Source organism: Bacillus sp. FAU20 (genome assembly GCF_056033865.1).
Map to the genome: position 1 here is coordinate 230,687 of NZ_JBVYHY010000021.1, position 115,343 is coordinate 346,029.

111 protein-coding genes, 4 pseudogenes and 2 other annotated features (1 of these 117 cut by a window edge) are annotated in these 115,343 nt (G+C 33.7%); of the genes and pseudogenes, 23 read left to right on the forward strand and 92 right to left on the reverse strand.

Annotated features, from left to right (window positions below; translation table 11 throughout):
• Window positions 1-37: 37 nt before the first annotated feature.
• Window positions 38-564: pseudogene (locus AC0OM3_RS14965) on the reverse strand (DinB family protein).
• A gap of 196 nt (window positions 565-760) precedes the next feature.
• On the opposite strand from AC0OM3_RS14965, the gene AC0OM3_RS14970 reads away from it, so the two are divergent.
• On the forward strand, window positions 761-1,108 hold the full coding sequence (locus AC0OM3_RS14970) for a DUF4257 domain-containing protein (protein WP_000426317.1): 348 nt from the start codon (window positions 761-763) through the stop codon (window positions 1,106-1,108).
• An 84-nt stretch (window positions 1,109-1,192) separates the two neighbouring features.
• Window positions 1,193-1,417, forward strand: coding sequence for a hypothetical protein (locus AC0OM3_RS14975; protein ID WP_000162602.1), 225 nt, complete (start codon window positions 1,193-1,195; stop codon window positions 1,415-1,417).
• Between the two features lie 199 nt (window positions 1,418-1,616).
• On the opposite strand, the gene AC0OM3_RS14980 is transcribed toward AC0OM3_RS14975, so the two are convergent.
• The 3 genes and pseudogenes from AC0OM3_RS14980 to AC0OM3_RS14990 all read right to left on the reverse strand — a co-directional run.
• Window positions 1,617-1,979: a DUF805 domain-containing protein gene (locus AC0OM3_RS14980; RefSeq protein WP_001198796.1), complete on the reverse strand. Its 363-nt coding sequence runs from the start codon at window positions 1,977-1,979 to the stop codon at window positions 1,617-1,619.
• 143 nt (window positions 1,980-2,122) lie between these two features.
• Complete coding sequence (locus AC0OM3_RS14985) at window positions 2,123-2,329, reverse strand: hypothetical protein (protein WP_001101743.1); 207 nt, start codon at window positions 2,327-2,329, stop codon at window positions 2,123-2,125.
• A gap of 48 nt (window positions 2,330-2,377) precedes the next feature.
• A pseudogene (locus AC0OM3_RS14990) lies at window positions 2,378-2,773 on the reverse strand (MFS transporter); the annotation flags it as partial.
• Here AC0OM3_RS14990 and AC0OM3_RS14995 point away from each other — a divergent pair.
• A pseudogene (locus tag AC0OM3_RS14995) lies at window positions 2,752-2,994 on the forward strand (ArsR/SmtB family transcription factor); the annotation flags it as partial. The pseudogenes AC0OM3_RS14990 and AC0OM3_RS14995 overlap by 22 nt on opposite strands.
• Before the next feature lie 41 nt (window positions 2,995-3,035).
• On the opposite strand, the gene AC0OM3_RS15000 reads toward AC0OM3_RS14995, so the two are convergent.
• The 3 genes from AC0OM3_RS15000 to AC0OM3_RS15010 form a co-directional block, all read right to left on the reverse strand.
• Complete coding sequence (locus AC0OM3_RS15000; RefSeq protein WP_000099756.1) at window positions 3,036-3,983, reverse strand: serine protease; 948 nt, start codon at window positions 3,981-3,983, stop codon at window positions 3,036-3,038.
• A gap of 274 nt (window positions 3,984-4,257) precedes the next feature.
• On the reverse strand, window positions 4,258-4,545 hold the full coding sequence (locus tag AC0OM3_RS15005) for an AbrB/MazE/SpoVT family DNA-binding domain-containing protein (protein ID WP_000648325.1): 288 nt from the start codon (window positions 4,543-4,545) through the stop codon (window positions 4,258-4,260).
• A 115-nt stretch (window positions 4,546-4,660) separates the two neighbouring features.
• A complete protein-coding gene (locus tag AC0OM3_RS15010) occupies window positions 4,661-6,541 on the reverse strand; it encodes an FtsX-like permease family protein (protein WP_001025970.1) in 1,881 nt (626 codons plus the stop codon).
• Between the two features lie 269 nt (window positions 6,542-6,810).
• On the opposite strand from AC0OM3_RS15010, the gene nadE reads away from it, so the two are divergent.
• Window positions 6,811-7,629 carry an ammonia-dependent NAD(+) synthetase gene (gene nadE, locus AC0OM3_RS15015; protein ID WP_000174891.1) on the forward strand — a complete coding sequence of 273 codons (819 nt, stop codon included), beginning with the start codon at window positions 6,811-6,813 and terminating at the stop codon, window positions 7,627-7,629.
• Window positions 7,630-7,678: 49 nt separating this feature from the next.
• On the opposite strand, the gene AC0OM3_RS15020 is transcribed toward nadE, so the two are convergent.
• The 4 genes from AC0OM3_RS15020 to AC0OM3_RS15035 form a co-directional block, all read right to left on the reverse strand.
• On the reverse strand, window positions 7,679-8,140 hold the full coding sequence (locus AC0OM3_RS15020; RefSeq protein WP_000024999.1) for an NUDIX hydrolase: 462 nt from the start codon (window positions 8,138-8,140) through the stop codon (window positions 7,679-7,681).
• Window positions 8,141-8,171: 31 nt separating this feature from the next.
• Window positions 8,172-8,369, reverse strand: coding sequence for a DUF4083 domain-containing protein (locus tag AC0OM3_RS15025; RefSeq protein WP_001048102.1), 198 nt, complete (start codon window positions 8,367-8,369; stop codon window positions 8,172-8,174).
• A gap of 107 nt (window positions 8,370-8,476) precedes the next feature.
• Window positions 8,477-9,637 carry a transglutaminase domain-containing protein gene (locus tag AC0OM3_RS15030; protein WP_000520860.1) on the reverse strand — a complete coding sequence of 387 codons (1,161 nt, stop codon included), beginning with the start codon at window positions 9,635-9,637 and terminating at the stop codon, window positions 8,477-8,479.
• Window positions 9,638-9,787: 150 nt separating this feature from the next.
• The gene (locus AC0OM3_RS15035; RefSeq protein WP_001034839.1) at window positions 9,788-10,540 is read right to left on the reverse strand and encodes a YwqG family protein; all 753 of its coding nucleotides are present in this window, start codon (window positions 10,538-10,540) and stop codon (window positions 9,788-9,790) included.
• A 218-nt stretch (window positions 10,541-10,758) separates the two neighbouring features.
• Here AC0OM3_RS15035 and AC0OM3_RS15040 point away from each other — a divergent pair, with 218 nt between their 5' ends.
• Together AC0OM3_RS15040 and AC0OM3_RS15045 are read left to right on the forward strand one after the other, a co-directional pair.
• The gene (locus AC0OM3_RS15040) at window positions 10,759-10,899 is read left to right on the forward strand and encodes a YjcZ family sporulation protein (protein WP_000540419.1); all 141 of its coding nucleotides are present in this window, start codon (window positions 10,759-10,761) and stop codon (window positions 10,897-10,899) included.
• 87 nt (window positions 10,900-10,986) lie between these two features.
• The gene (locus AC0OM3_RS15045) at window positions 10,987-11,952 is read left to right on the forward strand and encodes a patatin-like phospholipase family protein (protein WP_474212260.1); all 966 of its coding nucleotides are present in this window, start codon (window positions 10,987-10,989) and stop codon (window positions 11,950-11,952) included.
• Window positions 11,953-12,057: 105 nt separating this feature from the next.
• Here AC0OM3_RS15045 and AC0OM3_RS15050 read toward each other — a convergent pair whose 3' ends face one another.
• Both AC0OM3_RS15050 and AC0OM3_RS15055 read right to left on the reverse strand, forming a co-directional pair.
• Entirely contained in the window at window positions 12,058-12,225 is a 168-nt protein-coding gene (locus tag AC0OM3_RS15050) for a DUF3933 family protein (protein ID WP_000816377.1), read from the reverse strand.
• A gap of 12 nt (window positions 12,226-12,237) precedes the next feature.
• Window positions 12,238-13,680, reverse strand: coding sequence for an aminotransferase-like domain-containing protein (locus AC0OM3_RS15055; RefSeq protein WP_000439408.1), 1,443 nt, complete (start codon window positions 13,678-13,680; stop codon window positions 12,238-12,240).
• 118 nt (window positions 13,681-13,798) lie between these two features.
• Here AC0OM3_RS15055 and AC0OM3_RS15060 point away from each other — a divergent pair, with 118 nt between their 5' ends.
• Entirely contained in the window at window positions 13,799-14,413 is a 615-nt protein-coding gene (locus tag AC0OM3_RS15060) for a LysE/ArgO family amino acid transporter (RefSeq protein ID WP_001287300.1), read from the forward strand.
• 53 nt (window positions 14,414-14,466) lie between these two features.
• Here the strand turns inward: AC0OM3_RS15060 and AC0OM3_RS15065 are convergent, their stop codons facing one another.
• From AC0OM3_RS15065 to AC0OM3_RS15170, 22 genes are all read right to left on the reverse strand, one after another.
• A complete protein-coding gene (locus AC0OM3_RS15065; protein WP_002181649.1) occupies window positions 14,467-15,696 on the reverse strand; it encodes an MFS transporter in 1,230 nt (409 codons plus the stop codon).
• Window positions 15,697-15,933: 237 nt separating this feature from the next.
• Window positions 15,934-16,140 (reverse strand): alpha/beta-type small acid-soluble spore protein, encoded by a 207-nt coding sequence (locus tag AC0OM3_RS15070; protein WP_000113545.1) that lies wholly within the window; start codon window positions 16,138-16,140, stop codon window positions 15,934-15,936.
• Between the two features lie 124 nt (window positions 16,141-16,264).
• A complete protein-coding gene (locus AC0OM3_RS15075; RefSeq protein WP_474212263.1) occupies window positions 16,265-17,107 on the reverse strand; it encodes a sugar phosphate isomerase/epimerase family protein in 843 nt (280 codons plus the stop codon).
• A 37-nt stretch (window positions 17,108-17,144) separates the two neighbouring features.
• Window positions 17,145-18,128, reverse strand: a complete 984-nt coding sequence (locus AC0OM3_RS15080) for a DUF6005 family protein (RefSeq protein ID WP_000200703.1) — start codon at window positions 18,126-18,128, stop codon at window positions 17,145-17,147.
• 23 nt (window positions 18,129-18,151) lie between these two features.
• Entirely contained in the window at window positions 18,152-18,427 is a 276-nt protein-coding gene (asbD, locus tag AC0OM3_RS15085; RefSeq protein ID WP_001250562.1) for a petrobactin biosynthesis protein AsbD, read from the reverse strand.
• Window positions 18,424-19,662: an AMP-binding protein gene (locus AC0OM3_RS15090; RefSeq protein WP_000905504.1), complete on the reverse strand. Its 1,239-nt coding sequence runs from the start codon at window positions 19,660-19,662 to the stop codon at window positions 18,424-18,426. Before AC0OM3_RS15090 ends, asbD begins: the two co-directional genes overlap by 4 nt.
• Window positions 19,649-21,487 (reverse strand): IucA/IucC family protein, encoded by a 1,839-nt coding sequence (locus AC0OM3_RS15095; RefSeq protein WP_474212267.1) that lies wholly within the window; start codon window positions 21,485-21,487, stop codon window positions 19,649-19,651. Before AC0OM3_RS15095 ends, AC0OM3_RS15090 begins: the two co-directional genes overlap by 14 nt.
• 60 nt (window positions 21,488-21,547) lie before the next feature.
• Window positions 21,548-23,356, reverse strand: a complete 1,809-nt coding sequence (locus tag AC0OM3_RS15100; protein WP_474212269.1) for an IucA/IucC family protein — start codon at window positions 23,354-23,356, stop codon at window positions 21,548-21,550.
• A gap of 322 nt (window positions 23,357-23,678) precedes the next feature.
• Window positions 23,679-24,215, reverse strand: coding sequence for a GNAT family N-acetyltransferase (locus AC0OM3_RS15105; protein WP_003300898.1), 537 nt, complete (start codon window positions 24,213-24,215; stop codon window positions 23,679-23,681).
• 92 nt (window positions 24,216-24,307) lie between these two features.
• A complete protein-coding gene (locus AC0OM3_RS15110; protein ID WP_000119510.1) occupies window positions 24,308-24,988 on the reverse strand; it encodes an MgtC/SapB family protein in 681 nt (226 codons plus the stop codon).
• Between the two features lie 160 nt (window positions 24,989-25,148).
• Window positions 25,149-25,805: a YkyA family protein gene (locus AC0OM3_RS15115; RefSeq protein WP_000873567.1), complete on the reverse strand. Its 657-nt coding sequence runs from the start codon at window positions 25,803-25,805 to the stop codon at window positions 25,149-25,151.
• Between the two features lie 14 nt (window positions 25,806-25,819).
• Window positions 25,820-26,641, reverse strand: coding sequence for a peptidoglycan-N-acetylglucosamine deacetylase (locus AC0OM3_RS15120; protein ID WP_000409482.1), 822 nt, complete (start codon window positions 26,639-26,641; stop codon window positions 25,820-25,822).
• 101 nt (window positions 26,642-26,742) lie between these two features.
• Window positions 26,743-28,101: a sensor histidine kinase gene (locus tag AC0OM3_RS15125; protein ID WP_002181652.1), complete on the reverse strand. Its 1,359-nt coding sequence runs from the start codon at window positions 28,099-28,101 to the stop codon at window positions 26,743-26,745.
• On the reverse strand, window positions 28,098-28,787 hold the full coding sequence (locus AC0OM3_RS15130; RefSeq protein WP_000036070.1) for a response regulator transcription factor: 690 nt from the start codon (window positions 28,785-28,787) through the stop codon (window positions 28,098-28,100). The genes AC0OM3_RS15125 and AC0OM3_RS15130 overlap by 4 nt, the downstream gene beginning before the upstream one ends.
• Window positions 28,788-28,799: 12 nt before the next feature.
• A complete protein-coding gene (locus tag AC0OM3_RS15135) occupies window positions 28,800-30,047 on the reverse strand; it encodes a hypothetical protein (RefSeq protein ID WP_474212272.1) in 1,248 nt (415 codons plus the stop codon).
• Between the two features lie 164 nt (window positions 30,048-30,211).
• Window positions 30,212-31,213, reverse strand: coding sequence for an LCP family protein (locus AC0OM3_RS15140; RefSeq protein WP_002163948.1), 1,002 nt, complete (start codon window positions 31,211-31,213; stop codon window positions 30,212-30,214).
• Window positions 31,214-31,533: 320 nt separating this feature from the next.
• A complete protein-coding gene (locus AC0OM3_RS15145; protein WP_474212274.1) occupies window positions 31,534-33,837 on the reverse strand; it encodes a glycoside hydrolase in 2,304 nt (767 codons plus the stop codon).
• Window positions 33,838-34,044: 207 nt separating this feature from the next.
• Complete coding sequence (locus AC0OM3_RS15150) at window positions 34,045-34,254, reverse strand: DUF6366 family protein (protein WP_001031483.1); 210 nt, start codon at window positions 34,252-34,254, stop codon at window positions 34,045-34,047.
• Between the two features lie 132 nt (window positions 34,255-34,386).
• On the reverse strand, window positions 34,387-35,280 hold the full coding sequence (gene thrB, locus AC0OM3_RS15155) for a homoserine kinase (RefSeq protein WP_151522704.1): 894 nt from the start codon (window positions 35,278-35,280) through the stop codon (window positions 34,387-34,389).
• A complete protein-coding gene (gene thrC, locus AC0OM3_RS15160) occupies window positions 35,277-36,335 on the reverse strand; it encodes a threonine synthase (RefSeq protein WP_474212276.1) in 1,059 nt (352 codons plus the stop codon). Before thrC ends, thrB begins: the two co-directional genes overlap by 4 nt.
• Window positions 36,328-37,623 carry a homoserine dehydrogenase gene (locus AC0OM3_RS15165; protein ID WP_001066901.1) on the reverse strand — a complete coding sequence of 432 codons (1,296 nt, stop codon included), beginning with the start codon at window positions 37,621-37,623 and terminating at the stop codon, window positions 36,328-36,330. The genes thrC and AC0OM3_RS15165 overlap by 8 nt, the downstream gene beginning before the upstream one ends.
• Window positions 37,624-37,774: 151 nt before the next feature.
• Window positions 37,775-38,006 (reverse strand) — a binding site (T-box leader).
• A gap of 114 nt (window positions 38,007-38,120) precedes the next feature.
• Window positions 38,121-38,352, reverse strand: a binding site (T-box leader).
• 383 nt (window positions 38,353-38,735) lie between these two features.
• On the reverse strand, window positions 38,736-39,374 hold the full coding sequence (locus AC0OM3_RS15170; protein ID WP_000402131.1) for a pyridoxamine 5'-phosphate oxidase family protein: 639 nt from the start codon (window positions 39,372-39,374) through the stop codon (window positions 38,736-38,738).
• Window positions 39,375-39,455: 81 nt separating this feature from the next.
• Between AC0OM3_RS15170 and AC0OM3_RS15175 the strand changes: the two genes are divergently transcribed.
• A complete protein-coding gene (locus AC0OM3_RS15175; RefSeq protein ID WP_000141385.1) occupies window positions 39,456-40,064 on the forward strand; it encodes an NUDIX hydrolase in 609 nt (202 codons plus the stop codon).
• Between the two features lie 47 nt (window positions 40,065-40,111).
• On the opposite strand, the gene AC0OM3_RS15180 is transcribed toward AC0OM3_RS15175, so the two are convergent.
• From AC0OM3_RS15180 to AC0OM3_RS15210, 7 genes are all read right to left on the reverse strand, one after another.
• The gene (locus tag AC0OM3_RS15180; protein ID WP_000638563.1) at window positions 40,112-40,453 is read right to left on the reverse strand and encodes an SdpI family protein; all 342 of its coding nucleotides are present in this window, start codon (window positions 40,451-40,453) and stop codon (window positions 40,112-40,114) included.
• 67 nt (window positions 40,454-40,520) lie between these two features.
• Window positions 40,521-41,348, reverse strand: coding sequence for a peptidoglycan-N-acetylglucosamine deacetylase (locus tag AC0OM3_RS15185; protein WP_474212280.1), 828 nt, complete (start codon window positions 41,346-41,348; stop codon window positions 40,521-40,523).
• Window positions 41,349-41,466: 118 nt separating this feature from the next.
• The gene (locus tag AC0OM3_RS15190) at window positions 41,467-42,339 is read right to left on the reverse strand and encodes an aminoglycoside 6-adenylyltransferase (RefSeq protein WP_001258537.1); all 873 of its coding nucleotides are present in this window, start codon (window positions 42,337-42,339) and stop codon (window positions 41,467-41,469) included.
• 272 nt (window positions 42,340-42,611) lie between these two features.
• On the reverse strand, window positions 42,612-43,331 hold the full coding sequence (locus AC0OM3_RS15195) for a 3-ketoacyl-ACP reductase (protein ID WP_000818985.1): 720 nt from the start codon (window positions 43,329-43,331) through the stop codon (window positions 42,612-42,614).
• A gap of 227 nt (window positions 43,332-43,558) precedes the next feature.
• Complete coding sequence (gene hitS / locus AC0OM3_RS15200) at window positions 43,559-44,632, reverse strand: envelope stress sensor histidine kinase HitS (RefSeq protein ID WP_001231607.1); 1,074 nt, start codon at window positions 44,630-44,632, stop codon at window positions 43,559-43,561.
• A complete protein-coding gene (gene hitR / locus AC0OM3_RS15205) occupies window positions 44,629-45,306 on the reverse strand; it encodes an envelope stress response regulator transcription factor HitR (RefSeq protein WP_000612414.1) in 678 nt (225 codons plus the stop codon). Before hitR ends, hitS begins: the two co-directional genes overlap by 4 nt.
• Before the next feature lie 85 nt (window positions 45,307-45,391).
• On the reverse strand, window positions 45,392-47,152 hold the full coding sequence (locus AC0OM3_RS15210) for an ABC transporter ATP-binding protein (RefSeq protein ID WP_061884069.1): 1,761 nt from the start codon (window positions 47,150-47,152) through the stop codon (window positions 45,392-45,394).
• Between the two features lie 240 nt (window positions 47,153-47,392).
• Between AC0OM3_RS15210 and AC0OM3_RS15215 the strand changes: the two genes are divergently transcribed.
• Window positions 47,393-48,157, forward strand: coding sequence for an alpha/beta fold hydrolase (locus tag AC0OM3_RS15215; RefSeq protein WP_001194306.1), 765 nt, complete (start codon window positions 47,393-47,395; stop codon window positions 48,155-48,157).
• 99 nt (window positions 48,158-48,256) lie between these two features.
• Here the strand turns inward: AC0OM3_RS15215 and entFM are convergent, their stop codons facing one another.
• On the reverse strand, window positions 48,257-49,498 hold the full coding sequence (entFM, locus tag AC0OM3_RS15220) for an enterotoxin EntFM (protein WP_202822543.1): 1,242 nt from the start codon (window positions 49,496-49,498) through the stop codon (window positions 48,257-48,259).
• Between the two features lie 741 nt (window positions 49,499-50,239).
• Here entFM and AC0OM3_RS15225 point away from each other — a divergent pair.
• A complete protein-coding gene (locus AC0OM3_RS15225) occupies window positions 50,240-50,410 on the forward strand; it encodes a hypothetical protein (RefSeq protein ID WP_001244278.1) in 171 nt (56 codons plus the stop codon).
• A gap of 41 nt (window positions 50,411-50,451) precedes the next feature.
• On the opposite strand, the gene AC0OM3_RS15230 is transcribed toward AC0OM3_RS15225, so the two are convergent.
• Both AC0OM3_RS15230 and AC0OM3_RS15235 read right to left on the reverse strand, forming a co-directional pair.
• Window positions 50,452-51,054, reverse strand: a complete 603-nt coding sequence (locus tag AC0OM3_RS15230) for a nitroreductase family protein (RefSeq protein ID WP_002163947.1) — start codon at window positions 51,052-51,054, stop codon at window positions 50,452-50,454.
• A 240-nt stretch (window positions 51,055-51,294) separates the two neighbouring features.
• Entirely contained in the window at window positions 51,295-52,248 is a 954-nt protein-coding gene (locus tag AC0OM3_RS15235; RefSeq protein ID WP_001080880.1) for a D-alanyl-D-alanine carboxypeptidase family protein, read from the reverse strand.
• A 259-nt stretch (window positions 52,249-52,507) separates the two neighbouring features.
• Between AC0OM3_RS15235 and AC0OM3_RS15240 the strand changes: the two genes are divergently transcribed.
• From AC0OM3_RS15240 to AC0OM3_RS15250, 3 genes are all read left to right on the forward strand, one after another.
• Window positions 52,508-53,509: a S66 family peptidase gene (locus AC0OM3_RS15240; RefSeq protein ID WP_000926323.1), complete on the forward strand. Its 1,002-nt coding sequence runs from the start codon at window positions 52,508-52,510 to the stop codon at window positions 53,507-53,509.
• Window positions 53,510-53,653: 144 nt separating this feature from the next.
• Window positions 53,654-53,995 carry an EamA family transporter gene (locus tag AC0OM3_RS15245; protein WP_000805125.1) on the forward strand — a complete coding sequence of 114 codons (342 nt, stop codon included), beginning with the start codon at window positions 53,654-53,656 and terminating at the stop codon, window positions 53,993-53,995.
• Window positions 53,988-54,326, forward strand: coding sequence for an EamA family transporter (locus tag AC0OM3_RS15250; RefSeq protein ID WP_001089868.1), 339 nt, complete (start codon window positions 53,988-53,990; stop codon window positions 54,324-54,326). Before AC0OM3_RS15245 ends, AC0OM3_RS15250 begins: the two co-directional genes overlap by 8 nt.
• Window positions 54,327-54,361: 35 nt before the next feature.
• Here AC0OM3_RS15250 and AC0OM3_RS15255 read toward each other — a convergent pair whose 3' ends face one another.
• The 13 genes from AC0OM3_RS15255 to AC0OM3_RS15315 form a co-directional block, all read right to left on the reverse strand.
• Window positions 54,362-54,808, reverse strand: a complete 447-nt coding sequence (locus AC0OM3_RS15255; RefSeq protein ID WP_000695203.1) for a DUF6376 family protein — start codon at window positions 54,806-54,808, stop codon at window positions 54,362-54,364.
• Between the two features lie 90 nt (window positions 54,809-54,898).
• A complete protein-coding gene (locus AC0OM3_RS15260) occupies window positions 54,899-55,120 on the reverse strand; it encodes a hypothetical protein (RefSeq protein ID WP_000459099.1) in 222 nt (73 codons plus the stop codon).
• Window positions 55,121-55,367: 247 nt separating this feature from the next.
• The gene (locus tag AC0OM3_RS15265) at window positions 55,368-55,934 is read right to left on the reverse strand and encodes an acyltransferase (RefSeq protein WP_001084185.1); all 567 of its coding nucleotides are present in this window, start codon (window positions 55,932-55,934) and stop codon (window positions 55,368-55,370) included.
• Window positions 55,927-57,057 (reverse strand): DegT/DnrJ/EryC1/StrS aminotransferase family protein, encoded by a 1,131-nt coding sequence (locus tag AC0OM3_RS15270; protein ID WP_000427962.1) that lies wholly within the window; start codon window positions 57,055-57,057, stop codon window positions 55,927-55,929. Before AC0OM3_RS15270 ends, AC0OM3_RS15265 begins: the two co-directional genes overlap by 8 nt.
• A 19-nt stretch (window positions 57,058-57,076) precedes the next feature.
• Complete coding sequence (locus AC0OM3_RS15275) at window positions 57,077-59,638, reverse strand: glycosyltransferase (RefSeq protein ID WP_001260430.1); 2,562 nt, start codon at window positions 59,636-59,638, stop codon at window positions 57,077-57,079.
• Between the two features lie 121 nt (window positions 59,639-59,759).
• Window positions 59,760-60,893: a hypothetical protein gene (locus AC0OM3_RS15280; protein WP_000664249.1), complete on the reverse strand. Its 1,134-nt coding sequence runs from the start codon at window positions 60,891-60,893 to the stop codon at window positions 59,760-59,762.
• Between the two features lie 133 nt (window positions 60,894-61,026).
• Window positions 61,027-62,751: a thiol reductant ABC exporter subunit CydC gene (cydC, locus tag AC0OM3_RS15285; RefSeq protein ID WP_151522701.1), complete on the reverse strand. Its 1,725-nt coding sequence runs from the start codon at window positions 62,749-62,751 to the stop codon at window positions 61,027-61,029.
• Complete coding sequence (cydD, locus tag AC0OM3_RS15290) at window positions 62,748-64,469, reverse strand: thiol reductant ABC exporter subunit CydD (protein WP_000824022.1); 1,722 nt, start codon at window positions 64,467-64,469, stop codon at window positions 62,748-62,750. The genes cydC and cydD overlap by 4 nt, the downstream gene beginning before the upstream one ends.
• A complete protein-coding gene (gene cydB / locus AC0OM3_RS15295) occupies window positions 64,469-65,485 on the reverse strand; it encodes a cytochrome d ubiquinol oxidase subunit II (protein ID WP_046945386.1) in 1,017 nt (338 codons plus the stop codon). The genes cydD and cydB overlap by 1 nt, the downstream gene beginning before the upstream one ends.
• Window positions 65,472-66,875 carry a cytochrome ubiquinol oxidase subunit I gene (cydA, locus tag AC0OM3_RS15300; RefSeq protein ID WP_000448869.1) on the reverse strand — a complete coding sequence of 468 codons (1,404 nt, stop codon included), beginning with the start codon at window positions 66,873-66,875 and terminating at the stop codon, window positions 65,472-65,474. The genes cydB and cydA overlap by 14 nt, the downstream gene beginning before the upstream one ends.
• Window positions 66,876-67,468: 593 nt before the next feature.
• Window positions 67,469-68,524 carry an LLM class flavin-dependent oxidoreductase gene (locus AC0OM3_RS15305; protein ID WP_000417563.1) on the reverse strand — a complete coding sequence of 352 codons (1,056 nt, stop codon included), beginning with the start codon at window positions 68,522-68,524 and terminating at the stop codon, window positions 67,469-67,471.
• A gap of 120 nt (window positions 68,525-68,644) precedes the next feature.
• Entirely contained in the window at window positions 68,645-69,088 is a 444-nt protein-coding gene (locus AC0OM3_RS15310) for a MarR family winged helix-turn-helix transcriptional regulator (RefSeq protein WP_001205522.1), read from the reverse strand.
• A 370-nt stretch (window positions 69,089-69,458) separates the two neighbouring features.
• Window positions 69,459-69,998 (reverse strand): DUF4352 domain-containing protein, encoded by a 540-nt coding sequence (locus AC0OM3_RS15315; RefSeq protein ID WP_474212291.1) that lies wholly within the window; start codon window positions 69,996-69,998, stop codon window positions 69,459-69,461.
• 239 nt (window positions 69,999-70,237) lie between these two features.
• Between AC0OM3_RS15315 and AC0OM3_RS15320 the strand changes: the two genes are divergently transcribed.
• A complete protein-coding gene (locus tag AC0OM3_RS15320; protein ID WP_474212292.1) occupies window positions 70,238-70,981 on the forward strand; it encodes a siderophore biosynthesis protein in 744 nt (247 codons plus the stop codon).
• An 88-nt stretch (window positions 70,982-71,069) separates the two neighbouring features.
• Here the strand turns inward: AC0OM3_RS15320 and AC0OM3_RS15325 are convergent, their stop codons facing one another.
• Window positions 71,070-71,618, reverse strand: a complete 549-nt coding sequence (locus AC0OM3_RS15325; protein WP_474212294.1) for a DUF4865 family protein — start codon at window positions 71,616-71,618, stop codon at window positions 71,070-71,072.
• A gap of 120 nt (window positions 71,619-71,738) precedes the next feature.
• Here AC0OM3_RS15325 and AC0OM3_RS15330 point away from each other — a divergent pair, with 120 nt between their 5' ends.
• On the forward strand, window positions 71,739-72,527 hold the full coding sequence (locus tag AC0OM3_RS15330; protein WP_046945389.1) for a LysR family transcriptional regulator: 789 nt from the start codon (window positions 71,739-71,741) through the stop codon (window positions 72,525-72,527).
• A gap of 61 nt (window positions 72,528-72,588) precedes the next feature.
• Here the strand turns inward: AC0OM3_RS15330 and AC0OM3_RS15335 are convergent, their stop codons facing one another.
• From AC0OM3_RS15335 to AC0OM3_RS15365, 7 genes are all read right to left on the reverse strand, one after another.
• On the reverse strand, window positions 72,589-73,542 hold the full coding sequence (locus AC0OM3_RS15335) for a branched-chain amino acid ABC transporter permease (RefSeq protein WP_046945529.1): 954 nt from the start codon (window positions 73,540-73,542) through the stop codon (window positions 72,589-72,591).
• A 49-nt stretch (window positions 73,543-73,591) separates the two neighbouring features.
• Entirely contained in the window at window positions 73,592-74,452 is an 861-nt protein-coding gene (locus AC0OM3_RS15340) for a branched-chain amino acid ABC transporter permease (RefSeq protein WP_000382787.1), read from the reverse strand.
• Between the two features lie 21 nt (window positions 74,453-74,473).
• Window positions 74,474-75,175 (reverse strand): ABC transporter ATP-binding protein, encoded by a 702-nt coding sequence (locus tag AC0OM3_RS15345; RefSeq protein WP_001196696.1) that lies wholly within the window; start codon window positions 75,173-75,175, stop codon window positions 74,474-74,476.
• Window positions 75,153-75,926: an ABC transporter ATP-binding protein gene (locus tag AC0OM3_RS15350; RefSeq protein WP_474212297.1), complete on the reverse strand. Its 774-nt coding sequence runs from the start codon at window positions 75,924-75,926 to the stop codon at window positions 75,153-75,155. The genes AC0OM3_RS15345 and AC0OM3_RS15350 overlap by 23 nt, the downstream gene beginning before the upstream one ends.
• 89 nt (window positions 75,927-76,015) lie before the next feature.
• Entirely contained in the window at window positions 76,016-77,233 is a 1,218-nt protein-coding gene (locus AC0OM3_RS15355; protein ID WP_046945390.1) for a substrate-binding domain-containing protein, read from the reverse strand.
• A 263-nt stretch (window positions 77,234-77,496) separates the two neighbouring features.
• Window positions 77,497-78,420, reverse strand: coding sequence for a CobW family GTP-binding protein (locus tag AC0OM3_RS15360; protein WP_001044945.1), 924 nt, complete (start codon window positions 78,418-78,420; stop codon window positions 77,497-77,499).
• Window positions 78,421-78,526: 106 nt separating this feature from the next.
• The gene (locus AC0OM3_RS15365; RefSeq protein ID WP_000983558.1) at window positions 78,527-79,963 is read right to left on the reverse strand and encodes a flavin monoamine oxidase family protein; all 1,437 of its coding nucleotides are present in this window, start codon (window positions 79,961-79,963) and stop codon (window positions 78,527-78,529) included.
• A gap of 201 nt (window positions 79,964-80,164) precedes the next feature.
• On the opposite strand from AC0OM3_RS15365, the gene AC0OM3_RS15370 reads away from it, so the two are divergent.
• Entirely contained in the window at window positions 80,165-81,109 is a 945-nt protein-coding gene (locus AC0OM3_RS15370; protein ID WP_000715326.1) for an L-lactate dehydrogenase, read from the forward strand.
• Between the two features lie 87 nt (window positions 81,110-81,196).
• On the opposite strand, the gene AC0OM3_RS15375 is transcribed toward AC0OM3_RS15370, so the two are convergent.
• From AC0OM3_RS15375 to AC0OM3_RS15405, 7 genes are all read right to left on the reverse strand, one after another.
• Complete coding sequence (locus AC0OM3_RS15375; RefSeq protein ID WP_001006571.1) at window positions 81,197-82,210, reverse strand: AI-2E family transporter; 1,014 nt, start codon at window positions 82,208-82,210, stop codon at window positions 81,197-81,199.
• Between the two features lie 178 nt (window positions 82,211-82,388).
• The gene (locus tag AC0OM3_RS15380) at window positions 82,389-83,999 is read right to left on the reverse strand and encodes an amidase family protein (protein ID WP_046945391.1); all 1,611 of its coding nucleotides are present in this window, start codon (window positions 83,997-83,999) and stop codon (window positions 82,389-82,391) included.
• Window positions 84,000-84,110: 111 nt separating this feature from the next.
• Window positions 84,111-84,242: a hypothetical protein gene (locus AC0OM3_RS15385; RefSeq protein WP_000997344.1), complete on the reverse strand. Its 132-nt coding sequence runs from the start codon at window positions 84,240-84,242 to the stop codon at window positions 84,111-84,113.
• Window positions 84,243-84,368: 126 nt separating this feature from the next.
• The gene (locus AC0OM3_RS15390) at window positions 84,369-84,971 is read right to left on the reverse strand and encodes a nitroreductase family protein (protein ID WP_001277011.1); all 603 of its coding nucleotides are present in this window, start codon (window positions 84,969-84,971) and stop codon (window positions 84,369-84,371) included.
• Window positions 84,972-85,028: 57 nt separating this feature from the next.
• Window positions 85,029-85,679: a DsbA family oxidoreductase gene (locus AC0OM3_RS15395; RefSeq protein WP_000216673.1), complete on the reverse strand. Its 651-nt coding sequence runs from the start codon at window positions 85,677-85,679 to the stop codon at window positions 85,029-85,031.
• Between the two features lie 71 nt (window positions 85,680-85,750).
• Window positions 85,751-86,182, reverse strand: coding sequence for an Rrf2 family transcriptional regulator (locus AC0OM3_RS15400; RefSeq protein ID WP_000704073.1), 432 nt, complete (start codon window positions 86,180-86,182; stop codon window positions 85,751-85,753).
• Between the two features lie 120 nt (window positions 86,183-86,302).
• The gene (locus AC0OM3_RS15405) at window positions 86,303-87,172 is read right to left on the reverse strand and encodes a LysR family transcriptional regulator (RefSeq protein ID WP_000156773.1); all 870 of its coding nucleotides are present in this window, start codon (window positions 87,170-87,172) and stop codon (window positions 86,303-86,305) included.
• A gap of 97 nt (window positions 87,173-87,269) precedes the next feature.
• On the opposite strand from AC0OM3_RS15405, the gene AC0OM3_RS15410 reads away from it, so the two are divergent.
• Window positions 87,270-88,175: a DMT family transporter gene (locus AC0OM3_RS15410; RefSeq protein ID WP_000192815.1), complete on the forward strand. Its 906-nt coding sequence runs from the start codon at window positions 87,270-87,272 to the stop codon at window positions 88,173-88,175.
• Between the two features lie 42 nt (window positions 88,176-88,217).
• Here AC0OM3_RS15410 and AC0OM3_RS15415 read toward each other — a convergent pair whose 3' ends face one another.
• From AC0OM3_RS15415 to AC0OM3_RS15435, 5 genes are all read right to left on the reverse strand, one after another.
• Window positions 88,218-88,838, reverse strand: a complete 621-nt coding sequence (locus tag AC0OM3_RS15415; RefSeq protein ID WP_000821401.1) for a YcnI family copper-binding membrane protein — start codon at window positions 88,836-88,838, stop codon at window positions 88,218-88,220.
• A 72-nt stretch (window positions 88,839-88,910) separates the two neighbouring features.
• A complete protein-coding gene (locus AC0OM3_RS15420; protein WP_046945393.1) occupies window positions 88,911-90,566 on the reverse strand; it encodes a copper resistance CopC/CopD family protein in 1,656 nt (551 codons plus the stop codon).
• 328 nt (window positions 90,567-90,894) lie between these two features.
• Complete coding sequence (locus AC0OM3_RS15425; RefSeq protein WP_000750855.1) at window positions 90,895-91,314, reverse strand: VOC family protein; 420 nt, start codon at window positions 91,312-91,314, stop codon at window positions 90,895-90,897.
• Window positions 91,315-91,397: 83 nt separating this feature from the next.
• Entirely contained in the window at window positions 91,398-92,756 is a 1,359-nt protein-coding gene (gene brnQ, locus AC0OM3_RS15430) for a branched-chain amino acid transport system II carrier protein (RefSeq protein ID WP_046945394.1), read from the reverse strand.
• Between the two features lie 238 nt (window positions 92,757-92,994).
• Window positions 92,995-93,687 (reverse strand): FMN-dependent NADH-azoreductase, encoded by a 693-nt coding sequence (locus tag AC0OM3_RS15435; RefSeq protein WP_000522502.1) that lies wholly within the window; start codon window positions 93,685-93,687, stop codon window positions 92,995-92,997.
• Window positions 93,688-93,979: 292 nt separating this feature from the next.
• On the opposite strand from AC0OM3_RS15435, the gene AC0OM3_RS15440 reads away from it, so the two are divergent.
• Complete coding sequence (locus AC0OM3_RS15440; protein ID WP_000103815.1) at window positions 93,980-94,945, forward strand: arsenic resistance protein; 966 nt, start codon at window positions 93,980-93,982, stop codon at window positions 94,943-94,945.
• A 189-nt stretch (window positions 94,946-95,134) separates the two neighbouring features.
• On the opposite strand, the gene AC0OM3_RS15445 is transcribed toward AC0OM3_RS15440, so the two are convergent.
• Together AC0OM3_RS15445 and topB are read right to left on the reverse strand one after the other, a co-directional pair.
• The gene (locus AC0OM3_RS15445; RefSeq protein ID WP_001024707.1) at window positions 95,135-96,382 is read right to left on the reverse strand and encodes a DUF4153 domain-containing protein; all 1,248 of its coding nucleotides are present in this window, start codon (window positions 96,380-96,382) and stop codon (window positions 95,135-95,137) included.
• A gap of 205 nt (window positions 96,383-96,587) precedes the next feature.
• Window positions 96,588-98,732: a DNA topoisomerase III gene (gene topB, locus AC0OM3_RS15450; protein WP_000766769.1), complete on the reverse strand. Its 2,145-nt coding sequence runs from the start codon at window positions 98,730-98,732 to the stop codon at window positions 96,588-96,590.
• A 326-nt stretch (window positions 98,733-99,058) separates the two neighbouring features.
• Between topB and AC0OM3_RS15455 the strand changes: the two genes are divergently transcribed.
• A complete protein-coding gene (locus tag AC0OM3_RS15455) occupies window positions 99,059-99,604 on the forward strand; it encodes a hypothetical protein (protein WP_000458516.1) in 546 nt (181 codons plus the stop codon).
• 51 nt (window positions 99,605-99,655) lie between these two features.
• On the opposite strand, the gene AC0OM3_RS15460 is transcribed toward AC0OM3_RS15455, so the two are convergent.
• Window positions 99,656-101,293, reverse strand: coding sequence for a multicopper oxidase family protein (locus AC0OM3_RS15460; RefSeq protein ID WP_061884008.1), 1,638 nt, complete (start codon window positions 101,291-101,293; stop codon window positions 99,656-99,658).
• A 366-nt stretch (window positions 101,294-101,659) separates the two neighbouring features.
• On the opposite strand from AC0OM3_RS15460, the gene AC0OM3_RS15465 reads away from it, so the two are divergent.
• Window positions 101,660-102,295 carry a pentapeptide repeat-containing protein gene (locus AC0OM3_RS15465; RefSeq protein WP_000687272.1) on the forward strand — a complete coding sequence of 212 codons (636 nt, stop codon included), beginning with the start codon at window positions 101,660-101,662 and terminating at the stop codon, window positions 102,293-102,295.
• A 94-nt stretch (window positions 102,296-102,389) separates the two neighbouring features.
• Here AC0OM3_RS15465 and AC0OM3_RS15470 read toward each other — a convergent pair whose 3' ends face one another.
• Entirely contained in the window at window positions 102,390-103,673 is a 1,284-nt protein-coding gene (locus tag AC0OM3_RS15470) for an aminopeptidase P family protein (protein ID WP_000842969.1), read from the reverse strand.
• Window positions 103,674-103,860: 187 nt separating this feature from the next.
• Between AC0OM3_RS15470 and AC0OM3_RS15475 the strand changes: the two genes are divergently transcribed.
• Window positions 103,861-104,091 carry a DUF896 domain-containing protein gene (locus tag AC0OM3_RS15475; protein WP_001179616.1) on the forward strand — a complete coding sequence of 77 codons (231 nt, stop codon included), beginning with the start codon at window positions 103,861-103,863 and terminating at the stop codon, window positions 104,089-104,091.
• A 47-nt stretch (window positions 104,092-104,138) separates the two neighbouring features.
• Here the strand turns inward: AC0OM3_RS15475 and AC0OM3_RS15480 are convergent.
• The 7 genes and pseudogenes from AC0OM3_RS15480 to AC0OM3_RS15510 form a co-directional block, all read right to left on the reverse strand.
• Window positions 104,139-104,617: pseudogene (locus AC0OM3_RS15480) on the reverse strand (CcdC family protein).
• A gap of 207 nt (window positions 104,618-104,824) precedes the next feature.
• Complete coding sequence (locus AC0OM3_RS15485) at window positions 104,825-105,220, reverse strand: cytidine deaminase (RefSeq protein WP_474212308.1); 396 nt, start codon at window positions 105,218-105,220, stop codon at window positions 104,825-104,827.
• Window positions 105,221-105,253: 33 nt separating this feature from the next.
• Window positions 105,254-106,555: a pyrimidine-nucleoside phosphorylase gene (locus AC0OM3_RS15490; protein WP_002093946.1), complete on the reverse strand. Its 1,302-nt coding sequence runs from the start codon at window positions 106,553-106,555 to the stop codon at window positions 105,254-105,256.
• A gap of 36 nt (window positions 106,556-106,591) precedes the next feature.
• Window positions 106,592-107,773, reverse strand: a complete 1,182-nt coding sequence (locus AC0OM3_RS15495; protein ID WP_000876175.1) for a NupC/NupG family nucleoside CNT transporter — start codon at window positions 107,771-107,773, stop codon at window positions 106,592-106,594.
• 99 nt (window positions 107,774-107,872) lie between these two features.
• Window positions 107,873-108,544, reverse strand: a complete 672-nt coding sequence (deoC, locus tag AC0OM3_RS15500; RefSeq protein WP_001017441.1) for a deoxyribose-phosphate aldolase — start codon at window positions 108,542-108,544, stop codon at window positions 107,873-107,875.
• 306 nt (window positions 108,545-108,850) lie between these two features.
• Window positions 108,851-109,798: a sugar-binding transcriptional regulator gene (locus AC0OM3_RS15505; RefSeq protein ID WP_000409784.1), complete on the reverse strand. Its 948-nt coding sequence runs from the start codon at window positions 109,796-109,798 to the stop codon at window positions 108,851-108,853.
• A 366-nt stretch (window positions 109,799-110,164) separates the two neighbouring features.
• The gene (locus AC0OM3_RS15510) at window positions 110,165-110,755 is read right to left on the reverse strand and encodes a TetR/AcrR family transcriptional regulator (RefSeq protein WP_000169645.1); all 591 of its coding nucleotides are present in this window, start codon (window positions 110,753-110,755) and stop codon (window positions 110,165-110,167) included.
• 693 nt (window positions 110,756-111,448) lie between these two features.
• On the opposite strand from AC0OM3_RS15510, the gene AC0OM3_RS15515 reads away from it, so the two are divergent.
• Together AC0OM3_RS15515 and AC0OM3_RS15520 are read left to right on the forward strand one after the other, a co-directional pair.
• Window positions 111,449-112,102: a CPBP family intramembrane glutamic endopeptidase gene (locus AC0OM3_RS15515; protein ID WP_202822528.1), complete on the forward strand. Its 654-nt coding sequence runs from the start codon at window positions 111,449-111,451 to the stop codon at window positions 112,100-112,102.
• Between the two features lie 91 nt (window positions 112,103-112,193).
• A complete protein-coding gene (locus tag AC0OM3_RS15520) occupies window positions 112,194-112,505 on the forward strand; it encodes a heavy metal-binding domain-containing protein (RefSeq protein WP_202822527.1) in 312 nt (103 codons plus the stop codon).
• 126 nt (window positions 112,506-112,631) lie between these two features.
• Here the strand turns inward: AC0OM3_RS15520 and AC0OM3_RS15525 are convergent, their stop codons facing one another.
• From AC0OM3_RS15525 to nheB, 3 genes are all read right to left on the reverse strand, one after another.
• Window positions 112,632-113,258: a LysE family translocator gene (locus AC0OM3_RS15525; RefSeq protein ID WP_474212312.1), complete on the reverse strand. Its 627-nt coding sequence runs from the start codon at window positions 113,256-113,258 to the stop codon at window positions 112,632-112,634.
• 235 nt (window positions 113,259-113,493) lie between these two features.
• Window positions 113,494-114,573, reverse strand: a complete 1,080-nt coding sequence (gene nheC, locus AC0OM3_RS15530) for a non-hemolytic enterotoxin subunit C (RefSeq protein ID WP_474212314.1) — start codon at window positions 114,571-114,573, stop codon at window positions 113,494-113,496.
• A gap of 107 nt (window positions 114,574-114,680) precedes the next feature.
• Window positions 114,681-115,343 carry the 3' portion of a non-hemolytic enterotoxin NHE subunit B gene (gene nheB / locus AC0OM3_RS15535; RefSeq protein WP_474212318.1) on the reverse strand. The gene runs 546 nt beyond the window's last position, so only the last 663 of its 1,209 coding nucleotides appear in the window; its start codon lies off the right edge, out of view — the gene reads right to left on this strand; the stop codon is at window positions 114,681-114,683.

The following is a 115,343-nucleotide window of genomic DNA, read 5'->3' on the forward strand; positions in this document are numbered from 1 at the left end:
ATTCTCATTATATGGAATTCTCCTATAAAAAGCTACATCACTTTACGTAATTTTCAAATAACTTGTTTTTGAGCATTCTAATTTGTCCTCGATGACTAATTTCATCTTCTAGCACATGAAACCATAGATAGTGCTGGTTATATGCTACACCGTTAGGCCACTTTCTTTCTGACATGAGCCACTCATCACCTTGTTCACTTAAATACTTCAGAGATTCTTCTCGAACACTTTGTAGAAGTTGTACATAATACTGTATTTCATGACCACGGATTGCTCTACCCGCTTCCCCTAAATACAGTGCATCTTCCCATATTTCTAATTCTTCTTTTGTAAAGTCACGATCTTGAAATGAAATAAGCTGATGAACTTTTTCAATAGCTGCTATATGCTTTAATAAGGCGCCAATTGAATTTCCGCTGCTTTGCATAATTAAATCTAATTTCTCAACTGATAATTTTTTTACTTCGCCTAATGTTACAGCTCTCGTATGCTCAAGCAGGCTTACTAATTCCCCTATTTTTTTGTATAACCATCTACGCTTCTTATTCGATAATCTATATTCATATCACGCACCCCTTTCTGCATTCATATTATTGTAAAAATGATTCATATAATAGACTGAAATATATCTAAATTTTCTGTTACAATTAATTTGAATACAAAATATACCCAAACAAACTTTCTCAATATGCTTATATGAAATATTAAAAGGAATCAATATAAAATAATCGAATCTTATTCACTAAAAGGAGTGGATTCGATGGAAATGTATCAATGGCTAACCGCTGTTCTCGTTGGTGGCATTACCGGCTTCGTTTCCCATCTAATCAATAACCAAGGTAAGTTATTGCTTCCACGCCGTTTGAAAACATTTTTTCATTTTGGATTTTTAACTGATATTTTTACTGGTAGCCTAGCCGCACTTCTTGGGCTCGTTTTATTCGATGTCACCGCAATAAAAGAAATTATAAAAGTATCCATTGTAACTGCTATTTCCGGCCAAACTTTCTTACTACATCAAGCTCTTGGTGGCGAACAGGCTAAAAATACGCAAATTGGGAAAGCTGATGAGAAGATTCAAGAAATTGACAAATTATTGCGACGTTAGTGTATACTTTCTTTTAAAATTATTGTTATAATGAGAAATAAATATTTTCTATTGCGTCGTTTGTCAGGAGAAAGGGTGTTTCGTATGACAAAAAAGAAAATAGAAGATTTCTTAACAAACTCCGAAAAAGAGGAACTGCTAGAAAACTATAAATGTTTACGAGAAGCCCGCACAAAAAGCGAAGCTAACTATTTTGGCGAAGCAGTAAACCATCTATTAAATAAAGCAAAACAACGAATTATTAAAGATGCAGGTATACATGATGAAAATGCTGCAACTGTTCAATCAAAGAGAAAAGCACTGTTTTAGCTACATTAGCTAAAACAGTGCTTTTTATTTAGAATTTTTTTCTTTCCATGCTATATTCTCTCTGCCTTTATCTTTCCATTTTTACAGTTTCAAAAGTCATCTAAACCTAAAGATCAACCTAATAATATTAGCCCACGCAAACCATTTTAATAATAGATAAAATAATTGAACTAGTAATGCTACAAACTAAACAAGTTTATTAAATCGCTTCTTTTAAATCTGAATGCGGATTTGGTCCGTATTGATTGTCATTTTCTTCACTTTCAATGATAAAAAATACAAGTAAAACAACGCTACCAAACGGTACAAAATTTAATAGTTGCCACCATCCCGTTTTCCCAATATCATGTAATCGTCGTGCACCAACCGAAAAGCTTGGTATAATCATTACTAACATAAATAGCAACGCAATAATAGCAACTAACACCTCTGAAAATGATGATAAAAATAACAGTAGCCAAAAAATTACGATATTGGATAAACTAAAAATCCAGTACTCTTTTCGCGTAGCTCTACCACTAAAATTCCCATAATTCTTTAGAGCTTTCAAATACCATTGCATTTAAACCTCTCCCTTTTATCCCTAATAAAATTAAAATATGTAATTATTAACAGATAAGTATAAATATAACACAACATTTATGTAAAATCCATATCCCCATCTAAATTGCCCTCTATTTAAATAGTTTTTTCCTTCGGCATTTTTCACATTACTTTCACATCTATTTCACAAATATAAGTAGTCCGATATGTTAAACTAAGTATATCCTTTTCCAAGGAACTATATGCCGATATATAAATCCCTATCTTTATAGGGATTTTTATTTTTTGATTCCTCATAACTTTGTTACAATACATTTCTTCTACTATTTCTATACTTTTAGTAACCACTTTAATTAAAAGCACATTCATGTATTCACACTCTTATTAATTCTGATTTGCGAAATATTTATACAAGCTTTATGATGCAATTCCTGTTTCACTATTTTCAGTAAGTTTTTCACTTTTTCTAAACAAAAATAAAGCTCCTATATATAGTAACGCAGTAAAACTACCTATAAGTATAAAATTGTGAGATACTGCAAATAACATTCCTGCTATTGCCGCTCCAATCATTTGACCAATATACATAGAAGCATTTGCAAGCGCGGCTCCTGTTCCTCTTGCTATACTAGACATGTTTTGTAAATGTCCCATCATTAATACAAACAAAATTCCTGTCACAAAAAACAAAGCAAAGAACGATAACTCCACCAATACAATGTTCTTTACATGAGGAAGTAATACATATAGCACTGCTGTAAATATAATTCCACCATAGAAAGAAAGGTTATAACCAATTTTATTTACAAATTGTAAATATTTTACTAGAGAAAAATGAACAATCTTGTGGTGCTTTAAACATCCCTGTTGCAAAATCAACTTTATCTCACCATTTCAAAGTTTTACGTGAGTCAGGTGTTATGTACACGCGCCTTGAAGGAACACAACGTTTCATTTCAATTCGTGAAGAAGATTTAAATGCTAGATTCCCAGGTTTATTACAAGTTGTATTACATGCGACAGAGCCATATTAAAAAAACATCTCATATTCATATGAGATGTTTTTTTAATATGGCTATTCTTTTAATAAATCTATTAATCCATTCCCTTCAGATGTACGTTCGTACCCTAAAGGTACAGTTCTTTTAATGAGTTGTGCATATATTTCCGGCTCCGATAACTTTCGACCGTATTCTTTCTCACACTGTTTAATGAGCAAGGCGAGCGCTCCAGCAACATGCGGCGTCGCCATGGAAGTTCCACTTAACACAGCATATTTTCCTTCTGGATACGTAGATAATATTTCATCACCTGGCGCTACTAGATCAATTTCTTGATTTGAATTACTAAAACATGCAATCTTCCGCTCTAAATTAACAGCACCAACTTCAATTACCTCGGAGTACGCACCCGGAAAGTCTAGTTCCTCTGTTTCATCATCGCAATCTCCATTATTTCCAGCAGCACATACAACGAGAACATCTTGCTTTACCGCATTTTGAATTGCTTCATGTAATTCTGGAACATCTTGCGGACCACCAAGTGACATTGAAATAATTCTCACTTTCTCTTGATTCGGCCCTCTCCAATTTACAGCATAATGAATTGCCTCAATAATTTGCTCATAACTTCCAGAACCATCTCCCGCTAAAACTTTTAATACTAACATTTTAGCAAGTGGTGCAACTCCTAATACACCGACACCATTTTCAGTCGCGGCAATCGTTCCCGCAACATGAGTACCATGTCCGTTATTATCAAGATACACATTTGGATCAGCTTCATAATCTTTTGTGAAATTTCTTCCGCCGATAATACGATCCTTTAAATCTATATGATTAGTATCACACCCTGTATCTAATACGGCAACGACTACATCTTGCCCCTTCACACTCTTTTCCCATACTTGCGGAGCGTGAATCAGTTGTACACCTGGTGGAATTTCATTTACTTGTTCTACCACCTTATTTACGGTAAACGGAATCAATTGTATACCTTTTTGTTTATTCACTGTACTACTCATCGTAATCCCTCCTGAAAATGTATTATTTTCATTTCAGACCACTTTTGAATACGTGTAAATGTAACATTCGTTTTATTCTTTTTGTTTTCCTTCTTTTCAAATATTTCTCAACATCATTTACTACCTCTATAATACTTTTTTATTTTCCCTATGATTTGTAGGAAGTAACAACCCGGGTCGTTCAACTAATAACCAAAATAAGAGGACCAATTAATGGTCCTCTTACAGTCTTTTAAAAGAATGATATGTATTTGAAAAATAATATAAATTAAGACTAAACCTCACTCTTGTTTAAAAACTTTTCTATTTCTTTTACTAAATATTCCGCTCCCTCTATCCCAACTGTAATATTTCCATTTGCTAATGTAATATTCTGCCCTGAAACATCACCTGTGATTTGGCAAGCATTGTAAGGTTGATATTTTTGTAAAATGATTTTATCTGCTTCTACAAAAATTTCAAGCGGTGATTTAATTTGTATTCCCAATACATCGCGTAATTCTTTAGGGATAACAATTCGTCCTAATTCGTCTACTTTTCGAATAACTCCTGTTGCTTTCATATTTCTCCCCCCTTACTCTCTATTAATTTTTTCGCCTCGCTTTTTCCATTTTATCACTTTTTGACAATACTTGCCTCTTTTCAGAAAATTTTGTACTCGAGTTAAAAAAACACATTTAATGCATACGTAATCTCTCTTTCAATTGTTTTACATAACGGGATCTTATAAGTAAGAAGTATACAACTTGAATACCTATGAAAACACTTAATACAACTGTATTTTCTTTAAACAATGAGTACTCAAACATTTGCCCTAACGCCGTTAAGGCTACTGCTCCATGTAATGTTGCAACACCAATTGGAACGAAGAATAAAAGCGCCAATCGAATTGTAACTACCTTCGATAATTCCCTACTTGTCAATCCAACTTTACGAATCATTTCGAACAAACGAACATCATCCTCCAAATCGGAGAATAAACGGAAGTAAAGGAAACTTCCTGCGCAAACGAAAAATACTATACCAATAAAGAAACCTACAAATAAAATCGGTCCTGCAATTTGTAAACTTTGGTTTTGCTCGTACTCTTCCGCACTAAACGTTGAATATTCTTGATACGGTTTAATTTGATGCGTAAGCTCTTTACCAATTTCAATCTCATCTTTCGTTCTTTCAGTTTTATACATATAATCTTTTGTCTCTATAAACCCATCTTGTAATGAATCATATTGATTATTAGAGATTACATAAACATTTCCTCTTAATATTTTCCCCAATGAAGATGAAGTAACTTTTTTCACTTTTAAATTTTCATTCATATTAGGTAAAGTAATTTCTTTTCTTTCTTTCATCGTTGGCCCTGGTATATTAGCTGACAAAAATACAACTTCTTTATTTGCTACAGTATTAAATGGTTCTTCTGTTAACTTTGCATATTTCTTATAGTCTGATTCTTTTATAAAAATGGCGCTTCTTAACGACTGTTCCTCCGTTTTCTTTGTCGAAATATTAGTTTTTGAAGCTGCTATACTATGTTTCTTTAATCCTTTGTCAATCATTTGTATATGCTGTGATTCGTTACTATTCCCTTGCTTAGAATGGTAATGAAACGAAATCGGTCTCTCCATTATCCCTTTCGTCATGGATGCGAAGCCAACTAATGTCCCTATTGCGGAAAATGCTACAGTAGAAATAATGGTTACAATAAAGAACATTCTTGCGTTATCTCTCATGCGATACGCTAAATCTGATAACGTAATAATATTAGTCTGTGTCCAATAGAAACGTTTACTTTTTTTACATAATCGAATAATAAAGACACTCAGCTGCTTGTACAACAAATACGTCCCAATAATAACTACCGTTGTAACAGGAATCATCATAATAAATACCATTGCGCCATGCGATAGAAGAGCTCCTACATAGCCAGCACTAAGCAATACTACTGCTAATATTGAAGAAATGATTGATGCTTTCGGTTCCGGTTTTGCCTCTGCTGACCCTCTAAACAACTTCATAATTTTATTTTTACGAATCATTCCTGCACTAAACAATGATATGATCATAAATAATATGAAAAACATAATACTTGTTACAACAATTGCTTTCATCGGTATGTAATAAGATAAGGAGATATCTAGTTTTAATATCATCGGGGCGACAAATAGTAATACCCCTGAAAATAACATACCTGAAAGAATACCAAAAATAATTGCCCCTATTCCAATCATAATATTTTCAAAAAAGATCAGACGCTTTAATTGATATTTCGTCATACCTAGCATCATTAAAATTCCTAGTTCATGCTTTCTCGTTTTTAAAAACATTCCCATCGAATATAAAATAAAGAAGAATGTAAATAAGTAAATAATAGACTGTGCAAAAGACATACTTACGAATACGTACTGACCTAATTCTCCTGCACTTAATGCCGGATGAAACGCAAAAAATGAATACACAAAAAAGGCCATAATTGCAAATGCACTACTCAAAAAATAGGCTGAGTATGTCCGTCTATTTCGGGTTACATTCCGATATGCTAGTTCTCTAATGTTCATATTACTTCTCCGCCCTTCTACTATCTATGTTTTTATATTAGTAAAGTGCGGAAATACCTTCCATCGATTCAAATGACAAAAACCTTACATTTTTGAAAGGTTTAAAAAAATTGCTTATACGTAGTACTTTATTTATAATGACTACATTCATATTCATACACACATCCTATTGTATATTCGTTAATTTTGCGAAATAATAAAGGATAGAAGTATGTACCATTATACATATAAACTTAATTACCGCTTTAATATGAATAGGAGGAAACATAATGACATTACAAGAACAGATTATGAAAGCATTACATGTTCAGCCTGTAATTGATCCAAAAATTGAAATTCGTAAACGAGTTGATTTCTTAAAGGATTATGTAAAAAAAACAGGTGCAAAAGGATTTGTACTTGGTATTAGCGGCGGACAAGACTCTACATTAGCAGGACGCTTAGCACAACTTGCAGTTGAAGAAATTCGTAACGAAGGTGGTAATGCAACGTTTATCGCCGTGCGTCTTCCTTATAAAGTACAAAAAGATGAAGATGATGCACAATTAGCATTACAATTCATTCAAGCAGATCAATCTGTTGCATTTGATATTGCTTCAACTGTTGATGCTTTTTCAAATCAATATGAAAACTTATTGGGTGAATCATTAACAGATTTCAATAAGGGTAACGTGAAAGCACGTATCCGTATGGTTACTCAATATGCAATTGGTGGACAAAAAGGGCTACTTGTTATCGGAACAGATCACGCTGCAGAAGCTGTAACAGGGTTCTTTACAAAATTCGGAGATGGTGGTGCAGATTTATTACCATTAACGGGATTAACGAAGCGCCAAGGACGTGCATTATTACAAGAGTTAGGTGCAGACGAGCGACTGTACTTAAAAATGCCAACAGCTGATTTATTAGATGAAAAACCAGGTCAAGCTGATGAAACAGAGTTAGGTATTACTTATGATCAATTAGATGATTATTTAGAAGGTAAAGCAGTTCCAGCTGACGTTGCAGAGAAAATTGAAAAACGTTACACAGTGAGTGAGCATAAAAGACAAGTACCAGCGTCAATGTTTGATGATTGGTGGAAATAAATTAAACATCAAAAAGAAGCTAATCTTCATTTAGCTTCTTTTTTATATGTTAACGATATACCCCTACTCTTTTCTCCAATAAATCTTGCAGGCAATCTTCATGTTGTTTACAAAATAACGGTGGCATGTCGTCTAACGGGAAAAACTTCAAATCCAACGTTTCATCACCATCTACTTTTTTGTCACCTCCAACTATTGAGAATGAAAAGAACATCACAATTGACTGGGCCTTGTCTCCATTTGGATATGATTGAAAATATTTTGTATACACTCCAATAAGCTCATTTATTTCTACATCATACCCGGTTTCTTCTTTTATTTCTCGGATTGCAGTTTCCGCAGCTGATTCCCCTATCTCCATTGCGCCACCTGGAAATCCCCAAGCGTTAAAGTCTCCTCTTTTTTGCAGTAATACTTCTCCTTCTTTATTAAATACACAACCACCGGCAAAGTTTAAGAAAACATAATCATGTCCTACTTTTTCACGTAATTCTTTTATATAATTGGCCATTCTCTTTCCCCTTTTCATACTTCTTCTATCGCTATTTCTTATCTTTTTCAAGCAATTCAATAATTCGATCTAGCTTCTGGTTCATATTAATCACGTGGTGTTTCTTTGCAGCACTGCTTTGTAATACTCTTCTAATAAACAAAGTAAATGATATGAAAAACAAAACGATAAGTCCGATTACTAAACAAGTATATATCAATGTAAATATATTACTTTCAAACAAGTTCATTCCGCATTCACATCCTCTCCTTTTTATTTTATCACATAATTCTCAATATTTTAAAGTGATCAACAAATATAAAAAGAGCATCTTTTACAGATGCTCTTTCTCATTGCTTAATACGTAAATGTAATTGTCGCTAATGAATAACCCGCTAATGCACTATAAGGTGCTACTTGATAAGACACACGCTTTGCACCTTTTGGCCAATTTATTTCATTTAATACTTTCTTTATATCTTGCATCGTTCCATCCATGGACTGCTTATATCGTACTTCTACTTTTTCTGGTTTGGCTGCAAACTGTTGCTGTAACTTTTTCTTAAATTCATTATAATTTTCTGCTCCGTATTCTGCAGATAAGTATTGTAAATTTGTTTCTTTTAACATTTGCTCATATACGACAGTTTTTGAGCTACCAGCTTTTATTTTATTTGTTAATTCACCAAAATAACTTGTAGTTGCTGCTGGATATTTACTACGATCCCAGTCGTGATCTTTACTTAACTGTTCGTCAGACATGTTAAAATATGAGTAAGTTACACGCCCTGCTTTATCTGGTACTGGATCATCAAATGTAGTATCTAGGTGATACCATTTGTTTTCAATGTTCACTAAATTCCACGCGTGAGCTTGTCCGTTTCCTGTGCCTGTTACAATATGATTTTGAATACCTGCCTCTTTTAACAACTCATACGTTAATAATGTATATCCTTGGCAAACGGCAGAACGATTCGCTAATGCTTCATATGCTGTATACGCTTGATAAGACGTATCATAAGACACATGCTTAACAACGTAATCGTGAATAGCTTTTACTTTCTCATGCTCATCCATCCCTGGTTTTACAATTGATCCAACAATTGATTTCGCCTGAGCTTTTACATATTGAGTTTGTTCTTTTGATTCACGGTATTTTACTTGCAGTGTAAACGTATAGTCCCCTGGCATTCCTTTAATAGAATATCTAGTAGACGCTACATTATATTTTACATACTCATCAGCATCTACAATTTTATTAAACTCACCATACAATTGATCCATAATATTTCTAGCATTTCTATCTTTTGTTTTATATGTGATTGTAATATTTTCTTCTCGATTATCAATCTGTTTTTTTAATTCTTTTCTGAAATCATCTAATAACTTTACATCTGATTGTGCTGTCACTGTAGTCGGATTTGTAGCTGCATAAGATACAGATGACGCTTGTAAGCCTCCCATTACTATAGTTGAACAAAGTGCGGCAGCTGTCACATACTTACTTGTCTTTCCCATCTTGTCACTCCTTACATTCTATAACTATACGAAAAAGTATCGTATAGTTTCAGAGTATACAATACTTTTTCGTATAGGTCATATGAGATTATGCATATTAATTAATTCACATAAAAAGGTTGTTCTTTTTAAAAGAACAACCTTTTTTCATTAGCAAGTTTGTAATACGCAGCATGTATTTTCAAAACGTTGATTTTTCAAATCTTCATTACTAATACAGAAATATAGCATCCCTAGTTCTCCCCAAACCATATTACAATTTTTATGATCTGAATCAATTTGGAATAAAAGAGTCATTTGCTGTGGGTCTACTCCCATATATTCTCCTGTCTCATATAACACTTCCTCTTGTACAGAGAATGGCTCACCAAACATTTGATGGTTATCGTAGTTATCCGGAATTAGCTCTTCAAGTAATTGCAAGAAACGATCTGAATCAGCCTCATCTTCAATGAAAAGCTCTGGTAATTTGTATGTCAGTTCAAAAGTAATTGCACACTGGTTATATTTCGCTTGTACTTCATTTTCTCTTCGTAATTGCTCTACAGGAACATCATAATAAAGTACACGCCCAGCCTCTGTTAGATTCACATTTTCTTCAAAATAATTTTCGATGCAAAAGAAATACAGCATCCCCGTCTTAGGAAGATTGTGATCCATACCAACGTTTTGTAAATCACTTAAGTTAAATTGCGCGATAAATTGTAGTGGATTTCCTTTATGCTTTGGATATTCAAATAAAGCTGGTAAATCAGGAACTCCTCCCATTTTCGAACTACCTATCGCAACAGTTTCCTGCTGCTTTGGCACAACTTTTATACAAGGAAATACAGTATTAATAAGTTCCTCTTTCAAGTGTGTTAGTTCATATTTATCAATTAATACTTCAATTTTTTTATTCATAAATTCTCCTTACATTTACATACTTATTTATATCATAGTACAAAGATTATACTTCATTCTTTACAAAATCAACAAGCCTCCAAAAAACGGGCTTATCCTTCGTACGCGAACAAGTTTAAAAAAGCATACTATACATTGTTCCTACAAACACGATAATTCTTTAATTCTTCCAGTACATTTTCCCCTCGTTCATTTTTAAATATAAGGAGGAATTCCACATGGGTTACGGATATAGTTGCTGTGGTTACGGATACGGTGGCGGCGGTTGTGGTTACGGAGGTTTCGCTTTATTAATCGTTTTATTTATCCTTCTAATCATCATCGGAGCTAGCTGTTGGGGCGGCTTTGTAGGCTGCTAGTAAACTTAAAAACCATTGTAAAAAAGCACGTACAATACGTGCTTTTTTGCCATTTCCAAATCTTTTATTTGAAAGGAAGTATGTTTAATGAAGATTGATGGTGTTTTTGAAGGAGGCGGTGTGCGCGGTATTGCGCATGTTGGGGCAATTTGCGCGTTAGCCGAAAAAGGTTATGAATGGGAACGTGTAGCTGGTACATCGGCTGGTTCGATTATTGCAGCACTTGTAGCGGCAGGATATTCTTGTTCAGAGTTAAAAACGATTATAACTGATATTGATTATAATAAATTTATGAAAAAAACTTTTATTGATAGAATTCCTTTTATCGGTAAGGGGCTAAGTGCATGGACTACTCTAGGTATATACTCTAATGCATTTATAGAAGAATGGATTGAAGAATTGCTTCGAAAAAAAGGTATTCATTTATTTACTGATTTACCGGATCTAAACAAACTCAAAATCATCGCCTCTGATATTAGTAATGGTAAAATGGTTGTCTTTCCTGACGACTTACCAAACTACGGATTTTTAAATTATCGCTTCTCTATCGCTAAAGCGGTAAGAATGAGTAGTACAATCCCCTTCTTCTTTGAACCCGTAAAATGGAGAACTCCAAAATGGAAGCAGCCTTGTTATATGGTTGATGGAGGAATTCTAAGTAATTATCCAATTTGGATCTTCGATTCACCTACCGCTCCTCGCTGGCCGACTTTCGGATTTCATTTTGTAAAAGATGAGATTCAAGCTGATCCTGCTCACTATAACGAGCCTATTTCCATGTTCAAAGGACTATTTAAAACAATGATGCAAGCTCATGATTTACGTCATTTAGACAAGGAATCAAAAGCAAGAACAATTACAATTCCAACAGGGGTTATTACTAGTACAAACTTCGACTTAACAAACGAAGAAAAAGAGTGGCTATACAATTCTGGTTATAATGCCGCAAATAAGTTTTTACAATCGTGGAACTTCAGACAATATATTGATGACTATAGAAACGGAAAGCAGGATAGAAAATCAAATCGTTACTTCCGTCAACTTGACTCATAATACTATTGCTTTTCATACGAGAACACGTAACGCTTTCAAAAAAATAAGCCTAGTAATAATATATTACTAGGCTTATTTACTTTCTGCATCATTATTATACGTTGTTTAAGGATACGTTAACCCTTCTGCTTCCTCTGCAGTAATAACTGTGTATCGATTTCCCGTTCGTAATCCTAACAATTCTGCTTTTTCAATTGCTTCCTCCTTCGTCTCCGCATAAGCAGCTAAATATTTCTCTCCATTGATAATTTGGCAAATTACATATTGTTTCATTACTTTCTCCTCTTACTTTTTCATTAGTTGTGCAAGTTTTTTTATACCTATTTCAATTTCTTCTAACGTTGCGTATGAATACGATAGGCGCAAAAATTGATTTGCACTTCTATCATATAAAGTACCTGGGTTTAATAAAACCTTTTCTTGCAGAGCTTTATCAAATAAACTGCGATATGAAATGGGTACTTTTATATGTACCCATATATAAAACCCACCTGTTGGCTCATGCCAAGTTGCTATTTCACGAAGATATTTATCTAACATTAGTAACATAAAATCTCTTCGTTTTTTCAATTCACTTCTTACAAATCGCAAATGCTGATCATATAGACCATTTGTAAACCACTCTGCTGCAATTTGCTGGGATATAGTGCTTGAGCCATAATCTGTTTGCATTTTTATGTCTGACAATCTTTGAATTACTGGCTCAGGTCCAACAATCCATCCAATTCTTAAACCTGGACTAATCACTTTGGACATGCTTCCAATATGTAGTACGATTCCATTTTTATCATAGGCTTTTAAAGGTTTCGAACAAGGTGCATCAAACCATAAGTCTTGATACACTGCGTCCTCTATAATAGGTAATCCAATTTCATTACATACTTCCATTATTTCTTTTCGCTTCTTAGTATTCATACTAAAATTCGTCGGATTATGAAACGACGGGATTGTATATAAAATAGAGGCATTGAATTGCTTCTTATATTTCTCAATATATGATGTATATAAGCCGCTCTCATCCATTGGGATTCCAATTAAACGTACTCCTGCTGATTGAAAAACATTAAGTGAATATAAATAAGATGGTTTCTCTAATAAGATTGATGCCCCTTTCGAAAGAAGACCCATAGAAATAAGTTGCAGCGCTTGAATCGCTCCTGAAACAATTAATATAGAGGCAGGAGATACATATACACCATGCCCCTGTAAGTATTCGGAAATCTTTTCCCTTAAATACAGATTTCCTTTCGGCTCTTCATACCCAAGCGTCACATTTGACTTTAAAAGCTTATTCATAATTTCTTTCATCTTTTTCTCAGGTAAGAGACTTGGCGCGAGCTCACCTGTTCCTAATCGGATTACATGTGGATAAAATTCAGCTTGATTAATCTCCTGAATAGCTGGGAGATTCGGATAATGAAGTCCTGTTTCTACATAAGACTGCCAATTAGGCGGGGGTGCGTAAGGTGAAGCATTCTCATTATTATTTACAACAATTGTTCCTTTCCTGCCATTCCCTTCAATGTATCCCTTTGCAACTAGTTCATCGAAAGCCATTACAATTGTGCTTCGATTCACACCAAATGTATGTGCCAAATCTCTTTGTGAAGGTAATTTCGTTCCAACGGTCCATTCTCCATTAACGATCCTTTCTTTTATATACGTTTCTATTTGTTTATACAGAGGAGTCGCTAGAGACATATTCGGTTTCCAAACGAATCTTTCCATTATATCACCTTATATTCTTTTTGGTTGGTAACCTCCCCAACCATATGGATGGATACAAATTTTCATTTCTTCTATACAATATACACTATCATAATGAATTAAAATAGGAGGTAATATGATGAGTGAAGCAATTATTCATGGTATCATTCTTGCATTTGGACTTATCATTCCATTAGGTGTACAAAATGTTTTTGTCTTCAACCAAGGTGCGAGCCAACCAAACATTTGGAGGGCAGCACCCGTAGTATTAACTGCCTCTATATGTGATACGTTACTCATATTGATTGCAGTGCAAGGTGTCTCCCTTGTACTCCTTACTTTTTCTTGGCTAACTAACTCGTTATATATAATTGGATTTTTCTTTCTCCTATACATGGGCTTTGTTATTTGGAGAAGTAACCCTTCCAACGATGTAAAACAAGAAAAAAGTATGCCCTTAAAAAAGCAAATTCTTTTCGCAGCATCCGTTTCGTTATTAAATCCACATGCTATTTTAGACACAATCGGTGTAATTGGAACAAATTCTATTCAATACATAGGAAGTGAAAAATGGGCTTTCACACTTGCAACTATTATCGTTTCTTGGATTTGGTTTATAAGCTTAGCTTTAGCGGGGAAATTTCTAAAAAGAATAGACTCAACCGGAAAGACAATTTTATTATTAAATAAATTTTCTGGTCTCATCATATGGGGTGTCGCGCTTTATATGTTAAAACAAGTTATTTATTCTTAATGAACGAAAGAGAATTGCATGTTACTAAAAACATCATGCAATTCTCTTACAAATTATGAAGTAGGTTCCGGTTTCTGTTTTACCTTCTTTGCATCTTTTGCTGGTTTAATCCAAATGATTGCTATGACAGCACCAATGGCAGCGAAAATACTTGTCAAATAAAACACTTCATGGTCCGCCCCTTTCATGAAAAAAGAATATAAAGGTGGTCCAGCTGCTACACCGATAAATCGCATTGAACTATAAAATGACGTAACCGTTCCCCTTTGCTCCTTTTCAATTCCTTGTGTAATGAGGGCATCTAAACATGGGAGTGCCATACCAATTCCTATCCCCATAATAACGAGACAAAGAAGTAGTAAATAAATCCCTTTTATAAATAAAGGAATGATGACTGATGCAGCTGCCATTAAAAAACCAATATAAATACACTTCTTCATAACATTTTGATTATCTCCAATTTTTTTACCGGCCATATATGAACTAAGTGACAGTACAAGTAACGGGATAGCAAGCACACACCCTTTCCATATACCATGAATGTCATACTTTGATTCCAGTATAGTCGACAAATAAAAGAGAATTCCGAATAAAATAAGCATAATAATTGCACCTAATGCAAAAATGGCAATTAACCATCTTCCTTTTTCTCGAAACGTAGACAGAATAGATTTTATAAACTCTTTAAGTGGTGGTACTTCTCCTTCTTGTTTCTTTGCCTTTACTAGAACAAGTAACAAAACAATTGATATGACACATAAAACTGGAATCGCCCAAAATGGTAAGAACCATACAATGGCAGCAAGAGCAGATCCTAAAATAGGGCTCAGCACTTTTCCAAATGTATTGGATGTCTCAATGATTCCCAAGCCTGTACTAACTTGTTTTTCGTCTTTGTATAAATCACCAACACACGGTATAACAACCGGCATTGCACCAGCAGCACCAATACCTTGAATCGCTCTACCGATTAATATCCAAGTGTAGGGATTATCAACTTTCCAAGATACCCAACCAGTTATCGCTCCTCCTATAGCCGCAATCAGCAAACTCGGAACCATTACCATCTTTCGTCCCCATCTATCTGATAAATAACCAGCAATCGGTATAAGTAAAATGGCTACGATAGAGTAAATTGTAATAATCATGGATACTTGAAACGATGAAATATGTAATTTCTTTTCAATTGTCGGCAAGATTGGAATGAGCATTGAATTCCCTAATGTCATGACAAGTGGAACTGATGCAAGCGCAATTAAACAACAGTTTTCTTTTTTTAACATGTTGATTTCGGAACCTTTCATCATATATTTCTTACCATATAATAGCCCTGCTGGAACATAATTTTCATTCCACCAGGGCTATTACATCTTTAATACTTCCCATTCACAACAAAAGAAATTGGGTAAAATATAGTATTACTTCTATTCTTTGAATTCTGTTCGCAATATATTCATACCAATTAATTGAAAAAAAAAAAGAAAGGAAGAATCCTTCCTTTCTCCTATAACCTTCTACATTTAGCGAGTATATCCGCCACCAAGCTGTTGTTCTGCCATCGCTACTAGGCGTTTTGTGATTTCACCGCCTACAGAACCGTTTGCACGTGAAGAAGTATCAGCTCCAAGTTGTACACCGAACTCTTGTGCAATTTCATACTTCATTTGATCTAAAGCTGCTTGTGCTCCATGTGATGCTAATTGATTAGAATTACGATTTCTAGCCATTACCAATCACCTCCTTATTTATATATAAATTGTGTTAAATTCAAATTAAAATACATGGAAATTTTTGGTTATTTCTTACCATAAAAAAAGAGCCTCTAAAACGAGACTCTAACATCATTTCACATTACGAAGTTACTACTTCTAATTTTCTATTCATTAATACTTTCATTTCTTCTTTTAATATCTCTTTTGAATTATGTCCAAACCATTCTAAGGAAGCAAAAAGATCCGTACCTCTCACTTCCTGAATAATCTCATCATAATTTACAATACCTTCAAATAACGGAACCATACCAATACGACTTCCTGCTGCAGCATATACATTATTAGGTTCAAACACATGCAAATAATCCGCTGAAGATATATTCTTAAAATGGTAATGTAGTGTCCACGGCTTTAATCGCTGGAAACTGTCTATTGGATCTGCGCCAGACTCCCATATATGAAGAAAATCAAGATTTATTTTTAAATTCGGATGATTTACTTCTTCTAATAGTTCTATAGTAGAAGGCAATGTGTCCGTTAGTGTATTGGGATGTGTTTCTAACAGCACATACATATTGTGCTGAGCAAACACATCACAAATCTTACGTATTCGCTTCACATACTCTTTTCTCTCTTGTTCCGAGAAGTCATTGCTCCCTTTTTGCCCAGCAAACGTGCGAATTTTATTCGTATTAAACCAATTAGCTAGTACTACAAGTTGTCCACTTTTCTCTATCGTTTTTTCAAAATCTGCTGATAATGATATATCTAAGTAATCACTTATCATCGTAATTTCTAAGTTTTTATCCTTTAGAAAATTCAATTCTCGTTCTGTCGTTTCACGTTCTTGCATGTACAAATTTTGTGCATGCGTCCCCCATAATTCAATTCCTTCAAAACCGTTTTCATATGCAAATTGAACAATATCAGTAAATGAAATTAATTGATGACGAAATGAAATGGTACATAGCGAATATTTCATAGCATTAAACTCCCCTATCTTAAATTCAGTTAGCTTATTAAAGAGTTGCGACAGATTGATTTGTTTTCATACCTTTCCATGATAGAAACTGTCTCTCTAATTCCTTCTTAATTTGCAGTTCAATTGCATTCATTTCATCCAGTTTTTCAATAATCGATACTAGCATACCTTTATTATTCGTCATTGCCATTTTAATTGCACGATACTGTACATTTGTAAATCCTTGTACAATATCTTCTACCCGATCACACCAATAATCAAATTCTTGCTCCGAATATTGCAACGTTTCACGGAAGTATGCAAAGGCATGCTCATAACTATATTTACGAATTGCAAGTACTGGTATTTGTTTTACTGCTGCTACAAGTCCAGAAAGCGCATATCCTTCTTCCTCATTTGCCATTTTTACAATTAAATTTTTCAGTTCCATAGTCAGTTCATTGTCGTTCTTTTTGAATGTTTCTGTGAAATAATTAGCTACTGTTTCTTGCGTTGGCTCCCCAATTCCTTCTATATCAATGAAATAACCTCCACCAAATGGGTTATCTTGAATAGAGTGAAGTACTTTTTCTCTTTCCATATTTCCTTCCCAACGAAAATCAGGATCTAGCATGAACCACTCTTCTTCTTTCTCTGTTTTTGATATCATTAAATAATGTGGAAACGGTTTTTGATGAAATTTATTTTCCCTCTCTGGTAATAGAGACATATCAACCATTACAATGACATAACGATTTTCCGGCTTGTTTTCTACTAATTCTAAAAACGTTTCTACATTGCTATCTTTATCTTTTGCATGATCATACCATTCGTTTACTTTAATACCGTACAATTTTTCAAACCAAAGTAAATAATGATCATGGTTAATGTTTTCAGAGTGATATGAAATAATTCCGCCTTCTGTTATATCAAAATCTCCATCCCATAGTCCAAAATAAAATGGACGAAAATCAATGTCGCTACGCCTTTTTATAATTTCACAAAAACAACTCACTAAACAGTGCACTTTAATTGAAGTCATACTCTCATCCACTTTCCTAAAGGTTAGTTATTCACATTTACTTCCTGTAACGGCTGTAACTCCTCCATAAAATCAAGCAAAGATCCTACAGTAAGAAATGCCTTTGGATCTACCTCATCCTCTGGAACGCATAACTTTACATCCATTTCTATGTATACAATAAGCTGTAACATCATTACTGAATCTATATATAAATCTTGATTTAAGCGCATCGTTTCTTCTAAATGCGTTACATTTTTCAGTTCCATTTTTTCTATCATAATTTTTAATACGGCATTCTTTAACGCTTCCCGTCTCATGTTGTAACCTCTCCCATCTCTAGTAACTTTCTACTTACTTTTCCAGTTTTATTTTTAGGAATTTCATTTACACTTTCAATTTCATGCGGAACTTTATAAGAAGGTAAGTGCCGAATACACCATTCTCTTATTTGTACTGGATCAACATGAGAGATCACTTTCGCTTTAACTATTTCGCCCATCACAGGATGTTTCCCACGATATACAATTGCCTCTTGAACACCTTCCAATCGAAGCATCGTTTCTTCTACCTCTATAGGAAAGACTTTTAATCCTGAAACATTAATTACATCGTCCATACGCCCCATAAAATGAATGCCACGCTCAGATTTATAACCTAAATCTTTCGTGAAAATTTCCTTATCATTCATTTTCACGACGATTTCTTCCGGTGCATTTTCATCTGAACCTATGCTTATACTCGCATGAGGTAGAGGGTTTCCTAAATCTAAATGGCTCTTCATATCATGACATATACTAATACAACCTGCTTCAGAACAACCGTATTGCTGCATCATATATGTTGTCATTTTTTTTAGTTTATAAAATAGTGCTTCTGGCAAAGGCGATCCTGATGTCATAATTTTATGAAACTGGAACGTTCCTAATGGAAAACTCCCCATAATGTGTAACATAAGTGGTACTGCATATATAATATGTTTTTCTGTATTGCGAACTATATTTAATGCGAATTTAGGATTTTTGTTCGTAATGATTACAGGCTTGCTCCCCCTCGTAATTGCTGATAACGTACCACATATTAGTCCGTATGAATGTGAAACAGGAGCCATAACGATTGGCACTTCATCTACTTCACAGTTTAAAGCTTCATTATAGGCAGTAATTTCTGTATCAACTTCCGTCCATGCTCTACGAATCAGTTTCGGTTCTCCCGTAGTTCCCGAACTATATTGCAATAAAGAAGGCTCTTCTAGTAAAAAGTTCTCTACTTCTAACTTTGTAAAATCGCCATATTCTCCATATAAAACTCCTACACAATTTGCACGCTTTGCCATTTCAATAGCCGTTTCGTTTGGCGTATCTTCATGTATAAGTAATACTGATGATTTCTTTTCTTTTAAGAAAAACACAAGCGTAATAATATCGAATGGATCTTTCAGACAAAGTGCAAATCTATTTCCTTCTGCTTCTTGAAATTGTTCCATTTCCTCATAAACTTGTAATCTCAATTCAAAATCACTTTTGCTATACTCTTGTTTATTAATGATTAGCATAATTTCCCCCTGTAACAGCTGATTTTTGTTTCATAAGTTGTCTTACTCTATACAATGGATTTGGAACTTCATGAACAAGCGATTCCACATCCATATATAATCGACGTTTCGTTAATTGTTCAGCATAGAATGTAGGTGCATATAATTGAATATTTTCAAATCTACCTTTCAAATGTGGATATATTCTTAAATGATTTTCAATTTCTTCAACAACCATCATCCAAAAATGTTCTTCTTTCAATCCATATTCATCCGCAAGTACGAATGCTAATTCTCCTAAATTAAACAGGAATAGTGCATCTAACACCATCTCTTGCAAACATTCAATGCCATCCATTTCAAAGAAATCATTCATTTTTCCATTCGCATATGTTTTATGCATTTTAGTAAAGTCGGGACATTTGTCAACTTCTTTCAAATATGGACGATAAAACTCAAGCCCTTCATGAAAATCCTTTAACGCAATACGAACAGGCACCCCTTCTTTATGAACTAGAATCATATTTTGTCCATGTGATTCCAGTGCGATGCCATGCTCTACAACAAGATGTATAACTGGTATTATCGCTTTTTGAATAAGTAATTGTAGCCAATCCTTCATTCCATATTTATTCAACCACGCATCAATAATTGGTGTACCATCTTTCTCTTTAGCGTATAAACCATTAAAAGGAATTGCATCCTCTTGTGCATCTAAATACTTATGAACGCTTTCGCGCCAAATACATCCTAATGAACCATATATAGCTTTCTTATTCGTGTCATACGTTACACTTGAAAACTCACTTAACAAGATTAAACGTGCTTCATCCATTAAATAGGCGTCATTACTTACAACATCATTTAACCAATTTGATATTACTGGTGCACTCACAACAGAGTATGGTTTCAGCGTACGAAGTGTTGAAGTGTTGAGTAAATTCATCGATAATTTAACGTACGGTTTCTTTGGACTAGTAATATTTCTTAACGTTCTCATTGACTGTTGCGCGCAATAATCGTCCTCTGATGTTCCTAAATAAATAATAAATTTACCCTGTATATGATCCGCATAATTTGAAATGATGAAATTCTCCCACTGCCATGGGTGAACAGGTATAAACACGTACTGTTTTGGATTACATCCCTTATTACGAATTCGTTCCATAAACTCTTCTAATTTACGATCGCCAATCTCCTCTTTTAAAAGGTTGTTATACATCACTTCATTCTCATAACCTACAGCCGCATAATTCTTATGCGCTGCAATCCATATGAGTTTTATTGGCTGCATAAATTCATAACCATATTGAAAATTGTCACGATATTGAAATCCAACACGTGCTTTATAACTAGGGTGATATGGATGGCCGTCTATTAATTGACTTTCAAACTCATCGTAAGATTTTTGAGTGTATTCTCTCTTATTATTTCTTTCATATTGTGCAATCGTGTCTTTAAATATTGTTTGTTCTAATTCGTGCATAAAAGAATCTAATTTAGCTTGTTCTACACTAGTAACCCGAAAAACTTCTTCTAGAAATTGCGAGACAGATTGTATTTCTTGCTGTTCATTTTGGACTCTTACTATTAATGAGTCTAACGAAATACGTCCAAATGTCATCCGTTCCCTGCCATAGCATTTGTACGTGACACTTTTGTCTTCTTCATCATGTCCTTGTATTATAAAAAGAATTTGTTCTTCTTTTTCTATGCGAACCGGTGTAATAATCCCCTCATAAATTAACGATTCTACTAATTGACGTAGCACTCTTCTTCGTACTGAAATGTAATCTTCTGATTCGAGCGCCTTCAATACTTTCGTATGATACATGTCCACTCTCATAAAACCCTCCACCTTATGACAAAATACCATTATTTGTATTACGTGAAATTTTAACTCTATTTATGAACGAACAGCCACTTCTCTAACGAGTGGATTATGTACTTGCACATAGATTGCTTGCTCTAATGGATTACTTAACTCATCGACATCGAAAAATCTCGTTAGTAAATTTGCTTTACACGCTAACTTATCTTCGTCCAATAATTCTCTTAAAAATGTAGAAGGTTCCCGGTTATATGGAAGGAATGATTCAAGTACAAACCTTAATTCCGAAAGAAGAATTTCCTCCTTAATTAATCCTGCTGTGCCAAAACCATTAATGAGGCCAAACATATGATTGAAAATTAAGTAGTAACGAAATCTCTCATCCACAATATAGTCGTCATATAAATTTCCAGTACGTTCTCCAATACCAGCTAATTCATTATTAAGCATCTCTTTCATTGAATTACAGAAATAAAATCCTTGATTATCACGGAAATAATATTTGACCGGATAACCATCTTTTAGCTGAACAACACTATTTTGCTGATGAGCTTCTAATGCAACACCATACTGTAAATACATCCATACCATTGGCTTTAAAGAAATATTCATATATCGTCTAAACCACTCTAAGCTTACTTCTTCACAGCTTTTACTTTCTAAATCTGCTAGACGATGAATAATATTCGATAACCGCGTACGCTCTCCAGGTATAGCGTCTTGAACTAGTCCAGCAATTAATGTTGCGTCATTTGCATGTTCACTATAAAAAGGGTTCTCGCGAATAATCACTTCAAATCCAGATTCTTGTGTTCCATAATTTAATGTAATAAAGGCTGGATCACAAATAAAATCAAATCCTGGAAATCTTTCTCGTACTTCACCAATAGCCGTATTTAACATTTCCTTCCCTTCAAGACCACTCTCAAGTTCTTTCAGTTTATTAATACGCATTGAATTCGTTACTTTCACCGGAAATGAAAACTTAAGCATATACTTCGAATCGGGATGATATAGCGTCCTTAGTGATGATGTTGCCATATAATACTTACCTACAGGACCAATATACTCAAGCAATTCTTGAACTATCCAATCTTGTACGTATGCTTGATGCAAGAGCCATTCTGCCTGAAGCGGATGAATTGGAATTAATGCATATTGATCTTCCTTACAGTACTTCGCTATAAATTCCTTACTAACCATCTCATCATTACTTAATTCTTCTTTTATAATCATTGTTGTAGAATCTGATAATAATGATTTTTCATTTACTATACTTTTATGTGCCCGAAAATAATGAAGCTGACATTCTCCTTTTAATTCTGGAGAATACATTGCACTTTTCCAATCCAATATCCCCTGTCTACTCTTTGGTGTAGGATGAGTTAAATGCCCAAATAATAAAGACTGCTCCGCTTCTATAAAAGTTGTATGAAAACCGTATAATGCGGATGTATCTTCTATTCTCTCTTTTGTAAATTCCTCAATATTTTGACAACTACGGATAACTCGAAGCATAAGTTCCGCAGGATTCGTTCCTTCTCCGTAGTTGATAGACATCTCTTTTATTAAAAACGTAATAACTGTAACGTAATCTGCTGTAATAACAGAATTACTATCTCCAATTTGATAATAAAATTGTTCTCCAAACAAATGGCGATCTGTTGATGATTTATATATAACTTCTCCATACAAAGTAACGTTCTGTGCCGATAGCCGACAACATAAATATGTGGGGACTGTATCTCTATTCAACGTATTACTGAAGATACTTTTCATTCTTTCATCCTCTGTAATCCATTCTCCACTCCCTGTTTCTCTTAAATAACAGTTTAAAAAGCTTTGTAATGTTGCATGTTCTGCGATTTGTTTCGCATGCTGCATGTTGGTCCTCCTCTTTATATTAACGCTATGAGAATTTCATATTACAATTGATAATTGAACATCGTTATCAATTATGATTCTAATTGATAATGATATTCAATTCAAGAGTATATTTCAGAATTTTTTTATGAAATTAAATTTTTCTTTTTTTTCTTTCTTTTCTTTAATCTAGTTAAAAGTACACTAGAAAAATTCTTGCCTTCAAACTAATTACCTACTATTTTTTATTAATCCATTTTTTGATGGATTAATAAAAAGGTACACCAAATGAGGTATACCTTTCCCTACGATATATTTACATAATATTATTATATGTATCAATCTATATAGCTGTTTGTTTTTGTAACAAATTCAAATCTCTCCAACAATACGCTGTTTCTTCTCTCCTTACTCTCTCTAAAAATTTCGTATCAATTTTTTCAGGGTTAAATTTTTCATAAAACTTTTTAGAAGGATTATTCGTAACAATCCAAACTAAAAGTGATTGCATATTATTGTTTATACAATCCGATAATAAAGCTTGAAATAACTTTTGTCCTATTTTCATTCCTTGATACTCTTGTAAAAGGTAGATTGCATATAATTCTCCATCACAATTATATGTGCCAGTTCTTTCTACTCCCCCATCGATGAATCCAACTATTTCTCCACTTAAATTCTCTGCTACAAATCTAAATTGATGATTACCTTCTTTTTGAAAAATATCTTCCCATTGTTTTTCTCGTTTCTCATATGCTATATTATCTAGAATTTCGTCAGCAAATATACCTTTATAAGTTGTTTTCCAACTATCAACATGCACCTTTGCTATACCTGGTATATCATCCTTTATTGCTCTTCTAATATGTATTCCCATCATTTCTCCCCCTTGTTACTCATCATTATATCAATTTCATTCCTTAAAAATCCAAATAAAAAAGAGTGAATTCACTTCACTCTTTTTTATCACAATTATCTACTTTCCACTTCAACTGAAACTACTCGATCAATCTCTTTCAGGGAACTATATAACTCTGTTGTATATAAATCTTCTGGAGCTAAAATAACCATCTCTAGTTGCTGAAATGCTCCACTATCTATATCTTTAATTTTCACGCGTTTTACATGCATGCCTAAATTTTTAATTTGCTTAAATATACCATCTAACTCATGATGCTCTTTAACAGTAATTTTTATAGATAAATCCTTTTGTCTTAATGAATACGGTCCTGCAATTTTCACAAGTTGCGGAAGTACATTAATCGCTAAAATAATTAAAACCATAGCAACTGTCGCTTGTAAATAAAATCCCGCACCAATTGCGATTCCTAAAGCTGAAGCAGCCCACACCATAGAAGCTGTTGTTAATCCAGAAATAACGTCATTGCTTCTTCGTAAAATGACACCTGCGCCAAGAAAACCAATTCCACTAACAATTTGAGCAGCCAGTCGCATCGGATCCATATTTGTATGTCCTGGAACAGAATATACATGCACAGATTCAATTGAAACCATCGTAATTAAACAACTTGCTACAGAAATAACCATACTTGTTTTCACACCAAGTGGTTTATTCTTTAGCTGCCTATCTATCCCGATGAATAATCCTAAAAAGAGTGCTAAACCTAATTTGAGTAAAAATTCATATGACATATTTCCATTCTCCTTACTTTACAATGTTTCCCTTAGAATAACTCACTATAACTCTTTTATGATATCAATTCCAGTCTTTTCTATTCATTTAACGTAAAAAAACCGAAAAAACATTTATAACGATGTTTCTCCGGCTTTTTATTACACTTTAGATTCTTCTTTATTTCTGATCTTTAATCTTAATTTCTGCACCTTTGTAGAATGCTAATTTACTGTCATTATACTCTTTTGTAAATTTGTTAAACTGCTCTTTCGACTTTTGTGTTTCCACATTTAATTCATTAACAGTTTTAACTCTTTCACCGATTTCTTTTAATTTCGTTTCTTTTACTTTTAATTTTTCATACAGTTCTTTTTCAGTCGCTAACACTTTCGTGTAATTTTCATTCATTTTTTGGAATGCATCATAACGATTCTTATACGACTCTTCTACTGCTTTTGCTTGTTTTTGTAACTTCTTATCTTCAATCTTCTCTATATTACTTTGAACAGATTTCGTTTCCTTCTGTGCTTTTTCTAGCATTTCTTTCTCACTTTTTAATACTTTTTCACGATCATCTACATTTGCAGTAGCTTGCTCTATTTTCTTCACAACTGCTTCATTATGATCTTTACCTTCTTGCAAAATTTGAGCATATAATTCTTGTCCTTGTTTCTCTAACTGCTCTAATTTTTTTGCTTCATCCACTAAAGATTTTTCTTGTGTTGCTGCTGTTTCAAAAGCTGTATATAGATTTTCTTCTGGCTTTTCACCGAAACAACCTGTTAAAAGTCCTACTGATAATGCTCCAACTACTGCTACTTTTCCATACTTCAACGTTCATTCCTCCATTACATACGGTTATCATGCCAAAAGTTCACTGGGAAGTGACTCTCTTCATGATAAGCTTCAAACTCATAACCTTTTTCTTTTAGTCCCTTTAAAATTGCTGGCACAGCAGCAACTGATTGCGGGTGAATATCATGCATTAAAATAACTTCTTGTGGTTTTGTTGCATTTGTTAATACGTTTTGAGCAATTTGTGCTGCAGCTGCATCAACTGGCATTTTATTGTATTTCCAATCTAATGAATCAATTGTCCAATCCCATACTTTAAATCCGCCTTCTACCACTTTATTTCGAAGACCTTCATTCAATCCAGGCATCGAACCATACGGAGGACGTGTTAATTTAGGTGATTTCCCAATAATATTAGCGATTAAACCTTGATCTTCTTTCATCTCATTTACATACTCGCCATTTTTATATAACTTTGCGAAATTATGTGTCATACTATGCATGCCTACATAATGACCCTCAGCATTTTCACGTTTCACTAAATCAGGAAATTCTTTTACATTTGCTCCAATTAAAAAGAACGTTGCCTTCGCATCATGTTGTTTTAGCGTATTTAATAATTCGGCCGTATATTTCCCTGGCCCATCGTCAAATGTAAGATAAGCAACTTTTCTTTCTTTTCCATTAAAACGACTTGGTGCCGTTTTATTCATTTCAACTTTCGGCTGTTCACTTGCAAGCTGCACTACATTTTCTTGTTTCGCAACAGCTTTTGCTGGTGAAGTAATTGATTGAAACATGTAATACCCAATAGCTACTGCGGCAATCGCTATTAAAACGACTACTATTTGTTTAATTTTTAAAGCTTTTTCCATTCTATCGAATTCCTCTCCCTATTAATCTTATATATAAATCGCCCAATATAATTATACATCTATTTATTTTTATTTCACTATATAAATAGATTTTATTTGTATTATAATGGGAGTTTTATCAAAATTGTTGTTCCTATTCCTTCTTTGCTTGTAACACTAAACGCACCGCCATGAAGCTCTACCATTTTTTTAACGATAGCTAAACCAATACCTGCACCTGCAGCATGATTATTAATTTGGTAAAATGATTGCTCAATATATGGTAAATGTTCTTTAGCAATTCCAATCCCTTCGTCTCTTACCTTAATCACTGCTTGTCCTTCTATTTTAGTCGCTTCAATGTGTATTGTACTTTTTTTATGTGAATACTTAATTGCATTTTGAACAATATTCAAGAAAACTTGCTTTAGCCTATTTCGATCTCCCATCAATTCAATTCGGTCTATAGTAGTAATAAATTGAATTTCCTTCTCTTCCGATTTAGGAGTTAATTGCCAAATCGTCTCCTCTAGTATATCGTACAATTGAACCTTTTGTTTATATAAATTAAAATGATTTGATTGTAATCTTGAAAAATCTAGCAATTCTTCTACTAAATGAATCAATCTATCTGTCTCACCTGAAATAATGCCCATACCTTGCTTTATTTCTTCTTCTGTTAAATGATCTACTGTTTTTAACGTCTCACTCCAACCTTTAATTCCTGTTAAAGGCGTTCGTATTTCGTGCGAAATAGAAGCAATGAATTCATTTTTCATCTGCTCAGCCTTATCTATTTTATAGGCCATATAATTTAAACTATGTGCCAAGTCACCTAATTCTCCAGGATAATCTTCTTTAATTTTTTGCTTTAATGTGCCTTCTGCAATTTGTGAAGAGGCCTGAATAATAGATTCAATTGGCTCAACAAATGAATTTGCCAAACGTCTACTAATTAAGAAGACGACTCCCGAAATAACAATACCTACAGAAATAGTAAACGTAATAATTTCAATAATCTTTTTATTTACATTTGTTAAAACAGTCGTATATTTTAAAACACCAATAGTTTGTCCTTGATGTATAAGTGGACTTAGCACCTCTAGTTGTTTTTTATTACCTTTCATAGTAACTTGGTTATACATTTCACCTTCTAATAATGATTGCGGAATATTCACTTTACCTTCTACCTTTTCACCACTTGAAGATTGTATAACCGAGCCATGACGATCAATTAACTGTAATTCTGTTCCTTCTAATTGAAAGCTACTAATTATGTCACCACTATATTCTTGTAATCGAATAAAGTATAGTGAATTGTATTCTGAAAAAAAACGTGTACTCGTTTTTGCATGAGACTCTATATATTGCACAATACCATTATAATAGTATCGATAAATTGAGACTGAAAATACAACTTCAAATAATACAAGCATAAGTGTAATGACCGTCATAAAATATAAAGTCACTTTCCGTTTCATCTTATACTTTCCTTCCACACATATCCTTTTCCCCACACCGTAAGAATAAATTCAGGTTCTGATGGATTACATTCTATCTTTTGACGTAACCGTCTCATATTTACATCTACTACTTTCGTCTCACCTACGTAATTGGTTCCCCAAATCATATTTAAAATTTCATCACGCGAAACTGGCTTTGAAGCCTGATTCATTAAATACTGTAATATCATATACTCTGTAGGTGTTAAATCGACTAATTGTCCATCTTTATACAATCTTTCTTCTATAATATTTAACGAAAATGGACCTGACGTAACAATATTCGTTTTTTCTTCATGTACTTCTATTCTTCTTAATAAAGACTGTATACGTGCAGTTAATACTACTGGACTAAACGGTTTTGCAATATAATCATCTGCACCTATTCCTAGTCCTTGCACCTTATCTTCATCTTGTACACGTGCGGTTAACATAATAATACCCATTTTTTTATTTTCTTTCCTGATAGCCTTACAAACTTCTAAACCATCAATCCCCGGTAACATTACATCCAGCAGTGCTATATCAACAGTTTGTTCACTCAAAATCTGTAACGCTTCTTCTCCAGTAGTAGCTTCTATTACATAAAATCCAGCACGTTTTAAATTTAAAACAATAAAGCTACGGATCGTTAATTCATCTTCTAAAACTAAAATTTTTGACATAATTCCCACCTCCTACTCTTGTTGATAATCCGCTAGCGGTTTTATATATGCTTTCACTTTTTCAAATTCCGATTGCTTCGGTACTGCATATACGTGAGAAGCCGTTTTAATTGCTGCGCTGTAGCCTTTTATATTGAACCATTCTTTCCGCTTAAAAATATGAACTTCAAGCCATATTTTATTTGTTCTTGTATCCAAAAACTTTTGAGAATTTGATTCTTTTTGCTGATCTGGTATTGTAATTTTCCCTATTAACTCTTTAGGAATTTTCACATAATACCCTTTTTCTATATCTATATATCGTTCTTCAATTGGTTTAATTCCAGATTCACTCCACTGTATGTAACGTTCAAAAAGCGGACTATCACCATGTGATTTATCCTCCCAACCTTTTGGACGTACAGTACGAACAAATTCAATAATGCCGTCTTCATTAACATCTTTACTTTCTACAACATATTCATTAAATAAATCTTCTTTCCCACCTATAGGTAATACTTCATAATGATCCTGATCAAATTTTGCTACATAAGTTATACCTGAATGAGCCCCTGTTCCCGCATCGATTACAACTGCCTTTAATGATTTAGAAATACGGCCTATTTGTATTCTTTGAATACTATTTATATACGGATCAAATGTAACCTCTGACAATACCTTAAACTTTTCAATGAACTGAACCTTCAACTGTTCATCTTTCATATACGAAACAAGGCTTATGTCTTTAAAACCATTTTTGTTTAAATCATCTATAAATAACTTTGTATACTTCTGTCTATAAAATTCCTTTATATCGTCACTCTCATTGGAAAAAACATACATTGTGTTTTCTAATAAATCACGATTGGTAGTTATTCCTATCAATAGTTCTCTTTTTCCACTCCCTGTGAAATCTCCTACCTCAACAATATCTACTTCTTCCCCATCAAATGTATAGGTTGACTTCATATTCCATCCATTATTTTTCTTCTCATATACGGCTAAATATATATGATAATCTTCATTAGGTATTTTATATACGATGACAGCTTCTTTTTTATTATCTCGTTCGAAATTCATTGACCATGTCGTCTGTTTATCTCTATTAGACATTGGAGTAAGTAAGCGATAATTAACAGGTAAATCTTTATCAATTTGTTCCTTTAATTCATTAATCCATTTTTCATTTGTAGGAGCTTCCATTAGACTTGTTGGAGCTTCAGACATTTTACATCCAGTCAATATAAAGATAATTCCCATCATGCTTAACCATTTCTGCATATGATATCTTTCCTTACCACAAATTTTGAATATGTCCTTTTACTTTTTTACCTATCCATTATACTCATACATATAAGTATAATTTTTCTAAACTAAAAAATCGTTACAGAAAAGTTACAAATACATTCCAAAAAAAAAGATTGGCAAAAGCCAATCTTTTTTTATTATTCGTTTCGGACTGATTTTGGCGTTACACCTAAATGATCATTTAATTTTTTTGAAATATCTTTTACATTTTTTTCATTTGGAATGTAATAATAAATACCACCGATACGTTTATCTGTACCTTCTATTTGCAATTTTTCCATTTCCAAATTAGATCCTGCCATATTTTTTGTAATGGCAAGCATATCGTCAAATGTTAAGTTCGTTTTCATATTTTTATCAACCGCATCTAGTAAAGAGCCCATTTTGCTAATTGATTGAACAGACATCGCTTTTTTGGCAATTGCTTCTATTACAAGTTGCTGTCTCTGTCCACGCATTGCGTCACTATCAATTTTACGCGTTCTTGCAAGTGCAAGAGCTTGTTCTCCATTTAAATGTTGGTAACCTTTTTCTAAATGGATCATACCAGCTTGGTCTTTACTATCTTGTTCAGTGAAAGTAACTGGTACATCAATATCAATACCACCAATTGAATCGACAATTTGTACGAATGATTCAAAGTTAAACTTCACATAATAATCAACAGGTACATTCAAAAATCTTTCCACCGTATCGCGTGTGCTTTCTACGCCACCAAATACGTGAGCATGAGTAATTTTATCTAATTTTTTTCTAGTTGGAATGTAAACACGTGAATCACGTGGAATACTTACTAGCTTAACAGACTTATCATCTTTATTAATTGTTGCTAATAAAAGTGCATCTGTTCGAACTGCTTCGCCATATTGGCTTTTTCTCATTTCACTTCCATCTACACCCATGATTAATATTGAAATATTATCCTTTAAAGGTTCGACTTCTTTATCACGCTTTGATGACTTATCAATTTTTGCATACGCATCATTTACAACAGCTTTTGCTTTATTATATATAAACGAACCATATCCTACTCCTCCAAAAATAAGTAGGAAAAATGGAATTAATATGAACCATTTTATTGACTTTCTTTTAGAACGCTTTTTATTACTTCTCGTATTTTGTTCTAATTCAGAGCTCATACCCATTCGCCTCTCTTTCTCTTTACCAAGTATAATGTAAGTCTATTTATCTTCATATTGAATTTCCTTTCACTAACCTTACAATTTTGTAAGGTTACTACTTAAACCCAATACGTATTCCATTTCACATTATACTCTCGTACTTATTTTTGGCAAGTCACTATTTACCAATTTCAAAAATTTAGCACTTCGCAACATATAAATTTACAAATTTATTAACTCTTTCATTTTAAATTAGGATGTCTTTTTCTTAACAAACGATATGAATAAAGAATCCAGCTAATTATAAAATCTCTATGAATACAGTATATTTGACGTTATTATTTCTCAAACGGCGTATACACGCTTTTCTTCCCCTGATTATCAATGTAAGCCGACTTTGCTTTTATTTTCGTTTTTTCTACTTCCATGTCTTCATTTGAGAAGTTCACAATGATTTTAATATCTTTTCCATAAGAAACAGATTGTACTAGCTTATCTTCTGACAAATACGCAAAATTCGTCATCTCTTCTTTTACTGCTTTTTCATGAACTTCATTCCAAACTTTTAGATGCTCTGTAATTTCTTTTTTATGCTTATTCCACTCTACTTCATCTAAATGGTACAACGGAGGAACATTATACAATAATTCAGACAGCATTCGATTTCCAACTTCATCTTTTACCTTTAAACTTCCCCATTCCCAATGATGCGTTGTAATAACGGAATCATTGTATACTAATTTATATAATGGTACCGAATATACTGGGTTTAAATATACTTGTTTATATTCTTCTTTCAATGGTACTTGTTTTGCATATTTTTCAGGCACATTTTGATTTGGTGACCAATATCCACCGACATAATACGGACTTGTTTTATTTTTCCGCATATCTTCATCGTCCCATTTAATAACAGGTGTTTCAATTCCATGTGCAAATGCAATCGTACTACTAGCAAAATCATTTCCGCCTTCAGAACCAACGACCATACCCTTTTCTTGCGCAATGTAGTCCATTCGTTTTAAACGTGCTTTTAAATCTTGCTCTTGCGTCGTTATATGTTTCGCTGAATAGTCATCGTAAATTTCACCTGTCGCATCACAATCAATAAACCATGAATTATATTTAGGACTATTTTGTAATATATCATTCATGCGTTCCTTTACACTAGGCAGCGATAAAGTCGGATTTAACTTGCGACCTCTTCCTAAAAAGCCTTGCACCTTTTCTCCGTTTTTCTTCGTTACAGTAGCCTCTTCATATAATGACGGGTCATTAAAGGATGCTGTGTTCCAATTTTTATCACTTTTTTCGTGAATGGAATGATACGAATCATACGGACCAACTAAATACCCCATTTCCTTAGCTTTTGTCACGAAATTAGGTTGCATAAATCCTTGTTCCCAGTTCGGCAGACCAATCCACGCTTTTTCTATTCCTGCCTCTTTCATTTCCTTTAATATATCCGTTCCATCTGCATTACCCCATTTACTTACCTCTTCAACCGCATCACCAAGTAGCGACTTTAATAAATGCTTATTTAAGCTATACAATTCTGTATTCGTTAAGTGACCTACACCTTTCTTTAATAGCACACTAGCTTCCTGATTAACGTTTTGAAAAATATCCTCTTTATAAAATTCCTTCATCGATAATACTTCGTTTATATAACGTAAAATAACATTTTTTTGATACTTATCAATGAAATCTTGTTTACTTACTTGATCCAATACATTCAGTTCCCCAGGCTCGGAACTATTCTTTTGAATAAGTTCTTTTATATGACTAAACAGCGGGCTATTTATTTGCTCCCTTAGTTTTGGCCAATTTATATTATTTTCTAATAAACCATTTTGATTCCAAAAATAAAAATGCGCCGCTCCATATAACTTTTCGATTTCTTTATTTTTTCTAGCCTTTTCTTGTAATGTTTTAAATTCACCTTTTCGAACAATATCATCCTTATACAGTTTAGCAATGCTTACCGCATCATTATTTGTCACATATAATTGAAATCCATATGTTTTATTTTTATTTATGCTCGGAAATTCATGTGTAAAATCAAATCCTATTTTCGGATCCGAATGAAATTTCAATTCATTATTAAACATATTCGTTGCAATATATATAATTGAATATTTCGAACCATTTAATGCGAAAAACTTCATAGAAAATGATTCAGCAAATGAATATGCATCATCCTTTAAAAACTTCTTCCAATTCTCATCATTGCTCGGAATTTGCTTACCCTCCCATAACGGAAGTGTATAATTTTCAGCTTCTACTTTCGGCCATGTAAAGCTTTCTGCACCAGTCGATTCCACTTCAATGTTTAAGTGGTCTTTTTTCTTTTCTAATTTTATTTTTACTTTTTGATCTGGATATTCCCACGATGTACGATCCTTTTCTTTTTTTACATTCGATACCTTCATTTTCGGTAGGGGTTGTGATGCCTGTTCCTTTACCCCCTCATGTTCTACAGTTAATGTGAATGTTTCTGGATTTACATCATAAGTAAAATCTTTATACGTCGCTTTCTTTATTTTAGACTCTTGTACAGCATTACTACCTTTTACGTCACAACCGACTAAAGTCGAAAACGACATAGTTGTAAGAAGACATATCGCTATCATTTTTTTCATCCTCTGCACCTCCACCAATGAATATACAGATGCTTTGTTACAGGAATGTGGCAAAAAATAACAGAGCTAGCATTTTGCTAGCTCTGTTTGGAGTATTAAAAGTTGATATGAACAACTATAATTCGCTTAGAAGATATGTAATACAGTAACTGCATTTTTTCTCAACAATTATGAAACTAAACAAATCAAAATTTTAACAAGCATTCTTCAACTGAAAAAATAAGTGTATACAATGTATCCTAAAAGTAGTACTAAAATGATTATTCCTGTACCTTTCCAATTCATACCGCCTGCTATATCAACTGGACTACCCGTTTCCGCCCTATTGAGTCCGTCACGTAAAGAACCCGTAGGATTACTTTTTAATTCACTTTGTCTCATACGCTCTCTTTTTTCTTCTGGTGACTCTTTATTCATTTAATCACCTCCAAAATGAATGCACTCTTTACTTACATTATTCAAAATCAACATTTGTTTTATATTTTTTCCGAAAAAACCTAATTTAAAATAGGTTTGCAACGTAAAGAAAGCTAGCCATGCCAGCTTTCTTTACGTTCCAATATGCTCTTCCTTATTTACAATAATACCTTTATGGTCGATTTCAAGCTCACATACTTTCATATCTGTAAATACTCTCGCTAATTGCTCAGCGATTTCTTGACGTTTCTCATATGGCGTTAATATAAAAATAGATGGCCCCGCACCGCTAAGTGCTGTGCCGTACGCACCAAATTCTTTTGCGCATTTACGAATAGATGGTAATAATGGTACGAGTTCTAAACGATATGGTTCGTGAAAATGGTCTCTCTCCATCATTTCACCTACAACTTCCCACCGCTTTTGACATAATGCAGCTACTAATACGTTACTTATCGCACTAGCTTTAACTGCCTCATGAAACGGAAACATCTTTGGTAATACAGATCGACTTTCATCTGTATTTAATTCTGCATTCGGAATGAGAGAAATTACACCCAATTCCTTGCTCTCAATTCTTACGACGGAAACATCCTTTCCATCAAGTGCTCCAATTACAGTTCCACCTAATATAGAAGCAGCAACATTATCAGGATGTCCTTCAAAATTTGTAGCAATTTGAACTTTTTGATCAGCAGTTAAGTTCAAATTGCCTAGTTGATTCGCAAGCTCTATCCCGGCTACAATTGCTGATGCACTACTTCCTAGCCCTCTCGTTAATGGGATATTACTAGTAACTTCTATTATATGGGGTGATATAGAAGGACATACTTTACATGCCGTGCTAACGATTAAATTTTTATCGTCTGTCGGAATTGATTCTTCAAAGGAATGGATTACTTGCCATTTATCAGCTTTTTCTTTAACCACCACATCTAAATACAATGACAAAGCTATTCCAACTGAATCAAATCCAGGACCAACATTCGCCGTACTAGCAGAGACACGAACGCTAAATGGTATCACGACATAATCACCCCTTTAATATGATCTTTAATTTGTTCTATATCATTTGACACACTTGCGATGTCTAGTTGATTTGAAGAAATAGCGATATCAGGATCCTTCAAACCATTTCCAGTTAATACTGCAACAACTGTTTCTCCCTTTTTGATTTTTCCAGATTGAACATGTTTAATTACGCCGGCTAATGAAGCATTTGATCCCGGTTCAGCGAAAACTCCTTCAGTTTTTGCCAATAACCTATACGCATGTAAAATTTCTTCATCTGATACCATATCTATTTCACCGTGAGACTGCTCAGCAGCCTCTACTGCGTATGACCAACTTGCCGGGTTACCGATTCGAATCGCTGTTGCAATTGTTTCAGGCTCTTCAATTACATGCCCTTTTACAATTGCAGCTGCTCCTTCCGCTTCAAAGCCATGAATTCTTGGCTTCTTATAACCTTTTTCTTTCTCATATTCACAGAAACCTTTCCAATATGCTGTAATATTTCCTGCGTTCCCAACAGGGATAGCTAGAACATCTGGTGCATTTTGCAATTGGTCACAAATTTCAAATGCTGCCGTTTTTTGCCCTTCAATTCGATAAGGATTTACTGAGTTTACTAACGTAATTGGCTCTTCTGCAGCAATATTTCTTACAGCCTTAAGTGCATCATCGAAATTCCCTTCTATTGAAATGATTTCAGCACCATAGGCAACTGCTTGTGCTAATTTTCCATGTGCAATCTTTCCTTCCGGTATTACGATAATGCATTTCATCCCAAGACGTGCCGCATATGCTGCAGCTGATGCTGATGTATTACCTGTTGATGCACAAATGATTGCTTCTGAACCTTCTTCTTTCGCCTTAGCAACTGCCATGACCATGCCACGATCTTTAAAAGAACCTGTCGGATTCGCTCCTTCGTACTTACCATATAGCTGAATCCCTAATTGTTTTGATATATTTAATAATGGAATAAGTGGTGTGTTTCCTTCCATTAAGCTGACATCAGGTGTATTTTCATTCACCGGTAAATAAGACGCATACTGTTTTAATAGTCCTTTATACATATTGTTTTTCCTCCTCAATAATGTAGTAACTGTTTATTTCACTTGCGACAGCTTCTATCGCTTCTAAAACTCGTTCGAATTGATACTTGGAAGTTCGATGTGTCACAACCACGACTTCTGCCAGTTCACGGTTTAAAGGTAATTGAATAACTTCTTTTAAACTTACAGAATAATTAACGAAACATTCTGTTATTTTCTGTAACATCCCAGGCTCATCTCGTAATGAAATACGTAAGAAATATTTCGAAACTACTTCTTCATCACCTTGTAATTCATAAGGAACTGGTTCTTTTAACGCACTTTTATTTTTCGGAACTTGATTCATATTTTTAACGATTGAAATAATATCACTTACTACAGCAGAACCAGTCGGTAACTTCCCAGCTCCGGGTCCATAAAACATTACTTCTCCTACCGCTTGGCCATGAACATACACCGCATTAAATTCATTATTCACATTTGATAATGGATGCTGGCTCGGTAAAAGCGTCGGTTCTACACTTAAATGAATGGCTGGTCCTTGTTTTTCAGCCTTACCAATTAACTTCATAGTAAATCCTAACTTTTCAGCCATTTGTAAATCTTCTTTTTCGACCTTTCGAATCCCTCTTACTTGCACATCATCTAATGAAACATTCATCGAAAAACCTAAGTTTGCAAGAATTGCTACTTTTCTCGCCGCATCTAGTCCATCTACATCTGCTGTCGGATCCGATTCTGCAAAGCCTAATTTTTGTGCTTCCTGTAAAGCCTCTTCATAAGACCATCCATTTTGACTCATTTTTGTTAACATATAATTTGTTGTACCATTTACAATTCCCATTATTTTTTCAATTTGATCTGAAGCTAATCCATCCGTTAATCCTCTTAACACTGGAATACCGCCCGCTACACTCGCTTCGTAACATAAATCACAATCATTATCGTTCGCCAGTTGAAGAAGCTCTGCACCATATACAGCCATTAAATCTTTATTTGCTGTTACGACATGTTTTTTATTTCGTAAAGCCTTAACAATATGCTGTTTTGCTTCTTCAATTCCGCCCATTACCTCTACTACAATATCAATATTTGAATCATTTAGAACTTCATCTGCATGACTTGTTACTGCAATTCCGTCAATACAAACATCGCGTTCTTTTTCCAAATCACGTACAACGACTGTTTTCACTTTCACTTCGTATCCTGTATCAAGAGCGATTTTTTTATAATGTTCTTTCAAAATATGGACAACACCACTTCCGACCGTACCTAAACCTAATACCCCAACATTTATAACGTTATTCATCTTCTAATCTCCTCCTACAATTTTATTATTTATCTCTATCAATCACCTTACTCTGCTTTTTAATCATGCAGGTGGTGGTTATTTCCGTACGTACAAATCGTTCCATGTTACTGCACCTCCTTTCAAAGTAAAAAAACACACCCATCCCTAGGAAAGGGACGAATGTGTTTTCGTGGTTCCACCCTTGTTCCAATCTAGACGTATTTCTCCCTAGATTGCTCAAGTTCAGATAACGGCTGATACCGCCAATAATTACTAGATTACTCGTTCACTATTGAAGTTCAAAGGTGGTAAAATCATTTCTCGTGTTAGGAAGCTCACACCCTTGGCTTCCCTCTCTGTAAACCGTAAAAATGATTTCGTGTCCTTATCGTTACTTTTTCGTTCATGTTTATTTGTTAACTCATTATACTCGCATAAAAAACAAAATCAATACTATTTTTAATTATTTTAAATTTTCAATCTCTTATACCATAAAAAAACACACTCATCCCTAGGAAAGGGACGAATGTGTTTTCGTGGTTCCACCCTTGTTCCAATCTAGACGTATTTCCTCCTAGATTGCTCAAGTTCAGATAACGGCTGATACCGCCAATAATTACTAGATTACTCGTTCACTATTGAAGTTCAAAGGTGGTAAAATCATTTCTCGTGTTAGGAAGCTCACACCCTTGGCTTCCCTCTCTGTAAACCGTAAAAATGATTTCGTGTCCTTATCATTACTTTTTCGTTCATGTCTATTTGTTAATTTATTATAGTTATCAAATTTTTAAAAAGCAAGCCTATTTTTACTAACTATTTTTAAAATAATTTTTTATTATATTTCACAATAGCATTATGCAACTGCCACTCAATTTACCTATTTTGTCATTTCTCCAGTTTATAAATCAACGGTTCATATATAAAGTGAAACTTTAATCAGTGGGGATTTTGTTCATCCCCACTGATTATTAGCCTTCACCATTCGGGCTTTTACCGGCAGTTGATCCCCACCTAACTTCTTTGCTTTCGCTGAATTTTGAGGTAGGGGTGTTACTGCCCGTTAATGCGGGATAAATTCCCATTCTAAAACCCGTACATACTCACCTTACAAAATTATATCAATAAAATTTTTAATACAATCTTTTTGTATAACTTTCTTCTAAAGAACGTGCAACATCTTCTTCTGAAGCATTCACTTTCGCATGCTCTAACAACATTTTTGCTGCTGAAGGTAACTCTTTTTTATGTAACCAAGATTCTGGATCCCACATCTTAGAACGAATAAACGCTTTTGCACAATGAATGTAACACTCTTCTATTTCAACAACAATTCCAAGCAACGGATTACGTCCATTCGCCTGCATTTCTTTCAAAATTTCTTCGTCGTTTGTAATATACGCTCGGCCATTTATTCTGAGTGTCTCCCCAAGACCTGGAATAAAAAAGATTAGTCCTACACGTGGATTTGAAATAATATTCAAAATGGAGTCTATACGACGATTTCCTGGTCTTTCTGGAATGATAATTTTATTATTATTGAGTACGTATACAAATCCAGGTGCGTCTCCTCTCGGCGAGGCGTCACACTCCCCCAACTTATTTGCAGTAGATAATACTAGAAAAGGAGATTTAGAAAGGAAATCTACACAATGGTGGTCTAATGATGAAATAACTTTTTTCAATGCTCGCTCACTTGGTTTCCCTAATATTTTCCGTAACTCTTCCTCTGTTGAAATAATCGATTTTATTTCCATACGCTCTATCTCCACTTATAATCTCCCCTTTTTCTTTATTTTCCCAAAATTCAATACGGATATTGTATAATAAAATTTGCAGAAAGGGGAATTAAAATGACAGAGTGGTTAACAATATTTGATTCTGAAAGAAATACACTTGGGAAGAAATTGCGCGATGAAGTGCATCGTGACGGTGATTGGCACGAAACATTTCATTGTTGGTTTGTAGAAAAAGATGCTAAAGATATATTCTTATATTTCCAATTACGCTCTAAAAATAAAAAAGAAGCTCCAAACATTTGGGATATTACTTCAGCCGGACATATTATGCATGATGAAGATGTACAAAGTGGTGGTCTTCGTGAAATTGAAGAGGAATTAGGGCTTTCTTTCCAAACGACTGATTTAGCATACAAGGGCATTTTTAAAATAGATTATGAAATTTCAAATCTTACGGATCGCGAGTTTTGTCATATGTATTTCCACAATGTCATCAATCCACTTCCATTCGCACCAGGTGAAGAAGTAGACGATGTGATGAAAGTACATGCAACTTCTTTTCTACAACTATTAAATGGAGAAATTTCATCTTTTACAGCTATTTCTGTTTTAAACAATAAACCAATTACAATAACATTTGAAGATATTTACCCGTATGATCTTGCATACTATGAATTTGTTATAGAGAAAGGAAAAGAATTATTAAAAAATAATAGTTTATAAATAAAATAGGACTCTTAGCATAATATTGCGTAGAGTCCTTTTTTTTATTATTGTTCAAGTATCTTTAATTTATTCTCTACTTGTATAAATAAACGAATAATTAATAACAGCATAACCACCATAATCGCTATTATTGTATGTGGATATCTAAACAGTATACTAATAACACTTCCAATTAACATCATGATGAATCCATTTTGCTTCATCACTTCTGCACTATACCTGTTACCCGCACCCCATAATTCCTTATTTTTCATAGATCGTTTCGTACGATAACCATATGCCGCATTAATATCGGTCGGTGGATTTTTTTGAAGAATAATTGCCGCAAGTATAAAAATAATACTAATCAATATGCTTATTCCTATGTTTACTAGTGCATAAATCAATTATATCCCCCCTAACTTACACTTTCATTATACGAAACAAACCTTATTTTTCCAATTTATAACACATTTACTTTCTTTCTTTTGATGTCTGGAACATACTTGGAAGTGTTACAAAACGTGCCCCTTTCGTTTTTAACTGCGGAATGATTTTGTCTAGTGCATCTACAGATCCTTGTAAATGCCCACCTGGTGTTGAATGTTGGAGGATGACACTTCCAGGAAATGAATTCCCTAACACATTATTTGTAATCGTATCAGCACTCACACCTTTCCAATCAACCGTATCAACACTCCACTGTACAATCATAAAATTTTGCTCTGTGGCCCATTTTAATTGATTTTCAAGTATTTCACCGTATGGCGGACGTATAAACTTCGGTGCATAACCAGCTAAACGATTTAATATTTCTTCCGTTTTTATAATTTGATTACGGTACTCATCCTCATTTACTTTCGCTAAGTTCGGATGACTATACGTATGATTACCAATTACATGCCCTTCATTCGCAATACGCTTTACTACGTTCGGAAATTTTTCTGCGTTTTCACCAAGTAAGAAAAAAGTAGCTTTTACATTATGTTGTTTTAACTTATCTAATATTTTTGGCGTGAATTCTGAATCTGGTCCATCATCAAATGTAAGAGCTACTTCCGCTTTATTATACGGTCCTGAAAATGCGTACGCATATTTTTCAACCCATGTAAATGGTGTCCACGATCCACGATCATCTGCTTTCATTTGTACTTCATAGCTTTGAGGGATATATGCGTATGGCAATGCGCTTATATAGTCTCCATAATAAAATGAGTTATATGGCATATAAGCATACGAAACATCTCGTTCTAGTCCCCATTGATATGGAGCAAACATTTCTGGCGAATAAAAATAATACATGATAAAAAACCTCCCTAAATTTTCATATGTGATTCATCTGCACTTTGTTAGAGAAATTGTTATTCATAAACAAAAATAAGACTGTCCTTAATTAGGACAGTCTTACTGCTTACTATTATTAATAAATCGATGTACTATCTTTTGGCAAAGCTTTCACATGTTTTAAATAGTTCGTCACTTTATCATCATCATCTTGCGGATATTGATATTCATACGTGTTAGCAATTTCGTTCGCCACTTCCCTAAATAAATCACCCATGACAAAGAATGAATCCCATATGTTTTCATATTCTGCATTAGAAAATGTTCTTTTAAATTGCTCCCACATATCTTCTTCAATATATTGCTCAAAATGCTTTCCAAACTTCCCTGTATTAACTGTAAAGTCTGTTTTCATACCAATATACCATTCTAGCATTACGATGAACATATCTCGCACTGGTCCTTCAAGCATTCCTTTTGCATAAGAAAGCTCCTCTCTCCATAACCCTTTTGCGATATTCGTACTACACCACCAAAATTCATTACAGCAATCTAAAAACTCTTTTTCTGTAGGCTTTTTTACTAAGTAATCTTTATCGCTTGCTGGTGGGAATTCTTCCAGAGAATTATCTTTATCAAGAAGCAGTTTACTTAAACTATCTTGTCCAACGAACTTTTGTATTAACTCAACTGGAACTAGCGTTAAATCAATCCGATTCCCATCCATGAACTGCATTAAATATGGAAACTTCCCGTCTTCATCTGGTGGAACTAACGACATTTCTTCTGGCATTTGTACAATCATTATTTCTCCAAATCTATGAATCCAATTATGATTAGACGTAAAAGATTGTATATCATTTACAACATACATAATATCATAGTCTTGAAAACAATCTCTTTTCACATTTGGATTTACACGCGATCCATTCATGATAACTGCTCGAATTCTTTCATCCTCTTTTGCTATATTTATAATTACGTCTAGCATTTCTTTTTCAGTTCTCATCTATTTATAGCCTCCAATTTTTTAATATACAATATAATGCTATGTATACTGGAGGTCCACGAGCTAATCTCGTTATACACGATACATGTTATAATTTTTGAAACTTCTTTTTCATCCCTTTTCCCTCCTTACATCACTCTTTTACAACTGCCATTCCTTTCAATTTACCAATGCTTTCTACCATTCACTTTTAATTATACAGAAAATTCTGTCTCGAATACAAAAAATAAAGAAGGGACATCTATCCCTTCTTTTAAATATAAATTTAATTCCTATGGATTAGTAGACCAAAGTCCAGCAGATTTAATAAATGTACGTTTATTTAATTTCAGCTGCGCTACGATAAATTCTGCAATATCTTCCGCTTGCATTACTTTATCAGGGTTTCCATCAGTTAATCCTAAATCTACAGCCATATCAGTTGCTACTGTACTTGGAGTTAAAGCTGTTACACGAATGTTATGTTTGCGAACTTCCATCGCTAACGATTCTGTTAAGCCAAGGACACCAAATTTAGAAGCACTATATGCACTTGTTACAGGTGCACCTTTTTGTCCTGCTGTAGATGAAATGTTAATGATATCACCAGATTGTTGTTCAATCATGCTCGGTAAAGCTGCACGAGTTGCATAGTATACACCCATTAAGTTTACTTGAATGATTTTTTCCCAATCAGCAACGTCTAGTTCTAAAAACTTACCGAATTTAGAAATACCAGCGTTATTAATTAAAATATCAATAGATCCTAAACCATTTTTTAACGTTTCAATCGCAGTTGTTACTTCTTCGTAAGAAGAAACATCTGCAGTTGCAATAACAGCTTTTACGCCTTCTGCTTCTACTTCTTTCGCTACAGCTTTTAAGTTTTCTTCTGAGCGAGCTAAAAGTCCTACATTTACGCCTTCTTTCGCTAATGCAATCGCTACAGCGCGACCAATCCCTCTACCTGCTCCTGTAATTAAAGCATTTTTGCCTTGTAATAATTCTGCCAAGTATAACACTCCTTAATCATTTCAGTTATGTATTATATTAAAATTGTATCTATGTTTATGTAAAAAGGCAATGATGCACTTTCATGTGCGTAGGTTACTTATAGGTAACTATAGAAAATTACTATGCATTCATTGCACGTATTTATCATTATTCATGCAAAATAAAGACACCCTCCTCATAAAAGAGTGTCTGGGTATGAAATAAAAAATGGTTCTTTATCACTACACTATTTTTCTTCATAATTAGGAATACGTACAATAAATTCAGTACCTTTTCCTTCCTCACTCTCCACTTTTATCTCTCCTTGATGAAGGTCGAGTACTTTCTTTACAATAGCTAAACCTAAGCCACTTCCTCCATAGGCACGATTTCGTGAAGAATCCGCTTTATAAAAACGCTCAAAAATATGTTGTTTCTGTTCTTCTGATATACCAATTCCTGAATCACGGATAAGCACTTCCACTACTGTCTCATGTTCCTTTAACTGAATAGTAATTGTACCACCGCTTGGAGTAAATTTAATACTATTATGAATTAAATTAATCCACACTTGACTCATACTTTCTTGGTCAGCAATAACATGTACTTTTTCTAAATCTAGTTCTAACTCAATTTCTTTTTCAGCCCAGAGTGGTTCACTATTTAACACAATTTGCTTTAATTGTTGATCTAATCGATAGCTCACTCTTTCTGGTGTATACTCATCTGATTCTAAAAGAGTTAGCTTCAATAAGTTTTGACTTAGTTTAGATAATCTCGTTGTTTCAGTTTCAATAATGGTAAGATAATGCTTTCTTTTTTCCTCAGAAAGATTATCGTCTTGTAGTGCTCTAGCAAATCCTTTTATAGAAGTTAATGGTGACTGTATTTCATGAGAAACATTCGATACAAACTCTTGTCTCATTTTCTCCATCGTATTCAGTTCATCTGTCATATCATTTATACTTTTTACGAGCACGCCAATTTCACCATCATACTTTTCTTCATTTCTTATTTTTACAGAGAAGTCTCCTTTTGCAATTTTTTGTATCGGTTCAATAATAGTCCAAATCATCGCCTCTCGTTTTGGTCTCATTAATATTCCAATCAATGTCCAAATAAAAATAATAAATACAAAACCGACCATATCACTAATTAGAAAGGTAACAAACGGCGATACGTTTACGTCAAAAACATTCAATATACTAGTTGCTACATAAAATGCGATAGACCAAATGATAGTAAGAAAAGAAAAGAGCGCTAATACCGCTCCAAATACTTTCAGCATCTTCAACTTACTCAATCGTTTTCTTTTTCTCATTTACTTACCTCTAAGCGATACCCTAATCCTCTTATTGTTTTAATACTAAATTTCGACTGCTCTTCTTGAAACTTCTCACGTAACCGATTAATATGAACGTCTAGTGTACGTTCATTCCCTTCAAAATCATATCCCCATATTTCTTCAATTAATTGCTCTCTCGAACAAGTTCTTCCCGATTTAGACCCTAAAGTAAAGAGCAGCTCAAATTCTTTTAACGGTAACGTAACCGTTTGTTCTCCAGATGTAACTTCGAATGTTTTACGATTTAATAATACATTTCCAACTTGAATCGATTGGGAAACTGTAATTTGGTAACGTTTCAATAATGCCTTTACCCTCACTACTAGTTCTATAGGGTCAAATGGTTTTACAAGATAATCATCTGTCCCAAGGTGAAATCCTTTTACTTTTTGTGATGTTTCCCCTTTGGCCGTTAGCATCAGAACCGGGATATCATAGTATTTTCTTAATTCAAAACATACATCAAATCCATCCATATTTGGCATCATGATATCAAGAATAACCATATCGACTTTTACGTCATCCATTTTCTGAAGTGCATCTACTCCATCAATTGCCTCATATGTTTGAAAACCTTCTCGTTCTAAAAATACCGAAACGAGTTCTCTAATGTGTGGATCGTCATCTACTATTAAAATTTTAGGTATCAAAGGAACCATTTCCTTTCTACTTAGCATCTAATATATTGTTTAAAAATGAATCATCAGTTGAGTAAAATCCCACTGATGATTCATTTTATAATGCCCCCTCTTTAATTTTCAATTGCTGCGTTGCAAACTCACGATACATATCATGCGTCTGTAATAATTCATCATGCGTACCACTACCTGTAAGATTCCCTTTCTCAATAAAGACAATTTTATCTGCATCTACAACAGTAGAAAGTCTATGCGCAATTACTAACGTTGTTCTGCCTTTCATTAAGTTATTTAACGCTTTTTGAACGACAGACTCAGATTTACTATCTAAGCTTGAAGTCGCCTCATCTAACATAAGAATTTGCGGATTTCGAAGTAACGCTCGGGCAATGGCAATCCGCTGTCTTTGTCCCCCAGAAAGCTTCACACCACGTTCTCCAACTTCTGTTGCATAACCGTTTGGTAAGTCATAAATAAATGCATCAACATATGCCATTGCTGCTACTTTTTCAATTTCTTCATCCGTTACTTCGCCCTCAACGCCATAACAAATATTATCACGAATCGTTCCATCAATTAACGGACTATCTTGTGATACGTAACCGATTTGACGTCGCCATGACTCTAATGAATAACTCGTAACTGATTCTTTTCCTAATTTAATGGCACCACTGGTTGGCTCATAAAAACGTTCCAATAATGAGAATAACGTTGTTTTCCCACTACCACTTGGTCCTACAATCGCTGTCACTTTTCCAGATTCAATTGTGAAATCAATATTTTTTAAAACTTGCTCTTCTTCGTTATACTCAAAATGTACATTTTCAAGAACGATCGGTTGCTTAGCATTTGTCACTTTCACACCAGTTTCATGATCTTCTACTTCATATTCTAAAATCGTACTAATTCTTTCCGTCGCACCAATTGCCTTTTGGAATTGTGTAAAGAACATAGATAATTGACTCATCGGCATTACAATTTGAACTAAATACAAAATAAACGCTACAAGTTCACCAGTTGTTAATGCACCGCTAGAAACTCGCATCCCGCCATATCCTACGATAATAACAAGTAGTGCCATTAAAACAAACGACATAACTGGCGAAATTAATGCTTGCACTTTTCCTTCTTTCAAACCAAATTGTAATAACTTTTGTATACCTGTGTTACCCGTTTCATATTCTCTTTTTTCTGTATTTGAAGATTTCACTAAACGAATTTCTGATAACACTTGCGTTAACACACTTGTAAAAGATGCCGTTTCATCTTGAAGCGCTTTTGAAATCTTATACATTTTTCGTCCAAGTGGAACTAAAATTAACACAGACAACGGAATAACCGTTAAAAGTAACGCAGTCATTTTCCAATCTAAAACAAATAATACAATTAACGATCCAACAATTGAAATACCACCTGTTAATAAGTTTGACAAATGCTCAGAAATTAACGTTTTCACTACACCTGTATCATTCGTCATACGGCTAATTGTATCACCTGTTCTATTTTGATCGTAATAAGATACCGGCAAGATAAGTACCTTTTTCCACAAACGTTCTCTTAGTCCCGCTACAATCTTCTGCCCAATATAATTTAGTAAATATATAGACAACCCTGCCGCAATAGTTTGCATTACAAAGAAAGCAACTAATCCAACAATTTGTCCTGCACTAATTGAAGAAAGCGAAAAATTATCTACTAATCCTTTTGTAAGCATAGGAATAAATAAACTCGCTCCCGTAGAAAGCAAACTCATTAATAACGCAAAAACTAAAATTCCTTTCGGAGGATTTGTATCTTGAATAAGGCGTAAAAACTGCCTCCAACTCCCTTTTTTCTTCATTTCATTTCTAACTTCCATTCCTGTTCATCTCCTCGTGTTAAACCAAACTGTTCTTTCTAAAATTAGAATACGATACAAATGTAAACTGAATGTAAACACACTTTTTCTATTTTTACAAAATATACATAAAAACTCATCTTTACAACAGATATAAACATCTGATATTATTACCTGGTACTTAATATTATTCTATGTAAATTATAGATAAATAATTTAAAACACCATATAAATCTCCAGTTAGTGAAAGGAGTATCCTTTTTGCAAACAAATATACATTCTGAAAAGGAAACAATTATTTTTATTCATGGATTAGTTGGCAATCGTCGCGCCTTCAAAAAGGAGCAAAAACGATTTTCCGCCTCCTACAACATTATAACTTATGACTTATTAGGTCACGGTGATGATAAAGGTGAAGCAATCGACTTTTCATTACAGCGCCTCGTAGATCAATTATTAAACTTATACGAACAAGAAGGTATTAAAAAAGCTCATATTTGTGCGCTAAGTTACGGCTGTTACATCTCTACAATTTTTGCGCAAATGCATCCAGAAAAAGTATTAAGTATTTGTCATATTGGAGGACATTACAATAACCCTTCTCGTTTATATAATGTATTTCAAAATTTTTGGGAGAAGCGAGGAGATGAATACTCTAAATGGCTCTCTCAATACGCAAATACTATTTTTCCAAGTGGTATACTAAAAGCAAATCCGTTCGCAGTCATTTCAAGAAATATTTACTACCGTTTCGGATTACAATTACATTCATCCATAATTGCCCAGTCATTACGACATCGATTAGAATTCGATTTAAAATCCAAATTAAAATCACTTCCTCACCCTATACTATGGGTAATGGGAGAGCATGATCATCTCTATAAATCTTGTCTATTTGATTTGAAATCTATTTTGCCTAACGTTCTATATAAGGAAATACCTTTAGCGGGACATGCAGCGAACCTATTTCGTCCTAACTATTTCCATGACTTATATGATCGATTTTTAAATGGAAAGTTAAAATAAAAACTATTAAACTTCCAATTCATTCAACTATAAAAAGGCTTCCCAAGTTTCCTTGGAAAGCCTTTTCTCTATACAAAAAGTATATAAAACTACTTTTTCTTAGTATGCTTTTGTGTAACCTAAAAGGTGCTTGCTCCAGTAAGAGTTGCTTACTGAACTAATACGTACGCCAGTATCAGTTGTTTCAGCACTAATGAACTGTCCGTTTCCTAAGTAAACACCCATGTGAGAAGGTCCTGGTTTATAAGTGTTTTGGAAGTATACTAAATCACCTGGTTGTGGATTGTTAGTCTTTGTTTTAGAACTCCAATATCCAGCAACTGTTTGACGAGCGCCTTTATGACCCGTTTGATTTAATACATAGTGAATAAATCCACTGCAGTCAAAACCATCAGGTGTTGTACCAGAAGGTCTGTATGGCGAACCATTTAATGATCTAGCGAATCCAGCGATTGAAGATGTATCTCCACCTGTTGTTGGTTGTTGAACGTTATTTGTAACGTTGTTTACTCCGCCTTTTACAAACTTAACGAAGTCTGCACTTACATAACCTGTGCGGCCGTTATGGTTAATTTTGTACCAACCATTTTCAGCACCAGTAACGTTTAATACTTTACCATTTGTTACTCCACCGATTACAGCGTTGTATGTAGCTGGGCCTGTACGTACTTTTAAAGCACCAGTGTTAACAACATAAGAACCACCAGTTTGAACTGTTGTAGTATTGTTGTTTGTAGTTGGTTGTTGTGTTTCGTTAGATACAGCAGAACCACCTTTTGTTACGAAGTCTTTGCTTACGTATCCAGTTCCACCATTGAAGTTGATTTTAAACCAATCTTGTACTTCACCTACAACTTGTACTGTTTTACCTTTATTTACAGAACCTAATACTGTATGAGATGTACTTGGGCCTGTACGTACGTTAAGTGAAGAAACGTTTACTGTGTAAGTACCTGTTCCTTGTTGAACAGTCGTTCCTGTTTTGCCACCAGTCGTTACGAAGTCACCACTTACATAACCTGTTTGACCATTTACGTTTACTTTGAACCAACCATTTTCTTGTCCAACTACTTGTAGCACTTGGCCTGATTTTACTTTAGAAATAACGTTATGTCCTGTACCAGCACCTGAACGAACATTTAATACATCAGCAGTTACTGTGTATTTTAATTCAGAAGTTGTTTCTACAGTTTTTGTTTCAGTTACAGTCGTTTGAGTTTGAGTTTGTCCATTAATTTCTTTTAGCGCTTCATTTGAAACTTGTGCATGAGCAGAATCCATTCCTGGAACTGCAACGCCAGCTACAGAAGCTGCTGCTAAACCTGCAATTACTTTTTTCATAAGTTGTCTTTACTTCCTTTCCCTACTATCCTCTTAAAAAAAAATTAAAACTTAATACTTTACAATATTATCAAAGTAAAATATTCATCCAGTTCCATTTTTTAGCAAGAGTTTTATTTTTCACACAGAGTTCATTTTAAATGAACGAAGTGAAATCCGTGTGAACTTCATGTGAACTTTATCATTAAACACAGTGTTTTTGCAATGATTTTTTCAAATTTCTCATATATCGCATGAAAATTCGACATTTCATTTAATATCTCAATATAAAACATCCCTTTTCTATCTTTTATAAAAAATTCTATTAACCTAATACAAACTCAAGTATGTATTTCCTTATAAAGCTCCTTACATGAAGTATACTTTCATCATGACAAAAATCACTCTATTTATCAATAGTATAATATTTTTAGAAAACTAAATTTCTATACTATCTACATTTTTGAAATAATTTGACGAATTGTAAGATTTATTTCAAAAAAGCCATTTCTCCTTTAAAGAAAACACACACTATATCAATTGTTCTCTTTTTCCCATAATGGAATTTATAGGATATTTATAGTATTATATACATATCTTAATAAAAAAGAATTTTAGCGAATTGATTAAAGTTTCATTCCCTTATAAAATGAAACTTTAATCAGTAAGGGTTTTATACATCCTCCGCTAATTATTAACCCTCACCACTCGGGCTGCCCATTAATACGGAGTTTTATTGGAATAAAAAGAGGAGGCATATTTGTGAGAAATATAATAGATGATCCAATACAAAAAAACATAGAGCTATACTATGCTTTTATTCAATTCGTTTCAATGATAACATTACAAAAAGTATCAGCTATTGAAACACGTAAAAATGAATTAAAAAATCAGATGAAAAATGCCGGACAAAAAAAACCTTATTACGTATAAAAAAGGTGAACAGGTTATATTCCTGTTCACCTTTTATCAAATTATTTATAAATTTTCACACGGTCCTCTAGCGGTTGGAATTCTTTTTCACCAGCCTGTACTACCGGTTTACCAAATGGCATTTGTGCAATAAGTTTCCAATTCTCTGGAACATCCCACTCTTTTCTCACTTCTTCATCAATTAGCGGATTGTAATGCTGTAACGTAGCACCAAACCCTTCAATTTCTAAAGCTGTCCAAATTGCAAATTGTAACATTCCTGATGATTGCTGAGACCAAGTTGGGAAATTATCTTTATATAATGCAAAGTTAGCTTGAAGGCTTTCCACTACTTCACTGTCTTCAAAATATAAAACCGTTCCATAACCACTTTTAAATGCATTCATTTTTTCTTCAGTAGGTGCAAAGTTATTTTCAGGTACAATTTTTCGTAACGTTTCTTTCGTAATATCCCATAATTTATCATGTTGTTCTCCTAATAAAACAACAACGCGAGCACTTTGAGAATTAAAAGCTGAAGGTGTATGTTTTACAGCATGATAAATCACTTCTTGAATTTTCTCATCAGAAACTACTTGCTCTTTACTAATTGCATAAATAGATCTTCTGTCTTCAATTGCTGAGTAAAAATCTTTTGCCATCATAATTCCCTCCAATTTTCAATTGAGGCTATTTCATATGTATATATCATATTACGCCCCTCAAACTTATTATTAATAAGCTTATAACTTTATAATATCACAGCAACAAACAAACTCAAATAATAACACTTATATTTAGAAGCTTTTTCCTTTTTAAAATAAAAAGACTGTTTGTTGTTATCTAAAATTAGTAACAACAAACAGTCTTACTTATGTAGCGATTTAGATTCGTATTTTACTTACTTAATTAACTAATCCAAATGCATACGACATTAACTTATTTGTCTCTGTAAAACGTTTTGTTTTATTTGATGTCCCCATGACCACTGTGATAATTCGATTATCACCTTGCTTTGCAGTCCCAGTAAAACAGTATCCTGCACTATCTGTAAATCCAGTCTTTAGTCCGTCCATTCCTTCTATATATAAACTTTTATTATTTCTATTTAACATGTCGTTTGTGCTTATAACATTAATATTATTAAATGCTAGCTGACTTTGGCGTAAGTGAGTCACTTCTAATATTTCCGGATAATCTTTTATAAGATGATACGCCAATTGCGCTACATCAGCAGCCGTCATTTTTGTTTCACTTCCATCTGGCTCTTGTAATCCAGACGCATTTGCAAATTTAGCATGTTCCGACATTTTTAACTGTTTCGCTTTTGCATCCATAAGCTGAACGAAATCTTTCTCCGATTTTGCCATATGTTCTGCTAAAGCCACAGCTGAATTATTAGCTGACTCAATCATTAATGCATGATATAAATCTTTAACAGTTAATGTGTCATTAACTTGTACTGGGATTCTCGCTCCCTCTGTTTGTGCCGCCTTCGCACTCATTTTCACTGGATCTTCCCAGCGAACTTTCCCGTTATGTATACTCTCTAGTAGAAGATACGCTGTCATCATCTTAGACATACTAGCCGGTGCAAAAGCTTCATTTTCATTATATTGATAAATAATATCTCCATCACTCGCATCGATAATCATAGCTGCTTTTGCGTTAATTTCTGGTGGGATGTACTTTGGCGGGACTACTTTTTCAGTAAATCCTGCTTTAGGTAGTTCTGCCACTTGCAAAGGTTGTCCTTCTACATTCGCTACGCTTTTTTGATTTCCTTGGAATAAGAACCAACATATCCCTAAAATAATGACTAATAGGACTGTCATCCTTCCCCATTTTAACCGATTCATTTCAAAACTCCTTTAGCAAACCTTTTATACACTCACATTTAACCTTAACAACAATTCCTTTATATAGTCAAGGTAAAAGGTATATTTATTCATAGTACAGCAATGATTATTTTAATTTACTTATGTTAAACTTACAATGTTGAAACGTAAGAATATTCAATAATAAAATCTCGTAAATAAAGCGAAACTTTAATCAGCCCCCAATCGGGCTACCCGTCAAATAGCGAGATAAACTATTTAATAGAAGGGATTCATACAAGTGCTACTTCCAAAATCATTAAAATACGGAGACACAATTGGGATCTACTCCCCTTCTTCACCAGTAACCTACACTTCACCAAAGAGATTTGAACGAGCAAAATCTTACTTACAACAGAAAGGGTTTCATATATTAGAAGGTTCATTAACAGGTCGATATGATTTTTATCGTTCTGGTAGTATACAAGAGCGTGCTGAGGAGCTAAATGTCTTAATAAGAAATCCTAATATTTCTTGTATTATGTCAACAATTGGTGGGGTGAATTCAAATTCAATATTACCTTATATTGATTATGATGCTTTTCTAAAGAACCCTAAAATAATGATTGGGTATTCAGATGCAACTGCTTTATTACTAGCAATTTACGCCAAAACAGGAATCCCTACATTTTATGGACCAGCTCTCGTCCCTTCCTTTGGCGAATTTGAACCTTTTGTTGATTGCACATACAAATATTTCGCTGAAACTTTACTACATGATCATTCTCTTCCTTATCATATAAAACAACCATTATTTTGGTCAGATGAATTTATTAATTGGGAAGAAAAGACAAAGGAGAAAGAACTTCGACCAAACGATTGGATTTCAGTAATTGATGGAAAAGCTACCGGGCGTATTATTGGCGGGAATTTAAACACGATACAAGGAATTTGGGGTAGCCCCTATATGCCACATATTCAAGAAGGTGACATTCTCTTTATTGAGGACAGTTCAAAAGATGCAGCTACTATTGAAAGAAGCTTTTCATTACTTAAAATTAACGGTGTATTCGATAAAATTTCAGGTATCATTCTTGGAAAACATGAGCAATTTGATGATTGTGGTACAAATCGAAAACCTTTTGAAATACTATTAGAAGTACTTCAAAATCAAAGAATTCCTTTTCTAGCTGACTTCGATTGTTGTCATACACATCCAATGATTACCATGCCTATCGGTGTTCAAGTAGAGTTGGATGCAACAAATAAAACGATACATATTGTAGAACCTTGGAAAAAATGAATGCATGGCTTCTATTGTCTTACAATAAAAGCCATGATACTATATACTTTGGAATGTGAAAGATTAAACAAAATACGTTCCAATATCTATTATTAGGAAAAGATAGATATAAATATATATTTATATGTAAAAGAGAGTGAATAAATGAAACCAACTATTAAAAATTACGTATTTTTACATGTAGCTTTTTTGATATATTCTATCATTATGGTTTACATGAAATGGGCAGCTAAATTCCCCATTGCTTCCATCTCATTTTTTGTTGCTTATTTCGGATTAGTTATACTTTTATTCGGATATGCAATTTTATGGCAACAAGTAATTAAACATTTCGAAATTTCAAAAGCATATTCACATCGCGGGATTATTATACTGTGGTCAATGCTTTGGTCAGTATTTCTATTTGGAGATACGATTCAGTGGAATCATCTACTTGGTGCAGCTATTATTATCGTCGGAATTGTGGTGGTGACAAAAGATGAATAGTTATATGTTATTATTTATTTTCGGGATAATTTTAGCTAATTACTCACAAATATTATTAAAAAAAGCTACTTTGCAACAATACGATTCTAGAATAAAAGAATATGTGAATCCTTATGTTATTATCGGCTACTCTTTATTTGTAATTAACGCCGGATTAAATGTTATCGCCATGAAGGGCATGGCATTAAAACAAGCATCAGCATTAGAATCCTTAAGTTATATCATCATATTAATTTTTGGTTGGTATTTCCTAGGAGAAAAAATAACGAAACGTAAACTCATCGGCAACATGATTATTATCGTTGGTGTAATCGTTTATTGTATCCAATAGTAAAAAGCTCCGTTTATCACAAACGGAGCTTTTTACTATTGACCTAAATTTTGCACTTTATCTTTCAAATCTCGAACTTGATCTACCGTCTGCATAAGCTCAGAGTTTTTAAATTGCTCTACATCCACTTTCCCTTCTTCTATCTTTGTCATCGCCGTATCAATTAACGTATTTAACTTTTCGTTATATCCGACGATTTGTTGATGAAGATCCTTTGCTACATCAGGTGGCGTTAATTCATTGAATGCGGGTATATCTTGTTTAATTTCACTAAGCTTCGTTTCTAATTCTTTTCGAGCCTCACTATCATTGACGGCCTTTTCTGCTAATGCTGGTGCATCATTTGCAAATGCACTTATTTCATTTACATAGTCTGTCGCCTTTTGAGCATAATCTATGGAGTTCTTTCCTTCTTCCACTATTGAACATCCCATTAAACCAATTGAAACTATAAATACTAATAAAATTGATTTTATTTTCATTTTAGACTCCCTTCGTCTTTATCATTGTCTGTAATTTTCTCTATACATAACTTCTAGCTAAATTGTTTATAACCTTTTTCAAATAGCTATTTATCCTCTTACATGCCCTATTATCGTTACAACATCTATTTCTATATGTACGCTTATAATATCTTCAATTATATCCATATATCCTTGTCCTATAGCTGTTCCATAGTGTAATGTAAGCCCTTTCTTTTCATACACTGACTTTGGCACTGAAAAAATAAATCTCCTCAAGTTTCTTTCATCAGCTGGTTCCATAATTAAAACAATCCCATCCTCATCAAACATATACGCTCGCCCTCCAACTTTACATTCACTATGGCTCAGTATTGCCTTGGTCAGCAAAATTTAAAACATAATAAGTTAAGATACTCTCTGCTCCATCATAAAGTGAAACTTTAATTAGCCCTCACCAATCGTTTTTTACTGGCAACAAGGCCCCAACCTAACTTCATTCCTTTCACTCAATTTTGAGATGGGGTTTTACTGCTCGGCAAATAGCGGGATAAAAATAAAAAGCATTCATTCTTTTTTGTTAAGAATGAATGCTTTTTAAAAAATCAATTTCTAACTCTAGCATCTTTTTTTGACGAGGCTTTACTTTTCTTACGGGAACTCCAGCATAAATATACCAATCATCTAAACTCTCTTTTACCATACTCATCGCGCCGACTGCCGTACCTTCTCCTACAGTTACATTTGGAAAAATAATAGAATTAGCACCAATAATCACATGTTTTTTTAAAATAACTTTTTCTGCTTTCACATTCCTATATTGATTTGGGACGGTTGGCCCCATTAATGTATTTCCACTGAAATCATCAAGTACTGCATATACGATTGTTTTAGCTGAGATATTTGCAAAATCATGCATTTCAATCCCAACTTCCCCTCCATATAACGCTGTATACGCTGATATGTGCGAATAACTTCCAATTGTGATCTTACCACTTAAAATGCAAAAATCATCAATTCTTACATGATTACCTACTGATATAGCACTCGGATTATATATACTTGCTTTTTTACTAACCAATACATTTTTCCCAACAGATAAAAATCCAATTTTCTTTAGTTCTTCTTGGCTATAAAAACTATTCATCTGCCCAAACCACCTTCTGCCCTAAACAGCTTACAATTTGTTCTACTATTTCTTCCGTCATTCCTTCCCATAAAGGTAAACTTACGATTCGTTTTGCTATTTTATTCGTTTTTGTTAAATCTGTAGACTTATAGTTTCTAAAAAGAACTTGTTGGTGGCAAGATGGTGAAAAGTATAATCTAGCTTCTATTTTCTGTTTTTTCAGTTCTTCTATTACTTGTATGTTGCGAACTTCTTCTGGACAAATGATAGGCATAAATTGGTGAATAACTGCTTCTGTCTTTTGGACTTTCCACCCTTTTTTCATTAACCCAGTATTTTGTAACAACTGTTTATACCATTCAGAAATAAGGGTGCGTTCTTTTAATTTTTGATCCCACTTTTTTATAGTCGCAATCCCAATAGCTGCTGCGTATTCAGACATTTTACAATTAAACCCCATCATCGTACATTCACGATTTTTATCAAATCCGAAATTCCCCATTCTTTTAATACGTTGTATATCTTCTTCGTTTTTACTATATATGAGCCCTCCTTCACCAATTCCGAACGGTTTTGTTGCATGAAAGCTATATACGATCATTCCACTAAAATCTTGACCGTAATGCATCCCTCCATTCATTAAACCAAATCCCGGCGCCGCATCTACGACAACCGGAATCCCCTTCTTCTCTAATTCTTCATATTCTTCTAAGTTCATCCATGATCCAAAAGTGGCGTACGGGACAACAATCGCAACCTCTTCTTTTAATTCTTCTATCTTATGCAAAAGTACGGTTTTATCCATATACCAATCATCTATTGAAATATCAATAAAGTAAGGTTCCAATCCACACCAAATAGCGGCTAAGGCAGTCGCAGGGAATGTAAAGCTAGGCATGAGAGCATACTTTCCCTTTCTTCTTTTCTTTAGTTGAATAGCCGCCATTAACCCTAACGTTGCGTTTGCTACTGTTGTAACAGCTCCCCTTTTTTGAAAAAATGACGACATAATTGTTTCCTCAAAACGTTGATTTATAGGTCCATAATTCGTATATATGTGAGATGTATCAATTTCCTTCAATTCGTCCAAATACTCACTTACAGGTACAGTTGAAGCACGTAAAAAAGGAATATTCTCCATATCTATCTATTCCTTCCTATCATTTTCGGACAATATAGAGCATATCTGTTTCAGATAATCCAAATTTCCTAGCGCTTTTCATTCCTTGTTTTTCCGCTATGTTATATAATTCTACCTTAAATCCTGCATTCATTAATCGTTGAATAAATCCTGATTGATTATAAATTCTCACATGATCTTCTTGACCAAAAGCTAATTTCCTTAATTGTGGAGTTACAATTAATTCATTCTCTATAATAGAATCCACATTCATTACGATTGGTACTTGAATAATTCCCCATCCACCTGGCTTTAGAACCCTATATAACTCTCGCATTGCTTTATCATCATCAGGAACGTGTTCTAACACATGGCTACATAATATTACATCAAAAGTATTACTATCATATGTAATTCTTGTAACATCAATTTCCTTCATTAATGGATCCTTCGGTTCTAAGTCACCACATACATACGTAATATTTTTATACTCGTTAAACCAATCTCTTAATTTCGCTTCAGGTGCAATATGAAGCATAGTATAGTTTCTACTTAACAAGTCCGTTTCCGTTTCAATGTACACCCGATACAATCTTTCACGATCCATCGAACTACAAATTGGACATATACCTGTATCTTTATTCCACATCTCAAATTTATATTTTGGAAAATCATAATGTGCTGGCCAAGGGGAAAATTGTTCAAATTGTTGATTGCAATATTGACAATAACAACATTCTTTCTCGAATATATGAGCAACTAACTTGTTTAACCCTTTTTTTATCTTTTCATTATAAATTTGATCTAGCTCCCCATTTCTTACAGCATCCTTAACTATAAATCCCGCATTTTCTAAACAATAAGATAAACTCTCTTTATAATCTCTTTCAGAACTTAAAAATCCACTATTATACGCATCAATAATCAATTCAATCCACTCTTCAATTGTCATTAAAATAAAATGCATTTGTTTTTGATTTTGTCCACTATGTTGTCTAAAATAACTAAGAGGTTCTTGTATATAAACTACTTTTCCTTTCCTCATCATATCTAGCCAAGTTGCAATGTCATTAATAGCAGAATAAGCCTTTCCTTTAAAATATCCAAACTTCCCGTCAAACAAATCCCGATTAAACAAAACTGTTGTCGGCTCACCAACTACATTTTTCAAGTTTTTTAACATATAATTTCCTAATTCTTTTCCTTCAAAAAGTGTAGTTTCTTTCGCGATTTTCATATTTAATGTTGAAGGTGGTAATACCTCTCCATCCCCATCAATCAGTTCACGATATGACGTCACAAATGAAATATTTTCTAACGTCAAAAAGTATTTCATCATTTTCTCGATCTTTTCATGATGAAATAAATCATCATCTAATAAAAAGTTTATATAGTCCCCATTCGCAAGTTCTACACACTTATTAAAGTTTTCGGCAACTAACGGCGTTTCATTTTTAACATATGTAATACACTCATATTCACGTAAATACGGTTGAATCATAGCATTGACTTCATTATTTGTACTGTCGTCAGAAATAACAATTTCAATATTCTCATATGTTTGATTTAGAGCGCTGTTGAGTGCCAATTCCAAGTAATAAGGTCTATTGTACGCAGGAATAAGTATGCTTACTTTCGGTAAAGGCGAATTATTATTTATATGTTGTTTTTTCTTTTCTATGTTTATTTTCTTTTCTTTAATTTTTTGATAATAGTCTAATGTATATAATATCGATGATGGAACTATCCTTCTTGCGTAATCTAGAAAATTAGTCATCGCTTTGTCTAACTCTTTTTCGGTGGATAAGAAACCATATTTTTCTCCTGCTAGAATACTATGTGAAAAATCTTCTAATCCATCCATCATTTTATTAGATTCATTTAACTGTTGATCTGGATGTAATCGAAAGTAACTAAGTGCCTCTGCTATATATACTGCTTTTCCTTTACTTAATAAAGATAACCATGAAGCTATATCTACGTTACATAGATACCTCCTCTTATCAAAAATCCCAAACGGTTCTTGTAAATCATTTTTACGAAATAAAACTGTTGTCGGTTCTCCGATATAATTTTTTTGATCCACAATTACCTTATTTCCTAATTCTGTTCCCTCTATAATCGTATCTTCCTCAAATAAACGGACAGTCGAATAAATATGTCGCAGTTCTTTCCCTTTATCATCAATTACTTGACGATGAGATGTTACAAGCTTAATTTCATTATCTAAATCATTGAAAAAATACTTCATCATTTTTTCAATTTTCTTTACATGAAATACATCATCATCCATTAAAAAATTTATATACTCACCGTTCGCTTCATTAAATAACATTAACGCATTTTCAAACTGTCCAAGAGTTGATTTATTTTTTATATAAATAATATTTGAATGATCACATAAGTATTTTTGTAACACTTTTTCTGTTTCATCATTCGTGCTGTCATCTCCGACTAAAATTTCTATATTAGGGTACGTTTGTTCTAACACACTACATAACGCCTTTTCAAAGTAACGAGGACGATTATACGTAGGAATTAATACACTCACCAACGGAAGTTGCTCTACCACCTCTTCAGTTCTTTCAATACGAGTTCTCATTTTAACTCTCTCACCTCTTCGCATATTATTTATATACGCGACAAAAAATCACATTACTTTAACTGTATGGAGCCTATATACTTTTATGCAAACATGAAACAAAATATCATACTTTTCGTTCCTAAATAAACATATTTAATAACGCGGACATTTTATTTGCACCTTTTTTATTCATATGATCACTATCATAAAAATCATCATCACAAAATAATGGTGAATCAAATAGATCTATAATTTGAAAAGAATATTGAGTTTGAAAATCATTTATAACTTTATAAAAATCTTCTTTTAATTTCTTACTACTACAATTAAAATAATGTGAAGTAACAGGGAATACAACAATTAATGGCTTTATATCATTTTTTAACAGTAATTCTAAATATTTTTTTAAAATTATTTTATTTTCAACTAAAGTATGAGGATACGCCAATTTAGCATGTGAAGCTGCTCTTATTTTCCCGTGTTCTTCAAAAGGAATATGAAGAGAAGTAGTATTCCATTCAGCATTTATCCAAGGCAGTATCAATGATTCATCTTTTAGTTCGTCTAATAAAATATATTCAAAATGCAAATTAAAAATAGAAAGAAGTGGTTTCGGAGTATTTAGATGTGAGAATCCATCAGTGGGTAGAGGAGAGTGAACTACAGTATGATGACCATCTTGAAACAATGGATAATATACTTTGTGAATTCTATATGATTCAGATGATAACGACATATCAAAGTAAAACGAAAAATAGGCTATTCCTATTAAACAATATTGAAATGAATGATTGTTTGATAAAAGTTGTGACGCTATTAAATAATCATAGTATAGATCTTGCGATGGAAGTGTTAATTTTATTGACTTTTTTGAGAGAAGCTCCGTACTTATGCCACAATGTGGATAAGACAAACCGGTAGCAAACAATTCATACGTCGGATCACTCTTTGCTTTTTTCATAGAAATGTATAAAGACATAAGATCCGGATTTATTTGATAGATAGAAATTAATTTATCCTTCCATTCATACATGTATTTTGTTAAATTAATAATTTTTGAACTTTGCACGCCCCTATTTATCAAATCATTTGTAAGTTTTTCTGCGTCCCCTCTCCAAATGACTATATATTGAAAAGAACTTTCTATACGAACAACATCTGAAACGTCCACAACATGAACTATTGTTTTACATTTATTTTTGTCTAACGTATTTCGAATCCTATCCCCTGATAATTCATCACTTAAAACAATGATTTTATATTGTTCCTTCATGTACATCCCCTCCATTATATGTATAATATGAAATTCATTTTTAATTCGTAACAATCATATACACCTGCAATCTAACAAAAAAAATAGCTCCACCATTAGGTGTAGCTATTTTTACAATTATTGCTTATTCAAATCATATTCCTTTATCTAACTCATAAAGTTTACGATACTTTTCATTTTCTTTCAGAAGTTGTTTATGACTACCTTGCATGACAATTTGGCCTCGATCAAGGAATATAACTTCGTCTACATGTTCTATTCCTACAAGATGGTGCGTAATCCAAATAACCGTCTTTTCTTCCGTTGCAGAAAACATTGTTTCAATTAAAGACAATTCTGTTTTTGGATCTAAACCGATAGTCGGTTCATCAAGTACAATAATTGGTGTTTCTTGCATAAGAGTTCTAGCAAAAGCAACCCTTTGTCTTTCCCCACCAGAAAACCGCTTTCCCATTTCATGCATTTTTGTTTGTAATCCGTCCGGAAGAGAAGTAACATGTGAAGCTAATTGTGCTTTCTCTAAAGCTTTCCATATCTCTTCATCCGTTGCCTCTGGTTTGCCAATTCGTACATTATTTCCAATTGTCGTATCAAACAAATGCGGCTTTTGATTTAATACAGAAATATATTTTGATAAAAGATTCGTATGAGCATGTTCACTATTCAATAAAACTTCACCATGTAACGGGCTTAGCGCACCTGTTAACAATTTTAACAAAGTAGATTTTCCTGTTCCGCTTCTTCCTAAAATGGCAATTTTCTTTCCTGCCTTTATTTGTAGTGATACATCTTTTAATACAATCTCATTACTATCTGGATAACTATACGATACGTGATTCAGTTCAATATCTACATGTTTTGGTTCAATATAATCTTTCTCTCCATGCAAATCCGTTTCATCATGTAAAACACTATCACTTTCTACGCCATTAAGACGATGGGTAGATTCTACATACGACGGTATTCGATCGATGGCATCTGCAATAGGAATAAGCGCGTTCGTTACAGATAAAGTCATTAATACGAAAGCTGCGATAACTGTAGGAGCAATTTGTTCACTTGCCGCTTCATTTCCAGTCCATATAATCATCGAAATAACTACAATACCTACTACTAATTGAATGATACTGTCCCGAATATGATACCAGCGTTTCACTCTCTTTTCGATTTTTAACAACTGATCATTTTGTTTTACATACTCATTAATAAATTCACCTTTACGACCACTTGCCTGCCAATCAGATAATCCAAAAACAGCATCCGTCAGTTGTTGATACAAACGACTTCTGCCTTGCTTTAAAGTAACATGATGTTTCTTCATCAAAAGTAATGATACAAACGGAAGAAGAAAAACGATAATAGCTAACATACAACCTACAATAAGTGCAAAAACAAAATCAAATGCACCGATAACAAGTACAAAGATACTATAAACAACTAGCGCTAATATGCTAGGAAATATTGTACGTAAATATAGGTTTTGCAAATGCTCTATATCTTCGGATAACACTCCTAACATATCACCCGTTTGAAATCGAGAACGGAAAAATAACGCCTGTGGTTCTACTATTCTATATAGCCTCGTTCTCATTTTTTCTAATATACGTAGTACGACATCATGTCCGACTAAGCGCTCTATATAATGAAATACAGCTTGCCCTATACTAAACGCTCTTGTTGCAACAATAGGAACATATACAGCCATTACATTTTCTGGTCTAAGGGCAGATTTTGAGATTAAATAACCTGAAATAAAAAGTAACATCGCTCCTGAACTAACTCCAAGAAGACCAAGGAAAATAGTTAAAGTCATTCTACCTTTATTTTGTTTTATATAAGGTTTAACCCAGTTACTCATTTCTCTCCCCTCTCTTCCCTATGAAAATGTAATGTCTCATTCTCTAAAAGTTCTTCATACGTCCCACTTTCTTTCATTTCCCCTTTATTTAAAATAAGGATATGGTCCATTTGTTTCATCCAATGTAGACGGTGGGTTGCTAAAAATACTAACTTTCCATTAAATAGACGTAACATCGCTTGCTTTATTTCAAATTCGGTTTCAATATCAAGATGTGCCGTAGGCTCATCTAATAAAATGATTGGTTTTTTACTTAAAAGTGCACGCGCCATAGCAACACGCTGTTCTTGTCCGCCACTTAGCATACGTCCACCTTCTCCAATTCTTTCGTGCATCCCATTTGGAAGTGATGTAACGAGTGAACGCAGGCCGACTTCATTAATAACTCTTTCAACTTCTTCATCTGTTGCATTTGTTTCATAAAAACGAATGTTATCCTTTAATGAAAGCGGAAAAATATAAGGTTGCTGCGGAATATAAGCGATATTTTTTTGCCAATCTTCACGAGTAGATCCATCAACTTCTACACCATTTACTAACATCTTTCCACTCGAAGGAGATAAAAAACCTGCTAATACGTCGATTAACGTCGATTTGCCTGCACCACTTTCACCAATAACACCAATAGCACCGTTACCTTCCCAAGTAAAATTAATTCCTTCTAATATAGCCTTTTCAGATTCAGTATTATTAACTTTGATGTCTTGTAATTTCAAGCTACTAGAGGCATTCCATACTATATCTTCATTTAAATCTTTCTTTTGTATTCTTTTTTGTTGTTGCAAAATCTCTTCTATTTGCTCCATCGCAATTTGTCCATCTAATGTTGCATGATAATTTGCTCCCACTTGTTTAATCGGCAGAAAATATTCCGGAGCTAAAATCAAAATTGTTAGGGCTGGTAATAGTATAATCGTTCCATCTATTAAACGTATCCCTAATCCAACTGCCACAAACGCGATTGATAAACTCGTAAAGAAATCTAATGCAAAAGAAGAAAGAAAAGCAACTCGCAAAGTACGCATCGTTGCTTTTCTATACCTTTTACTTACTTTTTCAATCTTTCCTTCGTGCTGTTCACTTTTCCCTAAATACTTTAATGTTTCTAAACCTTTTAACGTATCTACAAAATGGTTCGAAAGTACACGATATATCTCGTACTGACTATCTGCCATTTTTTGCGCTGCTAATCCGAGAAGAATCATAAATATGATCACGATAGGAATCGTTACAACTAAAATGATTCCAGACTCAATATCTAGCGTAAAAACGTATAGTACAATTAGACCTGGAACGATGCTACTTCTAATCATTTTAGGAATCGTTAATTCAATATATGTTTTAAATTTCTCAATCCCTTCAATTGATAAGGTAACCAGATGACCAGTTCCGACAGTTTGAACATACCTTGGACCTAATGTGAAATATGCCTCTATTAGTTGTTTTCTTAGTAACGACCCTGTTTTTTCAGCAAAACGTTCCACTAATATTTGTGATGTTCGAACTACTATGTGTCGCGCTGCAAACGCGATACCAAAATAAACAATTTCACTTAATATTGTTTGTACTGTCTCTCCATGAAATAAAAACGTAATAGCTCGTGCTAAAAAGATTGTTTGCGCAATAATACTAAAAGCTTCTAAAATACTAATAATCGTTAACGCTACATATAAAATACGGCTACCGGGATAAGACGGAAGTCCTCTTTTTCTTTTCATTAGTACTCCAAATCGTTGTCTGACTTAACAGGTTGTCTAAATACATAATAACTCCATATTTGACTTCCGATAACGAAAGGCAAAATAGCAATCGCAAAGTAAGTCATAAGTTTTAATGCATAAGCTCCTGATGCTGCGTTGTAAATTGTCAAATCATTCATTGCTCCTAAAGAGCTAATCATAACACGTGGGAACATACCGATAAATACACTCGCACTTAGTAAAATGATTGTTAAACTCGTCATAAAGAAAGCCCAACCATCTCTTCTTCTTTTATTTAATAAAGTGGACACTAATAGTGCTACAAAAGCTCCGATTGGTACCATAATCCATTCTGTTCCATGAGCAGTGAAAATGTCGGTTTTCCATAACCCCACACCAGCAAAAACAAGAAGTGTAATTAATGAAAATGGTGCAATTTTTATTGCAGTAATTCGTGCACGTTCTCTCAATTTACCAGTTGTACGTATCGTAAGAAATTGTAATCCGTGAACAATACATAGTAGGAGAAACATTACTCCTCCAAGTAACGCAAATGGATGAAGTAATTGCAGGAATCCACCTACAACATTTTTACTCTCATCAATAGGTACACCTACCATAAAGTTTGCAATCGCAACTCCCCAAAGGATAGGAGGTAACATACTTCCAATAAACATCCCCCAATCCCACGCACTCTTCCATTTATGATTATCTATTTTCGCACGAAATTTAAAGGAAACACCTCTTAAAATTAAAGCAAGGAGCATAAATACAAACGGAATATAAAAACCACTAAATAAAGTTGCATACCAGTGCGGAAATGCCGCAAACATCGCTCCACCAGCACAAACAAGCCATACTTCATTCGCGTGCCAGAACGGTCCTATTGTATTTAAGTAAACTCGTTTTTCAAAATCATTCTTTCCTAAAAACCTCGAAACCATTCCTACCCCAAAGTCGAAACCTTCCAGTACGAAGAATCCAATAAATAAGATTGCAATAACTAAAAACCATAACTCATTAAGAGATAACATACTCTTCCTCCTTATCAAATGGATCATGGCTTTGATAATCCTTTTTCGTTTTCTTATTCTTATGGCCCTTAATGGTACGAACAAATAAGTACACACAAATTCCACCCATAATTAAATACATTGATGTGAATGAAATAAGTGAGAATAATACTTCACCGAATGTTACATTTGGTGATACAGCATCTTCTGTTTTCATTACACCAAATACAACCCAAGGTTGACGACCCATTTCAGTCATAATCCACCCTACTGTATTACCGATGAATGGAAGAGAAATTGCATACACCATTAATTTTAAATACCACGTTTTTTCAGCTAAACGATCTTTTCTTGATAAGAACCATCCGTAAGCTCCTAGAAGAAGCATGAATGTTCCACTCATTACCATCGCTCTAAAACTCCAAAACATTGTATGCACTGGAGGAATATAATCTCCAGGACCATATTTTTCTTCATATTGTTTTTGAATTTGATTCATCCCTTCAACTTGACCGCTAAACTTATCATACGATAATAGACTTAGCATATAAGGGATTTGAATTTCAAACGAATTTTCTTTCTTCTCTGTATCAATTTTCGAAAATACTGTAAATGGTGCTGGATCCTCACTTGTATTCCATAGCGCTTCAGCTGCCGCCATCTTCATTGGATGTGTCTTAATTAATTGTTGCGCTTGTGCATGACCGAAGAATAATACAAGCGCCGTTGTAATTGTTCCAACAATGATAGAAATTCGGAAAGATTTTTTAAATACTACAGTTTCTTGTCCTTTTGTAATTTTCCATGCACTTACACCAGCAATAAAGAATGCACCTGTTGCAATTGCCGCTGTAATTGTATGCGGGAATTGTACCCATAGTTGTGGGTTTTGAATAATGGCTAAGAAATCATTCATTTGCGCACGACCATCCGCTGCCATTTCATACCCGACAGGTGACTGCATAAATGCACTTGCAGTTAAAATCCAGAATGCTGATAACATCGTTCCAATGGAAAGGAGCCAAATACACATTAAGTGAATTCGCTTCGGTAATTTATCCTCACCGAATACCCATAAACCTAGGAATGTAGACTCAATGAAAAATGCCAGCAATCCTTCAATTGCAAGCGAGGGACCAAATACATCACCTACAAAACGTGAATACGTTGACCAGTTCATACCAAACTGAAATTCTTGTAAAATACCTGTTACTACACCTACTGCAAAGTTAATAAGGAATAATTGCGTCCAAAACTTTGCCATCTTCTTATATACTTCTTGCCCTTTTACCACATACAACGTTTGCATGATCGCAATAATAAAAGCTAAACCAATTGACAGCGGAACAAAAAAGTAATGGAAAATCGTTGTTGATGCGAACTGTATTCGTGCCAATTCGAGCGTTTCCATACTAAAATCACTTCCTTCATAGTTTTTATAATAAAAGTTAATTGAGCAATCGTATCAAACTCAATTATTAAGAAATACGAAAAGACAAAAACATTTTGTATGTATTGTCGAAAAATATGAAATTTCAGTTTTTCAAACTATTGTAATGCTATTTTTTACCTTTTCACTATTTCTGTAGTGTTTTATTCGTTAATCGAATTGTATAATATACCTGCATAGTAAATTCAGGTTATTTTTGACGTATTATTGACATCATTTTGTCTGAAATATGTCTTTTGTCATTTTTTTGAATCAGATTTTTCTCATTAGCAAAATGTATTTTTTCAATATACGGCTTACTTTTATATCTATAAAACAATCGTTTTTTTCTTCATACACTTGACTTTCACCCGAAAAAATGTCCTCGAAACCACCCTCGATAAATGCTTGTTTTTTGTCAAGAGAAAAATGTATTTTCAAAATTCAAACTCAAAATAATGTTATTCAAAAATAGAAAATAACTTCCCTCTTCCTCGACTAAAAGTTCATTTTTTTGTCATTTTTCCAGAACAAATAAAAAAACTGAGAATCGATTAGACTCTCAGTTTTTTTATTTATTTTGCTGTATGTTTTCTAACGGCTGGTAAAATTTCAGTAGCAATTAATTCAATATTTTTCTCAATTTTATCAAATGGTACACCGCCAAAATCAATTTGTGCCATAAAGCGTTGTTGGCCAAACAATTCATATTGGTAAAGCATTTTCTCAATGATTTGTTGTGGGCTACCAACCATTAAAGCATCACGGTAATCTATTGCATTTGTAAATTGCTGTTTCGGATACCCACCACCGCGCAGTGTGAGCATACCAGCATTAATGTGAGGGTAATATTCACTAAGTGCATCTTGTGAATTTTTTGCCGTATAAAATAAACTCGTTGTCGCAACTGGTAAACTAGCTGGATCAAATCCGCTTTGTACAGCAGCCTCACGATAAGCATCTACTGATCCTTTAAAGTTAATAGCTGGACCACCTAGTGTTGTTATCATCATTGGCACACCCGCACGCCCTGCTTTAATCGCACTAGCTGGTGGGCCACCAACTGCACGCCAAATTGGTAAATTATTATTTTTCGCTCTTGGAATAACCGATGCGTATGCAAGTGGTGCTCTGAACTGTCCATTCCAAGTTACATGTTCCTCGTTATTAATTTTTAATAAAAGATCCATCTTCTCTTCAAATAATTCTTCATAATCATTCACGTCATAACCAAGTAAACTATATCCCCCAATACGAGATCCACGACCAACCACGATTTCTGCACGTCCATTAGAAATTAAGTCAATTGTAGCAAAATCCTCATATACTCGTACCGGATCAGATGTACTTACTATCGTTGCTGAACTTGCAATTTTTATATTTTTCGTAGCTTGTGCAATAGCTCCTAAAATAACTGTATGAGCTTGTGTTGTAAAATGCGTTTGATGACTTTCACCGACAGCAAATACATCAAGTCCAGCTTCATCCGCTAACTTAGCTGTTTCAATTAATTCATGAATTCTTTGTTCTGCACTAATTTTCTCTCCGTTATGCGGATTTAAAACGTGATCACCAATTGAATATAATCCAAACTCCATCCCTTTATTTGTATCCATACGGTATTTTTCCATCATTACTCTCTCCTTTAATGAAGTGTTATTAGTTTCTCTTTTAAAAATGTTTGTAAGTCAAATGTATTTTCCTATTGCCTATAACTTCACTTGATTAGTCAATTGATGTTGTAAAAAAAATTACTCTTTCGGTAATTCTTTTTTTTCACTATGCTTATGAACTTTTGTCATTAGCTCGTATAATATTTTCTGTTCTTCTTCATTTAATACATCATCAAAAAAAGATGATTGAAATGCAAGTTGCTCTGGCAATGCTCTCTCTAAAGCTGCTTCTCCTTGCTCTGTAAGACTAATTGTTTTCGTTTTCCAATCTTGTTTTCGTACAATATATCCTTCTTTTTCAAGACGAGTTAACATTCGAGAAATGCCACCTTGTGTAACAGTTACCTTTTCAGCTAACTCCATTTGTGTTAGTGGTTGATACGTACGTATTTGCAAAAGCACATCAAATTGAGCTGTCGTTAAATCAAAACGTTTTAAAAACTCATTTGACATTTGATTACTTTGGTTCGTAAATCGTATTAAACGTAACCATATTAATGATCCTATCGTATTATCACGCATGTTTTGTCACTTCCTAGCGTTAATCTTACTATCACTTTACCACTCAAGTGATAGTAATGCAAGAAATAATTTCATTTTATATATAACTCAACTTACTTGTACTTAACTAAAGGCATCACTCGTGTAGTATTAGGTCTACTTGCCATTCTCTACACCTCCATAAAAAAAGGATTAAGCTCCAACGCCAATCCTTATCATGCATTTATTTTTTGTTTTCAAAACAATATGTTTGAAATTCACATCGTCTTCTAATCTATTATTTTCTTTTATCGTACCGTAAATTCATTTGAGTATACCGTCTTCATGTAAAACTTGTATAAGTTTGCATAAAAGGCCCTTGTTTACACCAATCGGGCTCTTACGGGATAAATCATTTAAGTTCTACTTTTACTTCCTCTTTAGACATAACATCAGGTCTATAAATTAATTCAAGATTAGAATCACCTTTTTTCGCTTCAAATGTTATGGCTCCTGTTAACTTACCGTTTGGATCTACATCTTTAATTTTAAAAATATTTTTATTACTAGTTGAAAATGTATGGTCCACGATACTTCCATCTCCTCTTTCAAGGTAAAAATCTAATGGATTAATTCTAACTTTTTGATTACCAATATTCTCTACTGTAACATGAACAATAACAAACTCATTACCTTTTTCCAGCTTGTCATATTCTGCCACTTGTGCTATTTGTACTTTATGGACTGTTAATTTTTGATTTCTAATTTGAGTAGTTTTTTCAACATTATATTCTCTTGTATCTTCATTCTTCGTATTTTCTTTTTTAGCACTACTTGGCTCTTCCTTCGTATTATTTGATACAGTTTTAGCTACTTCTTTCTTCTCATCACATGCCGATAAACTGAAAGCTAACGTCCCTGCTAAAGTGACTGTCGCGATTTTTTTAAACATAAATTCCCTTCCCCCAACTGTGAAAATGATAAAAATCCCCAAAAACTATATATTATACTAACAGATAAATGAACAGTATATTGTCGCTATGTGTCGAATGTAATAAGGGTATGTATAAGTATGAAGTCTTACTTCGCATCATCTCTCAACTGTTCGATATATGATAAAATTTTAAATAAGAAAAAATTCAAATAAAATGATAAAATTAAACAAAGTACTAATATAAAGGTGGGCAGAACATGCATATTTCTAAACAATTTATAAAACCATTTCCTGAATATGAAGACATATTTTATGATGATTTGGAACAACATAAAAAGCACTTTTTACCCATTTGTTCTATAAACTTACAATGTATTGAACCGGAATTGGACGAATGGTTACATATTGTGTCAGCAAAAGAAATCCATGATGGTTGCGTGGGTGATTTCACCAAACCATTTCACACAAATTTTACGAAAGTAGATACATTAGGATTCGATGTCATTAATGGAAAATATAAATTTGAAGCGGATTGGAATTATTTCGAAATCGAACAAAATAATTCTGACATAATAGAACAAGCCTACGAGAGTAATGAAAGAAATTATCAAATCCGTAAAGAATATTTTCAACGTAATCAAAAAATTTATCCTTATTCTAGCTTTGGAAAAGAAATAACATCTGTAGAAGTATTAGAACGAGAGTTTGCTGAAAAACAAACAAATGGCTGGGGATTAAATTATCCCATGATAAATGGTATCCTAGATGATGTTCGTTTTATGACAGAAGAAGGTGAAGAATTATTAGAAAACGGCGAGAACGAAGACGAAATTTTTGATTTTACGAATCTTCTATATGTACCAAAAGATGAATACGGACATCCCTTTACATATGTTGGATTTGTTACAGGTTATTATTTTCAAGCTTATGGTGCCGATCGTATTTACTTATTCTTTAATAAAGAATTAAGAAAAGCAGTCATTTGTTTTGAATATACATAAGATAATTAAGAAAAGTCCATTTTGAAAATTATTACTTGAATCAAAATGGATTTTTTATAAATAATTTATTTATATTTCAATTCCGCATCTACTGTGAAATGTGTAAAATCTCATATATTGTAATATCCTCTATCTCTTCAGTCTCAGGCTTTACTTCATAAAATTCAAACTGACTATATCCCCACCTATCTGGGTTATACACTATTACATTCCCTTTACAATTTTCTGTATTCTGGACATTCTTATTAAAAATGTTAAATTGAGTTTCAATCAATGAATTCTTTTGAGAAATACTCCCCACGTATTCAACAACATACTTACAATTCTTAAAATCACCACTTAGATTAACAACTAATGGAACACCTATATTTATTTTTTGCCAACCAAACGATTGTAAAATATTATCGTAATACCCTTCAAAGATAAATTTATTCATCCCTTCATGACCATTCCAAATATATAAAGGTGCATAGCAGTTATAAAAATTCCCGTCTTTCTCCGTTTCCGTAATTAAATAAGCTTTAAAATTTAGTTCTTGGAAACCATCAGTTTTATAGCCATTATCCTTTACCCTTTTCTTAATAATTTCCATGTCATAATCCTTTGGAAGAATTACCTTATATTGCATTCCAATCATGTTTATCACTCGCTTTCAATCTTATATACATTATGATAAATCGATAAGTGGCTAACGTAAAATAGGTATAAATTATGTTTGGTATCATTTATAATGATAGTGCATAAGGGGCTGAGATACATGGAAATAAATGATCTTATTATATTCAAAACTGTAGCCAGTGAGGGTTCTATTAGTAAAGCTGCTAAAGAGTTAGGATATGTTCAACCGAACGTAACTGAGCGAATCAAAAAATTAGAACAAGAATTAGAAACGCCTTTACTACATAGAGATAACAAAGGCGTTTCCTTGTTACCTGCTGGTGACATTTTATTAGATTACACGAATAAAATATTAACTCTATTAGAAGAAGTAAAAGATGAAATTAAAACGAGTGGTTCTTCTTATATAATAGCGACGTCACAATCTATTTTGACAAATTATTTAAGTAAGCGTATTGAAGAAAACTTCAGAAATTATCAAATATATGTAGAAAGTAGTAGTCATTTGCAAAAATTACTTCAGCAACAAAAAGTTGATATGGTCATAACTTATGAGGGTTATCCTGACGCATCGTTTAAAAAAGTGTTCACGACCTCAATTTCTGTAGGCTTATTAAAAGCGAAAGAAAAATGTACCATTGATTATTCAAAAGAAATTTTCTTCGTTAGCAATGACAAAAAGTGCCCTTTTAGGAATAAGACAATACAATTTCTAAAAGAAAACAATCTATCTCAGCGACAACTTCAACAGTTGGATTCTTATTCGCTTATGGAAGAGTTTATTGATGATGGAAAAGGAATAGCTTTTTTACCGATTAAAAATGATAAATTGGTACCAATTGAAGATGTTCCAGTTGAGAAATTAGCTGTTCATTTTTTTACAAATCAAAACTCTTTTAAACAAATCCCTGATGAACTATTTGGTTAATAAAAAATCCCTCCTTTATGAATCTAAAAGAGGGATTTTCATATTCTATACAATTGATTTTTCACACATTTTGCTCCACTTCTGCACTTTTCCCCTTCTTATTCCGTTTCATATTCTTCAGTCCCTTAACCGTGCCAACTAATCCTTTCGGGAAAACTAGCAATACGATAATGTACAATAAACCAAGAATAATCGTCCATCTTTCAAAAATCGGATACTCTGTAGCTAGTTCTGATAAATAATATTTCAGAGATTCAATAATTCCAGCTCCTGCAATTGCTCCAATTAACGTTCCGACGCCTCCAATCATTGTCATCAATAATGCATTTAATGTCATTTCAATTGAAAATACAGTCGTATTAACAAAGCGTAAAGTGATAACAAATAAACCACCGCTAATCGCAGCTACTACTCCTGCAACAATGCTAGCAATAATTTTATAATGCAGCACTTTATATCCTAGTGCTTCAACACGTTGCTCATTTTGTGAAATTGCCTTTAATACTTTTCCAATAGAAGATTTGGTGAAAAGACGTAACAGAACAAAAATGGTAAGTAAACATATAAGTGTTACATAATAAAACGTAAAACGATCACGGAATACGTCTGGTACACCAAATGTAAAACCATCCCCTCCGTGAGTGAGCCCACGCCATTTTTCAGCAAGGACGAAAAACAACTGTGAAATAGCAAGTGTTAACATCGCATAAAAATGACTTTTCAGCCGTAAAGAAAGTAAACCGATTATATAACTAACGATTGCTGAAATGATAATTGCAGCTACTATTCCAATTAAAAAGTTCGTTATTGATACGCCTTGTCGATCAAATAAAAGCGCTACCCCATATGCTCCTATCCCAAAGAACATACAATGACCGAACGATACAATTCCTGTATACCCAAGCAATACATCAAAACTCATTGCAAAAATAGCAAAGATGAAGATTTGAGTGAACAAAATTAACAGGCTCCGTGAATCATTTACGAACGGAAATACACTTAAACAAATGAGCATACATACTCCGAAGTATACTTTAATTCGGTCCGATGTGCTGTTCACCATTTCACCCCTTTTCACCAACAAGTCCAGTTGGCTTCACTATTAAGAAAAATAGTAACATTAACATATTAATTGCAAGTGATAAATCTGGTATAAAATACGCTGTAAAAGCACCAGCTAATCCAACAATTAAAGAAGCAATAGCTGAACCTTGTACGCTTCCTAATCCACCGATAATTACTACTATAAAAGCTAAAATTGCATACTGCATGCCCATCTCGGCGAAAATAACGCCCGAATACGGTGCTAATAAGAATCCTCCCAAAGCTGCCATCCCTGCTCCTAATAAAAAGACGAAAGAAAATATTGCTTTTACATTAATACCAAGCGCTTGAACCATTTCTTTATCCATTACACCTGCACGGATCATAAGACCTATCTTCGTCTTTTTGAGTAATAGTAGTAGTGCAATGTAAATAATTATCCCAATCAAAATAACAAATAGACGATATTTAATTAATATAATACCTCCGAATGTAAAACTTCCTTGTAACCATAACGGTAATTTTGCACTAATAGGGTTTGGCCCCCAAAATATTTTAATACACTCACTAAGAACGAGCATTCCTCCAAGCGTAACGAGCAGCTGTCGAACATGATTTCCATATACCGGTCTAATAAGAAACCTTTCTAAAATAAATCCTAGGAACATTCCCATGGCTACTGCTCCAACTAAAGCTAATATATAACTTCCTGTCATATTAAATAACCAAACACCTGTAAATGCTCCCCATGCAAATAAACCACCGTGTGCAAAGTTTAAAACACTCATTAGACCGAAAATAAGTGAAAGACCTGATGCTAACAAAAAAATGAGCATCCCTGTTGAAATCCCATTTACAAATAAATTGATTAACACATCCACCCTTTTCACCTCGGATTCATGTTAAGAGATTCCTAAATATTTATGACACATTTCCTTATCCTTTTTTAATTCATTCATAAAACCGTTATGAACAATTCGTCCGTTATCCATAATGTAAAAATAATCGCCAATTTGACTGGCCATCATAAAATTTTGCTCAACAAGTAAAACTGTTGTTTTCTCTTTCATCTTCAAAATAGCTACCATTAATTTCTCCACCATTATCGGGGATAGCCCTTTGCTCGGTTCATCAATAAGTAATAATCCATCACTATTAATAAACGCTCTTGAAATAGCCAACATTTGCTTTTGCCCTCCGCTCAAGAGCCCACTTTTCTTATTCCAAAACTGCTTTAAATCCGGAAATAGTTCCAGCATCCACTCTATTTTCCCTTCTACTTCCTCACCTTTTCCCCTAGCAAGAGCGAATGTTTCTTCTACTGTCAAATCATGAAAAATACCTTGATTTTCTGGTACATACCCTATTCCTTTCCTTGAAATTAAATGTGTAGGTAATCCACTTACTTTTGCACTATCATAATAAATTTCACCATCTGCAATGCGGTGAAACCCCATAACTGAACGTAATGTCGTTGTTTTCCCTGCCCCGTTTCTACCAAACAGTACAGTAATTGTCCCTTTCTCAACAGCAAGAGATACTCCTTGCAAAATATGAAACTGATCTAAATACGTTTCTATATTATTCACTTGTAATAGTGCCACTATATAATCCCCCTAAATAAGCACTTTGTACACGCTCATCTTTCATAATTTCTTCTGGCAATCCTTCAGCCAATAACTCTCCATGAAATAAAACGATAAGATGATCTGACAAACCTAGTATCATATCCATTTTGTGTTCGATAAGTACAATTGTGCTCTCTGGATGTTTCTTAATATTTTCAATCACTTGTAATATAGCAGGGACCTCCTCAACCGAAATACCTGCCGTCGGCTCATCAAGTAATAACACATCCGTTTTTAAAGCTAATAACATCGCAAGTTCTAGCTTTCTTTTCTCTCCATGTGCCAAATCTTTCGCTAATACGTTCTCTTTCTCGTGAAGTAATACTGTTTTTAAGAAACGTCTCGCCTCTCCAACTTGTTGCTTTAATTTTGCTGGACTCGGGAAAAAACTATAGTAATCTTGTACGAATGATTGAACACTTAAACGGACATTTTCAAGTACCGTTAATTCTGGGAATATGTTTGTAAGCTGAAAAGAGCGACCGATTCCTAAGCGTGTTCGATCTGAAATCGATAGTTTTGTAATATCTTGCCCTTTAAAATACACTTCACCTGTTGTGGGTGAAATCTGTCCACTTAGTAAATTAAATAATGTTGTCTTCCCCGCACCATTTGGCCCGATAATAGAAATGAGATTTCCTTTTTGGACAGTTAAATTTACATCTTTAATAACATGATGTTCACCAAAAGATACGCTAAGATTTTTCGTCTCTAGCAAATGTGTCACGAAATCCCTCCCTTTAAAGCCGTGAGTATGAAAGAAATATGTATAAAGAGGGTCCCCCCTCTTTATACAAAAACAACAGAAAATTCAGTCTATTTACTTTGAACTGGTGGTTCTGTCTCTTTCATCGTTAATTCTCGCTCTAATACTGGCACCGGATAATCAACACCATCTTGCTTTTTCAATGTGACAGAATACAGCGTCTGCATCGCTTGGTGGTCCTTCTCTCTAAACTTCATCTTTCCTTTCGGTGTATCAAATTCCATTCCTTCCATTTTCTTAATCAATGTATCTACATCTGTATCACCTTTTGTTTTCTTTAAGGCTTCTACAATAGAAATTGCTGCTGACATTCCTCCCGCTGTAAACAAATCTGGCACTGCACCATTAAAACGTTTTTTATGCTCTTCAACTAGCCAATCATTCACTTTATTTTTTGGAAGTGTGTGATAATATACAGAAAAACCTTGCATACCTACTAATGCATCCATTGTTTTTAATGCTGGTATATCTGGCGCACCTGTAGAAATTTTAATACCTTGCGCTTCCACATTCATATCTTTCAACTGTTTCCAAGGTGAATTTGCCCCTGCCCAAACGATAAATAAGTAATCTGGTTTTGAACTAATGATATTTTGAATATTCGCTGTAAAATCTGTTGAATTTGTATCCGCGTATTGCTCATTCACAATGTTCGCACCTAATTTTTTCGCACCCGCTTTAAATGCAGCAATCCCTTCTCGACCAAAAGCGTTATCTGGGGCAAATGTCGCAATCTTTACATCTTTTTTCGCAATTGCTGCTGCTCCTGCAATCGCATCTTGTGAGGAACTTCTTCCAGTTCTAAAAATATATTTATTCCAGTTCTTCCCGGTAATACTATCCGCTACTGCTGGTTCTACAACCATAATCTTTTCATATTCCCCGGCCAGTGGTAAAACCGCTAACGTATCACTGGAACTAGACGATCCAACTAAAAAATCAACTTTCTCTTCTTCTAATAACTTCGTAGCTTTTTTAACTGCTACATCCGCTTTCGTTTCTGTATCTTCTACAACAAACTTAATCTTTTTCCCATCTACTTTCCCAGTTCCACCAGTTGCATAATCTAACCCTAATTCAAATCCGTTCACTGTTTGTTTTCCATACGATTCTAGCGGTCCTGTTAAAGAAGCAAGGACTCCTACCTTAACCGTTTTTTCATCCTCTGTACTTGTTTTCTTTCCTGAACAAGCTGCCGTTATTAATAACGAACCTAAAACACAACCAGTAAACATTGTCTTTAGCCACTTACGTTTTTTCATCGACATTGTGATCCTCCCCATACTTTACTTTCTGATAGAATCAAACACGCCAAAATCCCCTGTCCGTAATCATGACTAACTAATTCGATAGATAATGGAAAACTCTTGTAGTACCCTCTACATTCGGCACAAATATATAATCACCTTCCTATGTAATGGAAACGGACATACAATCAATATATATTCTGCAATCCAATTGAAAATACTGTTTCATTTCAGTAATGATCATACAAAAAGACTAACTTATTTTTTAAGTTAGTCTTTTCACCTTAATTAGAGTTAAGTTCTACTTTCTCTAACCCTTCAGCCAATTGTTTCTTATCTAGTCCTTCTCCTATTACTACTAAGTTTGTCGGGAAACCGAAGTCTTGTTCTAATAAAGTTGGTACTCCGAACGAATATTGGAATAGGTGAGGGTATTTATCTCCATGGAATTTCACAAAACCTTTCACTCGATAAATACTATCTGGTAAATTCGAAAGCCATTCATATAATTTGTCTTGATCAATCGGTTTCGAAAATTGATACGTCATCGTTTGTATATGTAAATGCTGTTTGACATGTAGTGTCTCATGTTCCTCATCATTTGGAAATTCTGCTTTCTCTATATCTTTTAAAGATATATTACAATACTTTGTCTCATACATTTTCGCATGATCATTTATTGCCTTTACTTCTTCAAATACTGTGTTCTTATCTTCATCTGTTAGTAAATCTGCTTTATTAACAAGAATGTGACTACCAAATTTCAGTTGCTCATGCAATAGCTGTTGTACATTTGCACTTAATATACTTCGGTTTAACCACCTTACTGCATCTAAAACGACTACAATTGATTTCACTTCCAGAAAAGGAGCTAAAATTGGCGAGACACACGCGTCTAACACTTCAATTGGATGTGCAACACCTGTCGTTTCTATATAAATCACATCTGGTCTTTCTTGTTGGTATAACGAATGTAATTGTATTTCAAGCTCTTCTTTTAACGTACAACAAATACAGCCTTTAAGAAGTTCTCTTAAAACATTCTCTTTTCCAATAATATCTGTATCTACCGAGTATTCACCAATTTCATTCATTAATACTGCAACTTTTCTATTCTTCTTTTTCTCTGCTAACAATAAATTTTGTAATAATGTTGATTTTCCACTACCTAAAAAACCACCTAATATATGAATCTCCACTTTATTCATTCAACCGACCATCCATTTCTTTACTTCAAATGTATTCAAAGCGTAATAATTACGATTTATATTTATCATTTTATTAAAAGAATGACCATTTGTAAATATAAGAGATTCACTGTTCATTTACTTCATATGCAACTCTTACTCCAGACTCAATTGCCCCTTGCATCCATCCATGTGTTAATGTCGTATGCTCTCCTGCAAAATGTACTTTTCCAGATGGTGGTGTAATATACGGAAATAACTCGAGCTCTTGGCCTGGTTCGAAAGCTGTAAATGCACCGCAAGAATACGGATTTTTACTCCAGCTAAAAGATGTTCCAGTGACAAACTCACTATAGACGATGTCACCGTATATTTCTGCTAAATTTTTTAATGCGTAACGAATGCGTTCCCTATTCGGTAAACTATCCCATGTTAACGCCTCATCTGCCCACGTATAACTCGCTAAAACGGTAGCTGCTCCTGGTGTCTGAATGCCATAACTCGGATAATATGTAAACCGTATCGGTAAATCGGTAATAGATTTACCGCCACACTGTCCCGCTTTCTCCCAAAATCTACTTTTAAACTCTATCGCAATTTTCGTTGCAGCAATGTAATTTAATTCACGAATTGCTCGTCTTTTATAATAAGAAAATAGATTGTAAGGCTGAATTTCAACAAAACGTAAAGCTGAAAATGGGATAGTAACAATTGCAACATCACCTGTAACCATGAATCTCTCTATAGTTTGTTCATGGTTTACTTGCATCATCACTTTGCTATTTTCTTGTATAATTTTTTCAACCTTATACCGCATAAATATATTCTCATTTAACTGCGATAAAAATGCTTTTGGTAATGCATCCATCCCGCCCGTTATCTCATAATATTTCGTCGTTGAAGTAAAGAAGACCATTTCTCGTAATACTTCAATTAAAGACATTCCCATATACGCTTCCATATCAAGAAGTACACCGATCATATCTATTGCACCGTCTGAATAATATTCAGTTAAAAATGTGCCGAGCGAATATGCTTTATACTTTTTCTCAACAATACTCCAATTCTTATTAGGATCTTTCTTAATATAATTTAGAATCGGCTCTAATACATCTAACATTAACTCTTCTGCCGTTTTACTTTTTTCGCTCTCTAAAATAGGATATCTAAGTATACTTGGATTTTTTTCGAATATGCTCAATCTCGTTTTAATATTATTCGTATAAATAATATCTGAAACGGTTTTATTTATAAAAAGATTTAACGGCAATTTGAATTTACGAATGTAAGCTAAAGTTAACTTGTGTGTATCAGGAATCCGCATTGGTCCTGCATTAAAATATAAACCTCTGCTAAACGGTTCACGGATCGTATATATTCTTCCGCCTATTCGATTATTCGCTTCTAAAATTGTTACTTTATGCCCTGCTTCTTTCAATAATGATGCTGCAACTAAACCTGAAATTCCTGCACCAACAATAATAATCTGCTTTGGATTCTTCGTTTTAACGAGCCCCACATTAATAATATGAAGCATTCTTTCCATCGTTAATGGCTGCATCATGGTCTTTTCCCCTTCAATAAAGGATTTTATTGCATTATATTCGGTTAACTTACTTCCTATGTTTCATGCAAGAAACTACACGGATACATTTTCAAATACTTGAATATCTTTTATAAAATGTAATAAACTAGATATGACTCTATAGAAGTAAGACGTATTATCTTACATAACAAAACCAATGAAATTGCGAGGAATTTTGAAATGAAAAAAGGTATTAACCGTGTTGTATTAGTAGGAACAGGAGCAGTTGGATGTAGTTATGCTTACTGCATGATTAACCAAGCCGTAGCTGAAGAATTTGTTTTAGTCGATGTAAATGAGGCAAAAGCTGAAGGAGAAGCAATGGATTTAAGTCATGCTGTTCCATTCGCACCAGCTCCAACTAGAGTATGGAAAGGCAGCTACGAAGATTGTAAAGATGCTGACCTTGTAGTTATTACAGCTGGATTACCACAAAAGCCAGGCGAAACACGTTTAGATTTAGTTGAGAAAAACGCCAAAATCTTTAAACAAATCGTTCGCAGTATTATGGATAGCGGATTTGATGGCATCTTCTTAATCGCAACAAACCCTGTAGATATTTTAACTTACGTAACTTGGAAAGAATCTGGTTTACCGAAAGAACGTGTAATCGGTTCTGGTACAACGCTTGATTCTGCTCGTTTCCGCTATATGTTAGGTGAGTACTTCAATATTGGTCCACACAACATTCACGCTTATATTATCGGAGAACACGGCGATACTGAACTTCCAGTTTGGAGCCATGTTTCCGTTGGTATCCAAAAACTACAAACATTGCTTGAAAAAGACAACACGTATAATCAAGAAGATTTAGACAAAATTTTCATAAACGTCCGTGATGCAGCTTACCATATTATTGAGCGTAAAGGCGCAACTTATTATGGTATCGGTATGTCACTTCTACGTGTTACAAAAGCAATTTTAAACGACGAAAATAGTGTATTAACTGTATCAGCTTACTTAGAAGGTCAATACGGTCAAAAAGATGTGTATATCGGGGTACCTGCTGTTTTAAATCGCGGCGGTGTTCGTGAAATTTTAGAGGTTGAATTAAGTGAAGATGAAGAATTAAAATTCGACCACTCTGTTCAAGTATTGAAAGAAACAATGGCTCCGGTTCTTTAATGAAAATAAAAAAGCAATCCAATTTATTTTGGATTGCTTTTTATTTTCATTATCTCCTATGACTTTTTAGTGATTTTCTATCATTTCTTATTTTTTAGTCTCATCCTCATTATTTATATCAAGTACATCTAATAAAAAGATAAAGATTGGTATCCCGATAATAAGCCCCCATATTCCGAGGAAATGCTCTGAGAAGATGAGAATCATAAATGTATAAAAGATTGGTAAATTTGTTTTTGCAGACATAAACTTCGGATTTAAAAAATAACTTTCAAGAGCATGGATGACTGTAATGAACACAAGTATGTATACTACGTACATAACTCCACCTACGTTGTAAGCAATGATACAAAGTGGAAACAAAGAAATAATCACACCTGCAACAGGAATCAATCCTAGTAGAAAAATCATAACAGCTAATACAAGAAGCTGCGGAAATCCTAAAACAATTAATGCAATGACAGTAAGAATACAATTTACAACCGCAATTAAAAACTGTGCTTCAATTACTTTGCCGAACGATCTTGCAAATCTTTCACCAAAATATGCAATTTCCTCATAAAACATTTTTAACTTACTATCTTTAAACTTAGATGTAAATGTAATAATACGCTCTTTTTCTAATAAGAAAAATAAGCTTAAAATTAGAGATAATAATATTTGTAAACTTACCTTCCCTATATTTGCTATCGATTGATAGATGACATCTACACCTTGTTCTATATATTTTGATACTTCCATCCCATTAATTGTCGAAAGTGCATATTTAACGATTTCATTATCAGGTGGATTTTGAAAAAATAGTTTAAATTGGTAAATTAATTGTGAAATTTGTATCGTTAGCACAGGTAAATATTTATACAATGTCGTGCCAATAAAGGAAACTAATATGATATACAAACAGGCAATAACAATTTTCCGGTCCACTTTCAATTTCTTTGAAATAAAACGTTGGAATCGATCCATTAAAAATGTCAGTATAAACGTAATTAATATTAAGTTGATCATACTTTTTAATCCATATAATACTAACGCTAATATTATTAAAACGAGAAACCGTTGAAACCCTCTACTTCGAAAGAAATTTTTCACTTCATTCATTAAGATTTAACCTCCCCCTTCAATGGATGGAAATTGAATATATTACATTTTATGAACTTCTATAGACAATCTTTCTTACTAATTAGGAAGAATCCTTTTTTTATTCTTATATTGTTAGATTCTATTTATATTAGCCCGCTTACTTACTTCAGTTGAGCTCTTTTTTTCGTTTAACCTTTTACAATTTAGGTGCTTTTCTATTTTTAGACTGCTGTTCATACGCATATCCAATATTGAAAAGCTCTTTTTCACCAAACTGTTTCCCTACAAACACTACACCGATTGGTTCTCCATTTTTATCATATCCAGCAGGAACCGCTAATTCCGGATAACCAGCTACAGCTGATAGAAGAACTTCATCGTTATTAATCATAACTAGAGCATCCAAACCTTTTTCTACTAAATACCTATCTAGCTCTTTTCTTGCATTTTCTTGACTCGTTTGCACTACGTTTTCAAACTCTTCTTTCGTTATAACAGATTTTTCAGACCCTTCAATTAATGTTTGTCCGTATTTTATTCGTCCTTTACTATCCTTTTTATTAAACGCTATAATCTCTTCTAACGATTTTACCGGTACATTCTTTTGCTGTGAAAGATAGTCGTTTACATTATGCTTGAACTCATATTCTAATGTTTGCAAATTATCTACACCCTCAGCACTTAACTGGATATTATCAGTTAATATCGCACCTGCATCTTGAAGGTCTTTTCTAATTTTTTCTGCTACTGCTTTTCTATTTTCATCTTGCTGGTATACAGAAAAAAGAAGCCCTATCTTTTTCCCTTTTAATCCATCTATCGATAAATCCTTTGTATAATCAATTCTTTCTTTATCTTTCATTTTTTCTGTCATAACATCTTTTTCGTCATAACCTATCATTGCATTAAATAACGTTGCTGCATCTTTTACCGTTCTTGCCATAGGTCCTGCTGTATCAAGAGTTTCAGCTAACGGAATAATTCCTGTTCTGCTTACCATACCTAAAGATGGACGTAACCCAACTACTGATTGCTGCGCCGCGGGTGCAACAATCGATCCCGTCGTTTCTGTTCCAATTGCAAGCGGCGCAAAATCTGCTGCAACTACTGTAGCAGATCCTGAACTTGATCCTGAAGTATCGAATGTAATCGGACCGTACGGGTTTAAATTTTGTCCTTTCTTCCCGCTATACCCGCTTGGCATTGTAAAAGATAAATAGTTCGCCCACTCAGACATATTCGCTTTTCCTAAAACAAATGCTCCTTCTTCTTTCAACTGCTTCACAATTGTTGCGTCTTGATCTGCAATCCAATCTTTTAATACATAAGTTCCTGCACTAGTCGGCATCACTTTTTCCGTCTGTACATTATCTTTTACAACGACAGGAATACCATATAAATTCGAATTTTTGTTTCTACCCCGCTCTTGATCTAACTTTCTTGCTTCTTCCATCGCATTAGGATTTATCTCTGTAACAGAATTTAATGTTATTCCATTTTGATCATGTTCTTGTATTCTAAAGAGATAAATACTCGTTAATTCTTCATATGACAACTTTCCATCATCAATCATTTTTTGAAGCTCATCTACAGTCGCATTTACGACTTCTTTTTCTTTTATCTTTACATTTTCTATATTGATTCCTTTAAGCTGATTATGTATCGGTTGTAGCACTCTTTCTTTATCATATACAATACGCTCAGGTTCCTTTGGAAAATAATTTTTATACACGTAATATCCACCGGCACACGCTAATAAGACAATGCCTCCAGTGATAGACAGCGTTACCTTTACCCATTTCTTCATGTTGCTTCCTCCACTCTATAAGATGCTTAGCTATACAAAAAAGAGAGTTACCTTTTACTTAACTCTCTCCAATCAAAATGCTAAATGAAAAAATGAAAGATTTCAATCTAATTACTTCTTTTTTTGCATTTGCTTTGCTAACATTTCTTTCACTTGATTATACGTTAATCCTGAATTTTTATTTAAACGCTTTACTTCCTCAACATCAGTACCTACCACTGTATATTTTTTCTCATCATTCATTTTTCTAATTCCCTTCTCACCGTATTATTTCTTATATTTCTTCCCTAAATGCGCATAAATTAACACCACTACAAAAAAGAAAGCTGTTTTTAAGTACAGCTTCCTTCTCGTTACATATTGTATTTCTTAATAAAATTTCACTACATCTTCAGTAGGCAAGAACGTTCTTTCTGCTGGTTGTTCGTTTGGTTCACCAAATGGCATTTGACCTACTAAGCTCCACTCTGCCGGAATGTTCCAAGTTTCTTTCACTTCAGCATCTACGATTGGGTTGTAATGTTGTAATGACGCCCCAATTCCTTCAGCAGATAATAGCATCCACACAGTATGTTGTAACATCGCATTTCCTTGATGAGACCAGAATGGGAACTGATCTTTATATAATGGTGCATTTTCTTGCATTTTTTCTACAGTTGCTTGATCTTCAAAGAATAGCACTGTTCCTACACCTGCATGAAAACCTTTTAGTCTTTCTACAGTCGCTTCAAAGTTTTCTGCTGGTACACGGGCTCTTAGTGTTTCTTTAACGATATCCCAAAACTTTTCATGCTCTCCATCCATTAATACAACCATACGACCACTTTGCATATTGAAAGATGTTGGTGCGTGTAAAGCTGTTTTTAACACTTCTTCAATTCTTTCTTTCGTAATTGCATCGTTTTTTGCTACTTTACGAATTGAACGGCGGTTCACGATTGCTTCTTTTAAGTTTGTTGTAGTTGCTGACATTTTAATTCCTCCAAATGTTTGTTTTATAATTTATTTTGTTATTTCATAACAAGCGAATTAGCAATATCCATCGGTATTACATTGCATACCTTCAAATGAATTTGTTTTATCCTTTTCAATTTCTTTATCAATGACCCTTTCTAGTGTTTCTTTACTAGCAAGCCCTTGAATGACTTCATCTCCAATCATGACAGTTGGAACGGCCATAATATTCGCTTCATCATATGCGTGTTGAATTGCTTCTTGATGCTTTTCTTTATATTTACGAGTTACTAAAGCATCTTTAAATTCCGCCTCAGGAAGTCCTACTTCTACCGCTAATTTTGTTAACACATCAATATCTTCAATGTTTTGCTCTTCTTGGAAAAATGCTGTGAATACGCGGTGATGATACTCATTACCTAGTCCACGTTCTTTCGCAAATTGACATCCTTCGAAAGCTAAATGTGTATATGGATGTGGTGAAACACGTGGCAAGCGCATATCAATTCCTAACTTCTTCGCTGTCGGAAGAATGAAAGCATCCCATGAACCTAATTTTTCTGGTTCATTCCATGGATCTATTTTTGAATATGGACTTGGACGTAATTCAAATGGCATCCATTCAATCTCTACATCTTTCTCTTTCGCTACCTCATCTAATGGACCTTTTGCTAAAAAACAAAACGGACATATAAAATCTGAGTATACTTTCATTTTTACAGTCATAACTTTTACACCTTCCCTTTATAGTTGTAATCAAATCAGTTACATTAATGATAAAAAAATATAAATATGATTTAAGCATTCATTTTTTCTTGCAAAGTTTCAAACAACTGCCCCATCGTAATATTTCTCAAAACTTCTTCCATCGCGGATTGTGCTTGAATTAAAATAATTTCTAACACCGCTTGAATATTCGCCCCAATTGGACAATCTGGATTCGGTTGCTCGTGAATATGAAATAGCTTGTCTTCTTCGACTACGTTCACTGCATGATACACATCTAACAATGTGATTTCATGTAAATCCTTTAGTAATCCCGCGCCACCCGGTCCACGATTTACGTAAACAAAGCCAGCTTGTTTCAAGTACGACATGATTTTACGAATGACTACTGGATTTGTATTGACACTCTCAGCCATATAGTCTGAAGTACAAAGTGAAGATGGATTGTTTTTCAAAATAGATAAAATATGAACAGCTATGGAAAAGCGGCTACTAATTTTCATCGTAATCACCACCTCGATGTAATCATTATAGTTACAACCGAAAAATAAGTCAATCCTTTTCATAGATTTTTTATAAGTAAATTAAAAAGTGTCCCATTATGATATATGAGACACCTCTTTTTATTCTGCAAATAGCGATTGAAATTCTTCAATAAATAGCTGCACAGCGATTGAAGAATCCTTTAATGAAGGAACAGCTAATGCAATTTCTCTCCATACTTGTGGTTCCAATTCTCTCGTTTGCACATTTTTTGGTAAATTCGTTAAAGATAATTCAGCTAATATTGCAATGCCCAATCCTTCTTGAATCATATTTAAAGCTGTAGTAACTGTCGAAATTACATATTCAGCCCGAAGTGGTACGTTTGCTTGTTTAAACATATCAATAATGGGTGGTTCATATCCACCCTTACATAATATGATCGGTTCATTCTCTAAATCACAAATTGTAAGAGCGTCCTTCTTACAGAGAGGATGATCCTCTCTTAAGATAGCAACCATTTTCCCCTTCGTTAATGGAACAATCTCCATATCTTTATTAGGCAAAATAACAATCCCTATATCAATAACCCTCGATACTAACCAATCTTCAACTTCTTTAATCGTTCCTTCACAAAGAACTACTTCTAAGTTCGGATACTTCTCCTTAAAAAGGTTTATCATTTTGGGTAAGAAATGTGCAGAAGCACTCGGAAAACTACCAATTCGAATCGTTCCAACTTCGTGTCCTTTCTCCATCGCAACTTCTTGTTCAATCTTCTCTACACCGTTCAAAATCTCTCTAATATGTACAAGAATCCTGTTTCCTACATCCGTAACGAGGAGCCCTTTTCGTTTATCACGTATAAGAATCGTAACTCCTAACTCTGACTCAATACTTGAAATGGCATGACTTACAGCTGGCTGCGTCATATTTAACACCCTAGCAGCCTTCGTAAAACTACCTAACTCAACAGTTTTTATTAATACTTGCAGTTGTGTAATGGTCATAACTAATCACTTATACTCCTCATAAAAAAGATTCATTTTATTTATTACAGTCGATATCATATCATAGTGAAATGAATAACAACAAGGAGGTCTTTCAGTGACACAGCTTTCTCGAACTAAGACGGCCATCATCCTTACCTTTCTCGTTTTCATGTGGGGAATCAATTGGCCTTTATCAAAGTTTGCCCTGCATTATACACCACCTGTTTTATTTGCAGGCGTTCGAACTTTAATTGGAGGATTCATTTTACTTCTGTTCGCATTACCGAAATACAAAGAGTTACATTTAAAAGAAACGTGGCATTTATACGTTATTTCTTCCTTACTTAACATCATTATATTTTACGGATTACAAACTGTCGGCCTTCAATATATGCCTGCTGGGTTATTTTCCGCCATTGTATTTCTACAACCAGTTTTACTCGGTATTTTCTCGTGGATATGGCTTGAAGAATCAATGTACGGCTTGAAAATTTTCGGGCTTGTTCTCGGATTTATTGGTGTAGGCGTTATTAGCTCAAGCAGTTTAACAGGACACATTTCTGTTATTGGAATCCTTCTCGCGTTAGGATGCGCTATTGGCTGGGCACTTGGCACAGTATTCATTAAGAAGACTGGTCACCGTGTTAATGCCATTTGGATGGTAACACTTCAGCTTATTATTGGTGGTCTTTGCTTAATTGGATTTGGTACAGAGTTTGAAAGCTGGTCTAGTATCGCTTGGAGTATGCCATTTGTTAGCGTACTTCTCTTTATTTCATTCTTTGTTATTGCAATGGGGTGGCTTGCATACTTCACACTTGTTGGAGCTGGTGAAGCAAGTAAAGTTGGGGCTTATACATTCCTCATTCCACTAATAGCTATTATTGTAAGTTCAATTTTCTTACATGAGGCTATTACCATTAGCTTATTCATCGGACTATTATTTATTGTTGTGAGTATTTGTTTTGTAAATATAAAACCGAAAACACTTGCTGTAAGGCAGCAAGTTGAATTGAAATAAACGTAAGAAAGAGCCTACTGTTTGTAGGCTCTTTCTTACGTCTTACTTTTTACGACGTACTACAAAAACACACGCACTTACCGACGATACTATCGCAAAAATAGATAAGACAATTGCTATCAATTGCATATTACTAGTACCTTCATTCTTTTCTACACTAGAAACTTCACCATGTTCTCCTGTTAATGACGTACCTTTTGCAATTGTAGTAAGTGAATGCGGTTTTTCAGCTTTTTCATCGCCTGTCCATTCAACAATTTCTCCGTCTTTATATTGTTGATATGCATCCCAAGCTATTTTTTGTTCTTTATCCGGATTTTTAGCGACGAAAGTAAATCGCTGGAACTGACCGGGTAAAATCCCTTCTCCTGTTGCTTCCCATACTACAGTTTTAACTTTTCCAGCTGTATCTTTTTGCTCCTCAACTTTCCATCCTGGCACTGGTTCATACTGCTGGAACTCTACTCCAGACGGTATTTTCAGTGTAACTTTTGTTGTTGCTACATTTTTTTCAACTGGTACTTTTATCGTATATGTCTCCCAAGAACCAACGTCAGAAGTTGCTGGTTTTACAGTGACGTGCGCACTAACAGGTAACGAAAACATTCCCATTGCAATAATTGTTGCGATCATTGTTGTTCCTAATTTTTTTATACGTTTCATTTTCTATTTACTCCTTTTCATCTATAACATCTGTTTATCATGCTGCTCGCTAGCAGCATGATTGGTACAATTTTATCTGCCACCTACAATAAATTTAAAATCTGTATCGAAACTATCAAGAGATTTTGTTAATCCATGAACATGTATATTCCAGTTTCCTGTCATGTTAATATACATACCTTCTGCTTCATATTCTCCCGGTGAAACTACTGAAACTTTAAATGAACCTTTTCCCATGTTCATATCTAATGATTGAGTCGTCAATATCATTTGTTCCATATCAGTAACAGGCTGTCCCTTTTCATCCTTTAGTTTAATATGGAATTTATTTTGTCCTACCTTATTCGGACTTACATTTAGCGTAAGTTCATATCCATTATCTAATTGCTTACTCTCTGTAAATGGTCCAGTAGGAGGCATCGGTGGTGTCTGTACGTTTGTCATAAAAGCTACGATTACGAAAATGATAATTCCAATGACAAACTCTACTTTCACCGTAGCTCCTAATCCTTGCTGCGCTCTTATTCTCCCTTTCACATAATGAACAATTCCCAATATCCCCATGAAAATAAATAATAGTATCTTTGCTAATAAAGCCAATCCATACTTTGTATCAAATAATGAGTGGATTGTTGGAATAAAAAATGTACTGTTAAAAAGGCCTGTTATTAAAATCACGATGACAGCACCTGTTGCCCACGGTGAAAAACGCTTAATCATATCCCAATACATATGCCACTTGTTATCCTCTTTACGTAAAAGAAGAATAATAGATGATAAACCACCAACCCATAATGAAGCTGCTAATAAATGTAGAAAATCCATAACGACAGCAATGTCTTTAAACTTTAAACCGTATGCGTGACTATTAAAGGCCTTCATAACAAGTAACCCTATAAACAATAGTATTGGAATACTCCATACTTTAAACGACGAAAACTTCTCATGCTTCACCGCAAAATACGTAACAATTATAAGCGTACTAATGAGAACCATTTGAGTAATCCATACATAACCAAAAACAGAAAGCTGTAATGTTTCTTTTAATAGTAAAGGATTGAATGCTTCTAGCCATGAAACATCAGCATTTATTTTCGCTTGCAATGGTAGATTGAATAACAAGCTAATCAATATCCCAAATAGAGAAATCCATATTATGTTCTTACTCCTTAATTGAACCGAGGTTGCATTTCCTTTATACATAATAAGATTAAAGAATAGCACTCCTATAAATAGTGAGAAACTTGTATATAAAATTCCACGTTCCATAATCATATCGATTTGTGGGATGTAACCCATCTCTTCCACTTGTATATCGTCTGTTTCTGTTTCCACTCCCGCTAATCCAACCCGGAACGGGATAACTCCTTGAATTGGATGTCCATCAGCTGAAATCACTTTCCACTGAATAGAGTAAAGACCATTTTTGAGATTGTCTTTTAATCCGGCTTCTAATAGCTTTTTATTTTTTTTATCAATATGAGCATCTTTTAAATCGACCCTTTTACCTGATGTATCTCTCACGTACAATGTATTAAAACTTGAAACTTGTATGTCCTCATCGAATTCAATTTTCACAACAGATGGTGCTTTCTTCAATGTTTCATTTTCAGTAGGGTTTGATTTCACAACGTACGCATGAGCAGATGCACTTTTCGGTATCAATATGATAACCACACATGCAAGTAATAACCATGTCCCTAATCTTCTCATTACTTTCACACTCATTTCACTTCTTTCTTCCTCATCGCTCTATTTTCATTACTTTAACTTCCGAAGTTTGATTCTCGGGCGAAATATTAACCTGATTAAATATAAACTTCTGTAAAGTATAACTCTTATTTCTCTTCCACCTCTTAACTTCTAATACAATAGTAACTATCACTATAGATACAACTTACATTTTTAAAGCCGATTGTTATTATATCATAAAATATATTTATGTAAGTTATCAAAGAAGAAAAGTTATCGTGAATCATTTGTGAAGAAAATGTGAAATGCATAAATAAAAAGGTGTTACGTAATAACATAACACCTTTTTAAAAATATCCTTCTTCTATTTCTCTTCCGGATAATCACAATACTCGATAATCGTTCCTTCTGTATCCGCTGGGTTAAGATATATTAATCTTCTACCGTGCTTATTAATCCGAAGTGTATGCTCTAATGTCCGAATACCTTGTTCTTTTAACTCTTCTAGAGCCACATCTAAATCATCGACACGATACGCAACGTGATGAACACCTTTACCTTTTTGTTTAATAAAACGGGCAATTGGAGATGTCGTATTATTCGTCGGTGCAAGTAATTCAATTCTATCTCCATCCACTTCAAGAATGGCTACTTCGCTTTCCACACCAGGAGCTTCACTTACGTAACGATCTATTAATTCTCCTGATAGAACCTGTTCATAAAAACGTATCGTACTATCTATATCACGAACTGCGATTCCGATATGATCAATTGTTTTTTTCATTTTATTTCCCCTACTACTTTATTTTTTCTCATTATTAATAGTAACAAAAAAAGCTATAGAAACAAGTCTATAACTTTTTTTATTTAACCTATTTTCTTATCCGCTCTAGTTGCTGGTTGAACTTGATTTTTCACTTTTAAAATGCTAATGCCATATCCGATAAATCCACCGATAATCGCTGGGAAGATCCAGCCTAATCCTACTTCCTGCATCGGAAGGAATTTAGTGAACACTTGGCTTACTACTTCAATGTTAACTCCAGCTGCACTTAATCCATCAAATAAGCTGATGATAAATGTTACGATTAAGCTTACTTGATAAACTTCAGCTCTTCCTTTAAATAATGAATGGAAGAATGTTAAGAAAATCAATACGATTGCTAGTGGATAAATTGCTGTTAATACTGGAACAGAAACTGCGATCAATTGTGTTAATCCTACGTTTGCAACAATTGCACTAAATACACATAGCGTAATTGCAATTGCTTTGTAAGGAACATTTGGGAATAACTTATGGAAGAATGAAGAACATGCTGATACAAGTCCCACACTAGTTGTTAAACAAGCTACTGTAATCATTAATCCTAATAATACTCCGCCATATGATCCGAAATAGTAGTTAGAAACTTTCGCTAATACTTCTCCGCCGTTCTCTAAATGTCCAAGCTTCGCAACACTTGAAGCACCCATATAAGAAAGAGCTGTATAAATAATTGCTAAAATAGATGCTGCAATAATTGTCGCTTTTGCACAAACGACCATAATTTGTGTTTTCGTTTTCGCACCTTTTTCTTTAATAGCATTGATAATGATAATCCCGAATACGAATGATGCGAGCGTATCCATCGTTAAGTATCCTTCTTGGAATCCTTTAAAGAATGCATGTGATGTATAAGCTTCCGCTGGTGCTTGCATATCTCCAATCGGATGTATAAAAGCAACGATTACTAAAATACCGATGAAAGTCAACTTAATTGGCGTTAAAATTTTTCCAACAATATCGACAATTTTCGCGGGATTTAGCGAAAAAAAACAAGTGATGCTAAAGAATATAATTGTGAAAAGAATTAAAGGTGTAGAACCTACTCCCTCTGGCATAAACGGCTTAAGACCAATTTCATAAGATACATTTCCTGTTCTCGGTATTGCAAATAACGGACCGATCGCTAAGTATAAAACTGTTGTAAACACAATCCCGAACACTGGGTGAGCGCGACTTGCTAATGACTGCAAATCATCTTTACCTGAAAAACCAAATGCTAGTACACCTAGTAATGGTAGTCCAACACCAGTTACTAAAAATCCAGCGTTAGCAATCCATACATTCTCTCCTGCTGATTGACCAAGCATCGCTGGGAAAATTAAATTTCCCGCTCCAAAAAATAGTGCAAATAACATTAATCCAATAACTACTATGAACGAAAACGGTACTTTATTCGCCATAATATAACCCCCATTCAAGTTTCCTTATCTCATTTTCCAATTTTAACTAATTGAATTTTCTGAATATTTAATTTAAGTATCAACTATTCTTGAACTCATTATAGTTTGCTATATAATATTTTGCAATACTATTTTCGAACTTTTCTTTTATTTTATAAATATACATTTTTTAACATGAAAAACAGACTAAAAAACCAACATAGTCATCCATGTTGGTTTTTCCATTTACTATCATGAATTAAAATTTTGCTGCTACTTTTTTAACGTTTTCTAGACCCTCTTCAACAATTTGTTGTGAACGATCTGGATATTGATTGTGTCCTTCAATTACAACTGTCTCTGGATTTGTAATTCCCCAGAATCCAAGTACAGTTGTTACGTAATTAACTGCCATTTCCATAGGAGCCATTTGTTCTGAAGAGTAATCTGAACCACGAGCACCTAACACAACTACTTTCTTACCACCAACTAAACCTTCTGGGCCATTTGCTGTATATTTAAACGTTTTTCCAGCTTGAGATAAGTATGAAATATATGTGATTAATGGTGCTGGTACTGTAAAGTTCCATAATGGGAATGCAAATACAACCTTATCAGCTTCTAAAAACTGATTTAAATATTGATCTACTGTAGCAACTGCCTTCTCCTCTTCAGCTGTTAACTCCATACCTTGGCTACGTTTATATCCACCTGAAATCGCGATATTTCCGTAATAAGGAAGATCTAATGCAAATAAATCTAATTCCGTAATTTCTGTATTTGGATTTGCTTCTTTATAAGTACTTACAAATGTTTCATACATTTTTGAACTAACTGCTTGCTCCGCTGGACGATCGTTTGCTTTTACAAATAATACTTTTGACATTTTTTTATTCCCCTCTACATTCTTATTTTCTTCTTTTTTACCAAATAATGAGCTAAATAGTCCCATTTTCTTCACCTAATCTTTCTTTTCATATTCATTATTCATCATCATAAAAATTCTTATTCTAAGAAAAAGTTCCAATAGATACCTTAAGTTACACTATTGTACTTTTTGTTATTTAATTACCTTATGTAAGTGATTTTAATATAGTTACTAACTTTAGTCAAGCAGCTTTTAATAAAAAAATAAAATCTCAACTTAAAAACATTAAGTGAAATACAATTGAACACCAAATACATCTTTATTACTTGTATAATAAACTTAGAGAGGAAAATTCATAGATAGAAAGGATTTATTCATGAGCACTATAGAAAAGATTCAAACTTTTATTATTCTTTTTGCTGTTACATGCGGCATCGTACTCGGACAATTTAATATGATACATACGTATTCAGACAAGTTTATTGTTCCCTTCTTATTCTTCATGCTATATGGATTATTCCTCAGCATCCCATTAAAAGAAATAAAAAACGGATTTCGCAATTTAAAATTTGCTGGAACAAGTCTTACTATTAACTTCTTATGGACCCCTTTACTCGCTTGGGGATTAGGAGCACTATTTCTTTCAGATCATCCAGCACTTTGGGTTGGATTTATAATGTTAATGGTTACTCCATGCACAGATTGGTACTTAATCTTTACTGAAATAGCGAAAGGAAATGTAGCACTTTCTACTGCAATTTTACCTGTAAATTTAATTTTGCAAGTACTACTCCTTCCAATTTATTTATTTTTATTTGCTGGTGTCATGAAAACTGTAGCGGTTTCTGTTTTAGTAGAAAGTATTGTTATCGTAATCGTCTTACCATTTATACTTGCACACGCTACAAAATTCATTATGAATAAAATGAAAAAAGCTGAAACTCTCGAGAATAAACTCATTCCGTTTTTTAGCTCTGCTCAAATTGTATTTTTAAGTTTAGCAATAGTAGCGATGTTTGCATCACAAGGTAAATATTTACTGAAAAATATGAATGTCGTTTTATTATTACTCGTTCCTGTTCTATTGTTCTTCATCATTAATTTTTTACTAGGACAATTTATCGGACGCATGATGCATTTATCTTACAAAGATACAGTAAGTCTAAGCTTAACAACGTTAGCAAGAAACTCACCTGTTGCACTCGCTATCGCTGTGACAGCTTTTCCAGACGAGCCTCTTATCGCACTTGCACTCGTTATTGGACCGTTGATTGAGTTACCGGTACTAGCTTGTGTGTCACAAGTTTTGTTGCTTATTAAGAGAAAACGGCAATACGCATAATAAAAAACGTCCCATTTGAGACGTTTTTTATTATGGAGAGATTACATACAACACTTATTTCTTATTTATCAATACAAATGAAATTACCGAAACTACAAACATAATAATACCAATTATAATAAATCAATCGGCTCTAAAAATTTTATATGTTATAGAGAATTAACTTTTCGTTACATTAACAGATCCTTTCTAATTAAAAATGATAGGAAACGTAAATATAACGAAAGCTGCCCAAAGTCCGTAGATTGGCAAATACTTCGTAATGGCATCTTGGATAGCTGTCGGTCCTGATTTGTTTTGCAAGAAACGCATATAGGAAAACATAATCCAAATTAGATTTGCCCAGATCAATATGTTTACACCTAAAACAGCTAGTCTATTAGGTGTAATCCCGTAAGATGAAAGTCTAAATACGATGGCTGACAATGCAACAGTGTCAATAATAAGTGCCAGAACAATTAAGGAAAAATTTATATAATCTGAAATGTTCTTTTTCTCGTCCGAGTCACTTTCAACGATAGAAAATATGGTAACAGCCAATACACCAAGGAGTATTCCGTTGAAAGCCATTAGGAAATTGCGATCCAAGAACGGATTTTTCCCGACCCAAATTACCGTTATAAGATAGATAAGCAACGTGATCAGGACGAGAGGACTAAAAATTTTAGATATGTATGGTGTAATATTTTTAGCAAGCTTAAGATTCATTGATACTAAGTATGCAGCCACAATAGCGAGAGCCGCTGCTCCAAATAAAACAACATTACTAAAATAGAATTCTCCTATATCTAAGTCAACAAAGCTAAATAAACGCATGGTGAATATTGCTAGTATCATTCCGCTCACTGCCATGCTCCCGTAGAGAAGACAATATTCTAAATTAAATTTAATATAGGCTAATCTTGTACCGCCTTTTGAATATTCATTTCCTGTAAACGCAAGCCCTACTAAGACCCATAAAAATATAGGAAGATGTAAATACGCAAGTATGGTACTGTCTTTATAATTTATTGGCAACGTATTAAGATACACCCCGGAAACTAGGAATAACGCTATAAGGGAATAAATAATACTTTTTTTCGGCTTATTATTGTAAACAAAATAAGCAGCAATAAAGGGAATTACACCAAAAGCCAAATTAATTGGAGCAATTGCTTCCTGCTCAACAAAGTGGAAAATGATTCTAGTGCTTATGCCGGCCAGAATAGCTAAAAGGCCCATGAATAAGAAACCTTTTTGAAACAAAGATGTTTTTTCTTTATTTACCTTCTCCTTGAAATGCAACCTTTCATACCAAGCACCTAGAATTTGAGAATCAGGGTTTTGGTCCCATGCTTGTGAGAATGCTTTTTTAAAAGCTTTCGGATCTTTTCTATACATCTTCTCCAACTCATGGGGGTTATCCATATGTTTAACAATCAAATTGTTAATGTTCATAGTTATACCTCCTCTAATTTTAAAAATAAGGTTGTTACCTTTTAACAAAAGCACCTCACTCATTTATTATGATTTTGATTTTAATACAAAATTTATCGTTTTACAATAAAAAATTATTATTTAAAGGATTTTTTTTATCGTTAAATTTTATATAAAAGAAAAAACAAAAGAGCATGACAGTTTTATGTCATGCTCTTTTAACAAATTAATTCTCAAATACAAAATTAATCTTATTATCTTTCCACTCTAATTTCGCATCAAACGTTTTCTCGCCCTTTTTAAAGCCTTTAATTAAATCAGTCTTTTCACCTTTTAAGAGCTTTGTCATATTCTTTTGCGAAATTGTTTTACTTAATATCTTCTTTGAAATGGTGAAATCACATTGCGTTGTATTATAGTTAGAACAACCGTAAAACGTTGACTTATCAATTACATCGCCATCACATTTTTTACAGCTACCAACCTTTTTACCCGTTGTAAATTTCGATCCTTTTCGTTCAATCGATTCAACATGTAGTCCCGTGAAATCCCACTTCTCAGACATTTCCACTGCGTCTTCAATAATTTTAGCTGATAGCTTTTTCGTCTGTTCCATAAATGTAGCTGGTGAAGCTGTACCTTCACCAATTTCCGCAAGACGTTGTTCCCATTTCGCAGTCATTTCCGGTGAAGCTAGTATTTTGTCACCAATTGCGGTAATTAATACTTTTCCTTTATCAGTCGCATACACTTGGTTTTTCTTTACATCTATATATTTACGGTCTTTCAGCATCGTAATAATACCCGCGCGGGTCGCTTCCGTACCTAAACCTTCTGTTTTCTTCAATACCTTCTCTAGCTCTTCATTCTCTAAATACTTACCGGCTGTTTTCATTAACGTAATAAGTTGTCCTTCTGTATAACGCTTCGGTGGCTGTGTTTTTCCTTCTTTCACTTTCACCTTTACAACTTTTCCTTCTTCACCTTCAGCTACAATTGGAAGAATGGTTTCGTCATCTTTATCGTCTTGGAAAATAACTTTACGCCAACCTTCTTGAATTTGCTGTTTTCCTTTTGAAATGAATTCAGCGCGTTCATCTACAAGCGTAATGATTGTAGTATAGTCAAAGATTGCAACTTCATAATGAGCTGCAATAAGCCTTCTTACGATCATATCGTATATTTTCTTTTCATCACCTGATAGTCTGCTTGGGTTTGTAACTTGCTCTGTCGGAATAATCGCGTAGTGATCTGTTACTTTCTTTTCATTTACATAACGCTTATTGTTCATAATGGATTCAACCGGAGCCGGTAATAAACCTTTATATTCATCAAACTGACTTAACTTCTGTAAAATATCAGGGAAAGTCGCTGCTTCTCCTTGAGTAACATAGTTAGAATCTGAACGTGGATAAGAAACAATCCCTTTTTGATAGAGTGCTTGCGTTATATCAAGCGTCTTTTTCGGTGAAAACTTAAAGGCTTTATTTGCCGTTGCTTGCAGTGATGATAAGTTGAATAAAAGCGGCGGCTGAAACTCTTTACGCTCCGTTTTCATTTCCTTCACAACAGCCGGTTTCCCTTGGCAAAATGCCGCAATTTTATTCGCCATATCAGGGTCTTTTAAGCGGGATTCATTATCCTTCTCCCATTTCCCGTCATATTTCTTTCCTTCTATATTAAAGGTTGCAAACACTTCCCAGAAAGGCTCTGACTTAAAGTTTTCAATTTCTTTCTCACGCTTTACAATCAATGCTAACGTTGGTGTTTGGACACGACCAGCAGAAAATACATCATTCATTCCTTTTTTCTTTAGCAAAATACTAAACACACGTGATGCATTCATACCAACAACCCAGTCAGCACAAGATCTTGTGTATGCTTCGTAATACGTATTAATTGTATCTGATTCGTCAAGTAAATTTTTAAACCCTTGATAAATAGCTTGCTTCGTTAAAGACGAAATCCATAGACGCTTCATCGGCTTTTGCACGTTACAAAGATTAATAATATTTCGTACGATTAGTTCCCCTTCACGCCCAGCATCGCCTGCGTGAATAATTTCTGTTACCTGTGGATTATGTAACAGCTGTTTCACAACGTTAAATTGCTTATACTTTGACTTTGTTACTTCAAATTGAAAACGCTCTGGAATCATCGGTAATGTATTAAGTGACCATTTTTTCCACTCTGCGTGATAATGCTCTGGATTACATAACTGCGTCAAATGACCAATTGCCCATGTACAGTACGCTCCATTTGGAAATAACTCATTCGCTTCTACTTCTAAATACCCATCTTTCCGGCGATATTTAAATTGTGAAACAAGAGCCAAACCTTGATCTGGTTTCTCGGCAATAATTAATTTCATTTTATAACTCCCTATCTGTATTCCAGTGTTACTTTCATTGTCTATATGTTTAGAAGCGATGATAAAACAACAATCTTATTTATCATTCGCGGTTTGTTTGTCTCGCAAATGGGAGACCTATAATATTATACGCTTATTCTTTATGGCTTCACAATAGAAACTCATAATATAACAATTTCTTTCACATTCTTACAATTAAAAAAGACGCCCTAAAAAATCAAGCGTTCCTTTGCCTACATCTATGAAATTGTGCAGATAATATGCAGATATAAATTATCATAAGTACACATATGATGAAATGAACGATAGGACAAGGAGGTATCATAATGTTTGCTTATACGTTAACTGCCCTAACACTTTGCTGTATCTCAATTCTTATTGCATCCAATATTTCTAAACGTAAGGGTACCCTAATGGAGTATATGGTATTTATTATGTCTTTTAGTATGAGTATCGGTTTAAGTATTGGTTTTTATTTAGGCATTCTCTTTAAGGGGGAATTACTATATTCTACTTTACTTGCTATTTTAATTAGTGGTTTTATCGGTTTTTTAGTGGGTCTACGTTTTCACCTATATACTGCTTTAGAAGGAATGTTCTCTGGATTAATGGCAAGTATGATGGGAGCAATGATTACAGAAATGTTAAATGCTCAACAAGCTCATAGTATACTGTTCATTAGTCTCTTACTTACTATAACGATTACTATGTCATGTATAATTCAATTGTTATCAGAGAACTTGTCTACTTTTATCCAACGGCGTTTTTTGTTATTCCTTTCAATTAGTGTAATAATTATCGTTGCCGTATTCGTGACATTTCCAGATCATACTCCCTCACCTTCACCTGGGCATAATCAACATATACATTAGTACTTGCAACAAAAATGAATAAGCAGCTATCCATAGGATAACTGCTTCCTATTATTCTGGCTTATTAGGAATGTTTTGATTTGGAACATAGCCAGATTTATAATCTGTATAATTCACTTCCGTTACCATCCCTGCTGAAGCATGATGTAGGTCGTGACAGTGGAACATCCACTCACCAGGATTGTCTGCTACAAAGGCTACTTCATATTCTTCTCCTGGCTTCAAATTCAATGTGTCTTTAACAATCGGAGAACCTTCTATCGGTTTTCCATCTTTACTCAACACCTGGAAGAAATGACCATGTAAATGCATTGGGTGATCATCCATTTTAGAACGATTTACCAACTTCACTTTTACTAAATCACCCTTTTTCACTTGAATTGGGTCAATATCCGGAAATACCTTTCCGTTAATTGTATATACCATTTCATTTCCATTCATTTGCGTATTTAAGTCCATATTATATGTGGCAGTATACTCTTGATTTAACGTGAAACTTCCTAATTTTTTAGTACCATATTTCATTATATCTACTTTAGGTAATTTTTCTTTTTCGTTTGCTTTATCTTTCATCTCTTTGCTGCCATCATATTCAATAATAGCTTTCATTCCTTTTGCATCTTTATTTTTCGAATGGTCTTCAACATACCATTTCCCAGTATTATTAGCAGTAAATTCAATATCATAACGTTCACCCGGTGCGATTGAAATTACTTTATCCTTTATAACTTTTGGATCGTTTATTGGTTGACCATCTGTCGCAATTACTTTTATATCATGACCGTGAACATGTATATCATGTAATAGATAACCAGCATTAACGAGTCGAAGACGAACTTTATCTCCCTTATTCACTTTCAATGGCACTACTAAATCACCGCTTTTTCCATTGATTGTGAATAAATCATACATACTCATATCATGACCTTCCATCTTCATATTTCCATGGTCCATTGTCATATTGCCAGAATCTTTTTGATCACTGTCCATGTCCATACCGGAATGATCCATGCCGTTCTTATCATCATTCTTTTCCCCATTTTCATTACCTTTAGATTTATTACCTATTTGCCCTTTTGTCATTTCTTTTAACTGCTTATTCATTTCTTCTTTATCTGTAACCCATTCATCCAACATTAATGTGTAATCTTTATCATATTTTTCCTTTGTATCTTCTACAATGAGCGCTCCATACAAACCTCTATCTAATTGATTTACAGAATCTTGATGCGAGTGATACCAGTACGTTCCTGGTACGTTCGCTTCAAATTCGTAAGTGAAACTTTTTCCTGGTTCAACTGCATCTTGTGTCACGCCTGGAATTCCATCCATGTTATTTGGGACAGGATATCCATGCCAATGAATAGATACTGGTGCAGATAATTCATTTTTTAATGTCACTTTCACCTTTTCACCTTTTTTCACCCGAATTTCTGGACCAGGAGATGAGCCATTAAATGTCCAGACTGGAACAATAACACCGTTACTTAACTTTTGCTTTTCTTCTTTCGCTATTAAAGTAACTTCTGGTCCTTTTTCAACTTTCAATGGTTTTGTAGCTGTTTCAGTCTGTAGTGTTTTTTTATCTTTCATATTTTTATGATCATTTGTTGTATTTGTGGCCAAAGAACATGCAGCAATTAAAAATATTACAGAGACCGTAACAGCTGTTAATACAAATCGCTTCATGGAAAATCCCTCCTTCTTATTTTTCAAAATCATTATAGAAGTTGATTTTCAAGAAAATAAGGAGATGTAATTAGATTTTACGTAACTTAATTGGAAAATTACTAAAAGCGGAGACTTTACAGGAAGCGAATATTTTAGAAAGACAAAATACTTTCCTTGTAGCGACTATACTAGCCGTTCTCGTATTTGTTTTGACGTTATTTCTTAAGAAACAATAACACTACTATTATTAAATAAGAAAAATGTAGCTAAAATGCTCTTCACAAAAGAACTTACATTTTTGTATAATAAGAACTAATGTTCCTTACAAGAAGACAATAGACTCAAATTACACAAATATATCAAATAGAAGAGGATTGATATACGATGAAAATTGATAGACCAAAAATTTCACCAGAGTTATCTTCAAAGAATTTTCAAGATATTTTTTATGAAGAAGATCCAACATTGGAAGTGTGTGAAATTATAGACTCCACTTTCGAAAATGAATCTGTAGATAGAGTGCGGTTATATGATGCGGTGATAAAAAACTGTAAGTTTACTAATACAGACTTTAGCAATATTGATATTACAGATGTTTGTTTTGAAAACTGTGATTTATCAAATGTTAATTTAAGCAATTCTTCTGTTCACAGAGTCGAATTTAAAAACAGTAAATTAATCGGAGTAAATTTCACAGAATCTAGCTTAGGAAATGTTAAATTTGAGAATTCAATTTTGAATTTAGCGGCATTTGGAAATTCTAAACTAGAAAAAATCATCTTCAATGAAACTTCATTAAATAATGCAGATTTTTTTGACTGTAAACTTAAAAAAGTTGAATTCCAATTATGTAGTCTTAATGAAGCTAATTTTGATCAGACATCACTGAAGGGGATAGATATTAGTTCCTCTACCTTTGATACACTTACAGTTTCAGTGAACGATTTAAGAGGATGTAAAGTATCGACATATCAAGCTGTTCAGTTTGCTACTTTATTAGGATTAATAATTAAAGATTAGTATTTCGAAGAAAAGAACCCTATCCCGAATCATGGATTTTTTAATTGTCCACGATTCGAGATAAAGTTCAAATAAATTAGTGATGACTCTTTTATTATTTAACTACAGCTTGGTTTCCTTTTACATGTTCATTATTTACACTCATAAATTCTTCAATTTCTTCAACTTCCCTAATGATATCTTTTGACAAGTTTTCATACCCGTCTTTCGTTATAAGAATGTCATCTTCAATACGAATTCCAATTGATTCTCCTTCAATATAAAGACCAGGTTCAATTGTTATAACCATACCTTCTTCTAACACTCTATCTTTATATGTTCCTACATCATGTGTATCTAAACCAAGGAAATGGCTGACACCATGATAATAGTATTTTGATAACTCTTCATCTTCTTGAATTAAACCAATTGCTTTACACTCTTCTGCCAGTACCTTTTTTGTATGCTCATTTAATGCAGCGAACTTTAATCCTGGCTTAATAATCTCTGTTGTTTCTTTTAATGCTTTTAATACAATATTATAAATTTGTTTTTGGCGACTAGAGAATGTTCCATTTGCCGGGAATGTATAACTAATATCAGCGTTATAGTAGTCTTTTTGAGCACCTAAATCTAGTAATACTAAGTCACCATTTTGAATTTGTGCATCATTATCTTCATAATGAAGAACTGTAGCATTTTTCCCACTCGCCAAAATTGTATTGAACGCATGGTACTTAATGCCAGATGACTTCAGTGTAAAATCAAATTGTGCTTCTAATTCATACTCCATCATGCCTGCTTTTGCATGCTTAAGTACGTTGTAAATACCGTCTTTCGTTATAGCAATCGCTTCTTTAATAATTTCAATTTCTTCCTCTGTTTTAAATACTCGTAATTCACAAATGTTCGGATATACATTACCAATTGTTACGTGTGGGTATTTTTCTCTTACATGTTTAGCAAATGCTAATGTTTTTGTCTCCGTACCATTCCAATCACGACGTTCTATATCTAAATATAGATGCTTTGCATTTTCTGTAAAAAGTATATTTGACATTGTCTTTTCAAAGCTATCTAAATATACAACTTTCTTTATACCTGAAATTTTCTCTGCTTCTTCGTTAGAAACTGTTTTACCGACCCATTTTTCCATTACTGGATCTGACTTTTCAATGAAAAGTGTTTCTTCAACACTACTTCCAACCTTTTTCAGCATAAAAATAACATTTGGTTCATCGATTCCCGTTAAGTAGTAAAAATTACGATTCGGTACAAATTTATAATGTGCATCAGCTGACATATGCGGTGCTTGTCCCGCAAATAAAATCGTAATAGATCCCTCTGGTAATGTGTTTGCTAATCGTTCTCTATTTTGAGCAAAAAATGTTGATTTCATAATAATCCTCCTAGTGTTCTATGTATGGTTGTGAAACTAATCATCAATACAATTCATTCTATTATTGTTATAATTTTTCGTCAATTTTTAACTTAATTTTAGATAGTATTGACACAAACAACTAAACAAGTTACAATAACTATAAATTAGTAAGCAACTAATTTTTTTAAAATAAGAGGTGAACAAAATGCAAAACATTTTATTCCGTATTAATGAATTATCAAAAAAAGAAAGAACATCTGGATTAACAGTTGATGAAAAACAAGAACAACAAATGTTGCGCCAAAACTATACAGAAACATTTCGTGGAAGCCTAGATTCCATTTTATTAAATACAAAAATTGTTGATCCTAATGGTCTTAACGTTACACCAGTTGCATTACAAGATGCTCAAATACGTTTAAAATTAAGCAAATGAGTTCCGCGCTAAAGAATTTCAATAAAACATAAACAGAGCTGGATTTCCTATATAGAAATTCCAGCTCTGTTTATTGTCTTTTCTAATTTAGTAAACGAGCGATACATCGCAATTCTCCACGACACAATCATCGCAAATGCAAGTAAGAAAAACATTACGCTTAACTCTGCCAAATCAATTGATTGGCTTAAATATGACTTTAATGCCACGCGTACAGCTAATAAGCCTACTAAAATGAATATGAATGCTTTTGAAGGTTTCATAAATATATGTTCGCCTTTTATTTCGAACTTAGTTGTTTTAATAAGAAAAATAGAGAAAATAAGCCCTATACTAATTGCCTCGACTATTTCTAACGATGTTAATCGAAAGTCAGGTAAAAAGTACATCATCGCGCCTGTACTCATAAAAATTGTTGGCAATATAATTTTCTTTTTCGTTACCGGCTTTTTCGCTGCTTTAAAACGTAGAAACATTACCCAACAGCCATACAAACTGCTACGATACTTGATAAAAGTGCTATCATACTTTCCACTCCTATCTATTTAAATGACTTTTTTAGCAGAATCATAAACCAATAAGTAACTACATGCCATATTATAGAATTTCTTCATTATATTCCTCCTGCTGTAAACTTTCCATATTCACTGCAATCATTTTACGCAAAGTTTATGAACGGAATATGAACAAAAAAGCCATTCTGCAATTAATAATTGCAGAATGGCTTTTTAACTTATTTTAAATCGTCAATTGTGAAAGCACCTGGAAGTAATTGCTCAACAGTCACTTCTTTTTCATCACCTTTTACATTCGTTAATAATACAGGCATTTTCGGATCACAGAATTCAGCAATTACTTGTCTATACGCACCACATGGTGAAATCGGGCCATCAGTTTCTCCTGTAATAACTAAGTAACTAAAATCGCGCTCACCTTCTGATACTGCTTTAAATATTGCTGTTCTTTCTGCACAGTTACATAAACCGTAAGAAGCATTTTCTATATTACAACCAGTATAGATTTTCCCTTCTTTCGTAACTAACGCTGCGCCAACAGGAAATTTAGAATACGGAATATACGCTTTCGATAACATCTTGTTTGCTTCTTCAATATATTTTTTCTTATCCATATTATTTCCCCCTCAAAGTAAATGAAATGATGATTAGTCAGTAATAACTGTATGAACTAATTTAGGAGCCACTGCTGTTTCAGCGATAGAGATGTTCTCATAAATTTTTGCTTTTACATCTTCTACATTTTCACGATTTGCGTAGATTGTTACGAATGGCTCGCCTTCTTTTACTGCATCGCCAACTTTTTTACGTAACATTAATCCTACTGCTAAATCGATTTCATCTTCCTTCGTTGCACGACCTGCACCAAGTAACATAGCTGCAATACCAATCTCATCTGCAACAATGTTAGAAATAACACCTGAAGTTTTTGCAGGTACATCAATTACATACTTAGCTTGTGGCATTTTTTCTGGATTGTCTACAATTGAGCTATCTCCGCCTTGATTGCTTAAGAACTCTTTAAATTTCGCAGTTGCTTTTCCGTTTTTCATCACTTCAATTAGCATTTCACGAGCTTCTTCTAACGTATTTGCTTTTTTCGCAAGTACGACCATTTGACTTCCTAATACAAGTACTAATTCTGTTAAATCTTCTGGACCTTCACCTTTTAACGTATCAATCGCTTCTTTCACTTCTAGAGCATTACCAATCGCAAATCCAAGAGGTTGTGACATATCTGAAATAACTGCCATTGTTTGACGTCCTACATTATTTCCGATACGTACCATTGCATGTGCTAATTCTTTTGCATCTTCTTCTGTTTTCATAAATGCACCAGCACCTGTTTTTACATCAAGTACGATTGCATCAGCACCAGCTGCAATTTTTTTACTCATAATTGAACTTGCGATTAAAGGAATTGAGTTAACAGTTCCTGTTACGTCACGTAATGCATAAATCTTTTTATCTGCAGGTGTTAAGTTTCCTGTTTGTCCAATAACAGCTACTTTGTCACGGTTTACAATATCGATGAATTGTTCTTTCGTAATTTCAACGTGGAATCCTTCTACTGCTTCTAATTTATCAATTGTTCCGCCAGTATGTCCTAAACCACGACCAGACATTTTTGCTACTGGTACATCTAAAGCAGCAACTAATGGTCCTAATACTAAAGTTGTTGTATCACCAACACCGCCAGTTGAATGTTTGTCTACTTTAATTCCTTCAATTGCTGATAAGTCGATCGTTTCTCCAGACTCAACCATCGCCATCGTTAAATCTGCACGTTCGCGATCTGTCATATCTTTAAAGAAGATTGCCATTGCAAGCGCACTCACTTGATAATCAGGAATACTTCCGTCTGTATATCCATTAATAAAGAATTTGATTTCTTCAGTCGTTAATTCTTTGCCGTCACGCTTTTTTGCAATAATATCTACCATTCTCATCACAATCACCATTCCTTTTTATATTATATAAATCTATTAAAATAATAAGCCAACGATTGTTGCTGATAAGAAACTTACTAACGTTGCACCGAATAGTAATTTCAAACCAAATCTTGCGACTACATTCCCTTGCTTTTCATTTAAGCTCTTAACTGCTCCTGCAATAATCCCAATTGAAGAGAAGTTTGCAAATGAAACTAAGAATACAGAGATAATCGCTGTCGTTCTATCTGAGAAATTAAAGTTTCCTTGTGCTAAATCTGTCATAGCGACAAATTCATTTGATACTAATTTTGTTGCCATAATATTTCCGGCATTAACTGCTTCATGCCAAGGTACACCCATAATAAATGCAAATGGTGCAAATACATAACCAAGAATTTCTTGGAATGAAATACCGATTACACCTTTAAATACTGCATTAATGAATGCGATAAGAGCTACGAAACCAATTAACATAGCTGCTACTGTAATCGCAACTTTAAATCCATCAATAATGTATTCACCTAATACTTCAAAGAAGGTCTTCTTCTCTTCTTCTTGTACTTCTAACATATCTTCTTCCTCAGTAACCTCATACGGGTTAATGATAGAAGCAATGATGAAGCCACCGAATAAGTTAAGTACTAAAGCGGTTACAACATATTGTGGTTTTAATAAAACCATATATGATCCAACGATAGACATAGAAACGGTAGACATTGCTGATGCACATAATGTATACATTCTTTTTTCTGGCAATAACCCTAGTTGTTTCTTAACTGAAATAAACACTTCAGATTGTCCTAAAATCGCAGAAGCAACAGCGTTATATGATTCTAGTTTCCCCATTCCATTTACTTTACTTAATGCTAGACCGATAGATTTCACAATAATAGGTAATACTTTAATATGTTGCAAAATACCGATTAAGGCTGATATAAATACGATTGGCATTAATACACTTAAAAAGAACGAAAACTCTTTTTGATTTACTAATCCACCAAATACGAAATTCACACCGTCAGCGGCATATTTTAATAGCTCTCCAAAACCATCTGCTATTCCGCTAATTAATATATTCCCTATACTTGTATTTAATAATAGAAACCCCAAAATGAATTGTAATATAACCATCGTTATGATTGGACGATATTTGACTTTCTTTCTATCATTACTAGCAAGCCAAGCGATACCTAAAATCAATACGAGGCCAAAAACACCGATTAAGTATTTCATAAGCCGTTTCCTCCCATTCGTATCCGCTTACATTTTTTTCAATTGTTAAAGCAATAGATATACTTTAAACGTATATCTATTGCTTTAACCTTTTATCGATTAGTAGTTATCTGTAGCACCTTTTGCATCATTTAATACGATTGCAACACTAGCACTTGCTCCAACGCGAGAAGCTCCAGCAGCTACCATTTTGTCTGCATCTTCACGTGTACGAACACCGCCAGATGCTTTTACACCAACGTTTGGTCCTACTGTTTTACGCATTAATGCGATATCTTCAGCAGTTGCTCCGCCAGTTGAGAATCCAGTTGAAGTTTTTACGAAATCAGCACCAGCTTTTACTGATAATTCACAAGCGCGTACTTTTTCTTCATCTGTTAATAGGCAAGTTTCAATGATTACTTTTACAAGAGCTTTTCCTTTTGCTGCTTGTACTACTTCATAAATATCTTTTTCAACAAGTTCGTTGTCGCCATCTTTTAAAGCACCTACGTTGATTACCATATCAACTTCAGTTGCACCTTTTGCGATAGCATCTTTTGTTTCAAATGCTTTTGTTTCAGTCGTGCTTGCTCCTAATGGGAAACCGATTACAGTACAAACGTCTACATCATGTCCAGCTAGTTCATCAGCCGCTAATTTTACCCATGTTGGGTTAATACAAACAGAAGCGAATTTATATTCCTTTGCTTCTTCGATTACTTTCATAACATCTTCTTTAGTAGTATTAGCTTTTAAAATTGTATGGTCAATTAACTTTGCAATGTTCATTATCTTCACTCCTCATATCTTTTAACAACTTCATTCTAACTCTTAGTTGAACAAATGTAAATATACTTTTGAAATTTTGTTCATTCTTTTTTAAAAGGAATTTTCTTGTAGTAAGTAAAGCTCATTCTAACTAAGAAACACTTCTCATTTAAAATCAAAACTTTTATATTAACAATGGTAGTATGTATCTCTATATCCAGAATTATTTTTAAAGAGGCAATTTGTGTTCAAAAAAACACCTATCATTCATACATAACAAAATAAAAGGCATTCTCAAAATTAACATTTTGAGAACGCCTTTTATTTCTAATCTTTTTGATAATGCAACAATTCTTTTGCTGTATGCTGATCGATAATTAATACATTTGCATACCCGCCACGTAACGCACCATCAATTGCTTTTATTTTTCTATTACCACCTGCAACTAAAATAGAGCGTTTCTTTAATTTCAGTTCCTCTAACTCAATTCCAATGGTACGCTTATTGATTTCTTCGCTACTAATATTTCCGTCTCCATCAAAGAAACGTGAACAAATGTCACCGACCGATTGTTTTTTGAGTAAACTTGTTTCCTCCTTATCGAAATAACCTAATCGGAATAATAGCGCTTCGTCTCGCACTGTTCCTACAGTAAAAATTGCAATATTCGCTTGCTTCCCCATTTCGATAATGTGATGAATATGTCGATCCTGCTCTACTAATTCTTTTGTCACTGCATTATCAAATATAACTGGAAGAGGTAGATTTCTTGGCGTCGTTTGAAAAGCATCTGCAAATAAAGCTATTGTTTCATTCGCATATGTATTTACACTTGAATGACTAATACCACCTTTTAGCTGGACAACCTCTACCCCTTTTACATGTTGCGGTACGATTTTTCTAGCGATTTCATACATAGTCATTCCCCAGCTCACACCAACAATATCACCGTTTTTAACCGTCTTTTCCATATACTCAGCAGCATATTTACTAATATACTCTGTAATCGTTGCATATTCCGGCACTGGAGAAAATACAACATGTGCCTCTAACAAGTTGTACTTTTCTTTCAGTAAATTCCCAACGTTATCTAAATCCGCAAATGGATCAGCGATGCTAATTTGAACAAACCCTTTTTCTTTCGCGTACTTTAACAATCTAGAAATCGTCGGTCTTGAAATATTTAATTTGTTAGCAATTTCTTGCTGACTATAATCTGATTGATAATATAATCTTGCAACTTCAACGCTTAATTGTTGTTTATCTTTTTCCATAGTAACTCATTACAAATCCCTTCCTGTATTTCCCTTTCGTTACAAGCATTATACAGCTTTATGCAAAAAAATTCGACTACCGAATTTTTTCTAACTGAACTTCTACTACACTTAATATATATAATGAAAACTTATTGTGTAGATTTACAAACTGAATATAGAAACACTTAAAACATATAAATCGGTTTATATGTAATTCTTTATTGCTTTTTCTGTAGTAACGATAACAAAGCCGTTCAATAAGAAACATGAATATCGTCTAAAAAGCTATTCAAATACCCCTCATAAACAAAAGATACTGTTCATAAGGGGTATGTATTCAATTTAAGTTTATAAAAATCGGATGGAAACACTGCAAGTTCTCACTTATTTAGAATAGGAGAAAAGATGATGTTTTATTTGTTCAATAAAATAATGATGGTGTATATTATCGTTAGATACTCGACTTGCCATAATAGCCCCCTCCATTGAAGATGCAAGAAAGGAAGCGAGTGATATAACCTCTATATCTTCTTTAAGTTCTTGTTTCTCTATTCCTTCTTTTATGAGAGAAGCCATTAACATTACTGTATCATCATAACCTTTTGCTGCTGCTTTTTGTAATTCTGGAAATACTCCAGTACTTTCGATTGCGCTATTAAGTAATGGACAGCCTCCAGCAATAGGAGGGTTATTAGCTGCATCTTGATATACAAGGAATATTGCAAGAATTTTATCAATTGCATTCTTTTTATTTTCCATTGCTTTATGAAAATGACTCCACATAATCTCACCACTTTTGTCGTAGGCAGCAAGGACAATTTCTTCTTTACTTTTAAATCTACGATAAATAGATCCTTTAGGTAACTCAGTAGCTGTCATTATATCCTGGATGGATGTGCGAGTTATCCCATTAGTATTAAATAAATATAAAGATGTTTCAATAATTTTTTCTTTTACCTTATCAACTTTAGTCATGCTTTGTAATCCTCCTAATGAAAACGATCCTAATATTCTAGGTAATGTTTACCCTCTATTTTCTTAATTTTTTTGTAAGTATAAATAAGTTTGGAACAGAAATTTCTTATCAATCCCTATCTTATGGAAACCTCAAACAATACAGTTTGAAAAGAAGTTAATCACATTGTATTATCTATATAAATTAAGTGAATTTTCTGCCAAAACAGGATGACCAATTGTTTAATTCAGTCATATTATACAACTAATTTTACCTAAAATCGTAGAGGTGTAAAAATATATAGTTAATTTTAACGTATAGACATATGATTATTATATATAATTTTTATTAATATGTTTAGCTAAAGTGTCTGAACTACTCCCACTTTCACTTCGTATATTAGGATATCTCCCGCAGTCCTTGCAGTTAAAAGCCTTATCACTTCATTCTATAAAAAGCTAATTGTCTAAAATTAATGAGTACTGAAATTTGCTTGTAAATAAGCAACTGAGGTATAAATATATTTGTTGTTTACCATTTTTATTTTATTAATAATTTATAAAAGGGGTTTAAAAAACTAGAAACTTATAGTATCATTAGTTTCCGAACCGAACGGTCCGGTTCGGTGTTTATATAAATATATTTTAGAAGGAGAACCTAATGCAGCAAGAAAAATCAAAGATTCTAAGTAATTTAATTATGGAGGTAATAAAGTGAACTTTATAAAAACGAATACAAAAGAACTTATTATGCTAATAATCTTTACACTGTTTGTACCATTTCAAATTGGCTTGTACATATTATTTGGCATATCACTTTTAGCTAATGTCAATTTAATTGAATCAGAATTTGTTCTTAGTGCCATCGGTTTTACTGTACCTGCTATTGTAGGAATCATTTGCTTTAGGAAAGAAATTATTGAAAGTTTTACTTATTTTAAAGAGAAGACAATTTTGAAAATAGTAAGTATTCCTATGGTAGTTTTATTTACGTTAATTGTGGAACAGTGTGTTATGTATTTTCTAGCAACTGGTCAACCAGAGAACCAAGAGCAGCTCCTTGAAACGGGTGCAGAGGTACCTCTTGTATTTACATTGCTTGTATTTGGTATTCTGGGTCCAATACTTGAAGAAATTGTGTTTCGCCACATATTAATAAATCGTTTTTCTTACCATATTGGTACCGCTATTGCATCTATCATTTCGATTATGATTTTTACACTTCTTCATACGAACCAACTTTCGGATATTGCTATTTATTTACCTGGATCGTTGATACTTACTGCGGCTTATCTTATTTCTAAAAGATCCATTGCATATGTTATAGCGATACATATGTTAAACAATTGCCTTGGTTTCATTCTGTAAGAAACTAGACTTGTTTCTGGTGCCAAAAATACTTTTTCTATGATATAAGAAAGCTAATCAAAAATTATAAGATATTAGGAGAGTGTCAGTCATGATTGTAACAACAACTTCTGGAATTCAAGGTAAAGAGATTATTGAGTATATTGATATTGTAAATGGTGAAGCTATTATGGGTGCAAATATTGTCCGCGATGTATTCGCTTCCGTTCGTGATGTTGTCGGTGGCCGTGTTGGTGCTTATGAAAGTAAGCTAAAAGACGCTCGTGATATTGCAATGGGCGAAATGAAAGAACTTGCAAAAGGAAAAGGTGCGAACGCTATCGTTGGTATTGACGTAGATTACGAAGTTGTTCGTGATGGAATGTTAATGGTTGCTGTCAGTGGTACAGCTGTACGTATATAAGTAAATAAAAAAAACGGTTCCTCCCTTGGAATTTATACTTTGATGGGAGATCCTGGTTCTGTTGCAGATTTTAAAGAATAAAACGAGAAATAATCAACTTTTTTATTTCTCGTTTTATCTACATATTTATTTTTGGAAAAACAATCTAACTCCAAATACTAATAATATGGCGCCTGTAATACCCTCTATTGTACGGTTCACTCTTTCTTTTCTTAAAAAAGTTCTTAATTGACGTATGAGTGAGATGTAAAGTAAATACCATATTGCTGTCAAAGTCGTAAATGTGACTCCTAATAAAAGAAATTGGAGGAAATGATTTTGATTACTCACAATAAATTGGGGTAAAAAACTAAGGAAAAATACAGCGGTTTTTGGATTTAAAATTGCCGTAGTAAATCCTTGTCTAAAGCTTTTAATTGCCCCAATATCCTTAGAGTCCATTTCTGCTGAACCTGACATATCTTCTTTTTTATGTAAGGCACTTTTAATTGACTTTACAGCTAAATAAATTAAATAAACAGCCCCAGCATATTTTATACATGTAAATAACATAGCAAATTTCATTAAGATAGCAGAAAGTCCTAACGTAGCCATTATTGTATGAATCATCATTCCAGATATCGTTCCTAAAACAGTCTTTATCCCGCCATTTTTACCATGCGAGATAGTATTTTTTGTAACTAGTGCAAAACCAGGACCAGGCATCATTATGATTAGCATTGCTGTAAGGATAAATAATAGATAATTTTCCATGTTGTAGTATTTCCTCTCCAATTTTTAGTTTTGCTTACAGTATAGCTTTTTTCATTAAAACATTACATATAAAAGACTTGATCAGAAATTTATTTAGGTTATTCGTATCAATTTGATTAAATATTACCCAATAGCCACATTGATAAAACACATGACAAACCTATATATAATTACAAGTTCAACTCTCACAAAAAAAAAACGGAATAAAAAATAAACAGCGGAACTAGCCCACTGTTTACTTTGCCACACCTTCATGTAATCTTTCTGTATAATCCTTTACATCTTTCCAGCTATCTTTCGCTGTATGTAAATCTTCTTTTATAAACGTAAACTCTTCCGGACTAATTCCTTTTACATTTTGTAGTAAATTATTATATTTTGCACCTACTGTATACCATTGATTTGATATGTTTTGTAGTGCTGTAATTGCTGCATCAATTGTTTCCGTCATGTTTGTTGTTTTATTTTTTACATCAGTCAAAATTACGATTTCTGCTTGTGCTCCTGAAATTCTATCTTTTAAATTAGCTATCTCTCTTTCTGCATTTGCGATATCTTTTTTTGCAACCGCAATCATCGGCCCGCCAGCAAGACATGTTATTAGTGCTACGCAAAGTACGCCACCAGCAATGACCATATCATTACTCTTTTTAATCGAATCGTTATATGTATTGATTTGTTGCTCTAGAGCTGGAATGCCAGCATTCGTACTTGCCAATATCGCTGTTAATTGATTTGTATCCTCTTTAAAACTATTTGTATCTTTCGCCATTCTATCGCGAAAGGCTTTCAAATCTCCTAATAATACATCTACCTCATTTTGATTCTTTACAATATCCGCATACAACTTTTCTAAATCAGCTTTTAATTTTCCGCTATCCTTTTGATCAATCGCTATTAACATGTCATTATAATACGATTGAAACGTATTATTGTAATTAATAATATTTTGATCCGTTTTCATAATTTGAGGCTTCATATTATTTAACCAATATGCCGCATTAATTTTTGCATCTCTTTGATGCTGAATCATATTCCCTTTAAATTCACTGTTAATCGAACTTATTTTACTTAAATCCGTCTCTTGTTGATTTTGAATTAATTTTGCATATGAATCCATTGCAAATATACTTGATGTCGTTTGTGCCATTACATCTTGGAATTCAGCTGGTCCAAGAGAATAGTTTTTCACATTTTCTTGTAGCACCTTTACATTTTGTTCTGCTGCAAAAGGATGTAAAGGAAATGCGTTACTAGTTGCCACCCCAGCAATCATTACCGCTAAAAGACATTTTTTATAAAATCTTTTCTGCATATTTTTCACCTATTCTCTTTATAAGGATATCAAAAGCTCCTGCTCACAACTGAACAGGAGCTTCAAATCATTCATCAACACTTAACGCTCTAACGATTCGTATTCGATTATGCTTTTTTCGTATCTACTACTTTAATATCTTCAGCATAAATCTTTTCTGCATAGTCTTTAATGTTTTTCCAGCTATCTTTCGCAATATTTAAATCTTCTTTAATGAAAACAAGGTCGTTTGGACTAATTGAATCCACATTTTGAAGTAGAGAATTGTATTTTGATCCCATTGTATACCATTGGTTTGAAATATTTTGTAACGCTGTAATTGCAGTATCAATTGTATTTGTTAAATACTCTGTTTGTGTTTTAATGTTCGTTAATCCAGCTACTTCTAATTGCGCAGTTGTAACTTGTCCTGTTATCTTTTGAATTTCTGCTTGTGCATTATCAAGCTCTTTCTTCGCTAATACAATTCCAGCTGTACCACCGCCTACAGCTGCTGCACCACCTGCAATTAATGCTACTCCTAGCGGTGTTCCTCCGCCCGTAGCAATAACTACTGCACCACCAATAATTGCAATTGGTCCTAGAGCTGTCGCAACAGATGAACCGATAATAATTGCATTATATTTACTAATTGCTTCATTGTACGTTGTAATTTGATTTTGCAGAAGCGGAATTCCTGCATCTTGACTAGCTAATATAGATGTAATTTGATTTGCATCACCCTTGAAGTTTTGCGTATCCGACGTCATTTTATTTCGGAATTTCTTCAA

Excerpts from the sequence above, each read along its gene's own strand:
- AC0OM3_RS14970 (WP_000426317.1), top strand. The coding sequence starts at position 761 with ATGGAAATGTATCAATGGCTAACCGCTGTTCTCGTTGGTGGCATTACC.
- AC0OM3_RS14975 (WP_000162602.1), top strand. The coding sequence starts at position 1,193 with ATGACAAAAAAGAAAATAGAAGATTTCTTAACAAACTCCGAAAAAGAG.
- AC0OM3_RS14980 (WP_001198796.1), bottom strand. The coding sequence starts at position 1,979 with ATGCAATGGTATTTGAAAGCTCTAAAGAATTATGGGAATTTTAGTGGT.
- AC0OM3_RS14985 (WP_001101743.1), bottom strand. The coding sequence starts at position 2,329 with ATGAATGTGCTTTTAATTAAAGTGGTTACTAAAAGTATAGAAATAGTA.
- AC0OM3_RS15000 (WP_000099756.1), bottom strand. The coding sequence starts at position 3,983 with ATGAGTAGTACAGTGAATAAACAAAAAGGTATACAATTGATTCCGTTT.
- AC0OM3_RS15005 (WP_000648325.1), bottom strand. The coding sequence starts at position 4,545 with ATGAAAGCAACAGGAGTTATTCGAAAAGTAGACGAATTAGGACGAATT.
- AC0OM3_RS15010 (WP_001025970.1), bottom strand. The coding sequence starts at position 6,541 with ATGAACATTAGAGAACTAGCATATCGGAATGTAACCCGAAATAGACGG.
- nadE (WP_000174891.1), top strand. The coding sequence starts at position 6,811 with ATGACATTACAAGAACAGATTATGAAAGCATTACATGTTCAGCCTGTA.
- AC0OM3_RS15020 (WP_000024999.1), bottom strand. The coding sequence starts at position 8,140 with ATGGCCAATTATATAAAAGAATTACGTGAAAAAGTAGGACATGATTAT.
- AC0OM3_RS15025 (WP_001048102.1), bottom strand. The coding sequence starts at position 8,369 with ATGAACTTGTTTGAAAGTAATATATTTACATTGATATATACTTGTTTA.
- AC0OM3_RS15030 (WP_000520860.1), bottom strand. The coding sequence starts at position 9,637 with ATGGGAAAGACAAGTAAGTATGTGACAGCTGCCGCACTTTGTTCAACT.
- AC0OM3_RS15035 (WP_001034839.1), bottom strand. The coding sequence starts at position 10,540 with ATGAATAAAAAAATTGAAGTATTAATTGATAAATATGAACTAACACAC.
- AC0OM3_RS15040 (WP_000540419.1), top strand. The coding sequence starts at position 10,759 with ATGGGTTACGGATATAGTTGCTGTGGTTACGGATACGGTGGCGGCGGT.
- AC0OM3_RS15045 (WP_474212260.1), top strand. The coding sequence starts at position 10,987 with ATGAAGATTGATGGTGTTTTTGAAGGAGGCGGTGTGCGCGGTATTGCG.
- AC0OM3_RS15050 (WP_000816377.1), bottom strand. The coding sequence starts at position 12,225 with ATGAAACAATATGTAATTTGCCAAATTATCAATGGAGAGAAATATTTA.
- AC0OM3_RS15055 (WP_000439408.1), bottom strand. The coding sequence starts at position 13,680 with ATGGAAAGATTCGTTTGGAAACCGAATATGTCTCTAGCGACTCCTCTG.
- AC0OM3_RS15060 (WP_001287300.1), top strand. The coding sequence starts at position 13,799 with ATGAGTGAAGCAATTATTCATGGTATCATTCTTGCATTTGGACTTATC.
- AC0OM3_RS15065 (WP_002181649.1), bottom strand. The coding sequence starts at position 15,696 with ATGTTAAAAAAAGAAAACTGTTGTTTAATTGCGCTTGCATCAGTTCCA.
- AC0OM3_RS15070 (WP_000113545.1), bottom strand. The coding sequence starts at position 16,140 with ATGGCTAGAAATCGTAATTCTAATCAATTAGCATCACATGGAGCACAA.
- AC0OM3_RS15075 (WP_474212263.1), bottom strand. The coding sequence starts at position 17,107 with ATGAAATATTCGCTATGTACCATTTCATTTCGTCATCAATTAATTTCA.
- AC0OM3_RS15080 (WP_000200703.1), bottom strand. The coding sequence starts at position 18,128 with ATGACTTCAATTAAAGTGCACTGTTTAGTGAGTTGTTTTTGTGAAATT.
- asbD (WP_001250562.1), bottom strand. The coding sequence starts at position 18,427 with ATGAGACGGGAAGCGTTAAAGAATGCCGTATTAAAAATTATGATAGAA.
- AC0OM3_RS15090 (WP_000905504.1), bottom strand. The coding sequence starts at position 19,662 with ATGCTAATCATTAATAAACAAGAGTATAGCAAAAGTGATTTTGAATTG.
- AC0OM3_RS15095 (WP_474212267.1), bottom strand. The coding sequence starts at position 21,487 with ATGAGAGTGGACATGTATCATACGAAAGTATTGAAGGCGCTCGAATCA.
- AC0OM3_RS15100 (WP_474212269.1), bottom strand. The coding sequence starts at position 23,356 with ATGCAGCATGCGAAACAAATCGCAGAACATGCAACATTACAAAGCTTT.
- AC0OM3_RS15105 (WP_003300898.1), bottom strand. The coding sequence starts at position 24,215 with ATGATGGGAATACATATTAGAAGAGCAATAAAGGATGATATACCAGGT.
- AC0OM3_RS15110 (WP_000119510.1), bottom strand. The coding sequence starts at position 24,988 with ATGTCATATGAATTTTTACTCAAATTAGGTTTAGCACTCTTTTTAGGA.
- AC0OM3_RS15120 (WP_000409482.1), bottom strand. The coding sequence starts at position 26,641 with ATGGAAAAAGCTTTAAAAATTAAACAAATAGTAGTCGTTTTAATAGCG.
- AC0OM3_RS15125 (WP_002181652.1), bottom strand. The coding sequence starts at position 28,101 with ATGAAACGGAAAGTGACTTTATATTTTATGACGGTCATTACACTTATG.
- AC0OM3_RS15130 (WP_000036070.1), bottom strand. The coding sequence starts at position 28,787 with ATGTCAAAAATTTTAGTTTTAGAAGATGAATTAACGATCCGTAGCTTT.
- AC0OM3_RS15135 (WP_474212272.1), bottom strand. The coding sequence starts at position 30,047 with ATGCAGAAATGGTTAAGCATGATGGGAATTATCTTTATATTGACTGGA.
- AC0OM3_RS15140 (WP_002163948.1), bottom strand. The coding sequence starts at position 31,213 with ATGAGCTCTGAATTAGAACAAAATACGAGAAGTAATAAAAAGCGTTCT.
- AC0OM3_RS15145 (WP_474212274.1), bottom strand. The coding sequence starts at position 33,837 with ATGAAAAAAATGATAGCGATATGTCTTCTTACAACTATGTCGTTTTCG.
- AC0OM3_RS15150 (WP_001031483.1), bottom strand. The coding sequence starts at position 34,254 with ATGAATAAAGAGTCACCAGAAGAAAAAAGAGAGCGTATGAGACAAAGT.
- thrC (WP_474212276.1), bottom strand. The coding sequence starts at position 36,335 with ATGTATAAAGGACTATTAAAACAGTATGCGTCTTATTTACCGGTGAAT.
- AC0OM3_RS15165 (WP_001066901.1), bottom strand. The coding sequence starts at position 37,623 with ATGAATAACGTTATAAATGTTGGGGTATTAGGTTTAGGTACGGTCGGA.
- AC0OM3_RS15175 (WP_000141385.1), top strand. The coding sequence starts at position 39,456 with ATGACAGAGTGGTTAACAATATTTGATTCTGAAAGAAATACACTTGGG.
- AC0OM3_RS15185 (WP_474212280.1), bottom strand. The coding sequence starts at position 41,348 with ATGTATTATTTTTATTCGCCAGAAATGTTTGCTCCATATCAATGGGGA.
- AC0OM3_RS15190 (WP_001258537.1), bottom strand. The coding sequence starts at position 42,339 with ATGAGAACTGAAAAAGAAATGCTAGACGTAATTATAAATATAGCAAAA.
- hitS (WP_001231607.1), bottom strand. The coding sequence starts at position 44,632 with ATGAGAAAAAGAAAACGATTGAGTAAGTTGAAGATGCTGAAAGTATTT.
- AC0OM3_RS15210 (WP_061884069.1), bottom strand. The coding sequence starts at position 47,152 with ATGGAAGTTAGAAATGAAATGAAGAAAAAAGGGAGTTGGAGGCAGTTT.
- entFM (WP_202822543.1), bottom strand. The coding sequence starts at position 49,498 with ATGAAAAAAGTAATTGCAGGTTTAGCAGCAGCTTCTGTAGCTGGCGTT.
- AC0OM3_RS15230 (WP_002163947.1), bottom strand. The coding sequence starts at position 51,054 with ATGATGGCAAAAGATTTTTACTCAGCAATTGAAGACAGAAGATCTATT.
- AC0OM3_RS15235 (WP_001080880.1), bottom strand. The coding sequence starts at position 52,248 with ATGAATCGGTTAAAATGGGGAAGGATGACAGTCCTATTAGTCATTATT.
- AC0OM3_RS15245 (WP_000805125.1), top strand. The coding sequence starts at position 53,654 with ATGAAACCAACTATTAAAAATTACGTATTTTTACATGTAGCTTTTTTG.
- AC0OM3_RS15250 (WP_001089868.1), top strand. The coding sequence starts at position 53,988 with ATGAATAGTTATATGTTATTATTTATTTTCGGGATAATTTTAGCTAAT.
- AC0OM3_RS15255 (WP_000695203.1), bottom strand. The coding sequence starts at position 54,808 with ATGAAAATAAAATCAATTTTATTAGTATTTATAGTTTCAATTGGTTTA.
- AC0OM3_RS15260 (WP_000459099.1), bottom strand. The coding sequence starts at position 55,120 with ATGTTTGATGAGGATGGGATTGTTTTAATTATGGAACCAGCTGATGAA.
- AC0OM3_RS15265 (WP_001084185.1), bottom strand. The coding sequence starts at position 55,934 with ATGAATAGTTTTTATAGCCAAGAAGAACTAAAGAAAATTGGATTTTTA.
- AC0OM3_RS15270 (WP_000427962.1), bottom strand. The coding sequence starts at position 57,057 with ATGGAGAATATTCCTTTTTTACGTGCTTCAACTGTACCTGTAAGTGAG.
- AC0OM3_RS15275 (WP_001260430.1), bottom strand. The coding sequence starts at position 59,638 with ATGAGAACTCGTATTGAAAGAACTGAAGAGGTGGTAGAGCAACTTCCG.
- AC0OM3_RS15280 (WP_000664249.1), bottom strand. The coding sequence starts at position 60,893 with ATGAAGGAACAATATAAAATCATTGTTTTAAGTGATGAATTATCAGGG.
- cydC (WP_151522701.1), bottom strand. The coding sequence starts at position 62,751 with ATGAGTAACTGGGTTAAACCTTATATAAAACAAAATAAAGGTAGAATG.
- cydD (WP_000824022.1), bottom strand. The coding sequence starts at position 64,469 with ATGAAAAGAAAAAGAGGACTTCCGTCTTATCCCGGTAGCCGTATTTTA.
- cydB (WP_046945386.1), bottom strand. The coding sequence starts at position 65,485 with ATGTTATCTCTTAATGAGTTATGGTTTTTAGTTATTGCAATCTTATTT.
- cydA (WP_000448869.1), bottom strand. The coding sequence starts at position 66,875 with ATGGAAACGCTCGAATTGGCACGAATACAGTTCGCATCAACAACGATT.
- AC0OM3_RS15305 (WP_000417563.1), bottom strand. The coding sequence starts at position 68,524 with ATGGAAAAATACCGTATGGATACAAATAAAGGGATGGAGTTTGGATTA.
- AC0OM3_RS15310 (WP_001205522.1), bottom strand. The coding sequence starts at position 69,088 with ATGCGTGATAATACGATAGGATCATTAATATGGTTACGTTTAATACGA.
- AC0OM3_RS15315 (WP_474212291.1), bottom strand. The coding sequence starts at position 69,998 with ATGTTTAAAAAAATCGCGACAGTCACTTTAGCAGGGACGTTAGCTTTC.
- AC0OM3_RS15320 (WP_474212292.1), top strand. The coding sequence starts at position 70,238 with ATGCATATTTCTAAACAATTTATAAAACCATTTCCTGAATATGAAGAC.
- AC0OM3_RS15325 (WP_474212294.1), bottom strand. The coding sequence starts at position 71,618 with ATGATTGGAATGCAATATAAGGTAATTCTTCCAAAGGATTATGACATG.
- AC0OM3_RS15330 (WP_046945389.1), top strand. The coding sequence starts at position 71,739 with ATGGAAATAAATGATCTTATTATATTCAAAACTGTAGCCAGTGAGGGT.
- AC0OM3_RS15335 (WP_046945529.1), bottom strand. The coding sequence starts at position 73,542 with ATGCTCATTTGTTTAAGTGTATTTCCGTTCGTAAATGATTCACGGAGC.
- AC0OM3_RS15355 (WP_046945390.1), bottom strand. The coding sequence starts at position 77,233 with ATGTCGATGAAAAAACGTAAGTGGCTAAAGACAATGTTTACTGGTTGT.
- AC0OM3_RS15360 (WP_001044945.1), bottom strand. The coding sequence starts at position 78,420 with ATGAATAAAGTGGAGATTCATATATTAGGTGGTTTTTTAGGTAGTGGA.
- AC0OM3_RS15365 (WP_000983558.1), bottom strand. The coding sequence starts at position 79,963 with ATGATGCAGCCATTAACGATGGAAAGAATGCTTCATATTATTAATGTG.
- AC0OM3_RS15370 (WP_000715326.1), top strand. The coding sequence starts at position 80,165 with ATGAAAAAAGGTATTAACCGTGTTGTATTAGTAGGAACAGGAGCAGTT.
- AC0OM3_RS15375 (WP_001006571.1), bottom strand. The coding sequence starts at position 82,210 with ATGAATGAAGTGAAAAATTTCTTTCGAAGTAGAGGGTTTCAACGGTTT.
- AC0OM3_RS15380 (WP_046945391.1), bottom strand. The coding sequence starts at position 83,999 with ATGAAGAAATGGGTAAAGGTAACGCTGTCTATCACTGGAGGCATTGTC.
- AC0OM3_RS15385 (WP_000997344.1), bottom strand. The coding sequence starts at position 84,242 with ATGAATGATGAGAAAAAATATACAGTGGTAGGTACTGATGTTGAGGAA.
- AC0OM3_RS15390 (WP_001277011.1), bottom strand. The coding sequence starts at position 84,971 with ATGTCAGCAACTACAACAAACTTAAAAGAAGCAATCGTGAACCGCCGT.
- AC0OM3_RS15395 (WP_000216673.1), bottom strand. The coding sequence starts at position 85,679 with ATGACTGTAAAAATGAAAGTATACTCAGATTTTATATGTCCGTTTTGT.
- AC0OM3_RS15400 (WP_000704073.1), bottom strand. The coding sequence starts at position 86,182 with ATGAAAATTAGTAGCCGCTTTTCCATAGCTGTTCATATTTTATCTATT.
- AC0OM3_RS15405 (WP_000156773.1), bottom strand. The coding sequence starts at position 87,172 with ATGACCATTACACAACTGCAAGTATTAATAAAAACTGTTGAGTTAGGT.
- AC0OM3_RS15415 (WP_000821401.1), bottom strand. The coding sequence starts at position 88,838 with ATGAAACGTATAAAAAAATTAGGAACAACAATGATCGCAACAATTATT.
- AC0OM3_RS15420 (WP_046945393.1), bottom strand. The coding sequence starts at position 90,566 with ATGAGTGTGAAAGTAATGAGAAGATTAGGGACATGGTTATTACTTGCA.
- AC0OM3_RS15425 (WP_000750855.1), bottom strand. The coding sequence starts at position 91,314 with ATGAAAAAAACAATTGATCATATCGGAATCGCAGTTCGTGATATAGAT.
- brnQ (WP_046945394.1), bottom strand. The coding sequence starts at position 92,756 with ATGGCGAATAAAGTACCGTTTTCGTTCATAGTAGTTATTGGATTAATG.
- AC0OM3_RS15435 (WP_000522502.1), bottom strand. The coding sequence starts at position 93,687 with ATGGGACTATTTAGCTCATTATTTGGTAAAAAAGAAGAAAATAAGAAT.
- AC0OM3_RS15440 (WP_000103815.1), top strand. The coding sequence starts at position 93,980 with ATGAGCACTATAGAAAAGATTCAAACTTTTATTATTCTTTTTGCTGTT.
- AC0OM3_RS15445 (WP_001024707.1), bottom strand. The coding sequence starts at position 96,382 with ATGAACATTAACAATTTGATTGTTAAACATATGGATAACCCCCATGAG.
- topB (WP_000766769.1), bottom strand. The coding sequence starts at position 98,732 with ATGAAATTAATTATTGCCGAGAAACCAGATCAAGGTTTGGCTCTTGTT.
- AC0OM3_RS15455 (WP_000458516.1), top strand. The coding sequence starts at position 99,059 with ATGTTTGCTTATACGTTAACTGCCCTAACACTTTGCTGTATCTCAATT.
- AC0OM3_RS15460 (WP_061884008.1), bottom strand. The coding sequence starts at position 101,293 with ATGAAGCGATTTGTATTAACAGCTGTTACGGTCTCTGTAATATTTTTA.
- AC0OM3_RS15465 (WP_000687272.1), top strand. The coding sequence starts at position 101,660 with ATGAAAATTGATAGACCAAAAATTTCACCAGAGTTATCTTCAAAGAAT.
- AC0OM3_RS15470 (WP_000842969.1), bottom strand. The coding sequence starts at position 103,673 with ATGAAATCAACATTTTTTGCTCAAAATAGAGAACGATTAGCAAACACA.
- AC0OM3_RS15475 (WP_001179616.1), top strand. The coding sequence starts at position 103,861 with ATGCAAAACATTTTATTCCGTATTAATGAATTATCAAAAAAAGAAAGA.
- AC0OM3_RS15485 (WP_474212308.1), bottom strand. The coding sequence starts at position 105,220 with ATGGATAAGAAAAAATATATTGAAGAAGCAAACAAGATGTTATCGAAA.
- AC0OM3_RS15490 (WP_002093946.1), bottom strand. The coding sequence starts at position 106,555 with ATGAGAATGGTAGATATTATTGCAAAAAAGCGTGACGGCAAAGAATTA.
- AC0OM3_RS15495 (WP_000876175.1), bottom strand. The coding sequence starts at position 107,773 with ATGAAATACTTAATCGGTGTTTTTGGCCTCGTATTGATTTTAGGTATC.
- deoC (WP_001017441.1), bottom strand. The coding sequence starts at position 108,544 with ATGAACATTGCAAAGTTAATTGACCATACAATTTTAAAAGCTAATACT.
- AC0OM3_RS15505 (WP_000409784.1), bottom strand. The coding sequence starts at position 109,798 with ATGGAAAAAGATAAACAACAATTAAGCGTTGAAGTTGCAAGATTATAT.
- AC0OM3_RS15510 (WP_000169645.1), bottom strand. The coding sequence starts at position 110,755 with ATGACTAAAGTTGATAAGGTAAAAGAAAAAATTATTGAAACATCTTTA.
- AC0OM3_RS15520 (WP_202822527.1), top strand. The coding sequence starts at position 112,194 with ATGATTGTAACAACAACTTCTGGAATTCAAGGTAAAGAGATTATTGAG.
- AC0OM3_RS15525 (WP_474212312.1), bottom strand. The coding sequence starts at position 113,258 with ATGGAAAATTATCTATTATTTATCCTTACAGCAATGCTAATCATAATG.
- nheC (WP_474212314.1), bottom strand. The coding sequence starts at position 114,573 with ATGCAGAAAAGATTTTATAAAAAATGTCTTTTAGCGGTAATGATTGCT.